This window comes from Enterobacter chengduensis (assembly GCF_001984825.2).
GTDB classification, from domain to species: domain Bacteria; phylum Pseudomonadota; class Gammaproteobacteria; order Enterobacterales; family Enterobacteriaceae; genus Enterobacter; species Enterobacter chengduensis.
Genome location: NZ_CP043318.1, coordinates 4118417 through 4233759 on the forward strand (window position 1 = coordinate 4118417; position 115343 = coordinate 4233759).

The window sequence follows — 115343 nt, forward strand, 5'->3', positions numbered from 1 at the left end:
CCTTCGCCAAAGGCCTGCCAGAGCCAGTCGGTAACCTGCTCCGCATAGTGCGGTGCCTGGTAAAGCGGGAGGATGACAGTTTTATTCACGTTTCACCTGCGTTTTCTCATGGGGTTGCTAGCCTGACGCCCCAGCCGGACTCGGCGATTATTTTACCAGAGTCAGACGAATCGTTACCGAAAAGCGTGATCGTGGCAGAAGTTTTGCGCTTCCCGCATCGCTTATACGCCGTGAGGTCTGTGTTAAACTGCAGGCCATTACGTGGAAGCAGGAATGTAGAATGGCAACAATGCTGGATGTCTCACTGCGTGCGGGCGTGTCGAAGGCCACGGTATCGCGCGTGCTGAACGGCACGGGTCAGGTCAAAGAGAGTACGCGTCAGCAGGTATTTGCGGCGATGGAAGCGCTGGGCTATCGCCCAAACTTTCTCGCGCGCTCGCTGGCTAACCAGACCAGCAACAGCATTGGTCTGGTGGTTTCCACCTTCGACGGCTTTTACTTTGGCCGGCTTCTCCAGCAGGCATCGCGGCAGACCGAAACCCACGGGAAACAGCTGATCGTCACCGACGGTCACGACGCGCCGGAGCAGGAAGAACAGGCGGTGCAGATGCTGGCCGATCGCCAGTGCGATGCCATCGTGCTTTATACCCGCTACATGAGCGAAAAAACGATCGTCAAAATGATGAACACCGTGAAAACGCCGCTGGTGGTCATTAACCGTGAAGTGAGTCAGGCGCCGGATCGCTGCGTGTTCTTCGAACAGCAGGATGCCGCGTTTAAGGCCGTTGATTACCTGATCGGCCAGGGCCATCGGGAGATCGCCTGTATCACCGTTCCGATCCACACCCCAACCGGGAAAGCAAGGCTGATGGGCTATCGCAAGGCGCTGGAAAAGCACGGCATCCGTCTGGACGAGCGTCGGATAAAGTACGGCGATGCGGGAATGACGCGGGGGTACGAGCTGTGCAAGGAGCTGATTGCCGACGGCGTATCGTTTAGCGCCCTGTTTGCCTGTAACGACGATATGGCGCTGGGTGCGTCTAAAGCGCTGCACCAGGCGGGGCTTAAAATCCCGCAGGATATTTCTCTGTTCGGCTTTGACGATGCCCCATGCGCGAAATGGCTGGAGCCTGCGCTCTCATCGGTGTATCTGCCTATCGACAGTATGATTGTCACGGCCATCGATCAGGCGATCCGGCTGGCAAAAAACCAGCCGGTCGATGCGATCCCACCGTTTACCGGCACGCTGGTTTTACGCGATTCGGTCACGGCGGGGCCGTACTTTCATCAGATGAGCTCTAAAGCCAGCAGTTCCTGAATGGTCTGGCGACGACGAATAAGCCGTGCCTTGCCGTTATCAAACAGCACTTCCGGCAGCAGCGGGCGGCTGTTGTAGTTAGAGGACATTGACGCCCCGTAGGCACCGGTGTCATGCAGCACAAGATAATCACCCGGCTTGACCTCCGGCAGCGCGCGGGTCTCCACTTTGCCACCCTCCTGCTGGGTGAATACGTCACCCGATTCGCACAGCGGCCCGGCAACCACCGTCTCAAGGCGCGGCGCCTGCGTTAAGTCGCGGCCGTCGGCGGCCAGGGCGGTTATGTGGTGATAGCTGCCGTACATGGACGGACGCATCAGATCGTTAAAGCCTGCGTCAATCAGGACGAAGTGGCGAGAGCCCATCTCCTTCACGCTGCGCACCTGCGAAACCAGCACGCCCGCTTCCGCCACCAGGAAGCGACCCGGCTCAATTTCCAGCTTCACCGCATGGCCCAGATGCGCGGCGATTTGATCGCGCGCGGCGCTCCACAGGCCGTAATAGTGATCGGTATCGATCGCCTCTTCCCCTTCGCGATACGGGATGGAGAGACCGCCACCGGCAGAGATCGCCTCCAGATCCTGACCGAAGTCGACAACCTGACGCACCATCGCGCCGCACACCTGCTCCAGGTGGCCATAATCCACGCCGGATCCAATGTGCATATGAATCCCCACCAGCTTCAGGCCGTAGCGCTGCAGTACCGCCAGCGCGGCAGGCATATCGGCATACCAGATCCCGTGCTTGCTGTTTTCGCCGCCGGTATTGGTTTTTTGGCTGTGACCATGACCAAAGCCCGGGTTTACGCGCAGCCAGACGCGGTGGCCGGGGGAAACCTGACCCAGCTGCTCCAGCATATCCACAGAGCCGGCATTCACCGGGATCTGCAGTTCGTGGACGCGCGCCAGCGTCGCATCGTCGATCACATCGGCGGTAAAGACGATCGCATCGCTGTCGGCTTTCGGATCGAATCCGGCCGCCAGCGCGCGCTCGATTTCGCCAAGTGAGACGGAGTCGACCTTCACGCCCTGCTCACGCATCAGGCGCAGTATATGGATATTGGAGCAGGCCTTCTGGGCAAAACGCACCACGTCAAACTGATGCAGGGCGGCGATCTTCTCGCGGACGATCTGCGCGTCGTAGACCCACACCGGACAGCCAAACTCGGCGGGCAGGCGCAGCAGGTTGTCGGCGTTCAAATCGGTATCAGTCTGGTTAAGCGGGCGTGGCATGGTCATCTCCGGATAAATTCATTTTTTATGATTACGCCACAGCGCAAAGAGAATAAAAAATATCGTTTTATCGCGAGTCTATGCAAAAATGATATGGACAGTTATCTGATTTCAGGTGCCCTATGCCCGCCGTCAATTTACGCCACATCGAGATTTTTCACGCCGTGATGACCACCGGCAATCTCACCGAAGCCGCACAGATGCTGCATACCTCGCAGCCGACCGTGAGCCGCGAGCTGGCGCGCTTCGAGAAAGTGCTGGAGCTGAAGCTGTTCGAGCGCACCCGGGGCAGGCTTCACCCGACGGTGCAGGGGTTACGCCTGTTCGAGGAGGTCCAGCGCTCCTGGTACGGGCTGGACAGAATCGTGAGTGCTGCGGAAAGCCTGCGCGAGTTTCGTCAGGGCGAGCTGTCAATTGTCTGCCTGCCCGTCTTTTCGCAATCCTTTTTGCCGATGCTGTTGCAGCCCTTTCTGGCCCGCTACCCGGAGGTCAGTCTCACCATCGTGCCGCAGGAGTCTCCCCTGCTTGAAGAGTGGCTTTCGGCCCAGCGTCACGATTTAGGCCTGACTGAAACCCTCTCCACGCCAGCGGGAACGGCGCGTACGGAATTGATCTCATTAGATGAAGTGTGCGTTTTGCCCGCCGGGCATCGGCTTGCCGATAAGGCGGTGCTCGCGCCTGAGGATTTTCACGGGGAAAACTACATCAGCCTGTCGCAGACCGACAGTTACCGACAGCTGCTGGATACGCTGTTTGCCGAGCATCAGGTCAAACGGCGAATGGTAGTGGAAACGCACAGCGCGGCGTCGATTTGCGCGATGGTGCGGGCGGGCGTGGGCGTCGCGGTGGTTAACCCGCTCACGGCGCTGGACTATGCCGGAAGCGGGATCGTCATCCGCCGTTTTAGCGTATCCGTCCCGTTCACCGTGAGCCTGATCCGCCCCCTGCACCGCCCGGCTTCCGCGCTGGTAGAGGCTTTTACAGAACATATGATTGAGCACGCACGTCAGGTGGCGCTTCGCTTGCCTGACCTGCAAAACGCATTATGACAGCATGAACGCCACGGCATCCTCTGCATGGATGGCGGTGGTATCAAATACCGGAATGGGGCTTTGCTCAGCCGGTACGAGCAGGCCAATCTCGGTACAGCCGAAGATAACCCCCTCGGCCCCCTGCTGCGCGAGCTTCTCGATGACGCTGACGTAGAAGGCGCGGGAAGATTCGCTGAAGGTCCCAAGGCAGAGCTCGTCAAAGATAATCTGATTAATGCGCGCCCGGTCTTCTTCATCAGGGATCGGGCTTTCGATCCCGAATTCGCCGTGCAAGCGTCCGCGATAAAAATCCTGTTCCATGGTGTAGCGCGTGCCCAGCAGCGCTACGCGGCGCATCCCGGATGCCGCAATTGCACGCCCGGTCGCGTCCGCAATATGCAGGAACGGCAGCGAGCAGCGGTCCTCGATATGCGACGCCACTTTGTGCATGGTGTTGGTACAAAGCACGATACCCTCGGCACCGGCACGCTCCAGTCCCAGCGCCGCCTGGGCCAGGATTTCTCCGGCTTTATCCCACTCGCCGCTCGACTGGCAGGCTTCGATTTCATGGAAATCAACGCTGTGCAGCAGCAGGCTTGCGGAGTGCAGACCGCCCAGACGCTGCTTTACCCCTTCGTTAATCAGGCGATAATACGGGATTGTCGATTCCCAGCTCATCCCCCCTAACAGGCCGATCGTTTTCATCATCCCTCCTTATCTTCGATCTCTTTTTGTAACACAACCGATGTACATAAAAAAAGGCGCTTTAATCAGCGCCTTTTTTAACTGCGGGGTTTATTCCGTCACCGGTTCGGGGAGCGGGTTACGGCTGAGCATCGCCTCGCGCAGCAAAACGCTGCCGCAGGCAAACAGCCCACCCAGGAGCGCCGCCAGAACAACAATCAGAGCCTTGCCCGGGCCATCCTTTTTCACCGGCATGGAAGGAGAGAGCTGATACATGAATGGCTCAAGCTTAACGTCTGCAAAGGAGAGCTTTTTCAGCTGCGCGAGGTGGTATTCCCGGTTCTGGAAATCCGCATTCAGCTCGGTCACGTCCCTGAGATTTTTTTCAATCTGCAGCTTTTGCGCGATGCCGTCAGCGCCGAGCGAAACGGAATAGTCCGGATCGTCTTTTACCGCCTGCCCGTTGCTGTAGACCGGCTTCTTAATGCCTGCGGCATTCGCTACTTCCAGGGAATAATTCAGACGCTGCAGGTTGGTATTGTGAATATTGGTCAAACGGACGCGATCCAGCTCCAGCTGCTGGGCAACGACGTTGGTTTTCAGGGCGATCTGGTTGCGGATATTCTGCACCGTCTCTTTTTCAACAATAGCTGCGATATAATCGATGTATCCCGACAGGACGGCTTGCGCATCGGCTGCCGTCGGCGCAGTAAAGCTTAACGTCCAGGAAACGTAAGGCGCTTTATCCGCGTCTTTTCCCTGAGCGTCATTTGCCGCTTTCATTCGGTCCGAGATGTTCACTATCGCCCGATGAAGATCAAGCGGATCCACCTCGGCCTCTTTAAGTTGCGCCATCACGTAAGGGGAGGATTTCAGGTACTCCTCGAGCAACGACTGCGACTGAAACTTTTTAATAAAGAGGTCAAAGACTTCCGGGCGGGTAATCTGCGCGTCTACGTCAAGCACCTGAAGTGCCACCAGCATCTGACGCAAGGGGTTCCACTGCGATTGCTCCGCCTGGGTGATCACCGCTTTACTGGTCCACTTCTGCGGCAGTAAAAATGAAATGGCGAGACCAACCAGTGCAAACGCGAAGGTAACCGCGACGATGCGTTTTTTCGCCGCGAGAAGAACCCCTAACAGGCCTAAAAGATCTATCTCTTTAGCGTGAATAGCCGGGGGGGCATAATGGGGGAAATCAAGATCGCTATTTTTTTTGATATCTATCTCAGACATATGAATTATTTTTAGGATGCCCTGCATCTTTGCTCAAACGTTAGCGGTGGTCCGATGATACAGCACCTTAAGAATTATCCTAAGTTCAATTCTTATGATTTAACCCTCCCCTGCCAAAATTAGTAGACAATTTCACTGCGTAATTACTCTGGTTAAGCGCCACCTTTGCCCTTTCTGCATACTTTGTAAGCGCTTAACTTAAAGAGGTACTACGTTTACTCGCCAATGTTCCGCAGTTTCTCCCCGGCCATCAGCCTGCGCTCGATGTGTTCCAGCGTCACGCCTTTAGTTTCCGGGATCAGCCAGAAGGTCACGCCAATAAAGGCTACGTTCAGCACCGTATAGAGCCAAAAGGTTCCCGCCGCGCCAATCGCGTCCAGCAGCGTCAGGAAGGTCGCGCCGATAATCATGTTCGACACCCAGTTGGTGGTCGTGGAACAGGTGATGCCAAAATCCCGGCATTTGAGCGGCTGGATTTCGGAGCACAGGATCCACACCACGGGCGCGGCGCTCATCGCGTAGCCTGCAATACACATCATGGTCATGCCGACGGAAAGCCACGAAAGCCCGCTGGAGGCCGTGCCGTTATCAAACTGCATCAGGCAGTAGCCGAGGATCAGCGTGCCGAGCGCCATCACGCTGAAGCCAATTTTCAGCGCCGGTTTACGCCCGGCTTTGTCCACGGTGAATACGGCAATAAAGGTGGCAAACATGAAGGTGAGGCCCACCAGCAGCGTGGCGATCATCTGCTGTTCGGTGGTGGTGAACCCGGCCATTTTGAAGATGCGCGGCGCGTAGTACATGATGATGTTCATGCCGGTGAACTGCTGCATCGCCTGCAGCAACATGCCGAGGAAGACCGCGCGACGCACGTTGCGGTTGATCTTAAACAGCGCCCAGCCGCCCTGCTTCAGCTTCAGGCTTTCGCGGATCTCGTTCAGCTCGTCGCGCGCTTTTTCAGAGGTATCGCGCAGCATGCGCAGGACCTCTTCCGCCTCCACGTGGCGTCCCTTTTGCGCCAGCCAGCGCGGACTGTTTGGCAGGAAAACCACCAGCACGATCAGCACCAGCGCCGGTAAGGCCAGCACCCCCAGCATCGCGCGCCAGTTGCCGCTGTAGCTGAAATACGTGTCGGACAGGAACGCCAGCACGATGCCCAGCGTGACCATCAGCTGATACATGCTGATCATCCTGCCGCGCACGTTTTCGCTTGCCATTTCGGAGAGATAAAGCGGCGCCGTGTAGGAGGCAATCCCCACCGCTACCCCCAGCAGCACGCGGGAGAGCAGCAGCACTTCAACGTTAGCGGCAAACGCCGAGCCAATGGAGCCTGCGACAAACAGAATCGCTCCGACCATCAGGCTGTATTTGCGCCCCAGACGGAACGAAAGCCAGCCGTTGAACAGCGCGCCGATGGCCGCGCCAAGCATCATGCTGCTCACCACCCACTCCTGCAGGCGACTGCTGAGGGTAAAGTGATCGGTAATAAACGGTAATGCCCCGGCAATGACGCCGATATCCAGTCCAAACAACAGGCCCGCCACGGCGGCGGCAATGGAGACAAACTGGTTCATGCGGCGAGTATCGCGCAGCGCAGCGGGCATCAGGGTAGAGTCATTGATAGATGTCATATTTTTCCTGCCTCAACAGCAAAATTCGTTAACTGAAATTACGAGAAAGCGCGGAAAAGTGTCAGGCGGGAAAAGGTGAAGATATGGATTATTTCGCTGCGGCATAGCGATCTGTGATGGACATTACAATTTCAACTCACGGTGAATAATCACAGATTTTTACTAATCACTTCATTTTTAAGCATTAAAAGTGTGATGACAGTCATTCATGATTTTTTAGTATGGATTTTTCGTGTTTATCAATATGGACTTTGGCAAATTTTATGCAAAAAAAACCTCTGCTCAAAAGCAGAGGTATGAATCTGAAGCGGGTTAACGCGCCAGCCAGCCGCCATCAACCGCAATCGTGTAGCCGTTGATATAGTCTGAAGCCGACGAGGCCAGAAATACCACCGGGCCCATCAGATCGCCCGGAAGGCCCCAGCGTCCCGCAGGAATGCGGTCGAGGATTTCCGCGCTACGCTGTTCGTCCGCGCGCAGCTGCTGCGTGTTGTTGGTCGCCATGTAGCCCGGCGCAATCGCATTCACATTGATATTATGCTTCGCCCATTCGTTTGCCAGCAGGCGGGTCACGCCCATCACGGCGCTTTTGGACGCGGTGTAAGACGGTACGCGGATGCCGCCCTGGAACGAGAGCATAGAGGCAATATTCACGATCTTGCCGCCTTTCCCCTGCGCAATAAAATGCTTCGCCGCCGCCTGGGACATAAAAAATACGCTCTTGATGTTCAAATCCATCACGTCGTCCCAGTCGCGCTCGCTGAAGCTGATCGCATCTTCGCGGCGAATCAGCCCGGCGTTATTGACCAGAATATCGATATGGCCGAATTCAGCCACCGCGCGATCCAGCAGTTCCGGAATGGCGTCGATTTTACGCAGATCGGCGTTCAGGCTGAGAAAGCGACGGCCCAGCGCGGTCACGCGTTCGATGGTTTCCGTGGGTTCAACAAGGTTAATCCCGACGATGTCACAGCCTGCTTCCGCCAGGCCTAACGCCATCCCCTGGCCCAGCCCGGTGTCACACCCGGAAACCACAGCCACTTTCCCCTGCAGAGAGAATGCATCCAGAATCATGTTTATTCCTTACTCTTTCAGAGCCTGTCACTCACAGGCAGGTTTATGCTTCACTGCCCGCGACTAGCGCAGATCGCTGACCGCAACATGGTCCATGTCATCAAAGACCTGGTTTTCGCCCACCATACCCCAGATAAAGGTATAGGCTTTCGTCCCAACGCCGGAGTGAATGGACCAGCTTGGCGAAATGACCGCCTGCTCGTTGTGCATCACGATATGGCGCGTTTCCTGCGGCTGCCCCATCATGTGGAACACGCAGGCGTCCTCATCCATGTTGAAGTAGAAGTAAACTTCCATGCGTCGTTCGTGGGTATGGCACGGCATCGTGTTCCACAGGTTGCCTGGCGCCAGCTCGGTTAACCCCATGCTGAGCTGGCAGGTTTCCAGCACGTCCGGCACGAAGTATTTATTGATGGTGCGGCGGTTGCTGGTGAGGTTGTCGCCCAGCGTTACGGGCGCTGCGTCCTCAGGCGTCACTTTTTTTGTCGGGTATGCGGTATGCGCAGGGGCACAGTTGTAGTAAAACTTCGCGGGTTTAGCGCCGTCAATGCTGGCAAAGACCACCTCTTTCGCCCCTTTACCGACGTACAGCGCATCGCGGTGACCAATCTCGTAGCACTGACCGTCCACGGTGATGGTGCCCGGACCGCCGATATTAATCACACCCAGCTCGCGACGCTCCAGAAAATAGCTCACGCCCAGCTGTTTACCCACTTCTCCGCCCACGGAGACGGTTTTTGCCACCGGCATAATCCCGCCCACAATAATGCTGTCGATATGGCTGTAGACCATAGTGTACCTATCGGCCTCGAACACCTGCTCAACTAAAAACTCACTGCGCAGCCCCTGCGTATCCAGCGTTTTGGCGTGTGCGCTGTGAATGCTTTGTCTGACGTCCACGGTAACCTCCAGATGTGGTCATGCCCAAAAGAAGAAAATAAACGAAACAACGTTCCGTTTTCATGATGAACACATACTATCGGCATAAAATAGGCTTTTCAATTAAATTCAAAACAACGTTTCATTTTTTATTTTGTTTATATCGAAAATGACACCCGGATCACGGTTAAGAGGCATGGGAATGAGGGGAGGATAAAAAAAACCTCCCGCAGGAGGTTTCATTAATCAGGAAAGGTTAGCGTTCGATGGCCAGCGCCACCCCTTGCCCGCCGCCTATACAGAGCGTGGCAATCCCTTTGCGGGCATTGCGCTTTTTCATTTCGTGGACCAGCGAAACCAGGATCCGGCAGCCGGACGCCCCGATCGGGTGCCCCAGCGCGATCGCCCCGCCGTTGACGTTGACCCGCAGCGGATCCCACTCCAGCATTTTTCCGACGGAGATCGCCTGCGCGGCGTAGGCCTCATTCACTTCGATCAGATCCACATCCGAAAGCTGCCACCCCGCGCGTTCCAGACAGCGGCGAGTGGCGTAGACCGGCGCGATCCCCATTAATGCCGGATCAACCCCTACGCTGGCGAATGCCTTAATGCGCGCCAGCACGGGGAGATCGAGCTCAAGGGCTTTGCTTTCGCTCATCATCATCACGGCGGCAGCGCCGTCGTTAATGGAAGAGGCATTTCCCGCCGTCACCGATCCCTGCATTTCAAACGCAGGATTGAGCCTCGCCAGGCCTTCAGCGCTGGCGTCGGTGCGCGGCTGTTCATCGGTATCCACAACGACAGGCTCGCCGCTCTGGCGGTGGGTGCTGACCGGGACAATTTCGTCGCGAAAACGGCCGGAATCAATCGCCGCTCGCGCTTTTTGCTGCGAGCTTAGCGCATAGGCATCCTGCACCTCACGGCTGATGCCGTACTCGCGCGCCAGGTTTTCCGCGGTCACGCCCATATGATAGTCATTGAACGCATCCCACAGCCCGTCATGCACCAGGCTGTCGAGCAGCTGACTGTTGCCCAGCTGTGCGCCGGTACGGCTGTCGGTCAACACGTGCGGCGCGCGGCTCATATTCTCCTGCCCGCCCGCAATGATCACGTCCGCTTCACCACACTGAATGGCCTGCGTCGCGAGATGCAGCGCTTTTAATCCTGAACCACAGACGTCGTTAATGGTGATGGCGGAGACGGTATTGGGCAGCCCGCCCTTGAGCGCCGCCTGGCGCGCAGGGTTTTGCCCGGCACCGGCCGTGAGGACCTGTCCCAGGATCACCTCGTCAACTTCGTGAGCTGCGATCCCGCTACGCTCCACCAGCGCCTGCACCACCACGCTGCCCAGTTCAACCGCCGAGTGACGCGCAAGCGCTCCCTGAAAACAGCCGATAGCCGTACGCAACGCACCCACTATTACGACATCTTTCATCACGACCTCTGTGTTAAATGACATGACGATAGTAGAGGATTGTTACTGGTAATTATCTTAATTGTTTAAAAATAGTGAGTTTAATCACAAGGTTCAGTGTGCATCCTGCAGATACTGCCGCAGCCAGCTTCCGGCCACGCCGGGAGGGGTGCGTTTATTCCACAGCAGATCGATGCCGATCGCCCTGGGCCAGCCGGGAACGTTGAGCTGCACCAGCGATTTTGCGGCTGCGAACTCATCCACCAGCGCACAGGGCAATACGCACCAGCCGAATCCCTGCACCGCCATACTCAAGAGTAACAGGTAATTCGGCGCTGACCAGACGGGCCCGCGCGCAATCTCCGCCTCGCGCTCCAGATAGGTGCTCAACCGCAGCTCCCGCCAGCCGTGCAGTTCGTCACGCTGGACGTCATGCTGCCCGGCCAGCGGATGCGTGGTCGCGACGTAGATCGCCATACGGGTCTGCATCGGCAGCCGGGTGGCGCCGATATCCGTCGGATAACCGTCCCGCGCTTCGGTGAGGCCAATCTGCGCGCGCTCCTTTTGCAGCAGATCGATTACGTCCTCTTCCTCGCCAATCAGGCATTCGAATTCCGTATGGGGAAAGCGGGCGTCAAACTGTTTCATCATCTCTTCCAGCACGTCCGGGTTGAGGGTATCGGAAAGGACAAACGTCAGACGCGCCTCCGTTTTCGCCGTTAACGATACCGCCAGTTCATCCAGCCGCGTGCTGGCGGCCAGGATGGCCTGCACGTAGCCCAGCACCTGCTCCCCCTGGGCCGTTAACACCGGCTGGCGCGCCGAGCGGTCAAACAGCTCGAAGCCCAGATCGGCTTCAAGATGGGCAATCGACGTGCTGATCGTCGACTGGCTTTTACGCAGCCGGCGTGCGGCGGCAGAAAAAGAGCCTGCCGCCACGGTCTCGACAAACGCATTAAGGGCTTCGGGTGAATAGCGCATGACCTATCTACTTTAGCGATGGATACCATCTTTAATATATCAGCTTTAGCGATGAAAATAGGCCACATCAACGCCCATACCGGCGAATTAACGAGGTCTATGACTATGCAACACCAGGATGCACTTCAACGTAAACTGCCGGAGCGGATCTTTCATGCCGTCTGTTTCGAAGGCATTGCCACCGCTATCCTCGCCCCCACGGCGGCGTGGCTTATGCAGCGTTCCGTGATGGAGATGGGCGCCTTAACCATTATTCTGGCCACCACCGCCATGCTGTGGAACATTATCTATAACTTCGGCTTCGACCGTTTCTGGCCCGTTCAGCGCGTCAAACGTACGGCAAAGGTGCGCGCGCTGCATGCGCTGGGGTTCGAATGCGGGTTTATTGTGATTGGCGTGTCCATTGTCGCCGCCGTGTTGGGGGTCACCCTGCTGCAGGCATTCACGCTGGAAATCGGTTTCTTCCTGTTCTTCCTGCCGTACACCATGTTCTACAACTGGGCATACGATAACCTGCGCGAGAAATTTCTTAAGCGTCGCCAGCAACGGCGCGCCCTGGCAGGCTAATCCTCCTCTGGCCGGACGCCCGTTCCGGCCAAACGCCGTCGAAGCAACTGCGCTCTCCGAGCTTATCTATGGTAAATTGCACGCCATTCTGTTGGTTTGATAGTTGATACGTTGCTCTAATGTCGAAAATTTGGTCAAAAGATGAGACTCTCTGGAGTTTCGCTCTCTATGGCACAGCCGTGGGCGCAGGAACGCTGTTCCTACCCATTCAGCTGGGCTCCGCAGGCGCGATTGTCCTGTTTATTACCGCCCTCGTGGCCTACCCCTTAACCTACTGGCCGCACAGAGCGCTGGCGCAATTTATCCTGTCGTCAAAAACAAAAGGCAATGAAGGGATCACCGGCGCCGTCTCGCACTATTACGGCAAGAAGATCGGCAATCTGATCACTACCCTCTATTTCGTCGCCTTCTTCGTGGTGGTGCAGATTTATGCGGTGGCGATCACCAACTCGTTAACCGAACAGCTGGCGAAACACCTGACGGTGGATACCGGCGTTCGCGTGCTGGTTAGCCTCGGGGTGGTGCTGGTCCTGAACCTGATCTTCCTGATGGGACGCCATATCACGATAAAGGTAATGGGCTTCCTGGTGTTTCCGCTGATTGCCTATTTTCTGTTTGTCTCGCTCTATCTTATCGGCAGTTGGCAACCGGCGCTGCTGACCAGCCAGATGGCCGTCGATAGCCATACGCTGCACCAGGTTTGGATTTCGATTCCGGTGATGGTGTTTGCCTTCAGCCATACCCCGATTATCTCAACCTTTGCCGTTGACCGTCGGGAGAAGTTTGCCGACGGCGCCATGGATAAATGCAAGAAGATCATGAAGGTGGCTTACCTGATCATCTGCCTGAGCGTATTGTTCTTTGTCTTCAGCTGCCTGCTCTCTATTCCACCGTCGTACATTGTGACGGCCAAAGAGCAAGGAGTGACGATCCTGTCCGCGCTGTCGATGATGCCCTCTTCTCCGGCGTGGCTCGGCATTTCCGGGATTATCGTGGCGATTGTTGCGATGTCGAAATCGTTCCTCGGCACCTATTTTGGGGTGATTGAAGGGGCGACGGAGATCGTGAAGTCGTCGCTCAATCAGGTGGGCGTGAAAAAGAGCCGCGCCTTTAACCGCGCGATTTCCATCATGGGGGTGTCGTTCATTACCTTTGCGGTCTGCTGCATTAACCCCAACGCCATTTCGATGATTTACGCCATCAGCGGCCCGCTTATCGCCATGATCCTGTTTATCATGCCGACGCTGTCGACGTATCTTATCCCCTCGCTGAAACAGTACCGCTCCATTGGCAACCTGCTGACGCTGATCGTCGGCGTGCTGTGCGTGTCGGTAATGTTTGTCGGCTAAGGTTCCTGCCAGACATTGTGCCGGGTGGCGCTGCGCTTACCCGGCAATGATTGCTCCAGTGAATCACGCCCGAATGTCGTCATACTCCCGCGTTTTATCAAACTCATGCTTCGCGAACGGGCACAGCGGGATAATTTTGCGGTTCTCACCGCGCATCTTCTCCACCACTTTCGCCACCAGCCGTTTACCAACGCCCTGCCCTTTCAGGCTCTCATCTACATCGGTGTGCTCGATAATGCTCAGATGCTCGCCGGTCGGGACGAAGACAATCTCCGCGACCTGATTTCCGCTTGCATCATTCACGTAAAACTTGTTGTGGCCTTCCAGAATATCCATGGTTCCTCGCTTATTTTTGGCGATACTTCAGCGCACCGCTCGGGCAGGTATCAATCACGCGGACAACCGTTTCAACGTCCACTTCATCAGGAATAATCCACGGTTTACGTTTCAGATTAAACAGCTTTGCGCTCCCACGCACGCAGTTACCGGAGTGTTTGCAAATCCCGGTATTGAAGTAAACGTCAATTTTCTCGCCGGTATAGGCCCGGTAACCCGCATCCAGTAGCTCTTTATCCATGACATTGCCTCTGTAATTATTATCGTGCTGAATGAAGCATAGCCTGACGGGATCATGATGGCTATAACGCCGAAAACGAAAAGCCAGGTCACAACTCTTTTCTTGCCAGATTGCGTCCGCTATTGGCCCATGTCAGGCTCGGCGAATGTCACTTTTACATAACATCAGCAGGTTGAATGAAACGCAGGCTCTCTTTTCAGGTAAAGCTATTTTTAGCGCTGGTGTGCTTCTCCTGCCTGCTGTTAGTTCTGCTGGGAACCATCCTGTTTCATTTTATTGACCGACAGCTCCATCACGACCTCGGCCAGCGCGCCCGGGTGCAGGCCAGCCAGATCGCGCTGATGCCGGGCCTGGCGGAAAAGGTTGCGGCCAGAGATATCCCCGGCATCGCCCGGTTAATTCAGCCGCTGCGGGCTGAAAGCGATGCCAGCTACATTGTGATTGGCGATACCGAGGAGCAGCACCTTTATCATTCGGAATCCCCGGAACGCATTAATTTACCGATGATCGGCGGAGATAATGCCGAAGTCTTAAAGGGCAAAACCATTATTTCCGTACGCCAGGGCGGCATTGGCGTTTCACTGCGCAGCAAAGCGCCCATCTTCAACGCCCGGCATCAGGTGATTGGTATTGTCTCGGTCGGCTATCTGACCTCGTACATTGCCAATATTAATGCGCGCATTCTCTGGCAGTCCGGGCTGTACGGCGCGGGTCTTCTGCTGCTGCTGTTTATTTTCTCCTGGCTGTTTACCCGCAATCTCAAAAAACAGATGTTCCGGCTGGAGCCGAAAGATATCGCTCAGCTGGTTTTGCAGCAGCGCGCGCTATTAGAAGCCATGTACGAAGGGGTATTTGCCGTTAATCAGGAGAAGCAGCTGATTTTAATTAACCGCGCCGCACGCGAGATGCTGGATATTCGGCAAAGTGAGAAAGACCTTATTGGTAAACCGCTGGAAGATATCCTTCAGACATCGCCGGGCTTTTTCTCCCAGCGCTATGCCTCGGTGAGCGCGGGCCGCCACGACCAGATTGCGGTGCTCAACCAGCGCGAGGTGATCGTCAACCGCGTGGCGATTGAGGTCGAGCCCGGAGTTGAAAGCGGCTGGGTGTACAGCTTTCGCGACAAAAATGACATTAACACCCTCAGCAGCCAGCTCAGCCAGATCAAACGCTATGCGGACAACCTGCGCATTATGCGCCACGAACAGCTGAACTGGACCGCCACGCTGGTCGGGTTACTGCAGATGAAACACTATGACGAGGCGATCCGTTACATCCAGGTGCAGTCCGAAGGCGCGCAGCGGGTGCTGGACTTTGTCTCCGCGCGTTTTTCATCTCCCGCGCTGTGCGGGCTGCTGTTGGGAAAGTACGTCAGCGCGCGCGAAAAAGGCATTGAGCTGCTGTTCGATCCCGCCTGCCAGCTCACCCGCATGCCTGCCGCGCTCGGCGAAACGGAGCTGATGTCGATTATCGGTAATCTGCTGGATAACGCCGTGGACGCGACCCTCAACGCCCCGGTCCACGCGCCGATCGAGCTCTACATTTCCGATCGTAACCAGGAGCTGCTGATCGAGGTGGCCGACCGGGGCTGCGGGGTGGACGATGCCGTGAAGCCGCACATTTTCCGCCAGGGGTTCAGCAGCAAGCCGGAAAGCGAAAACGACATTGTGGGCACCGAGCACGGTATTGGCCTGTTTCTGGTGGCAGGATATATCGACAAGGCTGGCGGCAGTATAGAGATTGCCGACAACACGCCGCAGGGAACTATTTTTTCTGTGTTTATTCCGAATGGGCTAAAGCATGACCCGAGCACTTGATGTTGTGATCGTTGAGGATGAGCCGCACCTGGCGGAGCTGCATCGCGAGTATATCGAGCAGAATTTTCATTTACGCGTGGTGGGCATCGCCGCGTCGATTGAGCAGGCATGCAGCCTGATTCGTCAGCATCAGCCGCGGCTTATCCTGCTGGACAACTATCTTCCGGACGGTAAAGGCGTGGAGCTCATCGATAACCCGCTGCTGAAAAGCTATGAGTGCTCGGTGATCTTCATCACTGCCGCCAGCGATATGCAGACCTGCAGCCACGCCATGCGCAGCGGGGCGTTTGACTACCTCATCAAGCCCGTCTTTTTTCAGCGCCTGCACGCCTCGCTGGAGCGGTTTATGCGCTTCATCCACACCGTGCAGCAGGTGAAGGTGGTCGACCAGCATGCGCTGGATCGCCTGTTTAACCTGCCTGCCGCAGAAGCCTCCGTGACGCCCTCCACGAAGGGTATTGAGCCCCAGACCCTGGAAAAGATTAAACGCCTGTTCGCCGATCGTCCCGACAGCGCGATGTCGGTTGAAGAGGTGGTGGAAAACGTGGGGATCAGCAAAACCACGGGGCGTCGCTATCTTGAATACTGCGTGGAGAGCGGGTTAATCAGCGTCGAAATGCTGTATGGCAATATTGGTCATCCCCGCAGGCTATACCGTAAATCCGGCGATAAACCGTAATCCGAAACCGTTCACAGGCTAACGTTCGCGGATTTTATGGTGTTAATTGCTGAAACGACGGCGACAATCACACTTCGGAATCATCGCCCGCTTCACCCTATTGTGGGTGGAGCACGATAGGCTATGTTGACAATTAGTTCCTCAAATGTAACTAAAAGGTTAACTATAATGTCGAACACGTTCCGAATTTCTCTGCTTACCGCTACCGTACTGTTCTCTGCTTCTGCACTGTCTGCCCTGCCGCAGGGCTATCCTGCTGAGTATCAAAAAGTGGTTGATGCCGCCACGAAGGAGGGCAAGGTTGTCATCTATTCCACCACCGACATCAAAGCCGCCGGGCCGCTGATCCAGGGCTTCGAAAAAACCTACCCGGGCATCAAAGTTGAATACAACGATATGAACAGCACCGAGCTGTACAACCGTTTCATCAGCGAACAGGCCTCCGGCGGCGTGAGCGGCGACGTGGTCTGGAGCTCCTCGATGGACACCGGGCTGAAGCTCGCCACCGACTACGCCATGGAGTACAAATCTCCGGAGCAAAGCCAGCTGCCGAAATGGGCGGTCTGGAAAGATAAGGCCTACGGCACCACCTATGAGCCGGTGGTCTTTATCTACAACAAGCGCCTGATCCCGGCCGGCGACGTGCCGGATTCTCACGCCGCGCTGGCGAAGCTAATTGCCAGCCAGACGGACAAATTTAAGAATAAAGTCACCACCTACGACATCGAAAAATCGGGTCTGGGCTTTATGCTTTCGGTGCAGGATCACAACGCCGATCCAAACTACTTCAAGACCCTGGCGGACGTCGCCAAAGGGGGCGTATCGGTGCAGTCGTCGACCGGCACCATGATGGAGCGCGTCTCCTCCGGTGAAAACCTGATCGGTTTTAATATCCTCGGATCCTATGCGGAAGCGCGCGCGAAGAACGATCCGTCACTCGGCATTGCCTATCCGAAAGATTACACCCTGGTGCTGTCGCGCGTGTCGTTCATCAGCCAGCAATCGCAAAACGGCAATGCCGCGAAGCTGTGGCTGGACTATGTGCTGTCTGAACAAGGGCAAAGCATTCTGGCCAATCAGGCGGACATCCCCTCCATTCGTAACGATATCGAAGGCAAGAACGATATCGACGGCCTGACCAAAATCCTCGGCAACGCGCTGAAGCCGATCCCGGTTGATGAAACGCTGCTGGAATACCTGCAGCCGAAAAAACGCCTCGAGTACATCAAAGAGTGGCGTACCGCCGCCGGTAAATAAGCTTCTCAGCGCGGCGCTGGCCGCCGCGCTCCCTTATCGACTGAGTTCGTTTTTCTGGGCTGCAACACCAGGGATACCCCATGAATACATTACGCAGAAAGTGGCAAAGCCTGCCGCGTGGCATCGTCGTGCTGATAACCGCCCTGGTTATCTACACGCCGCTGTCGTTTATCGTGATACAGAGCTTCCTGTCCGCCCCGTTCTTTTCGCCGTCAAAAGAGTGGAGCTTTGAATCATTTGATTTTATTTTCACCGACCCTGATTTTTATAAGGCCCTAAAAAGCGGCTTTATTCTTGCTTTCGGGCTGGTCTTTATCTCTATTCCGCTGGGCGGCGTGCTGGCGTTTCTGATGGTGCGTACCGACCTGCCCGGCCGTCGGCTGATTGAGCCGCTGATCCTGGTCCCGATTTTCGTTTCACCGATGGTGCTGGGTTTCGGCTACGTGGTGGCCGCCGGTCCGGTGGGCTTTCTCTCCCAGTGGGCGGAGGCGCTGATTGGCTTTGTGCCGTGGAATATCTACGACATGTCGAGCATTGTGGTCATTGCCGGCCTGACGCACGTCCCGCACGCCTATCTGTATATCTCCTCCGCGCTGCGCAGCGTGGGCTCTGACGTGGAGGAAGCCGCGCGCACCGCGGGCGCGTCGCCCTGGCAGGTGATGACCTCCGTCAGCCTGCCGATGGTACGCCCGTCCATTCTGTATGCCACCGTGCTGCTGTTCTTCCTCGGGCTGGAGGTGTTCGGCCTGATGCTGGTCCTCGGCGACCCGGAAGGCAACATGGTGCTGGCGACCTATCTCTATAAGCTGACGAACAAGATGGGTACCCCTTCCTATAACCTGATGGCGGCGGTTGCCGTGGTGCTGATCTGCATCACCATCCCGCTGGTGATGCTCCAGCGTCGCCTGATGCGCACCGCCAACCGCTTCGTCACCATGAAGGGGAAGGCCTCGCAGGCCCGCGCGCTGCCGCTGGGTAAATGGCGCTGGGTGGCTGGCGGAGTGATTGCCTTCTGGCTCACCGTCACCATCGGCGTTCCGCTGCTTGGCGTGGTATTGCGCGCGTTTATCTCCAACTGGGGCGTGGGCGTTTCGCTGTGGGACGAGCTTTCCCTGAACACCTTCCGCACCATCTGGGCGCAGCCCAACCTGCTGCGCGCCATCGTCAACTCCATGGCGATTGGCGTCATTGGCGGCGCGCTGGCCGTGGTGTGCTACCTGTTTGTCGGGATTGCCATGCACCGCAAGCCGGATAACACCACGCGTTTCCTCGACTACAGCGTGCTGGTACCGCGCGCCGTGCCGGGCCTGCTGGCAGGTCTGGCTTTCCTGTGGGTGTTCCTGTTTCTGCCGATGTGGCTGGATAACTCGCTGAAATCCGGCTGGCTTTCCGGGTTCGCCTGGACCGACTGGATGCGTGAAAACGTCATCGTCTGGCTGCGTTCTCTGCGCAGCACCATTTTCAGCGTCTGGCTGGCCTATACCGTGGTGTGGATGGCCTACGGGCTGCGGCTTATCTCTTCCACGCTGCTGCAGGTAGGACCGGAGCTTGAAGAGGCGGCGCGCAGCACCGGGGCGACGCGCGGGCAGATCACCCGCCACGTCACCATACCGCTCTCCCGCTACGGTCTGATTGGCTCGTGGCTGCTGATGTTCCTGATCTTTGAACGCGAATACTCAACGGGTGTGTACCTGCTTTCACCCGGCACGGAGACCATCGGCTCGATGCTGGTTTCCCTCTGGGCAGCGGGTGCCATCGATATCGTGGCGGCGCTCTCTTTCATTAATATCCTGCTGGTCGTGGTAGGTCTGGGCATTGCCCTTCGTTTCGGAGTGAAAATACATGATTGAATTAGCGGTTGACGATCTGCACTTAACCTACGGCGACAATCCTGTTTTAAAAGGTGTCTCCATGAACCTGAAGCGCGGCGAAGTGGTCTCCCTGTTAGGCCCTTCCGGCAGCGGCAAAACCACCCTGCTGCGCGCCGTCGCGGGTCTGGAAAAACCGACGCAGGGGTCGATAGTCATTGGCAACAATAAAGTTTACGACGGCACGCCGCGCAGCGAGGTCCCGGCGGAAGAGCGTAACCTGGGTCTGGTGTTCCAGTCCTACGCCCTGTGGCCGCACAAAACCGTGTTCGAGAACGTGGCCTATCCGCTCAAGCTGCGCAAAGTGTCGGCGAAAGAGATCCAGCAGCGCGTGCAGGACGTGCTGAACCAGCTTGGCCTGGGCCATCTTGGTAAACGTCACCCGCACCAGCTCTCCGGTGGGCAGCAGCAGCGCGTGGCGATTGGCCGGGCGCTGGTGTACAACCCGCCGGTGATTTTGCTGGACGAGCCGCTTTCCAACCTCGACGCCAAGCTGCGCGAAGAGGCCCGCGTGTTCCTGCGCGAGCTGATTATCAAGCTCGGGCTATCCGCGCTGATGGTGACGCACGACCAGAACGAAGCGATGTCCATTTCCGACCGTATCCTGCTGCTTAACAACGGCAAAATTGAGCAACAGGGTACGCCGCAGGAGATGTACGGCTCGCCGAAAACGCTGTTTACCGCCGAGTTTATGGGCAGCAACAACCGCCTGCACGGCAAGGTCACCGAAGTGCGCGACGGCAGAGCGCGTATCGAAGGAAAAGGCTGGGTGCTGTGGGGCCAGGCCGGTGAAGGGGTGAAGAGCGGTGATGACGCCACGGCGGTGATCCGCGTCGAGCGCGTGGCGGTGGTCGAGGGGCCGGGTGAAAATCAGCTTGAGCTGCCGCTGCTCACCAGCATGTACCTCGGCGACCGCTGGGAGTACCTGTTCCGCACGGTGGGGGATGATTTTGTCATCCGCGCGTATGGGCATGAGGTGCGGGATCCGCAGCACTGCCATCTTTCGCTGCCGGAGAAGCATGTTTGGGTGTTCCCGAAAGGGTGAGTGTGTGAGGAAAAGGCTGCGGGATGCGGCTTTTTTGCTTTGAAAGGGTGAGAGCATGTAATCTCACACTCAAATATTTAATTAATGTTACTTTTCCGATGTCAACAACGTCTGCCCGGCTTACAGACATTGCGGGATGCCCTGGGCTGTCGAAATTGGTGGCAGTGGCACTGACGGCGCCTAAGGCTGCCTCAGTTGCAGGACTCAGGGAAGCGGCCCCGAGCATGCCGGCGACAATGCCAAGGAACGAGGCCCTGGTCAGCCAACTACGGGCAAAGTTGAGGGAAAGCAGGTAGGACCGGGCAGGATTAACCGGGTCTTTACCTTCGGGCAGCATCGGCATGAAATTCTCATTGGGCAGAATGACAGTCGGCGACAGGTTAAGCGCAGGATCATTATCGGGTATCAGGACATTCAGGGCCCGTCCGGGGCGGAAGTCCTCCGGCGCGCTGCGTGAAAAATCGAGGTGAATGATTCCGAAAAGCGTACCGCAGAGAGTCTACTTTTCAAAGGTACATTTTAATAAGTAGAATCAATAAGGATCTGGCTAAAAGCCAGATCCTTATTTCAGATAACTGCTAGAGAATGTCCCGCAATCCCTCTAAAACTAAATCCTATATGGCAAGATATTCTTGCTCCAGGAATTATTTTTGGCCAGTCAGAACTATTAACTAAAGCAGTATAGTGGACATAAATGTTTTCTGAAAATTCAATGCAGTTTATGAAACAGAATGAACCATGTACACTACTTACAGTACCATGATAAATAATTTTGTTTCCCTCAGGCGTCTTCATATCGCCCCTAACCTTATTTAAAGCAGAAGGTGGATATGGAATTTTAGCCAGCTCAGCGAACTCTTTTTTGGATTTTGCAATATCACCGTAAAGATATTCATGCCTTGCGTAAGTATAGCGTGCTTCGTAATGTGTATCACCAGTAGAAAAACTACGTTTGAGATGAGTTAGTATCTCATCTCTATTTGCAAATTCATCCATTAAAATCAATAGCTTAGCTATTTCATAATGTAATGTTTTATTTATCGGATGATTGGATAGTATTGAACGAAGAAGGGATATAGCTTCTGCTCTTCTATTTGTTGAGAAATATGATCGCGCCAGTCGAACAGCTGTATAAATGCTATCCATGCGTTTTCGACAAGCGACTGAATGACACTAATCCGGTTCAGTTCTTTATCTGACATGGTCACTAGCATCCAGATGTCTCCATGACACAAAGGCTTGATCCTTTATGCCAGAAAAAGTGACATCACTAAATGGGTTAAAAGTGACATTAGAATATGGGAGCTACAATTTAGGTGCGCATAACAATGAATATGTTAAATAGCCGTACAATTTGCGAATAGATGCACTCCAAAACATCAAGTTATCTCCCTTGCGTCAGCCCAAAGCAGCATTGTGTAACTGCACTGCTTGTTGCAGTGAGGCGTGTCGCTGAAGGCATCACGTAGCGATATTTGGCGAAGAAAAGCGCTTTTCACCGAGGGCCTGGGCTGACGGTCTAGCAGATCACCAACAGAGCCGGGGATATTTTGAACAGGAGAATGTAAACTGGAAGGATAAAGCAACGGGACACCCACGGGGGCGGGTTGTGAAAGTATTTCCTGTTGTCTTCGACCTTATTGCACGTAAAATGACCAGACACATTTTGGGAGGGAGTCTTTAATGGATATTGCGCTGCTCAACAGGGGCTGGAACAGAACATGGTCAGATACCATGGTAAATCTGGAAGCCCGGAAACTCGTCGAAACTGCAAATCGGCTATCAGCATTCTATTTGCAAGATGGGATAACACGTATCAAGTTTGTCGAAGAGATAAGGCAGGTCGTAGAGAAAGAATTTGAAACTGCACGACGGGCCAAAACCGATGAAGAATGCATTGCATGCATCAAAAATCTGCGTGCCGAAACAGATAATCTGCAAGAACAAGAACGCTTGTTAAGAACCAGAGCCGCCCAACTTTATGCAAAGGTCGAGTTTGTCAGGGAAAACAATAAAATCGTCGGATACGTGATTTCGGCAATCCATATAGTGGTATCTGGAGCAGCATTATTTGGTGGGATGGTTATGATGTCCACTATGACCCCTGTTGGAGTTCTTGCAGGAGCAGTTTTATTTGTTGATGGTATTAACGGTATAACAAAGGAAGCAAGCCATCTTCGCTATGGTGAACAATCCAAATCGGAAGGAATTTTTGCTGATGGCGCAATGGAGACCGCACAGTTTATGGGGTTTAGCCCAAAAAGTGGATTAGCTCTTTATAATACGGTGACTCTGGGGGCGAGTGTCTATAGTATCTTCGGCTTAGCAAGGAAACCCGGAGCTTGGCGATTATTCCGTTGGCTGCCGCGTGATTACTACCGAAAAGTTGACACAATGAGCAAGCCTAAGCTAACGATGAAAATCGCTGGATATGGTGTCAAAGCGAAAGTCATTTTTGATCTTCTGGCTACTGATAACAGTACTAATTAAGATTTGTTCGCTCTACAGAATCGCCAAGATTTATAAGCAAGTACAGGCGGTTGTATAAAAATTGCAACCGCTGCGCCACAAGAAAGGCCAATAGCGCCAGAGAAAACACTCTGCTCAGATGCGAACATCACAAGAAAAATGAATACAGCAAGGCAACCGGATACAACCCACACGGCAAGAATAAATCGCCTGGCCAGGTCCCTGATTGCATTCCCCAACGTTCCACCATAGCTTTCAACGTTGTTCTTTATCTTCTTCAAATCCGATGGTGTAAAGCCAGAACTCAACAAAGCCTCATCAGTAACATCCATATTGTCCTCTCCGCATTTCTTAACTGGCAATAGCACACATAATCATATGTGATGAACTATACAGTAATCCACATGATGTTTGTGCAATGTATCAGATTTCAGACAATAGAAGCCATAAAGCCCCGTTAGTGGTACAAGCAACAAGCGGAACATAGCGACTGCATCAGGCCAACCTGGTTGGTTTCGCTTTGCGAAAGTCACCAGTGACCAAATCAGATTGTCAGAGGGATCACATCTTATCAGGGTGCTCGTGTACCTTTCGGAGCGTGAGCGAAGCGCTGGAAGGGCCTGCATATCGTGTGCAGGTACGTTTACCACTATACACCTGTTTACGCAGCCACAAGGCCGCACATCGGGCTTAAATGCGTATGATCAATCTGTTCAGGAGTTATGCCAGGTATGCAGCTTTTTGTTCGTTGTTTTTGCTGTCGCGGTAAGAACCTGAACCACCGCCAGCGTGATGATATGCTCCCTTGTACCACAGACCAATCACGCGACAGGTGCGGGCGTAGAACAATGGGTAGTTTAAGTTGTACCTGCTAAAGCGGGGCAACGTAACTAGCTGCTAAATCATAACTTATTGATTGATCAGGAGATTGGAGCGGGCGAAGGGAATCGAACAAAGAAGCCCAAGAGCCTTGAAAGATCTCAACATTGGTAGTTGATAGCGGAGATTTTAGAGGATCTTTCTCATGTCTATCAAGGGCCAATCTTATCTTTATCCAACTTCGGAAGGGGTCTGGATGTTTCAGATCTTCATTCCGGTGTACATGCGGCACATTTTCGGCGGGAAACGCCTGTACCGGAAATCGACGGGAACCAAAGACCTTAACGCCGCTAAACACTTCCGCAATCACATGCTGATCGAGTGGAAGACACTCAAGGAACAGTATTCCCCAAACACGGAGGAACGGCGCATACAAAACGCCATAGCCGGATTGCATAAGCAAACCACGCTACGCGCCCCACTCCAGACAGTGCCAACGTTAACCGCTATCCGCGATCAATACGCTGACAAGTACCGTGAAAAGCGCTCATTCTCCACTCTCGCTAAATCAGCTCGTGCCGTAGAGGTGTTTCTTACTTCGCTTGACCGTGCAGACATTCAGATCACAGAGATCAGACGCTCACAAGTGGCAATGTTCATCAACCAGCAGGACAAGAAAGCCCCTCAAACCGTTCAGAATTGGCTAACATGCCTGGGAAGTCTGTACGAGTATGCGCGGAGGAGTTACGACGACATAACACCAGATAACCCATTTCACGGTCACAACCTCGAAGCACGAGCCAGCATTGTTAGCTATGAACCATTTGAGCCTGACCAGATGCAAAAGCTACTTAATGCAGCAGAGCCGGAGATCAGGAACATCATCATTATGGGCCTGTATTCAGGATGCCGCCTTGATGAACTGGCAAGCCTAAAGAAATCAGAGATCCAGACGGTGGAAGGTGTACGGTGTTTCTACATCTCGAAGTCAAAGACGAAAGCGGGGATCAGGCATGTGCCTATTCACTCCCGACTTTCTGCGATTGTCGATGAATACCTGAGACACGGTTACGGCGAATACCTATTCCCACACGCTAACAAGATAAACAGGAAGGATGGTAAGAAAGGGCCGTACTACTCCCAAAACTTCACAAGGCTGCGTGACAAGGTTTTGCCTACCGCTACAGACCGTCAATGTTTCCACAGCTTGCGCGGGATGTTCATCACCTGCTTAGACCGTGCTGGAGTGCAGGAAACCAGAATCGGCAGTATCACCGGACACACTGAACAGAAAGCGAAAACCGAAGCATTCAGGACTTACAGCAAAGGCGCAGGGATGAAAGAACTAGCGGAGTATGTGGGATTAGTCGCTTACAGCTTTCAGTAATTAAAGGGGGAGTCTCTCCCCCAATGAATCATTTATTCCATTCGTTTTGTATTTGATTCTCAACTGCTGGCAAAAGATTATACCAACTGGCAGAGTTATTTGTGGCATCAACGACAATCAACTTATCATCACTATCCATAGCCGCTCTGACTTTTTTTGCAGCATCTTCAACAGAATAATTCGAATTAACATACCAATTGGACTCTGTGACTTTAGCCCAGTTACCCAAGGACTTAATAGCTTCGTGAACAGCAGGATAATCCTTAGTTTTGATGAGGTCATAGGTGACAAACAAATTATTAGCCATTACTTAAACTCCAGAGGTCAATAACTCAGCGCCTCTAAAGACGCTTTGAAATGTTTTTACTTTTTCCCTTTTTTAGAGGGAATTTTGACAGTTTCAGTTACCGTGGTGTGGGGACGGCGCTGTGCCTCTATTGGCTTTACGAACTGACCAGTGATCGCATCACGAACTACTTTTTGTTTAGCCATAAAAACACCTCATCTTAGAAAAAGATTGAATTGCTTACCCTTGTAAGATTAAGGGGTAAACGAAGCGGCGTCAAACCAAAAATACAACATGTATGCACGATCAATAAAAAACAATACAAGATGTGGTTATCCATCACATTCTCCTTGCATCATCCCCCTGTAGAAGATTGACCGCTTAACGCTGACAACGTGAGCGATTGCATGAAGCTGGCTTGTGAGGCTCTCGCCTGGAAATCGACATAATCAGCAAGGCGCGAAGCGTCACTCTGAATTGTTAGCGGTACTTGTGGCGCTACTGTCAGATTAAACACTGGTGCAAGGTTGTACGCTGGCGCGTTACCGTTGGTTAGTGACATTGCAGAACCACGAAGAGAATCACCATTTAGGCTGTATTGATTTGCCGCTGTTCCAGCATTACCACCACCAACGCCTAACCAATCCATGATAGCTGGCCCCACTGAACGGGTATCAAATCCGGTAGAGTTTTGAATCTGATCGGCAACCCAATTTGCTGAATCTCCCACAGCACCATCGTAGAGAGCCTGGGCCGCTGACTTATCTTTATCAGCAAACCAATCAGGGAAACGAGAGCGAAGCCCAGCATTCAGATCAGACACTACGCCGGAAATCTCACCAACAAAGCCCGTCACCTGTTTAGCCAGATCTCCTAATCCCTCTCCAAGCATTCCAGCCGATTCGGTGATCACTTTGGTGTTCTTCACGAGGTCATCACCGCCATCAGCAAAACCTTTCATGAAGCCAGTGAACAGGCTGTTATCAACGCCATTCATCAGATTACCCATTGCAACGGTTAGATCGCCGTAAGCATAGGTTTGTTTGATCTGTTCATCGTTAAGGGTTTGACCACTCTCTACAAGGGTTTTCAACGTCTTGCTAAACTGCGCACCATTATTCATAAAAGCATCGGTGTAATGTGCAAGGTCATCTCCAAAATCCTCGATCAGATGCCCGATAGATGCCTGAGACATTCCACGGCGCTGACCTTCGTTAACAGTGGCTTGAATGAAATCTAACGGGTTATCCTGGTACTGGGCGATCTGCTTCTTGTTCCAGCCGAACAGGTTCATAACGTTGTCTATAGCTCCGTTACCACCTTTCCATTTACCTGATTTCTGATCAAATGCGGAGTTTGTAACCGATTCTCCCAAACGCTCGCGCACGTCTTTGAAATTGTCCGTCACCTTGTCTACAGATGCGCTGTCTATACCATGTTGCTGTCCGTAAGCTACAAGGGCTTTAACAGCATTTGGATTAGTTTTAACCAGTGCTGACTTTCTAACTAGATCAAGGTTTTCATTACCTTTGTCACGAATACGAGACAGGACACCTGCCCCGCCAGCAAATGCAGCAGTTGCCCCGATTAAGCCCACTCCACCGCCGATGATGCCGTTTATACCTCTTTCTTTAATGCCCTTTGCAGCCCCTGCATAGTCTGTTTTCTTAGCATGGCGTATTGCCGCCGCCTGAGCCTGAGTGGAAGCTGTCACCTTAGCTTGTAACGCTGCTTCACGACGCATAAGAGCTATGCGTTCGCGTAGCTCATAGTTCATCTTCTGGCTACTAATCTGACCGTTACGGAAAAGCTCTGTCTGCTCACGCGCAAACTTTGCGAATTGGTATTGCTTAGCAGGATCAATGCCGTATTTCCCGGCTATGCCTTTCATCTGTAGATTAGCACTGCGGAATTTAAGATCGGCTGTTTCATTACGTTTGGCAATCTTCGCCGCTTCCCTGGCTTGCGCTTTCCCTGCCTTTTCTGCCTGGCGTTGCTGTTTTAAATCACTGGGCGTTTTAGGAAGGGTGGATTTTGAATCCGCTATTTGTTCCCGCGCTTTAGCTCTACGTTGCTTTTGAGCCTGAAAACGAATTTTGGGATCTTTAATCTTAGAAAAATGGCGTTGAAGATCATCGGCGGCTTTTTTAGCCTGTGCTATGTCTTCCTTCGAAACTTTGAACTCAACGGTGTTTACTATACGTGAGGCATTTATTTCAAGCATCAGCACCGCCTTTCTGATCTAAAAAATGATGAATCGCTTGCTCTACAGTTTCACCACGAAAAATACGTTGTCTCACGCCGTTATAGTCAACACCTAATAGTCTGCAAATAGCAGCAACATTTAATAAGCCTTCGGCATCAGAGGCCGATAATTGAACATGCAGCCCTCTTGCAGATTTCAAAATTAATTGCATCTATCTTTCCTCATTCTGGAATAGAAAATAAAAAAGGGGCAAGGGCTGGCGCATTTGCTTTGCGTGTTCCAGTTCCCTTCGCCCCTGATTGAAAAGCTCTTCTGTTATTTCCAGACGGGAAGAACTACCGTCTACGCTCATTATTCTGAGACAGTACCGAAAATGATCGCTTGAGGCACATTAACAATCGGCAGATAGCTACACTCTGTAGCCACTTCTGGGAAGCCCCAACGCTGATCAACAATCACATACTGGTGATACAGATCCGCGCCTTTGCCTTGTGTCGCATGGCGAACACCAACACCAGAGTGAAGAACGTAAGCGTTAGATTCAGGAGCCATTACCGGAATACTCACGAACGAATCAACACCAATACGATCAGTAACCAGAGAGTAGCCTGTCACATCGATCACGGTGACACCGTTCAGTGTCCAGGTTTCGAAAGCAGGGTTTGTGCCTTTCGTGCGGGTGTAGAAATTGTCGCCCTGCTCCAGAGGGAGCGTATACACCATGAAATCCTTCACTGATGGGTGGTAGCGTAGCGCTACGGCTGCTTTGCCGGAGGCCAGGATCACCGCGCCTTGTTTGGCCTGTGCCAGTCCTGAGCCAAGTTTCACATTCTGAACACGTCCGATCTCGCTTAGTTGCTGGAACACATTAGCGTCTGCGCTAATGTCCATCGTGTATGTGGTTTTGCTACCGCCAGCAAGGAAATCAAGATCGCCCTGTCCGGCGAATTGAGAATTAACACGAAGCCCTAATAGTGCTTCTACAAGGTCAACCTCTACCGTGTTACTCACCTGTGCATACTGCGCATCGCTGAAATCGTTAATCGCGAGGGTAATTTGATCAGCAGTGTCTACGGTTCCACGCGCTTTATACTGCTCAAGGTCACGAGAGGTGACAGAGTTTAAAGAGTTAGTGTATTTAAGCTGATAGAGGGCATTGGTAAATTCTGGGCGTTCTGCACTGTTCCAATCTGACTGTGCATAGGGCATCTTTTCAGGTGCAACGAGATTTTTCACATCTGTGATTTTCTCAAGAGCGATTGAGTTAACGTCGTGATGTTCAACACGGAACAAATTTAAATTTGTGACGATCTGGTTTAGTTGAGTAGAGAATGTAAACGGGCTGGCAAAGTCGTACATGTTGCCAGAAAATAAATCTGAATAAGCCATTCTTATTATTATCCTTAATTAGGTGGTGCGTAGAGCTACGGTGTCGTAGTCTGTGAAAGTAAAGCCAAGAGTCGCTAATTGCGCTTGAGCCAGAGATTTATTCAGGCTTCCAAATTCAACGCCAACCAGGGCTAAAATAGTATGCTCTGGAGAAGCTACAATAAACGCCTTATCACCAGCGCTTGCAGGTTCTACGACAACATACGCAATGTCACCGGGGGCGGTAGCTTTCGCACCTGTAGCGTCTACAAGGTCGCCAACAATGAGATCGGCAGGAATACCGGATTCCACGCGGATCAGCTTATCCTGCATAATTGCATCACTTGCGTGAGCGATGATTTTATAACGGGCGTGGCTGTTATTCCCGTTAAGAGTTTCAAATGTTCCAAATTGCATTGGTTATTTTCCTTTTGCTAATAGTTTTAATCGTTCCTCAAGCCCTGATGATGGGTGAGGGGTATTTGATTTTGTGATCGTGGCGGTAGGCCAGAATTTTTCTGTAGCCGCTCGAATCTCTTCGACACTTACGCCTAATACATGCGCCGCCTGTTTCATCATCTTTTCAGTGAGGACAAGTGAAGAGGATTTGTGAGTGATCACGCGGTCATAGTTCATCAGAAACATGAAGAAGTTTCCTTATCGTAACTTTTTTGTTTATAGGAGATAAAAATAAACCCCAGTGAAGGGGCTTATGGGGAGGCTGGCAATCTTAGGAGGAAATCCAGCCCTAACTATTAAACGTGTTTCCACGCTGGCAATAATAGTCAGTGGAATCTCATTAACTACTCAACCTTTCGGGAAGCTCAATAATTAATAAGAGGGGTGCTTACATTACTGTAAGCTACAGGCAAACCATTATTCAAACACCTGATCATGTAGACATGAAACAGTTTCCCATTCATTTAAATAATGTCGTCTGACAACTACACGTTGTTATAAACAAAGTTATAGCTGTAAAGAGCGGAATTGCTCTTCTATAAAATCACTCGTTGTGAATTATTGCTTTCAAAGGGAAGGTGTTCTCCACCGGATACCCCCTATTTATTGAGAAGAGGCAATAAATAAGGCAGTGGAGAATCCTTGCCAGAAACAAACGAAACGTAGCAATAAAGAACACAACCAAAAATCAAGAGGAATGATTTTAGAGAAGAGGGCTATACCTACAAGGGGAGGAATAGCTATCTATGGGAGAAGTGATTCAAATACTTACCCTATAACTCCATTATGACATAAAAAGCACAATAAGTCAATACATTTCGTAACTTTTATGTTATGACGTATTCCTCTGTAATACCTGAGGCTTTTAATTCTTCAATAATTTCATCAACTTGCTCTTTAACATCCTGAATGCTTGCTACAAGTTCGTTAAGCTCTTCCAGCAATGCCGGATCATCCTGTAGCCCTTCAACCTGCATACAAGCTGTAGAGATGCTCCCTAACTCGCTACAAGCCGTCATCATAAGCGCCACCACCTGCATCAGGCTTTGCGGTGTTCTGTCTCTCTGCATGGTGTTTACAGCTTCCAGGAGTGGGGCGTGATGTTCATAGTGGAATTGGTGCAGGACGTCTGTTAGCCATTCAGGGTGATTATTCTGCATCTTGCATACGCTCCTTAATACCTTTGATAGCCTGAATCCCTGCCAGGAATGGCGCGGCCTCTGTAGCCAGTACATCAATGATAAGTGAGATCTCTTCTATTTTATTTTCTTTTTCGAGAGAGAGGGCTTGTTCGAATAGGTATTCTACGTATTCAACTCGTTCTTTAAAATGTGGGTGTTGTGTGATTTCTTCAATCATAGTTGTCATTCTCCGTTAAAAATAAGCCGTCAAGTTCTCTCACTCCGGCTACGGTGTTATTTATCTGGTTATAAGTGATGTAATGCTCAAGGGATGAGAAGCCCAGGCATTGCCATTTCTTCAAATTTGAATCATCCCAACTATAAACTTTGCGTTTACGTGGTTTGTAATACACTCCGATAGAACTTTCGAGAAGATCATTTAACGCGGCCCACTCTTTCACAGAGGGCGGTGGGCTTTGTTGAATAAATCAGATTTCGGGTAAGTCTCCCCCGTAGCGGGTTGTGTTTTCAGGCAATACGCACGCTTTCAGGCATACCTGCTTTCGTCATTTTGTTCAGCGCTCGTACCAGGGCCATAGCCTCTGCAACCTGACCATCGTAGTCACGCAGTGTCAGTGAACCTCCGAACAGCTGTTTTACCCGGTACATCGCCGTTTCCGCTATCGAGCGACGGTTATAATCTGTTGTCCATTTCCACCGCGCATTACTCCCGGTCAGCCGCTGATTCGCAACAGCACGGTTACGGTCTGCATATTCACCGGGCCAGTAACCCGCGCCTTTTCGGGGCGGGATAAGCGCGCTGATTTTCTTACGCCGCAGTTCATCGTGACAGAGCCGGGTGTCGTAAGCGCCGTCTGCCGATGCTGCCCTGATTTTTCTGTGAGTCTGCCGGATAAGACCCGGGAAGGCTTCTGAGTCCGTCACATTGTTCAGCGACAGGTCTGCACAGATGATTTCATGTGTGTTGCTGTCAACTGCCAGATGCAACTTTCGCCAGATACGGCGGCGTTCCTGGCCATGTTTTTTGACTTTCCATTCGCCTTCACCAAAGACCTTCAGCCCGGTGGAATCAATCACCAGATGCGCGATTTCACCCCGGGTGGGCGTTTTGAAACTGACATTAACCGACTTTGCGCGCTTGCTGACACTGGTGTAATCCGGGCAGCGCAACGGAACATTCATCAGTGTAAAAATGGAATCAATAAAACCCTGTGCAGCCCGCAGGGTCAACCTGAACACGCGTTTAATGACCAGAACGGTGGTGATGGCGAGATCAGAATAGCGCTGAGGTCTTCCCCGTGATGAAGGCGTTGCCGACTCATACCAGGCCTGAATAGCTTCATCATCCAGCCAGAAAGTTATGGAGCCACGGTTGATGAGGGCTTTATTGTAGGTGGGCCAGTTGGTGATTTTGAACTTTTGCTTTGCCACGGAACGGTCTGCGTTGTCGGGAAGATGCGTGATCTGATCCTTCAACTCAGCAAAAGTTCGATTTATTCAACAAAGCCAGGGCGGTGTTGAATGTACTTCTTCAACGTGTTCTATTAATTCCCCAGGAATTTCCTCAAGAGATTTAATGTAGAGGCGGGATGATTTGATTCTGTTTACGTTCTCTCGCTCAAGGCGGGTGATAGTATTACGTTCTTTTTTACTCATTGCACCTCGTGTTAATTGTTAGAGGTGATGAAAGAGACATTGTGAGACACATCAAAATCATAATAGTTGCTCTTACGAGTGAGCGTAATAACATTGGCTTGTTGCATCAGAGATAGCCAATACCTAACACCGGATTCACTGTATCCCAGGGCGCTTGATAATTGTTTAATGCTGGAACGGAATGTTCCGTTTTCTCTATGCAATGAGGCGATGTGTAAATAAATTCGTCTGCATACTTCGTTACAGCCAAGTTGAAACTTTGTATCTTCGTTCAGTAGGTAAAGATTATTGCTCATTGTTCCTCTTAGTTAAAATGGTATTCCAAATCTTGAGTAAAAGTGAGGGAATCTACTTTCAAAACACTCCTCTAACTTTTCCTCTAACCTGGAAGGTAATCTCTTATTGTTAAATTTCAACACGCGGCGAGCGTAGTTTATAAAGGTGTCTCCCCTGCTTTGTTGTCGTAAACTATCAGGCTTTGACAGCAGTTCGCATACTGTTTCAATAATTGCAACATCATCCACCGCTTGAACCCTTTCTGTTGACGCTGTAACGCTTTCAGGGATGATCACAGCTTCCTCTATAACTCTGGTCATAGTTGGCGCTGGCGCTTCTTCTGGGGCTTCCTGCTGCGTTTCTGGCGGGGTAATGTGAGCATCAGTGAGGGGGAGCGCTCGTAATTCCTTATTTCTCCTACCAGGTATTTTAGTTCTGGTAATGAGTCCGATTAACTCAAGTGTATTAATCAGATTTATCGTCTGACGGGGTTTTAATCCGCACACTTTTGCAAGTTCGCTTTGTTCCTCGTAACAAACACCGCCGGATTTCTCCCAGTCTGCAACGTAGCAATAAAGTTTTTGCATCTCAGCACTAAATTTAACTTTACCTCCCTCAAGATGTGGAGAGTAAATAGAAGTGATTTCTTTAAAATAGTGGGGAATGTTGAGAGTGCGATCTCTCGTTACGCCGTCTTCATCGGTGTACTGATACTTTTCCCTGATTTGGTTTAGATTCATTGTTATTTTCCTCTTGATGTAGGACTGATGTTAGGATTTCCACTGCAAGCGCGGCAGCGGATTTGTTTTCTTTATTGGCACGATTGATCAACGCCTCATAAGTTTCTGGTGTGAAATGTAGTTTCATCGTGTTTTCTCCTTCGTGAGAATTTATGTATAGCCACGAATGGCTAATAGGGATCGCCTTATCGGTGATCAGGGTGTTTCTTCTTCCGCCTGTTTCAACTTCGCTTGCAGTTCCAGAATGCGGAATTGGATAAGCGCAGCCTTGAACATCTGACGGCGTTCAGGTCGTAGGTTTTTGTTGTGGGTGTATAGCTGGCATTGGCGCGGGGAGAGGTCCCCGGATAGAAGTGAATCAATCACATCTTGTCTGTTTAAGTACATTTATCTCCTGTTATCAAATTGTAGCGTTATTAAGTTTTCTTACCTTTCACTTCTTAGAATACACTATTTTACTACGTCTTGTCAAGAGTTTTCTTGCTATTTTTTAATTACTTAAAAAATGTCAATAGCACAAGGTGCTTTATAGTAAGATTTATCGTTAGGTGTCAACGAGAATTTGTGCTAGCCTAAAAACCCACAAGGGGTTTCATAGCGATAGTGCTAAAGCATCCTGTAACGCTCTGTACGGCGTTCTAATGCGTTCAGGCTACCTCTGCATTCCCTACCCTCTTAAAATCGCTTACAGCGCGTCTGAGGCGCTCTATTTGCATCATTGCCGCCCTCTGGCACTTATCCCCAACCCCAAGAGCCTTAGCACGACTACAGGAGGTAGGAGGGTTAATAGGTGATTGGTTAGGTTGGCTTAGTGAACTTGCAACGGATACGGGGTAAGTGAGCTTTAGCCCTGCTGCTCTACCTTCGAGAATTTGCACCACTACGGACGGTGGGACGTAGGAGGGGTAATAGGAGGTAGGTAGAGTTTGCATGTAGTGATTATCGTTAGATAGTCGATACATGGTTACATCACGCGCACAGCGCAAAGGTATTCGCCCACGGCGAAATGATAATGTGCAAACCGTTTCACGGTGGCAAAGCCATTGCACAATCACAGAGGGGTGTTGCTTGCGCAGCGTCGAGAGCGGAACGAGGCCAACCAACGCAGCCCGAAAGGTAGCGGAGTAAGGTTGCTTGCCAGGAGTGACGGCGATAGACGCCAGGCAAAAGATCTTTGCGACAAGCGCAAAAACATAAAAGATAGTCTTATAGTTAATAGTCTTATTTAATCTTATAGTGTGCAATTATTGCAGTTTAAAAGTGCAAAAAATGCAGTTTCAGTAAAATCTCAAGTGCAAAAAATGCAGTTTCGTTATTTCCGGTAACTCTTCAAAGAGATTTAAAAGTGCAATTTCTGCACTTTCGCCCATAGGTCACACTGACCTACCACCTTCAAAGTTGATAGGGGTGTGCCGTTGCGTCACATACATCAATTTGATGTGCATCCGGCTGATCGGAATAATCCTATGTATAACGATGTTATAGCCACACTAAACAAGTGATAAAGAAACGATTAATACTGGCTATTTATACAGTTGCATTCGCTCCGCTCACATCCTCCCCGCTTTACCCTCAATTATCAACAATCCAGCAATAGCAAGGCTTCCCGCCGTGATCGGCATAGCAAAGCACATGTTTCATGCGCGTTATCAGGTGCACAATGCTTAACGACTTTTTTCACGAAATGAAACGCCGCTGATTTTTTCATGCCAAAACACCCGCAAATGATAATTATTCTCATCAACTCAGATCACATCGTCTCAAATGAGAACAGCTATCATCTATCGTGCAAATCCCTCCCGATTCGATACACTTTCATAAAGTGTATTCTGTAACTTATTGATTTAGCTAACTCAGTACGATTTTACATCACTTCACCGTGCAAACAGGGGTAACTCCCCGTCATCGAAAATAAATTTCTTGACAGAATCACAGTTTCATGAATCATGAGGATAAATGTATTTTCATTTATTTTTCAATCACTTACTGATATTTGACGATTCTGGCGATTTCAGATCGGGGCCTGGCTTTTTGCCGTTAAGCGACTCAGGCAACCGCGCACCCATTTTGATCATTTCGTGCTCTTCTTAAATAAACGTATCGTGCAACATGTTGAAATTGATCAATTTCTGATCAATAATGATTTCAACGAAACGAACATGAGGAGAAGCAACAAGATGAAAGGAATTAGCCAGGCGCTCAAGAGTGCAGACGAAGTAAAGGCAGTGGCGGCAGAGCTACAACGCAATGCCAGAAGCAACCTGTTCTATTGCTTGTGGGTGTTTATGTATGAATCGGGCTTGCGTATCTCTGACGTGCTCAAGCTCAAGTATGAGGATGTAGAGGGACAGTCTCACCTCAAGGTGAAGCAGGAGAAAACCGGAAACGTGGTGAGGCCAAAGGTGACAGCCGCGATGCTCTCTGTCGTGGCACAACGCAAGGCAGAGCAAGCGAAGATGCCTGTAGCTACAGATTACATTTTCAGTGCTGCCACATTACGTAGTAGAGGAAACCCCGTTACACGTAACACGGTGTTTGCGGAGTTTGGAAAGATGGGACGTAGAGCAGGATTCTCAAACGTGGGATGCCATACACCACGTAAAAGCCGTGGGCGCGTGATGTTCGATGCAGGGGTGGCTATAGAGACAATCGCCCATTTCCTGGGACAGACAGATCCACGGTCAACGATGTATTACATCGGGTATGGTCAGGATGTGCAGGACGATTTAACAGAGGAGTTTTCTTTAGAATGGTGATCAACATGAAACGCTTACTGGTGCTGACGCTGGCGCTATTGCCAGCCCTCGCCCACGCAGGGCGCATCACCCTGATTCTTAGTGATGAACAGGAGACAGACAACGCGAAGATCTGCGTTTACAGCAACGCCAATTATACGGAGACAGTGACGATCAGGCCGTCCGAACAGTGCAAATACACCAGGACATTCGAGGAGGAATGACGATTGAAGCAGGAAGAAGAAGAGCCGATCACCAGCTTTCTATGGTGTGGGGCGTTTGTGAAGGTGTACAGGCAAACGGTGAAATTTGCAGGAACGACGATACAACGGCATTTACTGCCATCAGCGCTAAGACAGGCTGTAAATCAGGAAGTGGCAAGGGCTGAAATCCGCCAAGACAGCAGCCCCCGCCTAATTCAACAACCCCAACGGAGAGTTAGAGATGCCGAATCAGCACATTATGGCGTTAGCGCTCGCGCTGTGCAACGTAAGCAACGGTAGAACCGTCCGAATCCCTGCCATGACAGGAAGCCAGCTTCATTTGCTTATGATGTGGCTACGGGCTTTACAGGAATGATACGAGGGGGCGTGATGCCCCCTTTGTATTTATGGTATTAGGTGCGTTCGTTGCGTAAGGCCTTAAAGATTAGAAGTATCGCTTGCCACCCTACTGTTTGGAATGTAACGAACAACTGTTTGGGCCATGATCCCAGAAATGACCATCTTACTTAACTCAACCGTAGTGTCAGGAAGTTTCCAGGTTACTTTATCTGAACCTGAAAACTCAGGTTTCCCATACTTCTGAGTTAACAATTGACTCAATGTGCCAAATTGACTTGCAGCGATACCTTCATTTTTTTTCTCATTACTGGCTACATTCGTTTGTACAAGACGATCTGCGCTATTAAAAAGGAATGTGACAGTATAAAGACCGCTACCGATCGATACATTATCAATCCGCACTTTCCCAAAATTATCCTTATACTTCTCTGGTGAGATCAAATGTGCGCCATTGCCCTGAGCCGCAACAACTTCTGACGGATTCATGTCCCATTTAGTATTTCCATAACCAATACCCTTAGCGAATGAGAGCAGAGGTAAAGTTAGAATCACGAAAGCCATTAGTAATTTTTTCATTCCATCCCCACGAATTGAGTTTATTAATTGTGAACCAGTTTACAATTATCCCATTGCTCAGTGCTTCTTGCGATGCGGTCACTAATTGCAAAGTTCATCAGCGACGAATCATAGGCATACACTTTGCTTTTATCATCTGCCATCATCAACTTACCGTTAGTTTTCAGCTTTGGTGAGAGCAGGTATGTACCGTTTAAACGGTTAGCTTTGAAGCTATCGACATACAACGTTACCTCTGCACTACCCAGCACACGTAAAGCACCTATTCTACCATTCTGTACTGCTGCAATAGCGTACTGACAGAGATAGGTTTTCGCAGTTGAAGCTGTGTTTTTTCCCTCAACCTTCGCTGATGGGGAATGTGAAGAGGAGTTAGGGATTGAACTATGAAGAGAAGATGATGGGTAAGAGTAAGAATAATTTTTATACGCAGAAGAGGTGCTTGATCCAATCCTGCACGTTTTTCCAACCGCAATGCACGAATTACCGCATGGTATACCTTTCTTGCAGTTCTTCGCGTATGTAGAGAACGACAACCCAGCTAATAGAAATGTACCAATGGTTATCCTAACCAACGAAGACCAGCCCATAAACCACCCTTCTTTTAAGATTTTCCCTACATAGTACCATACTTAAATTAAGGGAATAGCAGCCAATAAGCCCGTTGGTGGTAAGACAACGCGCGGAGCCGTTAGGCGACTTCATCAGGGTATGTCAGACAGTGAAGTTTATCAGGATGACCATGTACCCGAAGGAGCGAGGCCGAACCGCTGGCAGAGCCTGCATTTCGTGTGCAGGTACGAACACCACCATAAACCTGTTTATCCCCTGCAACGTCATCACGACGTGTGGCATGTGGGAGCATCGGCAAAAATGCGCTTCACTGTAAGGTTATGAGAATCAATGCCCGGATCAGGCTTTGCCTTCACGTTGTGCTATCGCGGTGTGAGGTTGGAACTGCCGCCGCCGAATAGTTATACTCTCATTTCCATAGTAACTATCCGTGACAACTAACAGTGTACCTTGTGTTGGTAAATCGTCGTTCAAAGGTAGAACGAACACGACAACTTATGTTAAGTAAGTTGTTGAAAGCAAAACGAGTTTTATCGAAGTTTTGCCACAAGGGGAGAGATCTGGAGCGGGCGAAGGGAATCGAACAAAAATCCATTCCACTTCTGTAACCTACTAACAGATAACGATATTGCGATCAGCATAGGTAACTGATTACGTGATAATAGAGGATCATTATCGTGTCAATCAAGGGCCAGGCTTACCTATACAAACGAAAAGACGGAATCTGGATGTTTCAGATCTTCGTCCCGAAGTACCTCAGATTTTTATATCCGTGCCGGATGTGGCGCAAAACCACCTCAACCCGCGATCTCAATGAGGCTCGACGGTTCAGAAACTACCTCTTATTAGAATGGGAAGAGCTTAAGCGGAAGTACAATCCGAGCAACCCCGATCAGTGGTTGCAGCAGTCAATAGCCGCCTTGCATACCGAAGAGAAGAAGAACAAGAGCCGCCCTCAACCTGTAACGCGATCCTGTTCGATTCCCACTCTGTGCCTATTACGGGACGAATACGCCGAAAGCTATAAAAACCGCCGCTCTTATTCAACGTTAAGCAAATCAGCGCGAGCCGTTGAACTATTCCTTGAAAGTGCCAAACAACCGGACATTGCCTTAGAAAGGATAGGCCGCCGCCTGGTGACTGAGTTCCTCGATACACAAAAGGAGAAAGGAGCCGCCGATCAATCTCGTCAAAACTGGCTAACGTGTTTAGGGAGCCTCTACGAGTTTGCAAAGCGCCGCTACGATGGCATACCAGACCGCAACCCTTTTCACGGTCATAACCTCGAAGCACGCCGCACGATAGAGAGTTATCAGCCGTTTGAACCTGACCAGATGCAAAAGTTACTTGATGCAGCAGAGCCGGAGATCAGGAACATCATAATCATGGGGCTGTTTTCAGGATGCCGCCTTGATGAACTGGCAAGCCTAAAGAAGTCAGAGATCAAAACGGTGGAATGTGTACGCTGTTTCTACATTTCGAAATCAAAGACTAAGGCGGGGGTACGGTACGTCCCTATTCATTCCCGGCTATCTGCGATTGTCGATGAATACCTGAACCACAGTTACGGCGAATACCTGTTCCCACAAGCTAACAAGATTAACAGGAAGGATGGTAAGAAAGGGCCGTACTACTCTCAAAACTTCACCAGGTTGCGTGACAAGGTTTTGCCTACCGCTACAGATCGTCAATGCTTCCACAGCTTGCGCGGGATGTTCATCACATGCTTAGACCGTGCCGGGGTGCAGGAAACAAGAATAGGCAGTATCACCGGACACACTGAACAGAAAGCGAAAACCGAAGCATTCCGTACCTATTCACAGGGGGCGAGCATGGAAGAGTTAGCAGGGTATGTCGAATTGGTGGACTACCCTGAAATCTAATTATAGTAACGTTTCAACAAGACCATTATCCTTCCCAGAGTTAGTTAATGAATGTGTATTATTCATTACAACTTTTCATAAAAAAGTTATCATTATTGTATGTTAAAGAAGTTTTGCAAAATGGATTAAAATCAACATGATAATTAAACCCAAGATTCGTGGTTTCATCTGCACAACTACACATCCGGTTGGTTGCCAGGTCAACGTAAACAAACAAATCGAGTACGTCCGCAAAAACGGAAAACTCACTGATGGTCCTGCACGTGTGCTGGTGATCGGTGCCTCAACTGGTTATGGGCTTGCATCCAGAATTTCTGCAGCATTTGGCGGTGGTGCTTCCACTATCGGTATCTTCTTTGAAAAACCGGGTACGGATACCAAGCCTGGCTCTGCGGGCTGGTATAATTCTGCGGCTTTTGATGAAGCAGCGAAACGTGAAGGTCTTTACTCGAAAAGCATCAACGGCGACGCGTTCTCCGATGAGTGCCGCGACGAAGTTATCAGCCTCATCAAAGAAGATCTGGGTCAGATTGATTTAGTGGTTTATTCGCTTGCATCTCCGGTAAGAAAGATGCCAAAAACAGGCGAAATTGTTCGCTCTGCGCTGAAGCCAATCGGTGAGGTTTATACCTCTAAAGCCATTGATACCAACAAAGATCAGATCATTACTGCCAGTATCGAACCGGCAACCGAAGAAGAAGTGCGTAACACTGTTACCGTGATGGGTGGCGAGGACTGGGAACTGTGGATTGATGCGCTTAATAACGCTGGCGTTCTGGCTGATGGTGTGAAGACCGTTGCTTACTCCTACATCGGCACGGATTTGACCTGGCCTATTTACTGGCACGGTGCGCTCGGTAAGGCGAAGGAAGACCTGGATCGGGCGGCAAACGCGTTACGCAACAAGCTGGCTCCTCTCAACGGTGCTGCAAACGTCGCGGTGTTAAAGTCTGTTGTCACCCAAGCGTCTTCAGCTATTCCAGTCATGCCGCTTTATATTTCTATCGTGTTCAAGCTCATGAAAGATCGTGGGATCCACGAAGGCTGCATCGAGCAAATTAATCGTCTGATGACTACCAGCCTATATGGGGGTAGTGCCAAACTTGATGACGAGCAGCGAATCCGCATGGACGATCTGGAACTTCGGGAAGACGTTCAGCAAGCATGTCGAGATCTGTGGCCGACGATCACCAATGAAAATCTGGAGCAGCTAACAGACTACATTGCTTATAAAGAAGAGTTCCTGAAGTTGTTTGGTTTCGGATTTGAAGAGGTTAACTACGAAGCCGATACCGATACAAACATAGATTTTGATGTGAAAACATTAATCTAAGAAAAGGGGGCGCAAGCCCCTTATTTCTTAAACTCTGTATATAATGTGTTGGTTTTCAGCGTTATCAAATCGGAGTTACTAAAAAATAATACTCATCTTGCTGTACGATTCTTAACAACGACTTCTTTAAGGATACGATTATTTATTTTCTCTTTCCACAACCTTTGTTTTTCACTAAGATTTCTTTTCTTCATCGTATCAACAAGGAAATCATACTCTTTATCGTATAAATACCCTTTATCATTTGCATACTCAATCAATGCCAAGTTTGGATTGGCATGAATATTTTTCTTAATCCTTTTCAACCCTTCAAACAAAGTTCCAGTTGAAATATTCAAAAACCTATTTATACAAACGTTACCGACATACGTGGTATTGCCATTTTTTTTATTTTCAATATAGCAATGCTCTTTGATATCTTGACCACAGGGACAGAAATCCATTTCTTCAGAAACTTCTATCGAATGTAGACTCCACTCTGTTTTGGCAACTTCGAAGTTTTTTGAAACAGATAACGACAAAATATGTTCTTTTAGCCTTTCAAAGTTATGGTTTTCCATCAAAAGATCTCCAGAAATAGAAAAAGCGCTACTAATGAGCGCTTTGAGATGTTTTTACTTTTTCCCTTTTTTAGGGGGGATTTTTACAGTTTCCGTAACAGTTGTCCCTGGACGTTTCTTAGCCTCTTCCGGCTTTACAAACTGACCAGTACCCGCATCACGAACTACCTTTTGTTTAGGCATGAAAACACCTCATCTTAAATGAAGGATAGAACTACTTAACCTTTTTAATAGTAGGTAATAAGCGAAGCGGCGTCAAAGAAAAAACAAAACATCTACACAACATTAAAAAACATCATACAACATATAGCAAAAAAAGTAATATCTACCGTCATCCCCCAGTTGATGACCGTCCCCCCACTCAGTCACAGCCCTCAAATATTTTCGGCAGTGACGAGGCGGTCTTTATAATAGACCGTGAAGATTGCATAGATGCGATTGTTAATGCTAAACAAAAGATCATTCATGGCACTGAGGCTGAATATGGAATCACGATACACTCTGGTTGATGCAGTGCCACCCGCAGAGGACTTTTGCCGCTTGCGCATCATATCCGGTTTAACCCCCCGCCCTCTTGAGGCCGCAAAACAAGCCCTCCCAAGAAGCTGTCATGGCGTATATATTGAATATTCTGATCTTATTGTCGACATGGGGCGGATTGTCGGAGATGGAGCGCTCAACTTCGAAATCGTAGATGTTGCAGTCGATCCAGAACATCAAGGTAAAGGGCTGGGCCGGAAAGTCATGGAGGCATTAATGTCCTGGCTCGGGCAACAAGCACCAGTTGGAGCATACATTACCTTGATCGCAGATGTTCCAGAGCTATATGAAAAATTCGGTTTTAAAACCGTCCGTCCTGAAAGCGAAGGGATGGCGCTCATTTGGGGATCGCATTAATGGAACGAATCATCGAAATATTGCAATACACATTACGCAAAGGCACCGGAGTCACTTTTCACAATATCATGCGGGAAATCAGCATTCCCCTACACCAGCGCCACGGGATCGAGGTTATTTCGTTCGGACACTCCATGCATAACCCGGATTGCTACTATTTGATACGCGCTTTTGATAGCCATGAGAACATGGTTGTTGTCCTTGATGCTTTTTATGCAAGCACTGACTGGCGCAGCGGCCCACGCGAAGACATCATCAGCTGTATAGAAAGCAGCCAAAAAACAGTGGTAAGCATGCCGTCTGGAAGTATGGAAGAGTTAGATAGGTATGTGGCGATGGTAAATGCCCAGTAAATTCGCTTCTGCTGCCGGACAAACTTTAAAACTCATCAAAACTACACCTTCACCGCTTACACAACATGATACTTTCCGCCATACCAGCGAAAAAGAATGGAGACAGTTGCAGCTAAGGCACGCGATAATCCGCGCTCAAGCGAAAAAACTAAACAGCGTGCAGCAACGGTGTTAGCTCAATCTACAAACTAAAAAAACGAGAAAAGGGGCATTAGCCCCTTTGCTGTATCAATCACCACATCAAACATCCCGAGATTCAGTTTTGCGTTCTGTTTTTCTACGTTTTTCAAAGGTGCGGATTGCATCCCAGATAAACAGGAACAGCAGATACCAGTAAAGCGCGATAATCATACGTAAGCGCCCTGGTTCCAGTAGGTTGCGACTGTCCTCACAGACACCGCCATCACTTCAGCAGCCTTTTTCTGAGTTAGCCCTTGCGCCTTGTATTCCAGCACCTTCAAGCGTGTTTCTTCCTGCTTGCCAGCTTTCTTGATCCCAAGGCATTCGATGGTTGAGCCAGGGAAGTAATGGGTTTTGAGGTATTCCGCTGCCGCCATGTCGGGAACGACAAAGACGAGAGGGTGATCGGTATCAGTGTTGCGAATGGATGTTCGGCTAAGAAACTGGTAGCACCGTTCAAGATACATTGCCTGGCGCTTCTTCTTCATCACCGTTTCAAAATCCCAACCGATACGTTTGCAATAGTCAGCCCATCTCTTACGATCTTTATCGCCCAGATTTGCACATCCGAGGAACACAGCACTGTGAACATCCTGGTAGCTGTTCATTCCGTAGCTGGACATCGAAACAGCTTCACCTCCCATGCGATCACCGAGCTCAGCGAGTCCAATAGTTTGGAAGTCACAGATGGGTTTATCGTTGTTAGTTGCGAAGATAAAATCCTTCCCAACAATCTGATTTATCTCTTTCAGATGACTGTTAAAAACATTAGCCAGCTCTGACTGCCCCGCTCTTTTGACATCTTCTGAGAGGACAACCACAATCTTGATAGGCACGTTCTTATGCTTGCGTCTCTCGGGTTCTGGCTGAAGGTGTTCCCCGGCTTCCTGTACTGCGATTTGAGCAACGTTCTCAGCCATCCATACAAACCCACTGCGATCTACACCAGCGCCAAGCACAGTGAAGCTCTTCGCCCACGTTGCGGCCTTCAGTATCGGGTTATAAGTGTATGCAAAGAAGCTGTATGAAGAATCACACTCGGTATGCATCACACCACCACCGTCGAGCGCCACGTAAAGCACTTTCTTCAGGCTGTCGCTGTTAGCGTGCTTCTCATGGTAATACTGGTACAGCTTGTCGTAGTGCTCATCACGCAAATAGAGCAACCCGTTTCGCTCTTCCAGCCATGCCAGGAATGGGAAGTTTTCTGCCGTTCTGTCCGCATGTCGGATCTTCGCTTCAGCCCCAAACCAACCATCAGGGATCTCGTCAATCATCACGTTGTGTTCTGCCAGTAGAGAGCGCATCTCAGGATTGAACGTAGCGAGGTGGCAGTAGTTGGTGAAACATTCGTGGGTGGTTATCACCACATTCGTTTGGAAGCTGTTCGCCAGAGTACTTTTCAGGTTGAGAGTCGCACCTTCAACGCAAATGTGATGATTTGGGATTCTCAAACGATTTAGTTCTTGCTTGAACTGCTCGGCTAAAGCGTGGGTTGGTACTACGATTAAGAACTTTTCTGGGACAGCTTCTCGATTGAAGTCGTAAATGTGTTCTTTCAAACGGTGGCTCTTTCCTGAGCCGCAAATCGCATTAACGAAGTTTACTACTGGTTTCTTTTCGGTCATTCGGTTCCTCTCGGTTTAGGACTGCTGTTATTAACTCACTCACCAGCGCGGCGGCTGATTTGTCTTCACGGTTGGCACGTTCAATCAGCGCCTTGTGGATGTCATCAGTGAATCGGATATTCATTTTGTTTTTTCCTTTCGGTATTCATCAAATCGAGCGAGTGCATCAGCAAACAGTTTTTCACGTTCCGCGTATTTGCGTTTTCTGGCTACGTTCATAGATGCATATATCACTTCACGAGTGACTTCGCCATTGACCAGTTCATTAAAAACCTGGTCACTACTAAAATATTTCAAAGCAATGTTCCTCCTGCTTAGCAACTCATCGGGAATGAGTATTGTGTATATTCCAGACATGACAAAACCCCCACACCGTTTACCCGGAGGAGGCATGAAGATAAAGTCATTAGAGTGGGCATTTGTTAGAGAAGTGAAGATATCCCTCACTTAATACCACCTTACCATGAAACGAACGTTTTGTCAAGTTATTTATTAACTTTCAACAAGATACTATCAAGGATCGTATGGTCACGTTGCTCTCCCACATACATCATGGATGTCCGGTAGCTTCACTGACTCGGATACCATCTTATCTATATTATTAACAATGAAATTTCCGGCTTAATATGCAAGTAAGCCGCTCTTATGGCTACGCCATTTGCACAAGTAACCTGATACAGAGGATGCAGAAAAGTCTAAAGGTACTTTAGAGTTATTTGCATCTTCGGTAAAAATGGAGGCTTACAATGAAACACTGAAAGTGTGTAATGGTGCATAAACTCATTTTCACAAGAGTAACTTGCACAATGGATTCATGGACGAGGTGTACGAGTACATAACACAGGAAATAATCAATATTTACTATTTAAATAGTAGTTAATGGTTTTTTAGGTATTAATGTTCGTTATGTGAGTACTGCGAGCATAGCAGATTTTCTTTACAGGAAAATAGCTTCTGAGTAATAACATCAGGTACAAAGGTTACTTTCCTGTAATCGATATCTTCCATGCTCCGCATTACATGCTACTCATGCAGCATACCTTTCATGGTCGCAGTGCTCCGCATGAAACAACACTCCAGAAAGCCGGAAAACTCCTCATGACTAACAGGATGTAAATAACCGATAAACAACCACATTTGATAGATGTAACCTATCATAATTCCTCCCTTATTATTCATTTTCTAACGCCTTTACGAAACTTTTATCCTTCCATCAACTTTCAACAAAGCCTTATTCTATGCGGCTTACAGCTAAATCAATGACGAATCATTAAGTGCTAATACTAAGCAACCGTTCTTTCTTGCGATGTTAAAATAACCAGCGATTTTTATACCCACTTTTACTCTGAACTACTGGTATTGAAAGTCTTTGCATACGGGCACTGCCCTTTAGTGACGTAGGTGAAAACATACTGGCTGTTCTCATAGGTGCAAAGCGTCTTACCATTCTCCGTTTTTTCCTGCTGCGGATCTGTCATTGTGATTTGTCCTGCCATCACCAACTGTGAAATCAGTAGTCCCGATATCACCAATATTGATTTCTTCATAAGCCTCACTCCAGTTGACTGTTATCGCCGAATGTCACAGTGCTCAGTATTTGTACAATAGCATTGTATCACCCACATCGATCGATTTTACTGATCTATAAGATCGATTTAATTAATGAAAGTGGTAAGATAAGGTAATGCGCTAACAGCGCCTTGTCACCAAATCAAACAAGAAAAGGAAGACCATGAAAAGATTGATTCTCACGTCACTGATCGTTCTCCCCTTCGCCTCAAGTGCAACCACATTCACCTGTAAGGCGATCCAGGAAGGGCAGATCGATTCTGGTAGCCAAAAATCTTCAGTCGAAACTCGCCTTGATGTGCAGGACAAAAGTATGAAGGTGAACATGGGTGGTAAAACCTGGCGACTCGGTTTCTTGGGTGAGAAAAGTATTGCGAAGATGTACGCCACGCCAGACGGAGGGATTGCCGTCACATACATCGACAATGGGAGTGAGCCTATTTTCGTTATGCGCCCCACAAACAATGATGGACAGACTGCTGTCTACACGCTCAGCCTGTGCTCTGAGATGTAAACAAAGGCGTGAGTAATCACGCCCTATATATTTGCTCGACCCCAACAATCAAACCGCAACGAGCATTTGAGCCTATCACCAGCTTCGCGATTATCATTTCCACTTACATTTGCTCTCAGTCCCGAGTCCTAAACCTCTATTATCCAGTCTCAAAACAATCTCCTTATAAGACTACACCGACACAACGGCAAAATGCGGCTTCGCCTTGTCTCAAAAGGTTGATCTTTTATTTTGGGACAGCTATTATTTTGATACTATCTTTTGAGACTTAGAGAACATCATGACAACTGTGATCGGATATGTGCGAGTTTCCACCAGCGACCAGAACGTTGAAAACCAGAAGCAGCAGATAACCGAAGCTGGATATAGTGTTAATCGCTGGTTCAGTGATAAAGCCGTGAGTGGTGCAGTAAAGGCATCAGATCGTCCAGGGTTTGGTGAACTACTCAGCTATGTGCGAGAAGGCGATACGCTGATTGTGATTGCCATAGACCGCTTGGGACGTAATACCATTGATGTACTGTCGACAGTTGAAATGTTGCAAGCGAAGGGCGTGAAGGTTGTCAGCTTGCGAGAAGGGTTCGACCTGTCAACACCAGTGGGTAAAGCAATGCTTACCATGATGGCAGGACTTGCCAGCCTGGAGAAAGACCTGATAGCAGAGCGCAGAACGGCAGGTATCAAGCGTGCTCAATCGGAAGGCAAACATTGTGGCAGACCGATTAAAGCAACCGCTGAACAGGTGAGAGAGCTATTAGATCAAGGTTGCTCTCCAGCAATGGTTCAAGATAGGCTGGCTATCAGCAAAGCCACCTTCTACCGACTAAAGACCTACTGACCCATCTTACTGATATTTGAGGAATCTCCCAGTTACAAGCGGGAGCCTTCGATCAGGTTGTTAAGCGGCTTCAGCAAGCGTGATAGACTATATGCATTAAGAGATATATACGCGCATTAAACGCTTACTTGATCACGTACGTGCGTTGAAATGAATATAAAGGGGCAGTTTGCCCCCTATTCTTTAGGGTATGAAAGTTCAGCGGTGACTAAATGTGATTCTGACTTATCAGATTGGACGTCATACGCGAAGCTATACCGCTCCCCAGACGTAAACTTAAATCCAAATACAGGAAGACACTCCCCCTTCGGCACATAAACAGGCTTGTCATCGAAAATCTTGTGAAGAGAGTCGCTATTATCGCTTTTGATTTGAATAGCAGTGATCCGTTCCTGCGGCTCCAGTGGTGACAACACACAAACTTGATTATCTTTGATCAATGCCGTTGTAGATTCACGATCTACCATTCGATCACCTGGCCCAGGGCATCCCGTTAAGAGGAATACAACACCCAGCAACATTTTGTTTTTCATGTTTAACGCCCCTTCCCTGTTACGATTTTCTGGTAAAGCGAAGGGACATCCTGCAACAAATCTACGCCCCTGTACATCCCCATGCGCCCTGGTCTCTGATAGTAAGACCACTTACTGATCCCATAAACCAGCAGTAACCAGTAATCAGCTAAAATAGAGGCTTGCTGTTCAAGAGAATAATCAGTGAGCTTTTCTTTATCCAGCCTGTAGGTATATTCAGCAGCCCAGCTAAAAGCTCCCCGCATTCTCACCCATTGCCCGTGTTGGTGTTGCCAGACATGCCCCAGCTCATGGATGAAAACATATTTATCTTCGATGAAAACCGAGTTTGCGGAAAAATCTTCCCTGTACATCGACTTTCTGTACCATAACTCCCCGTTTGGAGTCATCGCGTAGTTCTGTTTTTGTAGTCCGAATGGTAAATAGCTGTCGCAATGAATCCAGACACGGCTATACACTATCGAATCACCGAACACCCTACGAGCCATTGCTATCTCGCCTAAAGTCATCCGGCGTAATGTTCCTTCTTCTGCCTGTGCGCTCATAAACCGTCCTCCTTGTATGATTTATCTAAATCGTAAAATCATAAGTCGAAATAGTCTATACACGAACATTAGCCATTCATCAAATACAGTGATGGTGCAAGCGTTACTCCCCATTGGTACTATCCCCGTCCTCTTGTAGCATGGACTCAATAAACTCTCGTTGCTCATGCGTCAGTGCAAGTTCTTCCAGCAAGCGCTCTAACTCTTCCTCAGGTGATTCATCTTGAATCTGTCTGTTCCCGATAGCCATGCTCACCCTTGAGTTATTAGGATTAATCGCAGAGTATTCAGGGTGCAGAAAATGCGCAACTAACAGATTTTGGACAATAAAGCCTTATTGCCCATTGATGGTATGACAATGGGTGGTGCAACAGCATCAGCGTTTTGCCTACTGGCAATGTGTGTCAAACCACTCACGTACCTCATCAGTAGTAGCGCTCTCTTTGTGTTTGGCTACTGCCCACACAGAAAAGTTATTCAGGTACTTTTCGTAAAAGCCACCAACTGGATATTCAATCCCCTTTTTAATGAAAGTTTTAACAAATATTTTTTCTGCAATTTCCTTTTGGGAGTTCGTGAAATCTACCGAGTAGCGGGGCGCGTTAGCAATGAAATGGCAATAAATCCCGCTTAGTACATCTGTATCATTTAACAATGGGGGAGTCTGACAAGCCCAAATATCTTGAATGGAGGATGAAGTACCAGCATTCGTCTTATATAGAGTTGCTTCCTTCCCCTTGCTTTTGCAAAAGTCCCCAATCAGTGACATTACAATATCCGCGTTACTTACGTCTCTGTAACGAGCGGTTACAAGCCATCCTAAGCTCTGATCATAACTCTCCGAATAAGTAGGCACATCTAAGTGCTCTTGCCGCTGAGAACCCCCGCTACAACCGACGCAAATGGCACAGAAAAAAAGTGATAATCCTTTAATACACATGATCCACCGTCAACAGTTTGTTATTAAACATATTTAACCTCAGAGCAACTTGAGTGTTTTGTTTTTTCTCTTAACATTCCAAATCAGGCTAATGAGGGGTAAGCCATTATGGATTAAGGTTCAGATACAACTGAAATAATAGAGAATCCAGCAATCTCCGTCCCCCCTCTGCCAGAGTGAAATCTGGCGGAATCCCTTCTGACTGCGTCCTGGACTTCATCTTGTGTTGGCTCGTGGTCAGAGCGAAGTAACACCGTCTCCGCTCTGGTTTCTTTCCCGTCTCTGTGTTCGTATGTGATTTTATACGTGATGCTCATCATCTTCCTCCGCCTTATTGGATGTACTTTAGTTTAGACAATACCATCCACAAAGCCCCGTTAATGATACAAGTAACAAGCTGAGCATAAGCGAGGTACTTGTAGTACCTGCATATTACAAGTACATGGGTACGGATGATCGCAGTGATTGCCACTCTGCACCTGTTTATGTTATGTAGCTCATAACGCTACACACCGGACTTATAGACATATGATCAATAAAATGGATTTATAAGAAGTCACACATAAAAACAGGGTATTACTGATAACACTGGCGCTCATGACCCAACAAACTCACGTAGAACTTATCACGCTAATCTTGATAGACTAACAGGAGACTGACAATACTAAGGCGTGTATTTACAGCAATACAATCTATGACGATCAGTCCGTTTGAACAATGCAAATGTATTAAGACGTCTGTAGAGTATTCAGAACACTTTGATTATTAAATCATCATTTCTGTTCATTCGCGGCAGTAAGTAAATCAATAAAAATCTCGGAGAAGAGAGCGTCTTTAAAAATATCAATCTTAAAGATCTTCTGATGACTACCAGAAGTTAACTGTGATTTTAATCTCATTCTAATGACATCATGATAATCTTTAGAAGCAGAGAAAACATAGAATATAGCAAATCCCTCCACAACGAAATACCATAGTACACTGTCAGCCTCATCACTTTTTATAAAAGCAAAGTTACTAAGAATAGATTTAATAACGTGATCAGGAATATTATTCGTTGTATCGATCAATCTAAATACACAAATACGGATGAAGTTATCCACCTTCAAATGACTAAGTTTATTTATTCTCACCTGTTTATTTTTAATGCAATGCCTCATCAAGTCATCCAACTCAGGAACTCCATTAACAGTTGAATAATGCACACTTTTAGAGATAGAGGCTCTCCATAGTATACTTAGTAAGAAAAGATAAAATCGCTTATAATCGAAAGAGTTGATGATAATATGGTCAGAGTTTTTACGTATATTATGATGATTTCTCAACAATCTTGTTCCATACGATTCGTACTCATGGCTGATAAACTGCTCACATTCGAAGCATAGAAGTGGCTCTTTAGGATCAACATTTTCTCGTTTTGGTTTACTACCTTTTTGAAATATAATCAACTGCGAATCATTCTTCTTCAATCGTTTGAAATAGCTTCTTGGTATGCTATGAGATTCCAGTAGTTCTTTCTCTTCGAGACATAACTTACAGATACTTTTCATAAGTTTCCCATAATATAAAAATGTCGATATTTACATTCCCTGCTTAGCAAGATATTAAATAAGGTCTCATAGAATCCCCAAGATACTTACCCTATTCATACTATCACAAGCATGTTCAGTTTATTTGTTAACTGGTACTAACTCCAAAACGCCATAATGCGCCTGTCTGTGACAGTTCGGGCACAATGCAATCGCATTTTCAACGGAATCCTCCCCACCATTCGAAAGCCACTCAATGTGATGAACCTCAAGAAATGGTGTGCCGTCTACTTTGAGAAAAGGAGCGTCACTCTTACAGCTTTGACACTTGCCATTAGCCCTTGAAAGAACTTCGGCTACCACATAGGGGCTTCGCTTATAAACTCGTGTTGTAACCTCGATTAGCTCAGGAGTTTTATTCTCAGCGTCTAAAATCTCTTTGCGTTCTGACGGGGGCAGTTCTGACGCATCATCAACAGCCTTTTCAAACTCAGATTTCACCTTACGGTAACACCATTTACCTTGCTGATCCTGATACAACTCCCAAATACCATGAATAGAGGGTTGATAGATTTCAAAGATCTTCCCTCGCTTGAACAATCGGTCATACTCATGATGCCGATGGGTTACATCATCAGTTCGCCTGGCTGTTTTGTTGAAACTCCAGTAGCTACGATTGCAGTTGACTGAGTTGACAATGAGATTCAAGTGGGTGTCGTCTTTATAATGTGGAAATCGCTCTTTCAGATAAGCATCCACTTGCTTCGCCGTTGCCGCCCCTCCGAACTGTTCCTCAATCACTTGGACAGTAGTGATTCTTATCGGTTGGTCGCCATACTTGTATGTTCGATTTGCTTTTGAAGACATCAAAAAACCTCTTGCAATCTAAGATTTATCTTAGATTAACTATCGAGCATAACTTGTGCAACTCTCTGATTTTGGACAATAGAAGCCATAAAGCCCCGTTGGTGATACAGCAACAAGCGTAGCGACTTCATCAGACTGTCAGAGGGATCACACCTTATCAGGATAACCGTGTACCTTTGCGGGAGCGTGGCTGAAGCGCTGATAGAGCCTACATGTCGTTTGTAGGTACGTTATCACCATAAACCTGCTTACGTGGCTCATAGGGCGCGTGTGTTCAATCTGTCGATGACATAACGATGCCTGGATGGGCTTTTTCTTCACGTTTTCTATCGCGGTGTGAGGATGCAACTGCCGCCAACGCTGAGTTATACTGTCATCTCACCATGTAACTTAGCGTGACAGTTACCAAGGGCGGATCACAATGGTAGAACCAATAGGCGACTAAAATAGGTAACTATTTAAGTTGCTGATAGAGAAGGCTTTTAAGGCTTCTCCACAAGGGGAGAGATCTGGAGCGGGCGAAGGGAAATCACCCCCGCTCCAAAGATCTCGTAATCCCATGGATTTATTAACAAAAACTCGACGCATTGTAGGAGGGTTTTGTAGGAGGAACTACAACATTCCTACGCAACTGCACGAGAGTTAAGTAAACGCCACTGCGTTCGGATTTTGAATCCAGTTAAACCCCGACAGACCTTGTTCAGAATAACCATTTAACTCAATGTTATTTATATGAATTAAGCCATTCAGCGTCAAAGTGAAACGCCACCGTAACGCCTACGTAATGCACCCGCATTTTGCTGTTTTATTCACTCTTATAGAAACAAAGGGCTGATGAAACGTAAGACTATCAGCATCTAATGAATACTGTTCATCCATACAGCATGAAAATTCATAAACTTACACTTGAGCTACTTTCTCAGTTTGTCCCACCGAACCGCAGATACGATACCCCAGTTGCCGCTAGGATTAGGCCTACGCCATTTTGCTGTCTCCATGCTACGAAGATACTCAAGAGCTTCAGAAAACGTGCCAAAACGCTTCTGAGCCGCTTTATCACCTACACCAAACGAACCATCGCGGGTGCTTGCCAGTCCGGGATGAAAACACGAGCCATCAGCTGCATAGGGGACCAGTAATTCCGGGTCACTATCTTCAGATGAATCAGACACCAACAGTTGCCACGGCTCAACACTCAGAGCGTTAGCCAGCACCTCAATTGCATCCAAAGACGCATTAGAACCGCCGCGTTCAATGCGGCTCATATAGCTACGAGCAAACCCACACCGATCGGCAAAGGCTTCCTGGCTCATTCCGGTGGCAATGCGCAACTCTTTTACTCGTTGTCCAAACAGTTTTCTCAGGGTCATTTTCATGCCCTGAATTTGCGCAGATGTCCACTAAAGAGCCACGCTCCAATAGTGACATTTCGAATCAATAGTCTATGATGCGATAACTGACACCGCTGGGGTGGATTCTGAGGGATAACAACATGTCAAAAACACGGCTTAGTAAGCCCGGATTTTCAGCCAAGTCTGTGCTGACCATTATGTTAATCGCTGCGTCATCTGCATCTTATGCAGCAGAAAGCATCGATCAACTGGCGACGCGCATCGGTATGGATCACTTCCGGGAAGCGATCAAAAAGGGTGATCGCAGCCCCTTCAAAACGCTGCCGGCAAAAGGCTATAAAAACGGACTTACCGGGTTGCTCATCAAAACTAACACCTACATTAACCCCGAATACAGCTTTGCTGATTGCGATACGGACACCGTTATTATCTCGGTGCAAGAACACAAAACACTCCCTGGTTGCCGCATATCTCTAAAGCTAGCGACTAAAGATGCTGACGGTAGCTATCACGATAATGGCATTCGCATCGAATATGGTATTGCCACCGGCTCCAAAAAGTTTATCGCCAACAATTCAGCGTGGGCGCAACATGCCATCAGCGGTGATAAAGTGCTGGAAGGCGCTCTCCACCCGGATAAAACGAATAACCATAAAGATCAAATGTGCATGGGTATGGCACAATTCACCTCAAACGTAACCGAAGGCCGAAACAGTGGAATGACGAAAGAAGAATATTATCAACGACTTGATAATATGAACGGTAAGTCAGATGTCACACCTCAAATGATCACGCTATACAAGAGCTTTGTTGACTACGTGTATGATCATCCAAGACAAGATGCTAAAGTTTCGGCGGCATTTATTTACGCTAACTGCCTGAATACCTTCTAGTTATGCTCTGAATTTAGAAATTAGCCTAAGAGCATACTTTGGAACTAATCTCTCTTGTTAATTCACTCTTGCACGGCAATAAAGAGGGCGAGACACATTTAGAACTAGCAAAGAAATACTACTACTTTGCACAACTTCGTTACGATCTTGCCCTATGTGTGTCTCCATAATTTTTTCTTCATCTTTCAATATTTTCGTGAAATACTTCGAAAAACCACATTTGAGAGATGACTGTATGAGCGTTGGCATTGTCACATTTCACAAGCATACCCAGCTTGGTTTTTACCGTTATGGTCATGATGATTATTGTGAACCACTTGAAATGGATGCCCTTCTCTCATCTCTCCATGTGTGGTTTCAAGATAGAGTGTCACTTGAAGACACGCTTCTTTGGGATGACGAAACTCCAGGCTACTCTCATCGTAAAAAGGTTTATCTGAAATCAATCGAAAAAGATGAGGAGACTGGCGAGTATATTCTTGTCCTTTGGAGAGCGGTGGGAAGTGGGGATGGTGTTTACGGCATTAAAGCTGATGCGCGGCTTGATGACAACACTTTATATGATGCTAATAATGCAGCAGATGGAGCGCGAGTCATTTGGGGTGAAGCCTCCTATTACTGGTTTATCCCATCTAAAAACTTGTTTGCGTCTATCCGATTCTCTAACTCAATCGCAGATACTAACCTGATGAATTTATTTTTCAGGGATTTTGTCTGGTTACACGCAGACATAAGAGAAAAACGACGAGAAGTTAGAGAGGGAAAAACAGGAGCTTACACAACCGTATCGTTTCCTGCACAGCAAGCCGGTGAAACTGGAAATCTGTGGTTTCGTATCAGTTCAAAACAATATACAAAACTCACAACACGAGCTGATCTTGGAGCTATCGCCCGTGACATAACGCATTTTGTAAAGCGTGAGGTGATTGCCGCAAGAGAAGTCGATCAAGCCGACTGGACAAGATTTTTCGGAAGGCTTCCATTCGTCTCTGCTGAAATTACAAAAGATACCCGTAAAGTAGAGATAAATATTGAAGCGAAACCTACGGCAGAAGAATTGCAGCAAATTTTCGAGCAATATGCCGAGGATTATAATGGCGGTTTAGACGGCTGGCGTAACCTTGGGTTTAGAAAAGAAGGTGTTGGTGGTATTTGTTGGTTAAATAGCTTCGTTGTAAAAAATGTTCTGCCAATAGATGATACAACTGGTGGCGGCGTGGACGATACAGGCCATTATACGGCTCAGCGGCTGTTTACTGCTCTACAATTCAAACGCGATGGTTTGCTTGCTCCATTCGGCGTTGGCGTGGCTGAAGCTGCTGCCCCCCAAGCAGTTCGGGAATTACCATGAAGAATTACACAATTATAGCCTGGCATCTACCTTTAGCTGTGGCAGTAACTTATATTAGTTACTGCTTTAGGCTAGATATTACCTTTAAAGATGTTGAACCTATAATCTCAATTTTGCAAAACACATCAGCAATGATTTTTACAATCATGGGTATCTGGATTGCCTATGTTTATCCAAATGCTGTTTTAAAAATTGTTCAACCCTCAAAAGTGACCACAATTTTCTCAGAAGATGACCTAAAAAGAGTAAAACTTCTAGTCGGGGTGGTAATTTCCTCAGCATTCATTCTGTTATTATTATTAACTGGGGTTACGTTAAAAACATTCCTGACAAAAACTGATATTTTTTCACGATACTGGCAAGTATTTACAGGTATTGGCTTATGGTGTTTACTGTCTTTGATTTATGCGCAATTGTTTTGTATTTATGCGGTAATTGCATCAAGTGTAAATTTCATTATCGACTTAAAAAACTTAAATACAAAGAAACGGTTATCGGAAAAGCTTGATGGAAAACAGAAATAGCATACACCTCAATAATAAAAGCGCATTTATAATGCGCTTTTGTTTACTTTAATAATTTCAATTATTAGTGAGTCATATCCTGCTCTGTCACTGATATTAACGTAATGTTTTCGACATCAACTTGGCAGACAGCAGATTTTAGATAAGATATATTCTTAAGCTGACCATGCCGTATCAATTCAAATATAGAATAGACCTTCCGAAATTAATCTAAGATCGCTGCTATCGTCGCTCTGGAAACGCCATATTCACGCGCTAACGCGCTGACACTGGTTCCGCTATTCTTTTTCACTACAATCACTCTACGGGCTTCTGGTGCGATTTTAGAAGGTCTACCCAATTTCTTGCCTTCGGCTTTTGCTCGCGACAAACCCGCCTGAGTGCGTTCAATCAGTAGATCACGCTCCATCTCCGCAACCGCTGCCAACATCGACAACAGAAGCTTACCGGCAGCAGAAGTGAGGTCAGTTGTTCCAAGCTGGTGGACGATCACTTTGATGCCGCGATCAGATAACAATCGGACTGTCTGGAGCACGTCGATAGCATCACGCCCCAAACGGTCGAGTTTTGCCACTACCAGCGTTTCACCGGTTCGAATTTTGCCAAGCATTTCAGCAAACGCCTTACGCTGAATTGCCTGAACTTTCCCGCTAACAATATCAGCAAACCAAAAGTCAAACGTCCAACCAGCTTGCTCAAGCTCCAACCTCTGGTTCTCCGTATCTTGCTGAGCGGTAGAAACACGCCCGTAGCCGAAAATCGCCATTCTCAACACCTCTCAATACCTGTCAAAAAACGGTGTCAACAATAGGACGCCTGCCAACAATTGCCAAGGCTAATTTTTCAGCATCCCGGAAGATGCTTGCGAAGAGGTGCCGGAAAACGGTCGTTTGTTGGCGCTTAAAACGGATAAAGAAATGTTAAGCTGAAACCATCACTTCATAAGGACAACTGGAATGATTAAAGACGCGATTTTTTCACCGTGCGGCCAGTATCGCTACTCGTTATCACGAGTCTGGGACGAATCAAAACCATATGCCCTTTTCATCGGGCTAAACCCTTCATATGCCGATGCTGAGAACGATGATCGCACCTTGAGCCGCTGCATATCGTTTGCCAAAAACTGGGGCTACGGCGGGGTATACATGGCCAACCTGTTCGCGTTCGTTCATACCCAGCGACATGAAATGATGAAAGCACCTGATCCCATTGGTATAGATAACGATAGCCATCTGATAAGGCTTATTGCCGGTGCCGGTCTGGTAGTGGCGGCATGGGGCAACGAAGGCAGACATCTCAAGCGCTCAACAGTAGTCCGACAGTTGCTACCAGAAACCACAATGTGCTTTGTCTTAAACGCCACAGGTGAACCCAAACACCCTCTGTATATGAAAAATGACAGTGTTCTCATACCCTTAAGTTAGCAACGACTACTGCGTTCAGAATATGAACGCAGTATATTGATAAGTAAGGTTTTTATCGTAAAACCGTTGTGCTACCGTGCTAGAGATGTTCTCAAATCTGCTCAGTTCGAACGACCCTGATGCCGGTTTGAAGTTCCCTTCAATAAGGTTGCACTATGAAGAGTCGAAAATACGTAGCTGCTGAAGCAGACCGCAAATCCTTTAAGGTTTCAGCCGGGATCGATTGGCTGGACTTAAAGATCAGCTTCTCCAGACTGACCCAGCATCGCTACGTTCAGGATGAATTACTTAAAATCACCGGATTAAAACTCTGGGTTAAACCCTGCGGTCTACGTATCTCAAAGTTGTCATCATGCGCCCCCCGTCCCGACAACAACGTTAAAGCGTGGGTAAAACCTACGATAAGCAGCACTAACGATACTTTTCGGATTTGTTTCCGTGATCTACTGGCAAACCATGGCGGGAAGCTGGAAGCTGCACTCAAGCAATTGCAAGACCGTTTCCCATTTGCGTGTGAGCCACAAATCGTGGGAGTCGAAGTTTTCTGCGATTTCTGGCATAAACAACGGTCAGTATCAGCGACACGAGCAATGACCTATCGGCTTCAGACAAGCCTGTTTAGTAACGGAACCCGACCAAGGCAATTCAATCCCGCTTCGTGGAAAAATGTCTACCTTTTCCCCGGAACACGTATCACTCCATATCGAAACTTCAGGACAGGTAACAAGTGGGACAACATCTCGTGGCAGGTCTACCACAAACGCACTGACAACGATCAGAAACTACCTGTAGAAGAGCAACGCGCTCGTGTTGAAGTCACGTTAAAAGGTGCTGCACTCACTCACTACTCTCTTCACCATCTTAGCGACATGCAGCGTTTTCGATTTGAAACCCTCGCTCACCTGTTCAAATTTCGCAAACCAATTGAGCCTGAAATGATGGCTGACGGTGATTTGTTCCGGTTAACCGCTATCAACGCAGTTCGTAAGGTGAACGACGCAACAGCCGAGCGCGGGTTGCATTCTTTCAATAACATCGGACGTAGGGATAAACGTAGCTGGATGATGGTTAACGTTGACAAGCGCCTGCGGAAAGAAAGCTCGCATCTGGCGGTTGTTAGCGATCTGCAAAACGCCGTTAAGGGTGCTTTACGGCGCCTCCACGTTTAAGCCGCCCCCCTTTCGTTATTCCAAAAAAAAGTGACAATCAGCAGGAAAGAAGACGCATTCCTGCTGGTCTGGATACAGCTCTCTTAATAACTGTATATATAACAAGACAACTATCAGCTTACATACCTCCGCTAACGGTGTTTGTCGGTGGCTGTTCCTTTCAATAAAACATGAACTAAACGTTGTTAATCTTCAACGTGTTCGCGGTGAAAAGCAGCCGGATAAGTTGGGCGCGAAAAAGTGGAGGTCTTAGGTTTGCCAGCCCTCCTCTCAGGCATTGCGTCCAAAAACTTCGGTGGTGGCAAAATCATCCTTATACTTGCAGATAAACATTGTTGAAAAATTCTCTCCCGCATAGTTCAATTAACCAATTAGGATTTTTCTGATCTCCTTTCTCAAGGAAGCTTATGCCCGTATCCAATCATTACCAAGCCCAACCGGATTGTTATGTGCGCTTTGATTGGGGTGGGATTTCCCTAGAAGGCGAGTTTTTCAGCTATGAGGAGTATGGTCGAGATATCGATCCAAAATGGGGATACAACCTCAATGCAGAGTTTCTTAAATGGGTAACACCTTTCTACACGCCGTTGCGTTACGAGCGGAAATGGTTAACCAAGCATCGTAAAGGGTTATTACGCTTTGGCGCGCTCGTTGCTGTCGCTGTTTTTGCCTATATCCACTACGGCTGATAATAGAAAAGCGAGACCTGTCCTGCGGTTTTGAGAAACCAACTTCATTCCGCACCATATTTACATACTGCACTTAATAAAAATGCGACAAGGACAAATCGAATGAAAAAAGTAATGATGAAAACTGTTTTAGCCAGTTTGGTTGTATCCAGTATTACTGTGTTGACAGGTTGTGTAACCTCACCAGATATGGAAGCAGCTAAACAACCGCTGGGTAGTATAGTCAGTGTTGTTAACGTTCCCGGGGTTAAAAAGGATGCACTTTACAGCAGCTCCAAAATTTGGGTTGCAAAGGCCTTCACTGATTCTAACAGCGTAATCCAATATGCCGATAAAGAAGAAGGTTCGATTGTTGGCAAGGGGAATGTTAAATACCCATGTGACGGTTTTAATGATTGTTTGGCTAATGAAGATGTTCGATATAAATTCACTATGAAAATCGACACAAAAGATGAAAAAGCTCGCATCACCTTTGATGATATCCACATTTATCGTCCGGCCCACGTAACAAGCGGGATTGCGTTCCCTGCCATAGATTCGCCAAATATGACCGTTGGTGGACAAGCAAAAGCTAAAAAAGCGTTGAATGATATTGTGGAACAATACAAACGTGAGATCGTGACTGAAAGTAGCTCTGCTGCAAAAGACTGGTAACGGCCATCAGCTCAAAAACTTGCCGGAGAAGTTTTTGAGCTTTCTATAGCCGGGATTATGTGTGGTTGCATAATATAGTCATGACAGGTTATCACGCGGCATTTTGATTCCATTCGAATGCAACCTATTTTACTTGGCTACGCTAGCAACTCTATGAGAGCGCCGCGAATTCTGCACCATGATTTCCACACCTCTTAATAAAAAACGCGCCACAGAGCTTCCTGTGGCGTGAGCGAGAGATTACGGCTTGTGCTTGCGAACCCCGTCTTTCATCGCCTTCAGTCCCACCTCAACATTAAACGGAGCTATCTCAGGCAAATTGTGTTTAAGCCCGGAAATTGCGTGGAATTGCTCCTCAACAGCTCTGTCTTTACGATAGGTTGTCATGGCAGTAGTGCTTCCTCGAACATGTCCGACAAGTTGGGCGATCATCCGTTCACTTAACTCCAGTCGGTCGAGGCTATTCACATAGTTATGGCGGAATGAGTGAAAAACCTTCTTCCCATTACGGTCTAATCCAAGCTTCTTGCCAAAATAAAGTTCATTGAACCATTTTGACGCATAACCACGATAACCTTTAATTTTATTGAAGGTTAACTCTGGAAAAACACGTTCCTGTCCATCAGCTTTCAAAGCTTTAACGTATTCAAGAAAGCCAAGCTCAATCAGCCTTGGATGAATGGGAACCTGTCTCAACGCATTGAGCGTTTTCAGCGATTTATCCGCTTCAGCTTCAGTGTCCATAACTTTATCCGGTGAATCTAAATTGAAGTCCAGATACGCAACACCATTTTCACTCATACGGATATCAGAAAGATAAAGTTGGCATAACTCATTCATTCGCCCACCGCTATATAACGCTAATAGGGGTAACCAATAGCGATAAGGTCGAAAGTCAATATGGCGCCCGAATTTGTTCGGCACACCCTCGCCAGTTTTAAACCAGTATGCAGAGAATATGAGTTCCAGTTCATCATCTTCGAACTGATAACGGTCATCCTGAGATCTTGCAGTTTTCTTACGCTTTGCCAGAACATTTTCCACTGGATTGGCAATTAAATAATTTTCTTTACAGGCCCACTTTAACATTGAACCTAATGAGGCCATATGACGCCCAATCGCATCTTTCGTCATGAGCGACTCACCGGCATCAAGTGCTTTTTCGATGAGTTGATCCAAATCTTCGGCAGCGTATCGGCGTTGCATTAAATACAAGTTACTGGGCATTCTTTGCATTCTGGAAACGTATTTTTTTACGACATTACGATCTAACTCAACAAGTGTTAAGTCTCCCATAACGTCGATAAAATGAGATATTCGCGACCGGATTTTTTCCTCACTGGCAAGTTTGAGATCCCCTGAGTTCTTATACGCAATGAACTCCTCCAACACTTCTGAAACCGTTTTTGACGCGTGTAGTGGATTGCAAAACGGGTTAGAGATGATCAAAGGAGGGGGCGGTGGTGGTGGCACAACAGCCGGAACAGGAGGTAATTCAGGCTCAGATTTCGCAAACGCTTTATCCCACATGCTACGCAGCTTTTCAGCCTGCACATTGTTGATAAATAAAGAACTTGAATCTATCGTAACTCCGGGCAAGTCCAGTAGCCAAAGAGCAAGGGGATTACCGTTGGTAGCCCTGAATGCAGTTATTTCCGTTGATAGCCCTTTAACCAATTTATTGAGGGCATGTAGCGGCATGTAAATCTGCATATAGCCGTTAACCATAGCCTCAGTGCCGTAATGAGCAACGTCGTTTAAAACAAAGCCATGCGTATCAGGGTCACGATCAATGGCAGTAAAATCATCAATCAGAAAACCCCGCTGGCTATCTACAAAAGCATACAGCGGAATATTGTCTGCCAAAAGATGCGGAACAACCGTTTCAAGCACCACATCAAATGATTCGCAAAACAGAGCCAAGCTGATTTTGCCAGCCCCCGCCAACAACGGGGCGTTTCCCCGAATTTTCTCTTTATCCACTTGCTTAAACTCTTCCAGAGACGCATACCACTTCTCCAACAAACGCGTGGCGATTGCCTTAGCATTTGCGAGGTGGGTTGTGCGGGTAGATGCATGTATTTCACGCTGCCCTATCAGGGCACGATACCGAACCGGAACGGTTATCCTCAGAACATAGATCCCGCTAGGACGTCGATAGAGATTACCACGTTGCGCCATCGGCTGTATGAACTCCTTGTAGGAGGATCACGAGCGCCGTCACGTATGAATCAGAAAAAAGCTGAGGAATGAATACGTTAGGGAGTTTTTGGAGCGGGCGAAGGGAATCGAACCCTCGTATAGAGCTTGGGAAGCTCTCGTTCTACCATTGAACTACGCCCGCTTTGAGGTGCGTAAGGCATTATAGACCTTACACACCTTCATACAAGCCTCTTCACAACTAACCGGCGATTAAATAATCACTTAGCACTTCGGTTTGCTGCCGGGCGCAGGAAGATAGCGCTGCGGATCGATGGCCGTCGCCTTATAGCGGATCTGGAAATGCAGCTTCACTGAATCCGTACCGGTGCTGCCCATGGTGGCAATCTTCTGCCCGGCTTTGACGTTCTGCCCGTTGTTGACCAGCATCGTGTCGTTGTGCGCATAGGCCGTGATGTAGTCTTCGCCATGCTTAATCATGATCAGGTTACCGTAGCCGCGCAGCTGGTTACCGACGTAAACCACCTTCCCTGCCCCGGAGGCATAAACCGGCGTCCCGCGCGCAGCAGCGATATCAATCCCCTTGTTGCCACCTTCAGAGAGTGAATAAGGGGCGACCACTTTACCGCTGGCAGGCCAAATCCAGCAGCGCTGTCCAACCGGCGGCCATGACGATTGCGGTACCTGGTACGACGGCGTCACTTTGGCGGTTTTGCCTTTCGAAGAGGATTTTTTACCCGAGGACGCTCCGCCGCTCACCTTCAGCTGCTGGTCCACCTCGATGGTGTAGGGTGGAGAGAGATTATTCAGCCGCGCCAGATCCTTCACGCTGGTCCCCGTTGCGCGCGAAATCCGGTACAGGGTGTCCCCGCGTTTGACGGTGTAGACCGAACCGGAATAGCTTCCCGTATCCGTCGATTTGCTCCCTGAACAGCCCGCCAGGAATAGCGTCAACGTCAGGAAAAAAACAGCGGTAAGGGGTTTTCTCGTCAGGCTTCCTGCAAACAAAACAGATCCTCGGTCAGCGTGAATGGCGCACTATGATAACAGCCAAAACGAACAGGGGTCATGCCCTTTTCCGCTCTACGAGCCAAACCGTTCGTATAAGAATGCAGTATAATACTTCGGCTGATGGTGCTGAACCACTCGGCGTTTTGGCACTGGAGCATCAATGAGTATTCAAGAACACGTTATTTTGGTAAACGACCAGGGAATGGTGATTGGCACTCAGGAAAAATACGCCGCGCACACGTTACATACCCCGCTGCACCTGGCTTTCTCTTCCTGGCTTTTTAACGCCAAAGGCGAGTGTCTGGTCACCCGACGCGCATTAAGCAAAAAAGCCTGGCCGGGCGTCTGGACGAACTCCGTCTGCGGGCACCCGCAGTCCGGTGAAAAGACGGAAGAGGCCATTATCCGCCGCTGCCGCTTTGAAGTGGGCGCGGAACTGACGGATATCACCGCCGTCGCCCCTGAGTTTCGCTATCGGGAAACCGACCCGTCCGGGATCGTGGAAAACGAAATTTGCCCGGTATTCGCCGCTCGGATAACCAATAACGTGACGATAAATGAAGATGAAGTGATGGACTATCAGTGGGTTGAGCTGGACGCGCTATTCCGCGCGCTGGACGCGACGCCGTGGGCCTTTAGCCCGTGGATGGTCATGGAAGCGATGACCGCTCGCGAAACGCTCAGAGCCTTCGCCGCGCAATAAAAAAGCCCCTTTCGGGGCTTTTTTGCATCTTAACGCCTTATTTCACCGGGCGCATTGCCGGGAACAGGATCACGTCGCGGATGGTGTGGCTGTTGGTGAACAGCATCACCATACGGTCGATACCAATCCCCAGACCCGCCGTTGGCGGCAGGCCGTGCTCCAGCGCGGTCACGTAGTCTTCGTCGAAGAACATCGCTTCGTCGTCGCCTGCCGCCTTCGCGTCAACCTGATCCTGGAAGCGCTGGGCCTGGTCTTCCGCATCGTTCAGCTCGCTAAATCCGTTGCCGATTTCGCGGCCGCCGATGAAGAATTCGAAGCGGTCGGTGATCTCCGGGTTCTGGTCATTACGACGCGCCAGCGGAGAGACTTCAGCCGGGTATTCGGTGATGAAGGTCGGCTGAATCAGGTGCGCTTCGGCCACTTCTTCGAAGATCTCGGTCACGATACGGCCCAGACCCCAGCTCTTCTCAACCTTGATACCGATGCTTTCCGCGATCGCTTTCGCAGAGTCGAAGTTATCCAGCTCCGCCATATTGGTTTCCGGACGGTACTTCTTGATCGCTTCGCGCATGGTCAGTTTTTCGAACGGCTTGCCGAAGTCGAAGACTTCTTCACCGTAAGGGACCTGCGTGGTGCCCAGAATATCCTGCGCCAGGGTACGGAACAGGGATTCGGTCAGCTCGATCAGATCTTTGTAATCCGCATACGCCATATAGAGTTCCATCATGGTGAACTCTGGGTTATGGCGAACGGAGATACCTTCGTTACGGAAGTTACGGTTGATCTCGAACACGCGATCGAAGCCACCGACCACCAGACGCTTCAGGTACAGTTCCGGCGCGATACGCAGGTACATGTCCAGGTCCAGGGCGTTGTGATGGGTGATGAACGGACGCGCAGACGCGCCGCCAGGGATCACCTGCATCATTGGGGTTTCCACTTCCATAAAGTCGCGGTTCACCATGAACTGGCGGATACCGGCCATGATCTGGGAGCGAATTTTGAAGGTCTTGCGGGATTCATCGTTAGAGATGAGATCCAGGTAGCGCTGACGATAGCGCGCTTCCTGATCCTGCAGGCCGTGGAATTTGTCCGGCAGCGGGCGCAGGGCTTTGGTCAGCAGACGCAGCTCGGTGCAGTGGATGGACAATTCACCGGTTTTGGTTTTGAACAGCTTACCTTTTGCGCCCAGGATATCGCCCAGATCCCACTTCTTGAACTGCTCGTTGTAGATACCTTCCGGCAGATCGTCACGGGAAACGTACAGCTGAATACGGCCGCCAACGTCCTGCAGGGTCACGAAGGAGGCTTTACCCATGATACGACGGGTCATCATGCGGCCCGCAACGGCCACTTCAACGTTCAGCGCTTCCAGCTCTTCGTTCTCTTTCGCGTCGAAGTCAGCGTGCAGTTGGTCTGAGGTGTGGTCACGACGAAAATCGTTCGGGAACGGTACGCCCTGCTCGCGCAGCGCTGCCAGCTTCTCGCGGCGGGTTTTCAGTTCGTTGTTAAGATCGACTACCGCGTCAGCGCCCTGTGCTTGTTGTTCAGACATGTTGGTTCCTCATAACCCTGCTTTCAAACTTGCTTCGATAAATTGGTCCAGGCTGCCGTCCAGCACCGCCTGCGTGTTGCGGGTTTCAACCCCGGTACGCAGGTCTTTGATGCGGGAGTCATCAAGGACGTAAGAACGGATCTGGCTGCCCCAACCGATGTCGGACTTGTTGTCTTCCATCGCCTGTTTCTCAGCATTTTTCTTCTGCATCTCCAGCTCATAAAGCTTCGCTTTCATCTGCTTCATGGCCTGGTCTTTGTTCTTATGCTGGGAACGGTCGTTCTGGCACTGTGTTACCAGCCCGGTTGGAATGTGGGTAATACGCACCGCAGATTCCGTACGGTTAACGTGCTGACCACCCGCGCCGGATGCGCGATAAACGTCAATACGCAGGTCCGCCGGGTTAATTTCGATATCGATATCTTCATCAACTTCCGGATAGACAAACGCGGAGCTGAAGGAGGTATGACGACGACCGCCGGAGTCGAACGGGCTCTTACGCACCAGGCGGTGAACGCCGGTCTCGGTACGCAGCCAGCCGTAGGCGTAGTCACCGATGATCTTGATGGTGACGGATTTCAGACCCGCGACTTCACCTTCAGACTCTTCGATAATTTCGGTTTTGAAGCCGCGCGCTTCGGCCCAACGCAGGTACATACGCGTCAGCATGCTGGCCCAGTCCTGCGCTTCGGTACCGCCAGAACCCGCCTGAATATCAAGATAGCAGTCAGCGCTGTCGTATTCGCCGGAGAACATACGACGGAATTCCAGCTGCGCCAGCTTCTCTTCCAGCACGTCGAGTTCTGCCACGGCTTCGTTAAAGGTCTCTTCGTCGTCGGCTTCGACGGCCAGCTCCAGCAAACCGGAAACATCTTCCAGCCCCTGGGCCATTTGATCCAGCGTATCTACGATAGCTTCGAGAGAGGAACGCTCTTTACCCAGCGCCTGTGCGCGTTCAGGTTCGTTCCAGACGTCCGGCTGTTCCAGCTCGGCGTTTACTTCTTCAAGACGCTCTTTCTTGGCATCGTAGTCAAAGATACCCCCTAAGAACGTCGGAGCGCTCCGTGAGGTCCTGAATACGGTTTTTTACCGGATTAATTTCAAACATGGTCTGTTTTCTTTTATGGACTTGTCAAAATGCGGTGATAAGAGCGGGATTGTACCGAATCCACGCCCTTTTTTATAGAGATTACTGCCGCTAAATTGGCCAGATATTGTCGATGATGATCTGAAGGGTGCGGTTACCGCGAAACTCGTTGATGTCCAGTTTGTACGCCAGCTCGACCTCGCGCACGCCGTTGTCCGGCCATACCGTCGTGTCCACGTTGAAGGCAATGCCGTCCAGCAGCGGGCCGCCGCCCACGGGCTCTACCATCACCTTAAGATGACGTTCGCCGACGATACGCTGCTGCAGCAGGCGGAAACGCCCGTCGAACAGCGGTTCCGGGAACATCTGCCCCCAGGGGCCCGCATCACGCAGCATTTGCGCGACGTCCATGGTCATTTCCGCCGCCGACAATGGCCCGTCGGACACCACTTCCCCCTGCAGCAGGGCCGGGTCAATCCAGTCGGTGACCAGCTCGCCAAACAGACGCTGGAACTCGTCGAATTTCGCCTCTTCCAGAGACAGGCCCGCCGCCATCGCATGGCCGCCGAACTTGATCATCAGCCCGGGATACAGCGTATCGAGACGCTCAAGCGCATCGCGCATGTGCAGACCCTGAATCGAACGGCCAGAGCCTTTCAGCGTGCCGTCGCCCGCGGGGGCGAACGCGATCACCGGACGGTGGAAGCGCTCTTTAATGCGCGACGCCAGAATGCCGACCACGCCCTGATGCCACTCGGGGTGGTACATCGCCAGCCCGCCCGGCAGCGTGTCGCCGCTGCGCTCAAGTTTTTCGCACAGGGTTAGCGCTTCGGCCTGCATCCCCTGCTCAATCTCTTTACGGGTCTGGTTCAGCGCGTCCAGCTCGTTGGCCAGCACGCGCGCTTCACCGATGTTGTCGCACAGCAGCAGCGCCACGCCGACCGACATATCGTCCAGCCTTCCCGCCGCGTTCAGGCGCGGCCCGAGGGCGAAGCCCAAATCGCTTGCCGCCAGCTTGAGCGGGTCGCGGTTGGCAATTTCAAGCAGCGCCTTGATCCCCGGACGGCACTTGCCTGCCCGAATGCGGCTTAAGCCCTGCCAGGTCAAAATGCGGTTATTGGTGTCGAGCGCCACCACGTCTGCGACGGTGCCCAGCGCCACCAGGTCGAGATATTCGGCCAGGTTCGGTACGGCAATACCGCGGGATTCGAACCAGCCCTTATCGCGAAGCAGGGTACGCAGCGCCAGCATCAGATAAAACGCCACGCCTACGCCCGCGAGGGATTTCGAGGGAAAATCGCAGTCGCGCAGGTTGGGGTTAATAATCGCTTCGGCGTCAGGCAGCGTTTCACCGGGCAGGTGGTGATCGGTAACCAGCACCGGGATCCCCAGCGCGTGGGCGCGATCGACGCCCGAATGGGAAGAGATCCCGTTGTCGACGGTCATGATCATCTGTGCCCCGCGGGCGTGGGCCTGATCGACCACTTCCGGGCTGAGGCCGTAGCCGTCTTCGAAACGGTTCGGCACCAGATACGTGACGTTATTGCAGCCCAGCGCGCGCAGGCTGAGCACGCTCAGCGCGGTGCTGGTTGCGCCGTCGGCGTCGAAATCCCCTACCACCACGATCCGCGTTCCCTCACGAAGCGCGTTGTAGAGCATCTCAGTGGCTTTTTCGATGCCGCTCAGCTGCTGCCAGGGCAGCATCCCTTTCACGCTGCGCTCAAGGTCTTCAGCGCGACGCACGCCGCGGCTGGCGTAGAGTCGCTTCAGCAGTGCCGGGAGATCGTCTGGCAAATCAACCGGTTCAACCGCCTCGCGGCGGCGTAATTTTATCGGGGCTTTCACGCGGATTATTTACCACCAAACTGTTTCTGGTGCGCGTCGAGGAACTCTTTCATCTCTTTCGGTCCCTGATAGCCCGGAACGACATAGCCGTTGCTCAGGACAATCGCAGGCGTACCGCTCACGCCAAACTGCACGCCCAGCGCGTAGTGGTTAGCGATATCAATGTCGCAGGAGGCTGGCTTAACGCCTTTGCCGTTCATCGCGTCGTCAAACGCTTTGTTGCGGTCTTTCGCACACCAGATCGCCTTCATGTCCTGCTCTGGCTGGCTCTGCACGCCCGCGCGCGGGAAGGCCAGGTAACGCACGGTAATGCCCAGCGCGTTGTAGTCTTTCATCTCTTCATGCAGCTTGTGGCAGTAGCCGCAGGTGATGTCGGTGAAGACGGTAATCACGTGTTTTTCCTGCGCCGCTTTATAGACGATCATCTCTTTTTCGAGCGCGTTCAGGTTTTTCATCAGCAGCTGGTTGGTCACGTTGACCGGCTGCGCGCCGCTCACGTCGTACATCGGCCCCTGAATAATGTGCTTGCCGTCTTCGGTGACGTACAGCACGCCGCTGTTGGTTAGCACCGTTTTCATGCCGGCAACCGGTGCAGGCTGAATATCGCTGCCGGTAACGCCAAGCTTAGCCAGCGACTGTTTGATGGCGGCGTCGTCCGCATGGGCGAAACCGGTAAAGGAGGCTGCCAGCAGGGTGAACAGCGCAAAAGTCTTTTTCATAGTTGATCCTGTTACAATTCGTCGGCACTCACGCGCGAGGGTGGTGCTGTTGGTGTAGCTGCCGCAGGCGTTCCGTCGCGACATGGGTGTAAATTTGCGTCGTGGAAAGATCGCTGTGCCCCAGCAGCATCTGTACCACGCGTAAATCAGCGCCGTGGTTTAACAGATGCGTCGCGAAGGCGTGACGCAATACGTGCGGCGAAAGCTTTTCACTGTCGATACCCGCCAGTGTGGCGTAATGCTTGATGCGATGCCAGAACGTTTGCCGCGTCATCTGCTGAGCGCGCTGGCTCGGAAACAGGACGTCAATAGACACCCCGTTGAGCAACCACGGGCGACCGTGTTCCAGATACGTTTCCAGCCAGTAAACCGCCTCTTCACCCAGCGGCACCAGCCTTTCTTTATTCCCTTTACCGATGACGCGCACCACGCCCTGACGCAGGCTGATGTCGCTCATCGTCAGGCCAACCAGTTCCGAAACGCGCAAGCCGGTAGCATACAATAGCTCAAGCATGGCTTTATCGCGTAACTCCAGCGGCAGGTCAACTGCCGGTGACTGTAATAATCTCTCAACTTGTGCTTCGCTGAGATCTTTCGGCAGCCGCTGCGGGAGCTTAGGGGATGCCAGCAGCGCGCTGGGATCGTCTTCGCGGATCTTCTCACGGTAAAGGTGCTGGAACAGCCGGCGCATGGCGCTGAGCAAGCGTGCAGAACTGGTGGCTTTGTAGCCCCCCGCGATACGTTCCCCAAGCAGCGCCTGCAGGTCGTCATGCTGTGCACTCGCAAGGGATAACCCCCGGTGTGCCAGCCACTCCACCAGCATGGTGAGATCGCGACGATAGGCGCTGAGGGTATTCTCGGCCAGATTTTTCTCCAGCCACAGCGCGTCGAGAAACTGTTCGATCAGTGCGAGATCCTTTTCCACATCAGCCCCTTTGATTCTGCAGTCAGGCCATTATGCCTGATTGCGACCGGTTTCTGGTACACTACGCGCAAAGTCAACGCAAGAATTGAGATAGTTACGCGATGAATATTGGTCTGTTCTATGGTTCCAGCACCTGCTACACCGAAATGGCGGCAGAGAAAATTCGCGACATCATTGGTCCGGAACTGGTGACGTTGCATAACCTGAAAGATGACGCGCTTACGCTGATGGAGCAGTATGACGTGCTGATCCTCGGCATCCCGACCTGGGATTTCGGTGAGATACAAGAGGACTGGGAGGCTATCTGGGACCAGCTTGATGCGCTCAACCTCGACGGCAAAATCATTGCCATGTACGGCATGGGGGATCAGCTGGGTTACGGGGAATGGTTCCTGGACGCGCTCGGCATGCTGCACGACAAGCTGGCGCCAAAAGGAGTGTCGTTTATCGGCTACTGGCCAACCGAAGGTTACGAGTTCACCAGTAAAAAACCGATTATTGCCGACGGCGAGCTGTTTGTTGGGCTCGCACTGGATGAAACCAACCAGTACGATCTCAGCGATGAACGCCTGCAAAGCTGGTGCGAGCAGATTCTGGGCGAAATGGCTGAAAAGTTTAGCTAACGCACATTACCCCTGCGTCGTCTGTTGCAACAGCATCCGGCGCAGGTCTCGCCATTCGGCAGCGTCCATACTGTCAGCCGCCAGCCACAGGTGCTGGCAACGCCCGCCCTCTACGTTGCGTAACCGTAGCATCATGCCGTAGTTGAGCATCCAGGGCATACCGAGAATATCCCACTCTTTTCCCTGCCAGCGCAGGCGGGAATCCATCAGTAACTTAATTTCTCCCTGACGAGCATTAATGCGACGCTGGCTGCGCACGCTGTCAAAAACGACAAACGACAGTAACAGCAGCCACAGCGGCGTATAGCTCAGCGGCCACGGCATCAGTAACACAAAGGCCGCAACCAGGCCGTGGAGCAATAAAGACATCCACTGCGAGCGCCACGAGACGCGAAGATCAGATTGCCACAGGACCACGTTCCCGATTCCGTGTTTGAATTAATTGCACCATCCGTTGCAACTCGGTGTCGGCGGGTTTGCCGTGGTTCATCAGCCAGTTGAACAAATCCGGATCGTCAGACTCAAGCAGGCGAACAAACAGACGCTTATCGTCATCGCTTAAGGTGTCGTACTCATATTCGAAGAAAGGCATGATGGAGATATCAAGTTCACGCATGCCGCGGCGGCACGCCCAGTGAATACGGGCCTTGTTGTTAATATCCATGTTCAGTTTCCTGCATTACGTTTGGCACAGTCGGTACCCCGTTCAATGTTCTATTTCTCTACGGGAACTCCAGCTAGTGTAACGTGTTTTTGACCGTTTCATTACCGGAATATTGCGTTCGCCGAGCTGGCTTCCAGAATAATCCCTATAAAGACAGCGGATTACATTATTTTGCGTAGGGCTACGCATAACCGGTTTATGGCACAAATGGTCTGCTGAAAGCGCTTGCATTGCCTGCAGGCTCTTTTACCATTAGGCATTATCAAAGCGTTAAGCAATTCAGGATATCATTATGGCCTTTACACCATTTTCTCCTCGCCAGCCCGCCGCCTCTGCGCGTCTGCCGCTGACGCTTATTTCTCTTGATGACTGGGCGCTGGCAACGCTCACCGGTGCCGACGCCGAAAAATATCTGCAGGGCCAGGTAACTGCCGACGTCAGCCAGATGACCGAACATCAGCACCTGCTGGCCGCCCACTGCGACCCCAAAGGCAAAATGTGGAGCAACCTGCGTCTGTTCCGCCGTCAGGACGGTTTTGCCTTTATCGAGCGCCGCAGCCTGCAGGAGGCCCAGCTCAAAGAGCTGAAAAAGTACGCGGTCTTTTCCAAAGTGACCATCGTCCCTGACGACCAACATGTCCTGCTGGGTGTGGCCGGTTTCCAGGCGCGTGCCGCGCTGAAAAATCTCTTCAGCGAGCTGCCGGATGCCGAAAAGCAGGTGGTCAGCGAAGGCGCAACCTCCATCCTGTGGTTTGAGCACCCGGCGGAGCGTTTTCTGCTAGTCACGGATGCCGACACCGCCGAACGCGTGACCGAGGCGCTGCGCGGCGAAGCGCAGTTCAACAACAGCCAGCAGTGGCTGGCGCTGAATATCGAAGCGGGTCTGCCGATCATTGACGCCGCCAACAGCGCGCAGTTTATTCCTCAGGCAACCAACCTGCAGGCGCTGGGGGGCATCAGCTTTAAAAAAGGCTGCTACACCGGCCAGGAGATGGTCGCACGTGCGAAATTCCGCGGGGCAAACAAACGCGCGCTATGGACACTCGCGGGCCATGCCAGCCGCGTACCTGAAGCAGGGGAAGATTTAGAGCTGAAGATGGGTGAAAACTGGCGCCGTACCGGCACCGTATTAGCCGCCGTACAGCTGGATGATGGCCGTCTGCTGGTGCAGGCGGTGATGAACAACGACATGGAAGCCGACAGCGTGTTCCGCGTGCGTGACGATGCGAACACGTTGAGTATTGAGCCGCTGCCGTATTCGTTAGAAGAGTAATCGTCTACAGGTGTCCTCCCTCTCCCTGTGGGAGAGGGACGGGGTGAGCAGCTGTGTTTAAAGTCAACAGCTGACGACTAAGCTGCCGCCCATTTTTTATTGTCCCGCACCATCGCATTCAGGATTGTTACCAGCTTTCTGACGCAGGCTGTCATCGCCACTTTAAAGGCTTTTCCCTTGCTTCTCAGTTTCTCAAAAAAAGCCTGTATGGTTGGGTTATAACGCACCGCTGACATTGCCGCCATGTACAGCGCTGCACGCACCGCACTTCGTCCTCCCCAGATACATCGTTTTCCTTTCATCTTTCCGCTGTCATGGGCATAAGGACACACGCCTACCAGTGCGCTGATTTTACGTCTGTTAAGTTGTCCCAGCTCCGGCAGCATCGACAGCAGAACCGCCAGCGTTGTCCGTCCTATACCCTTGACTTCTTCCAGCAGCTTCACTTTCTCCTGCCATAGCGGCATCACTTTTATCTGCTGGTCGATGTCGTCATCCGTGTCCTTTATCTCTGCGTTAAGCCAGTCAATATGCCGTTTGATACCCATCCGGATAAGCTCATCAGTGCAGGAGCCGTAGCGGTTCTGCTCCATGGTTCTGTTGTCCACCAACTGGCGGCGGCGGGATACCATCATGGCGAGACGCTGCGTCTGTTCGTCCGGAGCGGGTCTGATATCCGGTGTCATCCTGCGGCCAAACTCGCAGATGATGCGGGCATCGTTCGGGTCTGTCTTGAACAGCGTCCCGAGAGCGCGGGCGAAGTGTTTGACCTGAGCAGGGTTAACGACGGCGACAGGCAGCCCGGCAAGTTCAAGCGTGGCAGCAAGAAGGTTGTGGTAGCGCCCCGTGGCTTCCATCACGATGCGTGTAACGGTACGGGATGAAAGGGCGTCGAGGAGTAGCTGATGGCCCTGAGGGGTATTATCCAGATGAAGAAAAATCCCGTCAGGACTGATAAATACATCAAAGGTCTCTTTGGCGATATCGATGCCAACGTTGGTATGTTCAGTCATGTTCGAGTCTCCCGGCCTTGTAATATACGGGCTGGCACAGGCCGCCCAGGCAGCTGTTCGGGTTAACAGGAAAACTGATGCCACGCCATGAGCTCACCCGCGGGCTTGGAAACCCAGAGGGCTAACGGGCTGTGGCATCAGGTCAAACTCAGTGACAGTTTACCCGTCTGTTGACGGGTAACTGAAGTGACTTTAAACATACAAGGGCAACCGCCCGCACGGTGTAAAAGCTACACCTGCCCCACATACAAATAAATCGCCAGAAAGTGGCACACGCTGCCGCCCAGCACAAAGCCGTGCCAGATGGCATGGTTATAGGGGATACGCTTGCAAACGTAGAAAATCACGCCGAGCGAATACACCACGCCGCCTAAGGCCAGAAGCGTCACGCCCCCTACCGACAGTTTGATGGCCAGTTGATACACTACAATCAGCGACAGCCAGCCCATGGTCAGATAGGTGACCAACGACAGCACCTTAAACCGGTGCGCGATGGTGAGCTTAAACAGGATCCCCAGCAGCGCCAGGCTCCATATCACAATCATCAGGCCGCGCGACAGCGGTGAGTTGAGCCCCACCAGCAGAAACGGCGTGTAGGTGCCTGCAATAAGAAGATAGATAGCACAGTGGTCAAATTTCTTGAGCCACATCTTGGCCCGCTGATTCGGAATGGCGTGATACAGCGTCGAGGCCAGGAACAGCAGGATCATACTCCCGCCATACAGGCTGTAGCTGGTAATCGCCATCGCGCTGGCATTGGCGTCCACCGCCTGAACCAGCAATAACACTAAACCGACAATCCCAAACACCAGGCCAATGCCGTGGCTGATGCTGTTGGCTACTTCCTCAGCCAGCGAATATCCCTGTGCGATTAATGGTCTGCTCACCATACAAAACTCCGGGAAAACAAAAGATGATTATTCATCGCAAAGCTATGCTAACTGAGAATGATTCCAGTGAACACCTGTTAGCTAAAATAATTTCACTTGAGGATTTATACCTAAAAATCATAGATATAAATAAATTTTTCACCTAACAATTGTTCACATAAAAATTTAATCATTATGAATCAAGGGCATAAAAATGGATCCTGCCCTCTGGCTGCATGTTATGATGTGACGATGAGGTCAGAATGAGAGTTATGCCATTGTGAGTATGTTCAGCCACGCGGCCATTGCCAGTCTCAATAATCTGGAAATGATGGTCTACAACTACGTCATCAAAAACCGCGACAAAGTGATGTACATGACCATCCGCGAACTGGCGGATGCGGCGGGCGTCTCGACCACCACTATCCTGCGCTTTTGCCGCAAACTCAACTGTGAAGGCTACTCGGAGTTTCGCGTGCGCTTTAAGCTCTATTTAGAGCAGAATGAGCCCCAGCAGGTTAATTTCGGTGCCAGTGAAATTATCAGCTTCTTTAAAAGCGTTAACAATGAAGAGTTCGATACATTATTAGATCAGGCGGTGGATATTATATTATCTTCCGAGCGAATAATATTTGTCGGTGCAGGAACCTCAGGATCGCTGGCAAAATACGGCGCGCGTTTCTTCTCGAATATCGGGAAATTCAGTAACCATATTGATGATCCTTATTTCCCGGTTACCAATGATATGGCAAAAAATGCGCTGGCGATCGTGCTTTCCGTCTCGGGCGAGACCGAGGAGATCCTGCGCTTTGCCAGCCAGTTCAGCCTGCATCACTGCAAGGTGCTCTCCATTACCAGCCACGAGCACTCGCGCCTGGCAAAACTGGCGGACTTTAACCTTTCCTGGCATGTGCCCCAGACGCGTATTGCAGGCGTCTACGACATTACCACGCAAATTCCCGTCATTTATATTCTGGAGTCTCTCGGACGTAAACTGGCGAAGAAACTCACAGAATAAAACACCCTGTTTTTTTGATGTAACAAATCACAATTGCCGTGAATTGTTATATCGTGACATTTAATTTCGCTTTGCTAGACTCGATGTCAATAAGCCATTTATTGAGAATAGCAGCGATGAAAAAATTGACCTTACCAAAAGATTTTTTATGGGGTGGCGCGGTTGCCGCTCATCAGGTTGAAGGCGGCTGGAACAAAGGCGGCAAAGGGCCAAGCATTTGCGACGTATTAACCGGCGGCGCGCACGGCGTGCCGCGCGAAATCACGCAGAACGTGGTGCCGGGGAAATACTACCCAAACCACGAAGCCATCGACTTCCACGGCCACTACAAAGAAGACATCAAGCTATTTGCCGAGATGGGCTTCAAGTGCTTCCGCACCTCTATCGCCTGGACGCGCATCTTCCCGAACGGTGACGAAACCCAGCCAAATGAAGAAGGGCTGAAGTTTTACGACGACATGTTCGATGAGCTGCTGAAATACAACATCGAACCGGTGATCACCCTCTCCCACTTCGAAATGCCGCTGCACCTGGTGCAGGAATACGGCAGCTGGACCAACCGTAAAGTGGTCGATTTCTTTGTGCGCTTCGCGGAAGTGGTCTTTGAGCGCTACAAAAACAAGGTCAAATACTGGATGACCTTCAACGAAATCAACAACCAGCGCAACTGGCGCGCGCCGCTGTTCGGCTACTGCTGCTCTGGCGTGGTTTATACCGAACATGACAATCCGGAAGAGACCATGTATCAGGTCCTTCACCACCAGTTTGTGGCCAGCGCCCTGGCGGTGAAAGCCGCGCGCCGCATTAACCCGGAGATGAAGGTCGGCTGCATGCTGGCGATGGTGGCGCTCTATCCGTTCTCCTGCAAACCGGAAGACGTAATGTTCGCCCAGGAATCCATGCGCGAACGCTACGTCTTTACCGACGTCCAGCTGCGCGGTTACTACCCGTCCTACGTGCTGAACGAGTGGGAGCGCCGCGGGTTCTCCATCAAAATGGAGGCAGACGACGAGCAGATCCTGCGTGAAGGTACCTGCGACTACTTAGGCTTTAGCTACTACATGACCAACGCGGTGAAAGCGGAAGGCGGTACCGGCGATGCGATTTCCGGCTTCGAAGGCAGCGTGCCGAACCCACACGTGAAGGCCTCCGACTGGGGCTGGCAGATTGATCCGGTGGGCCTGCGCTATTCCCTGTGCGAACTATACGAGCGTTATCAGAAACCGCTGTTTATCGTGGAGAACGGCTTCGGCGCTTACGACAAGGTGGAAGAAGACGGCAGCATCAACGACGACTATCGCATCGACTACCTGCGCGCCCACGTGGAAGAGATGATCAAAGCCGTGACGCACGACGGCGTGGATCTGATGGGCTATACGCCGTGGGGCTGCATCGACTGCGTGTCGTTCACCACCGGCCAGTACAGCAAGCGCTACGGCTTTATCTACGTGAACAAGCACGACGACGGCACGGGCGACATGTCGCGTTCCCGTAAGAAGAGCTTTAACTGGTATAAAGAAGTGATTGCCAGCAACGGCGAGACGCTGTAATTTTTGCCCGGTGGCGCTGCGCTTACCGGGCCTACACGAACAGTAGGCCGGGTAAGGCGAAGCCGCCACCCGGCTTTTTATTTCCCGCCCGCCAGCTCTATAAAACTGCCCGTGACGTACGACGCCTTCTCGCTCAGCAGCCAGACAATCGCCTGCGCCACCTCTTCCGGCTGGCCGCCGCGCTGCATCGGCAGCAATGACTTAACGCGATCCACTCGCCCCGGCTCTCCGCCAGACGCATGAATATCGGTATAGATCAGCCCCGGACGTACGCAGTTGACGCGAATGCCCTGCGCCGCCACCTCCAGCGATAGCCCGGTTGTCAGCGAATCCACCGCGCCTTTAGAGGCCGCGTAGTCGACATATTCACCCGGCGCCCCCAGACGAGATGCGGCGGACGAGACATTCACTATCGCCCCACCCTTCCCGCCATGTTTGAAGGACATGCGCTTTACCGCTTCCCGGCAGCAGAGGAAGTAGCCCGTGACGTTGGTGGCGAGCACGCGGTTGATGCGCTCGGCGGAGAGATTCTCGATAGTGGATTGCTCAAACAGAATCCCCGCATTATTGACCAGCGCGGCAAGCGGCTCGCCTTCGCGATCGATGCTGTCGAACATCGCCACCACCTGTGCTTCATCGCTGATGTCGGCGCGTACGGCAAAGGCGTTGCCGCCCGCCTCGACAATCTGCTTGATAACGTCCGTCGCGGCCTTGATATTATGGTGAAAGTTCACCGCCACGGTGTAGCCTTCGCGTCCCAGCTGCAGCGCGGTGGCTTTGCCAATGCCGCGGCTGGCGCCGGTGACCAGTGCTATTGCCATCTTCGTCTCCCAATAAAAAAGCCGGGTGGCGGCTTCGCCTTACCCGGCCTACGTTACTATATCAGCAATATTACTGGTATTCGCTCATCGGTACGCAGGAGCAGAACAGGTTACGGTCGCCGTAGACGTCGTCAAGACGCTTCACGGTCGGCCAGTATTTGTTTGCCACGCCTGCCGGGAAGACCGCCAGCTCGCGGGAATAGCCGTGGTTCCACTCGGCCACCATCTCGTGCTGGGTGTGCGGGGCGTTAACCAGCGGGTTATCTTCCAGCGTCCACTCGCCGTCCTGCACGCGGTCGATCTCCATACGGATGGCCAGCATCGCGTCGATAAAGCGGTCAAGCTCGGCTTTGCTTTCCGACTCGGTTGGCTCAACCATCAGCGTGCCCGCCACCGGGAAGGACATGGTTGGCGCGTGGAAGCCGTAGTCGATCAGGCGCTTGGCAATATCCAGCTCGCTGATGCCCGTCGCTTCTTTAAGAGGACGAATATCGAGGATGCACTCGTGCGCCACGCGACCGTCACGGCCGGTGTAGAGGATCGGGAAGGCGGACTTCAGGCGCGTCGCAATGTAGTTGGCGTTCAGGATCGCCACCTGGCTCGCCTGCTTCAGCCCTTCCGCGCCCATCATGCGGATGTACATCCAGCTGATTGGCAGGATTGAGGCGCTGCCGAACGGTGCCGCTGAGACCGCGCCCTGACGGGTCAGCATGCCTTCAATTTGCACCACGCTGTGGCCCGGCACGAACGGCGCCAGGTGCGCTTTCACGCCGATAGGCCCCATGCCCGGGCCGCCACCGCCGTGCGGAATGCAGAAGGTTTTGTGCAGGTTGAGGTGCGACACGTCCGCGCCGATGAAGCCCGGAGAGGTAATGCCCACCTGAGCGTTCATGTTCGCGCCGTCGAGATACACCTGACCGCCGAACTGATGCACCACTTCGCACACTTCGCGGATGGTCTCTTCGTATACGCCGTGGGTGGACGGGTAGGTCACCATGATGCAGGAGAGCTTGTCGCCCGCCTGCTCGGCTTTCGCGCGCAGATCGGCCAGGTCGATGTTGCCGTTCTTATCGCACGCCACCACCACCACTTCCATGCCCGCCATCTGGGCAGACGCCGGGTTGGTGCCGTGGGCGGAGCTTGGGATCAGGCAGATATCGCGATGGCCTTCGTTGCGGCTTTCGTGATAGTGGCGGATCGCCAGCAGGCCCGCGTATTCGCCCTGCGCGCCGGAGTTCGGCTGCATGCAGAGCGCGTCATAGCCGGTCAGCTTCACCAGCCAGTCGGAAAGCTGGTTGATCATCACGTGATACCCTTCCGCCTGCTCCGGCGGGCAGAACGGGTGCAGCTCGGAGAACTCAGGCCAGGTGATGGGGATCATCTCTGCCGCGGCGTTGAGCTTCATGGTGCAGGAGCCCAGCGGGATCATCGCCTGGTTCAGCGCCAGATCCTTGCGCTCCAGAGAGTGCATGTAGCGCATCATCTCGGTTTCGCTGTGATAGCGGTTAAACACCGGATGGGTCAGGATCGCGTCATTGCGCAGCATGCTTTCCTGAATGGAGCGGCTGTCGAGCGCGACCTCTTTGTCGAGCGTATCAATGTCCAGACCGTGCGCGTCACCCAGCAGGACGTTGAACAGGTTCAGGATATCGTCGCGGGTGGTGCTTTCATCCAGCGTGATGCCGACGGCGTTGTGGATGTCGCTGCGCAGGTTGATCGCTGCCGCGTCCGCGCGGGCCAGCACGGCCGCTTTGTCCGCCACGTCGACGCACAGGGTGTCGAAGTAGTGGGCATGGCGCAGCTTAAGACCTTTCTGCTGCAGGCCGCAGGCCAGAATATCGGCCAGGCGGTGAATGCGGCTGGCAATACGCTTCAGGCCAGCCGGGCCGTGGAACACGGCGTACAGGCTGGCGATGTTTGCCAGCAGCACCTGAGAGGTACAGATGTTGGAGTTCGCTTTCTCGCGGCGAATATGCTGCTCGCGGGTCTGCATCGCCATGCGCAGCGCGGTGTTGCCGGCGGCATCTTTTGAGACGCCGATAATACGGCCAGGCATGGAGCGTTTGAATTCATCTTTCGCGCCGAAGAACGCCGCGTGCGGGCCGCCGTAGCCCATCGGCACGCCGAAGCGTTGGGCCGAGCCGAAGACGATATCCGCGCCCTGTTTGCCCGATGCGGTGAGCAGCACCAGCGCCATAAAATCGGCGGCAACGCTGACCACTACCTTGCGGGACTTCAGCTCGGCAATCAGCGCGCCGTAGTCGTGCACTTCACCCGTGGTGCCAACCTGCTGCAGCAGCACGCCGAAGACGTCCTGGTGATCGAGCACTTTGTCAGCGTCGTCGACGATCACGTCAAAGCCGAAGGTTTCCGCACGGGTGCGCACCACGTCCAGCGTCTGGGGATGCACGTCCGCCGCCACGAAGAAGCGGTTGGCGTTTTTCAGCTTGCTCACGCGCTTGGCCATTGCCATCGCTTCGGCGGCGGCGGTGGCTTCATCCAGCAGCGAGGCGGAAGCGATATCCATGCCGGTCAGGTCCAGCGTCACCTGCTGGAAGTTCAGCAGCGCTTCCAGACGGCCCTGGGAGACTTCTGGCTGATAAGGGGTGTAAGCGGTGTACCAGCCCGGGTTTTCCAGCATGTTGCGCAGGATCACCGGCGGCAGCTGCACGTTGGTGTAGCCCATGCCAATGTAAGACTTATAGCGCTTGTTCAGGCTGGCGATGGCCTTCAGCTCCGCCAGCGCGGCGAATTCCGTGGTGGCTTCCCCCACCTGAGGCGGCGTGGCAAGCTGGATGTCTTTTGGCACAATCTGGCCGATCAGAGCGTTTAATGAATCCGCGCCAACCGTCTTCAGCATCTCCTGCTGTTGCTGAGCATCCGGCCCGATGTGACGTTCAATGAAGGCGCCACGGTTTTCAAGCTGGCTTAAAGTCTGTGTCATGAGCGATGGTTCCTGAAACGTGCTGTGAATTGAGATTCCCTCTCCCTTTGGGAGAGGGTTAGGGTGAGGGGAAAATGGGCACCCTCACCCCGGCCCTCTCCCAAAGGGAGAGGGAGAAAAACGGTTATTCGTCTTCCAGTAATGCTTCGTACGCGGTCGCATCCAGCAGCGCGGCAACCTGAGATTCGTCGCTGGCTTTGATCTTGAAGATCCAGCCGCCTTCATAAGGCTCGCTGTTCACCAGCTCCGGCGAATCGCTCAGCGCGTCGTTAACGGCAACAATTTCACCGCTTACCGGGGCGTAGATATCGGATGCTGCTTTAACGGACTCCGCCACGGCGCAGTCGTCGCCCGCGCTCACGGTTGCGCCCACTTCCGGCAGGTCAACAAACACCATGTCGCCCAGCAGCTCTTGCGCGTGCTCGGTGATCCCTACGGTGTAAGTGCCGTCCGCCTCTTTGCGCAGCCACTCGTGTTCTTTGCTGTATTTCAGTTCTGCTGGCACATTGCTCATTGAAGTTCTCCTGATAAAAATGATTAGGCGACCGGCTTACCGGCGCGAACAAAAATCGGTTTGGTTACGTTGACCGGCATTTCACGGTTGCGGATTTGCACCACCGCCGTCTCGCCAATGCCCGCCGGCACGCGTGCCAGTGCAATACTGTAGCCCAGCGTCGGGGAGAAGGTTCCGCTGGTGATCACGCCTTCGCGCGGATTGCCGTCGGTATCGGTAAAGCGCACCGGCAGCTCGCCGCGCAGAACGCCTTTTTCCTTCATCACCAGGCCAACCAGCTGTTCAGTGCCCTTCTCGCGCTGCATCTCCAGCGCTTCACGGCCAATAAAGTCACGATCGGCCGGTTCCCACGCGATGGTCCAGCCCATATTGGCGGCCAGCGGAGAGACGCCTTCGTCCATCTCCTGACCGTAAAGGTTCATCCCCGCTTCCAGGCGCAGCGTATCGCGCGCGCCCAGACCCGCAGGCTTCACGCCCGCTTCCACCAGCGCGCGCCAGAAATCAGCGGCCTTCTCGTTTGGCATCGCAATTTCGTAGCCCGCTTCACCGGTATAGCCGGTGGTGGCGATAAACAGATCGCCCGCCTGCACGCCAAAGAAGGGCTTCATCCCTTCGGTGGCTTTACGCTGCTCGTCGCTGAACAGAGACGCGGCTTTCGCCTGCGCGTTCGGCCCCTGCACGGCAATCAGCGACAGATCGTCACGGACGGTGATGTCGATGGCATAAGATTCGGCGTGTTGGGTGATCCAGGAGAGGTCTTTTTCGCGGGTGGCGGAGTTAACGACGAGGCGGAAGAAATCTTCAGTGAAGTAGTAGACGATAAGGTCATCAATCACGCCGCCCGAGGCATTGAGCATGCCGGTATAGAGCGCTTTACCCGGCGTCTTCAGTTTGGCGACGTCGTTTGCCAGCAGATAACGCAAAAACTCCCGGGTGCGGCTGCCGCGCAGATCGACAATCGTCATGTGGGACACGTCGAACATACCGGCGTCGGTGCGCACCGCGTGGTGCTCATCAATCTGCGAGCCGTAGTGCAGCGGCATCATCCAGCCGTGGAAGTCCACCATGCGGGCACCGCATAACACGTGCTGTTCGTACAAAGGAGTCTGTTGAGCCATCTTGTCCTCGTTGAAAAATTCACCGTGAAACCCGGTATCGGCCTCGTTCCCGAATGCCGACGCAAACGTTCTCTTTTACCTGAACTTACCACCGAAACCGGCGGTTAACCATAAGGTAAAACGGGTCATCACATTAGCTTATGACCAAAAAACGCTAAAAAGCCTACAGAGTTATTCACTGGAAAAATGCGATTAACCCCGCACAAAATTAACAATGATCTAACAGGATTTAGCACATGGTGATATTTCGTGCGGAAAATCGGGCCGAATTTCCGTAACGAGAAATACACGACATTAGATTATCTAATGCGAAAAATGACGTGAAATTAGATTATTTCAAACGAGGAAATTTCCCCGGCGCAGAGGCCGGGAAAAGAAAGTGTGACAGGGGTCTAAATTAGCGTAGCCAGTCCGGCAGGTCGTTAAGACCCATCGCCTGACGGAGGAGTTGAGGTTTGACGCCAGGAAGCGTATCGGCAAGCTTAAGGCCGATATCGCGCAGCAATTTTTTCGCCGGATTTGCCCCGGCAAACAGCTCGCGGAAGCCCTGCATGCCTGCGAGCATCATCGCCGCGCTGTGCTTGCGGCTGCGCTCGTAGCGACGCAGATACAAATGCTGCCCAATATCTTTACCTTCGCGATGCAGACGACGCAGCTCTTCTACCAGCTCCGCCGCGTCCATAAAGCCGAGGTTCACGCCCTGTCCGGCCAGCGGATGAATGGTATGGGCCGCGTCGCCCACCAGCGCCAGACGGTGCGCCGCAAACTGACGCGCGTAGCGGCCGGTTAACGGGAACACCTGACGCTCGCTCTCAAGCGTGCACAGGCCAAGGCGGTTATCAAACGCCACGCACAGCGCCTGGTTAAAGGCCTCCGGCGTCGCCTCCTGCATCTGCTGCGCTTTTTCCGGCACCAGGGACCAGACAATCGAGCACAGGTGCGGATCGGCAAGCGGCAGGAACGCCAGAATGCCGTCGTTGTGGAAAATCTGCCGCGCCACGCCACCGTGTGGCTCTTCGGTGCGGATCGTCGCGACCAGCGCGTGATGGCGATAGTCCCAGAAGGTCAGCGGGATATCGGCTTTATTTCGCAGCCAGGAGTTAGCGCCGTCAGCACCGACCACCAGACGCGCGGTAAGCATGTCGCCGCTCTGCAGGGTGATAAACGCCTCGTTTTCGCCCCACGCTACCTGCTGGATCTGCGCGGGCGCAACCAGCGTCACGTCGCTGCACTGCCGTGCTTTCTGCCACAGCGCGTGGTGGATCACCGCGTTTTCAACGATGTGACCCAGATGGCTATAGCCCATGCTTTCATCATCAAAAGCAATATGACCAAAGCTGTCTTTGTCCCACACTTCCATGCCGTGATAGCAGCTGGCGCGCTGGGCCACAATGTCCACCCAGACGCCAAGGTGCGTCAGCAATTTCTCGCTGGCGGCATTGATCGCCGAGACGCGAAGTTCCGGCGGGACATCGGGCGCAACGGGCTGCGGCTGCTTTTGCTCAAGCACCGCCACGCGCAGGCCGCTGCCCTGTAAACCACAGGCTAGCGCCAGTCCGACCATACCGCCGCCAACGATAGCGACATCAACATTTTGCACGGTGATAACTCCTTAACGCGCGACCCAACCAAGAGTCCGCTGCGCCAGCACGTCACGTGCCGGAATGAATAATTCCATCGCCATCAGCCCGAGGTTGCGGCCCGCAACCAGCGGCGCCCAGCGGTTGGCAAAAAGATGGACTAAGCCGTCGGTGACGCCAATCGTCGCCTCTTTATCCGCCTGACGGCGCTTCTGATAATGGCTGAGTACCGTATATGCGCCACAGTCTTTCTGTTCGATCCACGCTTGCGAAAGGGTTTCGGCCAGGCTCATCACATCTCGCATACCCAGATTAAAACCCTGACCCGCGATGGGGTGAAGCGTTTGCGCGGCGTTGCCGACAAGCGCCACGCGGTGCGAAACAGACTGTGATGCGGTAGTTAACGAAAGCGGGTATACCGCACGTTTTCCCGCATGGGTAATGCGACCCAGCCGCCAGCCAAACGCTTTCTGCAGCTCGCTGCAAAAACGTTCGTCGGACCAGACCTTAACCTCTTCCGCCTTTTCCTGCGGATGGCACCAGACCAGCGAGCAGCGCCCGTCCGACATCGGCAGCATCGCCAGCGGGCCGTGCTGCGTGAAGCGCTCAAACGCCCGGCCGTTGTGTTCTGCGGCGGTAGAGACGTTGGCAATGACCGCAGCCTGTCCGTAAGGCTGCTGCTGCCACTCCACGCCGCACTGGGTTGCGAGCGCCGAACGCGACCCGTCCGCCGCCACAAGAAGCTGGCCGTCGAGAACGGTGCCATTATCCAGCGTCACGCTGACCGCTTCTTCACTGCGGGTAAAGCTCGCAACGCGTGCCGGACAATGCAGCGTCACGCCTGGCGCGTCCTGCAACAGGCGGAACAGGCGCAGGCCAACATCATGGAGTTCAACAACCTGACCCAGGGCGTCTATTCGGTAATCTTGCGCGTCCAGCGTGACGAACCCGGCATGACCGCGATCGCTGACGTGAACGGTTTTAATGGCCGTGGCGCAATCGGCTATCGCCTGCCAGATCCCAATGCGCGACAGCTGCTGACAGGTTCCCTGCGCCAGGGCAATGGCGCGAGAATCAAACCCGGGGTGATTCTTCGTTTGCGGTGCAACCGCCTCAACGAGATGCACCGGAAGCTGACCCTTCGTCAAATGCGAGATCGCCAGCGCCAGCGTGGCGCCGGTCATGCCGCCGCCAACGATAATCACGCTCATACGCGCGCCGCTGCCATCAGCGCCTCAATATCGTCAGCGTTTTTCACCACGCTCGCGGTCAGGTTTTCGTTACCGGTTTCGGTGATGACGATATCGTCTTCAATACGAATGCCAATCCCGCGGTACGCTTCGGGCACGTCGGCATCCGGGGCGATATACAGACCCGGCTCCACGGTTAACACCATGCCCGGCTCCAGCACGCGCGAACGGTCGGTGCCGTACGCGCCCACGTCATGCACATCCAGCCCCAGCCAGTGGCTCAGGCCGTGCATAAAGTACGGACGATGCGCATTTTCGGCGATCAGGGTGTCCACGTCGCCTTTCAGGATTCCGATCCTGACCAGGCCGGTAATCATGATGCGCACCACTTCGCCGGTCACCTCCTGAATGGACGTGCCCGGGCGATACAGCCCGAGCGCCGTCTCCAGGGATTCGAGAACAATGTCGTAAATCGCGCGCTGCGCGGGGGAAAACGTGCCGTTCACCGGGAAGGTACGGGTGATGTCCCCCGCGTAGCCCTGATATTCGCAGCCGGCGTCAATGAGCACCAGATCGCCGTCGCGCAGCGCGCTTTCGTTTTCGGTGTAGTGCAGAATGCAGCCGTTTTCACCGCCGCCCACAATGGTGTTATAGGAGGGATACCGCGCGCCGTGGCGGTTAAATTCGTGGTGAATTTCGCCTTCCAGCTGGTATTCGAACATCCCGGGGCGGCACTTTTCCATGGCGCGCGTGTGCGCCAGGGCGCTGATTTCACCCGCGCGGCGCATCACGTTCAGCTCTTCTTCAGACTTGAACAGGCGCATCTCATGCACCACCGGACGCCAGTCCGTCAGCGTGGCCGGCGCGGACAGGTTTTGCCGCGAGCCTTTGCGCAGCTTGTCCAGCGCGGTGAAGACAATCTCATCCGCGTAGGCATATTCGCCCTGCGCGTGATAGAGCACGTCGAGGCCGTTAAGCAGCTGATAGAGCTGCTGGTTGATTTCGCTAAACGCCAGCGCGCGGTCGACGCCCAGCTTTTCCGGTGCGGCCTCTTGCCCTAAGCGGCGGCCAAACCAGATTTCGGCGGTTAAATCGCGTACGCGGTTGAACATCACGCTGTGGTTGTGGGTGTCATTGCTTTTAATCAGCACCAGGACCGCTTCCGGCTCGTTAAAGCCGGTGAAGTACCAGAAATCGCTGCTCTGGCGATAGGGATATTCGCTGTCGGCGCTGCGCGTCACTTCGGGCGCTGCAAAAATCAGCGCGGCGCTCCCCGGCTGCATTTTCGCCAGCAGCGCCTGACGGCGGCGCGAATACTCTTGTTGCGAGATAACCATGACACCCTCCTGTGCGTTATTTTTCTTAATGTAAGGTTGGCTTGCGGACTTCCGGCGCGGTCGGCTGCGAGCGCGTAAAGTTGTCGTGGCACAGCAGCGCCGCTACGCGCACGTACTCGATAATCTCTTCAAGCGACATTTCCAGCTCTTCCTGGTCTTCGTCTTCATCGTAGCCAAGCTGGGCGATATTACGCAGATCGTCGATCGCCTCACCCGCTTCACCGGTCACTTTATCCAGTTTAGGCTGCGTCACGCCCAGACCCAGCAGATAGTGGTTTACCCAGCCCGCCAGCGCATCGGCGCGATCGAACACGCTGACGTCGTCGCCTTCAGGCAGATAAAGCTGAAAAAGAAAGCCATCGTCTTCCAGCGAATCGCTGGTTGCGGCGTGCATTTTACGCAGCGCTTCCGCCAGCTCGTGACCAAACGCCAGCCCTTCATTCGTGAGGTCGTGGATCAGCGGCTGCCATGAGCTGTCGCTGTTTCCGCCGCACAGGATGCCACTGATCAGACCGTGCATTTCGGCAGGGGTAAGTCCTACTCCCTGCTGGTTAAGTAACTGGTTTAAATCCTTGTAACCAGGCATTTCGTTCTGTATAGACATGAGCATTCGTCGTCAAAGGGGGGAAGTTTCATGATATGCTACCACTTTGGACCCTGGTGATACCAGAAAAGGGCTTGTATCTTCATATCAGGGTAGCTATAGTGTCGCCCCTTCGCAGCCCCCTGGGCAGTGAGCGAAGGTAGCGCAGTCAATCAGCAGGAAGGTGGCATGTCTGCACAACCCGTCGATCTCCAGATTTTTGGCCGTTCACTGCGAGTGAATTGTCCGCCTGAACAAAGGGATGCTTTGAATCAGGCTGCGGACGATTTGAATCAGCGGTTGCAAGATCTAAAAGAACGCACTAGAGTCACAAATACTGAGCAGCTGGTTTTCATCGCCGCGTTGAACATCAGCTATGAACTGACTCAGGAAAAAGCGAAGACCCGCGACTACGCGGCAAGCATGGAGCAGCGCATTAAAATGCTCCAGCAGACCATAGAACAGGCGTTGCTTGATCAAGGTCGCAATCCCGAAAGACCGGGACCCAAGTTTGAATAACACTTCTCAGTTGACTATGGTAGAGTAACTGTGAAGACAAAATTTCTCTGAGATGTTCGCAAGCGGGCCAGTCCCCTGAGCCGATATTTCATACCACAAGAATGTGGCGCTCCATGGTTGGTGAGCATGCTCGGTCCGTCCGAGAAGCCTTAAAACTATGACGACACATTCACCTTGAACCAAGGGTTCAAGGGTTACAGCCTGCGGCGGCATCTCGGAGATTCCCTCTCTTTTCTTCTACCAGCTACCATGACTCAATTCCCTGAAGTTTCAGCTTCACGCCAGGACATCCGTCAGCTTATTCGTCAACGCCGCCGTGCGTTAACCCCCGCTCAGCAAGCGCATTTTGCCCAGCAGGCCGCCGCCCGCATGATGGCGTACCCGCCAGTCGTGATGGCGCATACGGTTGCCCTGTTTCTGTCGTTTGATGGCGAACTGGATACCCAGCCGCTGATAGAGCAGCTCTGGCGCGCCGGGAAGAAGGTTTATCTGCCGGTGCTGCACCCGTTTAGCGCAGGGAATCTGCTGTTTTTACACTACCACCCGCACAGCGAGCTGGTGGTGAATCGTCTGAAAATCACCGAGCCGAAGCTCGACGTGCGCGACGTGCTGCCGCTGTCAAAGCTGGACGTGCTGATTACGCCGCTGGTGGCGTTTGATGAACAGGGCCAGCGCCTCGGTATGGGCGGCGGTTTCTATGACAGGACGCTGCAAAACTGGCAGCGGTACGGATTGCAGCCGGTGGGTTACGCGCATGATTGCCAGGGCGTGGAGGCGTTGCCGGTGGAGAAATGGGATGTGCCGTTACCGGCGGTAGTGACGCCATCGACGTTGTGGGAGTGGTGAAACAGGCGTGCAGCCTGATGCCCTTGTATGTTTAAAGTCACTTCAGTTACCCGTCAACAGACGGGTAAACTGTCACTGAGTTTGACCTGATGCCACAGCCCGTTAGCCCTCTGGGTTTCCAAGCCCGCGGGTGAGCTCATGGCGTGGCATCAGTTTTCCTGTTAACCCGAACAGCTGCCAGGGCGGCCTGTGCCAGCCCGTATATTACAAGGCCGGGAGACTCGAACATGACTGAACATACCACCGTCGGCATCGATATCGCCAAAGAGACCTTTGATGTATTTATCAGTCCTGACGGGATTTTTCTTCATCTGGATAATACCCCTCAGGGCCATCAGCTACTCCTTGACGCCCTTTCATCCCGTACCGTTACACGCATCGTGATGGAAGCCACCGGGCGCTACCACAACCTGCTTGCTGCCACGCTTGAACTTGCCGGGCTGCCTGTCGCCGTCGTTAATCCTGCTCAGGTCAAACACTTCGCCCGCGCTCTCGGGACGCTGTTCAAGACAGACCCGAACGATGCCCGCATCATCTGCGAGTTTGGCCGCAGGATGACACCGGATATCAGACCCGCTCCGGACGAACAGACGCAGCGTCTCGCCATGATGGTATCCCGCCGCCGCCAGTTGGTGGACAACAGAACCATGGAGCAGAACCGCTACGGCTCCTGCACTGATGAGCTTATCCGGATGGGTATCAAACGGCATATTGACTGGCTTAACGCAGAGATAAAGGACACGGATGACGACATCGACCAGCAGATAAAAGTGATGCCGCTATGGCAGGAGAAAGTGAAGCTGCTGGAAGAAGTCAAGGGTATAGGACGGACAACGCTGGCGGTTCTGCTGTCGATGCTGCCGGAGCTGGGACAACTTAACAGACGTAAAATCAGCGCACTGGTAGGCGTGTGTCCTTATGCCCATGACAGCGGAAAGATGAAAGGAAAACGATGTATCTGGGGAGGACGAAGTGCGGTGCGTGCAGCGCTGTACATGGCGGCAATGTCAGCGGTGCGTTATAACCCAACCATACAGGCTTTTTTTGAGAAACTGAGAAGCAAGGGAAAAGCCTTTAAAGTGGCGATGACAGCCTGCGTCAGAAAGCTGGTAACAATCCTGAATGCGATGGTGCGGGACAATAAAAAATGGGCGGCAGCTTAGTCGTCAGCTGTTGACTTTAAACACAGCTGCTCACCCCAGCCCTCTCCCACAGGGAGAGGGTGAAAACATAAAAAACGGTAACGATAGTTACCGTTTTGCATTTACCTCGCACCATCAGTACAGCAGACGCGCGCGAATCGTCCCCGGAATGGCCTTCATGCTCAGCAGCGCTTTCTCGGCAACATCGTCATCCGCTTCGATATCAATAACCACATAGCCCATCTGCGAGTTGGTCTGCAGATACTGCGCGGCAATGTTGACGCCCTGCTCGGCAAAGATCTGGTTGATCGCGGTCAGCACGCCCGGACGGTTTTCGTGAATGTGCAGCAGACGACGGCCACCGTGCAGCGGCAGAGACACTTCCGGGAAGTTCACGGCAGAGAGCGTAGAGCCGTTGTCGGAATATTTGCTCAGCTTACCCGCCACTTCCAGACCGATATTTTCCTGCGCTTCCTGGGTAGAACCGCCGATGTGCGGCGTCAGGATCACGTTGTCGAATTCGCACAGCGGAGAGGTAAACGGATCGCTGTTGGTGGCAGGCTCCGTCGGGAAGACGTCGATGGCCGCGCCCGCCAGATGCTTACGCTTTAGCGCATCCGCCAGGGCAGGAATATCGACAACCGTACCGCGCGCGGCGTTAATCAGCAGTGAACCCGGCTTCATCAGCGCCAGCTCTTCCGCGCCCATCATGTTTTTGGTGGAGGCATTTTCCGGCACGTGCAGGCTCACCACGTCGCTCATGTTCAGCAGGTCAGACAGGTGTTGAACCTGGGTGGCGTTGCCCAGCGGCAGCTTGCTTTCGATATCGTAAAAATAGACATGCATACCGAGAGATTCCGCCAGAATCCCCAGCTGGGTACCGATGTGGCCATAGCCGATGATACCCAGTTTTTTTCCACGGGCTTCGTAGGAGCCCGCCGCCAGCTTGTTCCACACGCCGCGGTGCGCCTTGGCGTTCGCCTCCGGAATGCCTCGCAGGAGCAGCAGCAGTTCGCCAATCACCAACTCCGCCACGGAACGGGTGTTGGAGAACGGGGCGTTGAAGACAGGAATACCGCGTTTCGCGGCCGCATTCAGGTCAACCTGGTTGGTACCGATGCAGAAGCAGCCGATAGCCACCAGCTTTTCCGCCGCGGCAATAACGTCTTCAGTCAGGTGTGTGCGGGATCGCAGGCCAATGAAGTGGGCATCACGGATGGACGCTTTCAGCTCTTCGGTATCGAGCGCGCCTTTGTGAAATTCGATGTTGGTGTAGCCTGCCGCACGAAGGCTATCGATTGCTTTTTGATGCACGCCCTCGACCAGCAGGAATTTAATCTTGTCTTTCTCCAGTGATACCTTTGCCATTTACCCGACCCTGTTTTTGTCTGAACTGATGTTGTGCTGGATATGAATCCGCTGTAGCCAACATATCAAAAAAAACTATTGCAGCAATATGAACGTTTGCGTCGGCTCTCTGAAGAAAAGTCATACAGAGCAAAATGTCAGAGGAAAATGCTATGGAAATTTACAAACGTGGCAGGATCGTCAAAATAGGTGTAAAAACGTGACACAAGTCACCGAATTTAGCTTTTCAAAAATTTTTTAGCGGGGGGAGGCGTCCCCCCGTCAGATCATTTTAGGATGGTTTTCACGCCGTCAGCGGTGCCAATGAGCGCCACATCCGCGCCTCGGTTGGCGAATAGCCCTACGGTCACTACGCCTGGGATAGCGTTGATGGCATTTTCCAGCGCAACTGCGTCGAGAATTTCCAGACCGTGTACGTCGAGGATCACGTTACCGTTGTCGGTGACGACGCCCTGACGATATTCCGGGCGCCCCCCCAGCTTCACCAGCTGACGGGCAACCGCGCTGCGGGCCATCGGGATCACTTCGACCGGCAGCGGGAAATTCCCCAGAATGTCGACCTGCTTGGAAGCGTCCGCGATGCAGATGAACTTGTCCGCAACCGAGGCGATAATTTTTTCGCGCGTCAGCGCCGCGCCGCCGCCTTTGATCATCTGCATGTGGCCGTTGATTTCATCCGCGCCATCAACGTAAATCCCCAGACGATCCACTTCGTTGAGATCGAAAACGGTAATGCCGAGGCTTTTCAGCTTTTCCGTGGACGCATCAGAGCTCGAAACCGCGCCCTCGATCTGCCCCTTCATCGTGCCCAGCGCATCGATAAAGTGTGCCGCGGTTGATCCCGTACCGACACCGACAATGGTACCCGGCTGTACGTACTGGAGAGCGGCCCATCCTACTGCTTTTTTCAGTTCATCCTGCGTCATGATCGTTTTGCCTGTGGTGTGAAAACTCAGGGCGCATTATAGAACACGTCGAATGGAATTCGTCTGCCACGAAGGGAAAATTGTGTCATAGTGCAGAATAAGCAAAATTTAGGAGCCATCCAGAGCAATGAAACGTCCGGACTACAGAACACTACAGGCACTTGATGCAGTTATTCGTGAACGCGGTTTTGAGCGCGCGGCGCAAAAGCTTTGCATCACCCAGTCCGCCGTATCACAGCGTATCAAACAGCTTGAAAATATGTTCGGCCAGCCGCTGCTGGTACGTACCGTGCCGCCACGCCCAACTGAGCAAGGACAAAAGCTCCTCGCCCTGCTGCGCCAGGTTGAACTGCTGGAAGACGAGTGGCTGGGTGACGAGCAAACGGGCTCTACGCCGCTGCTGCTCTCTCTGGCGGTCAACGCCGACAGTCTGGCAACCTGGCTGCTGCCGGCCCTGGCGCCGGTTTTGGCCGATTCCCCTATCCGCCTGAATTTACAGGTTGAAGATGAAACCCGCACCCAGGAGCGCCTGCGTCGCGGCGAAGTGGTTGGGGCGGTCAGTATCCAGCCCCAGGCGCTGCCGAGCTGCCTTGTCGATCAGCTGGGTGCTCTGGACTACCTGTTTGTGGGTTCAAAAGCCTTTGCCGAGCGCTACTTCCCGAACGGCGTCACCCGCGCGGCGCTGCTGAAGGCCCCTGCCGTGGCGTTCGACCATCTGGACGATATGCACCAGGCGTTCCTGCAGCAAAACTTCGATCTGCCGCCGGGCAGCGTGCCGTGCCATATCGTCAACTCGTCTGAAGCCTTCGTGCAGCTTGCGCGCCAGGGCACCACCTGCTGCATGATCCCGCATCTGCAGATTGAAAAAGAGTTGAAAAGCGGTGAGCTGATTGACCTGACGCCGGGGCTGTATCAGCGCCGGATGCTCTACTGGCACCGTTTTGCGCCGGAAAGCCGCATGATGCGCAACGTCACCGACGCGCTGCTGGCGTACGGGCACAAGGTGTTGAGACAGGATTAAAAAGAAAAAGCCGGGTGGCGGCTACGCCTTACCCGGCTTATAGGTTACTGAGCCGGTTTCGGCTGTGCAGCAACGGGCTCGAGCTGGAAGACCACATCCACCTGATCGTCGAACTGAATGGTTGGCTGCTCGTAAGTTTCCTGCGCGGACACCGGGGCGGCATCAGCCTTCATCATCCGCACCATCGGGCTTGGCTGGTAGTTAGAGACGTGGTAACGCACGCTGTAAACCGGGCCGAGCTTGCTCTTGAAGCCGGACGCCAGCTGTTCAGCCTGATGAATAGCGTCGTCAATCGCCGCTTTACGCGCTTCGTCTTTGTATTTCTCCGGTTGCGCAACGCCCAGCGACACGGAGCGGATCTCGTTCAGGCCCGCCTTCAGCGCGCCGTCCAGCAGCGAGTTAAGCTTATCCAGCTGACGCACGGTCACTTCAACCGTACGCACGGCGCGGTAGCCTTTCAGGATGCTTTTGCCGTTCTGGTAGTCGTAATCCGGTTGAGTACGCAGATTCGCAGAGCTGATATCTTTTTTACCGACACCGTTCTGCTCGAGGAATGAGAGGTATTGCGCAACGCGATCGTCAGCCTGCTTTTTGGCCGTCGCCGCATCTTTCGCAGCCACATTCACTTCAATTGCCAGGGTTGCAACATCGGGTACCGCGTCCACGCTTGCGGTGCCTGACGTGACGATGTGCGGGCCGTCCGGCAGTTCATTTGCCTGCGCCGACACCGCACCTAAACTCACTAATGCCGCCAGGGCCATCACCTTAAACTTCACTGTTATTCCTCCATGTTGCGAAGAGAGCCCATTAACAGGGCGCATGCCAGCAAGCTTAGCGGGTCTTGTTCAGATGTCCATAAGACAAGGATTAGTTGAACAATTCCTGAACGTGGTGAATCCCCTCTTTTGCCAGCTGGAAAGCGATAAACCACATCACCAGACCGACCAGCGTATTAATGATGCGCTGGGCTTTGGCGGTACGCAGGCGAGGTGCCAGCCACGCCGCCAGAATGGCGAGACCGAAGAACCACAGGAAAGAGGCGCTGACCGTGCCAAGCGCAAACCAGCGTTTTGGCTCAACGTCCAGCTGTCCGCCGAGGCTGCCCAGCACCACGAAGGTGTCGAGATAGACATGGGGGTTTAGCCAAGTCACCGCCAGCATGGTGACGATAATCTTCCAGCGGCCCTGCTTCATCACCTCCGCACTTGCCAGCTCGAGGTTGCTGCTCATCGCCGTTTTCAGGGCGCCGAATCCGTACCAGAGCAGAAACGCCACGCCGCCCCAGGTCACCAGCGCCAGCAGCCACGGAGACTGCATCAGCAGCGCGCTGCCGCCAAAAATCCCGGCGCAGATCAGCAGTAAATCGCTTACCGCGCACAAGAGGGCAATCATCAGATGATACTGGCGGCGGATGCCCTGATTCATCACGAACGCATTTTGCGGGCCGAGCGGAAGGATCATGGCCGCACCTAAGGCAAGCCCTTGAAAATAATAAGTTAGCATGACGATTTTCTCGCAGAGTTGTTCTGGATGCAGACTATACTGCGCGAATCACATTAGAGGAAATGGATAATATTAATTGGGTATTAGCGGGGCTTATAGGCGTAAAGCCCGGTAGCGCTGGCGCTTACCGGGCCTAAGGGTGACCTTATTCTGCTTCTTTGACTTTTTTAACGTTTACGTCCATCTGCGGATACGGGAAGCTGATGCCGTTGGCGTCGAAGTCGCGCTTAATGCGCTCCAGCACGTCCCAGTATACGGTCTGCAGATCGCTGCTTTTGCTCCAGATACGCACCACAAAGTTAATCGAGGACGCGCCCAGTTCGTTCAGGCGAACCGTCTGCTCTTTGTCTTTCAGAATGCGATCGTCTGACGCAATAATGTTGGTAATCAGCGACTTCACCTGATCGATGTCCGAGTCGTACGCCACGCTGATAATCAGCTCGTTACGACGCACCGGCTCACGGGAGAAGTTGATGATGTTGCCTGCGATAATTTTCCCGTTCGGCACGACCACGATGCGGCCATCGACGGTGCGCATGGTCGTTGAGAAAATTTGCACCTGCAGCACGGTTCCGGCAATGCCGCCAAGGTCAACGTACTCGCCGGAGCGGAACGGACGGAAGGTCACCAACAGAACGCCTGCCGCCAGGTTTGAAAGCGAGCCCTGCAGCGCCAGACCAATAGCCAGACCGGCGGCACCGAGAACGGCGATGACGGAGGCGGTTTGCACCCCAACACGGCCCAGCGCGGCAATCAGCGTAAAGGCGATAATGCCGTAACGCACCAGTGCGGAGAGGAAGTCAGCCACCGTGGCGTCGATGTGACGGGCCAGCATTACGCGATTAACCGCGTTCGATACGATACGCGCCACGATCATCCCGACGATGATGATGGCAATTGCCGCGACGATGTTCACGGCATAGCTCAGCAGCAGGGCCTGGTTGCGCACCAGCCAGTTACCGGCATTATTGATGCTGTCTACAACATCGAGTTGTTCCATTTATTCGTCCTTTTGTTAAACCAAAACACAAAATCCATCCCCCATGGAGACAGGCAGGTCTGTAAAGGGTAAACAAAAAGCACCGGTTTTGCCAAACAGATCACAAAAGCAGGTCTGGCAGGGTATTGAAAAAGCATAAAAAAAGGCCCGCATTTGCGGGCCTTCTGATGCTGTTAGCAGCTCAAATTACAGAACGTCGATCGCGTTCAGTTCTTTGAAAGCCTGCTCCAGACGGGTCACCATGGACGTCTGCGCTGCGCGCAGCCATACGCGTGGATCGTAGTATTTCTTGTTCGGCTGGTCTTCGCCTTTCGGGTTACCCAGCTGGCCCTGCAGGTAAGCTTCGTTCGCTTTGTAGTACTGCAGGATACCGTCCCAGGTTGCCCACTGGGTGTCGGTATCGATGTTCATTTTCACAACGCCGTAGCTTACGGAGTCTTTGATTTCCTGAGCAGAAGAACCGGAACCGCCGTGGAAGACGAAGTTCAGGCTGTTGTGCGGCAGGTTGTGTTTCTTGGAAACGTATTCCTGAGAATCACGCAGAATGGTTGGGGTCAGAACCACGTTACCTGGTTTGTAAACGCCGTGTACGTTACCGAAGGACGCTGCGATGGTGAAGCGTGGGCTGATTTTGCTCAGCTCGGTGTAAGCGTAATCAACGTCTTCTGGCTGGGTGTACAGTGCAGAAGCGTCCATGTGGCTGTTGTCCACGCCGTCTTCTTCACCGCCGGTGCAACCCAGTTCGATTTCCAGGGTCATGTCCATTTTGGCCATGCGCGCCAGGTACTTAGAGCAGATTTCGATGTTTTCGTGCAGTGACTCTTCAGACAGGTCGATCATGTGAGAAGAGAACAGTGGCTTACCGGTTGCCGCGAAGTGTTTTTCACCCGCGTCCAGCAGACCGTCGATCCACGGCAGCAGCTTCTTCGCGCAGTGGTCAGTGTGCAGGATAACTGGAACACCGTAGTGTTCAGCCATCTGGTGAACGTGGTGCGCACCAGAGATAGCGCCCAGGATTGCAGCACCCTGAGGAATGTCAGTTTTCACGCCTTTACCTGCGATGAACGCAGCACCGCCGTTAGAGAACTGAACGATAACCGGTGCTTTAACTTTTGCAGCGGTTTCCAGTACGGCGTTGATGGAGTCGGTACCCACGCAGTTAACTGCTGGCAGAGCGAAGTTGTTTTCTTTAGCTACCTGGAACACTTTCTGTACGTCATCACCAGTGATAACGCCAGGTTTTACGAAATCAAAAATTTTAGACATGTTGCTTAGTCCTGTATCTTCGGCCGTTAGAAAAGGTGCGAGCTCTTATAAGCGCGCTGAAAATTGGGCAGGTTTCCCTGCCCTTGAATGGCTTACTTCTTAGCGCGCTCTTCGAGCATTGCTACTGCTGGCAGTACTTTGCCTTCCACGAATTCGAGGAATGCGCCGCCACCAGTGGAGATGTAGGAGATCTTGTCAGCGATACCGAACAGGTCGATTGCTGCCAGGGTGTCACCACCGCCTGCGATAGAGAACGCTTCGCTGTCTGCGATTGCGTTAGCCACGATTTCAGTCCCTTTGCGGAAGTTCGGGAATTCGAACACGCCAACAGGACCGTTCCACAGGATAGTTTTTGCGTTTTTGAGGATCTCAGCCAGTTTCTGTGCAGAAACGTCGCCCAGGTCCAGAATCTGCTCTTCGTCTTTGATGTCGTTTACAGATTTCAGGGTCGCGGTTGCGGTTTCGGAGAACTCGGTCGCGACGCGCACGTCAGTTGGAACCGGGATATCACAGGTACCCAGCAGGCGTTTGGCTTCGTCAACCAGGTCTGCTTCGTACAGGGATTTACCGACGTTGTGGCCCTGAGCGGCAACGAAGGTGTTCGCGATACCACCGCCAACGATCAGCTGGTCAGCGATTTTAGACAGAGAATCCAGAACGGTCAGTTTGGTAGAAACTTTAGAACCACCAACGATAGCGACCATTGGACGAGCAGGTTCTTTCAGTGCTTTACCCAGCGCTTCCAGTTCGTCAGCCAGCAGAGGACCGGCACACGCAACGTCTGCGAATTTACCGATACCGTGGGTAGACGCCTGTGCACGGTGAGCCGTACCGAATGCATCCATCACGAATACGTCACACAGTGCAGCGTATTTTTTGGACAGGGTTTCGTCGTCTTTCTTTTCGCCTTTGTTGAAGCGAACGTTTTCCAGAACAACCAGCTCACCCGCTGCAACGTCAACGCCGTCCAGGTAATCTTTCACCAGGCGAACCGGGTTGGACAGTTTGTCTTTCAGGTAATTAACCACTGGCAGCAGAGAGAACTCTTCGTTGTACTCGCCTTCAGTTGGACGACCCAGGTGGGAGGTGACCATCACTTTAGCGCCCTGCTTCAGAGCCAGTTCGATGGTTGGCAGAGATGCACGGATACGCGCGTCGCTGGTCACTTTGCCATCTTTAACCGGTACGTTCAGATCGGCACGGATGAAAACGCGTTTACCAGCCAGATCCAGATCGGTCATCTTAATTACAGACATGGTGAATCCTCTCGTTGATTCTTAAAGTTTTGCAGACGCACGATGCGTCTTACCTGAAACCTTGAGCGGCCATTGCTAACGTGGTGTCGAGCATTCGGTTAGCAAAGCCCCATTCGTTATCACACCAGACCAGCGTCTTGATAAGGTGTGCGCCACTGACCCTGGTTTGCGTGCCATCGACGATGGCGCTGTGCGGGTCGTGGTTAAAATCTACTGAGACCAACGGTAATTCCGTATAGTCAACTATACCATGAAATGCTCCCTGTGCCGCTTTTTGCAGCAACAGGTTGACTTCACAGGCTTTTACCGGTTTTTTCACCGTCACGCTAAGGTCGATGGCGGTAACGTTAATCGTCGGGACACGCACGGCAATCGCTTCAAAACGGTCATTAAACTGCGGGAAAATTCGTGTAATGCCTGCCGCCAGTTTTGTATCCACCGGAATGATTGACTGGCTCGCTGCGCGCGTGCGTCGTAAATCCGGATGATAGGCGTCGATAACCTGCTGATCGTGCATGGCGGAATGAATCGTGGTCACGGTGCCGGACTCAATGCCATACGCATCGTCTAACAGTTTGATGACCGGAATAATGCAGTTGGTGGTACAGGAGGCGTTGGAGACAATGCGGTGTTCGGCCTGCAGCTCATGCTGGTTGACGCCAAACACGACGGTCGCGTCGAGATCGTTACTGCCGGGATGAGAAAACAGGACTTTTTTCGCGCCTGCAGCCAGATGCGCTTCGCCGTGTTCGCGGCTGCCGTACACGCCGGTACAGTCAAGCACCACATCCACCCCCAGTTCACGCCAGGGTAGCGCGGCAATACTGCGCTCATGCAGTACGCGGATGGCATCGTCACCGACAAACAGCTGATCCCTTTCCTGCCGCACGTCCCAGGCAAAGCGCCCGTGGCTGGTGTCATATTTCAACAAATGCGCCATGCCCGCAGCATCCGCCAGTTCATTGATTGCCACCACGGTTATTTCCGCCCGACGTCCGGATTCATACAAAGCACGAACCACGTTACGCCCGATGCGACCGAAGCCATTAATCGCTACGCGTACGGTCATAGATCTCCTGCAAAGCAATCCCTGAGTTTGAGGTGGCTGAAAGAGTAATCCAGCTACGCCTGAAGGGGAATCCTTGCTGTCACAAACTGCGATTGATTGGTCAATTGTCGAACATTTAATCGACTGAAACGCTTCAGCAAGAATAAGCGAATCGGGGAATAAAAGGAATGTCTGTCCAGATGAATAAGCGAGCTATATGACTTGCGTCACATTTTCGGTGGAATAGTGTCTACAAAAAAGCCGGGTGGCGCGCTAGCGCTTACCCGGCCTACTTTCGTGCCATTTGTAGGCCCGATAAGCGTAAGCGCCACCGGGCAAAACGGCAATTACAGCAGTTCTTTCGCTTTCGCGACAACGTTCTCAACGGTGAAGCCGAACTCTTCGAACAGCTGCTCTGCCGGAGCAGACTCACCGAAGGTGGTCATGCCGACGATAGCGCCGTTCAGGCCCACGTACTTGAACCAGTAGTCAGCGATACCCGCCTCCACTGCCACGCGAGCGGAAACCGCTTTAGGCAGCACGGATTCACGGTAAGCGGCATCCTGCTTGTCGAACGCGTCGGTAGACGGCATGGAGACCACGCGCGCCTTCACGCCTTCAGCAGTCAGTTTTTCCCATGCGGCAACCGCCAGCTCAACTTCAGAACCGGTAGCGATGAAGATCAGCTCAGGCTGGCCCGCGCAATCTTTCAGCACGTAACCACCGCGAGCGATGTTCGCCAGCTGCTCAGACGTACGCTCCTGCTGCGCCAGGTTCTGACGGGAGAGGATCAGCGCGGTTGGACCGTCCTGACGCTCAACGCCGTATTTCCACGCCACCGCGGATTCAACCTGGTCACATGGACGCCATGTGCTCATGTTCGGGGTCACGCGCAGGGAAGCCACCTGCTCTACCGGCTGGTGAGTTGGGCCGTCTTCGCCCAGACCGATGGAGTCGTGGGTGTAGACCATCACCTGACGCTGCTTCATCAGCGCCGCCATACGCACGGCGTTACGGGCATATTCGACGAACATCAGGAAGGTAGAGGTGTACGGCAGGAAACCGCCGTGCAGGGAGATACCGTTGGCAATCGCGGTCATACCGAATTCACGCACACCGTAATGGATGTAGTTACCGGCAGTGTCTTCGTTGATTGGCTTAGAACCAGACCACAGGGTCAGGTTAGATGGCGCCAGGTCAGCGGAGCCGCCCAGGAATTCCGGAAGCCATGGGCCGAACGCTTCAATCGCATTCTGAGACGCTTTACGGCTCGCGATTTTAGACGGGTTAGCCTGCAGCTTGGCGATGAACTCGTTCGCTTTCGCGTCGAAGTCAGACGGCATGTCACCTTTCATACGACGGGTGAATTCAGCCGCTTCCTGCGGGAAGGCTTTCGCATAGGCAGCGAACTTCTCGTTCCATGCCGCTTCTTTCGCCTGGCCTACTTCTTTTGCATCCCACTGAGCGTAGATCTCAGACGGGATTTCGAATGCAGGGTGTTTCCAGCCCAGCGCTTCGCGGGTCAGTGCGATTTCCGCATCGCCCAATGGCGCACCGTGGGAGTCGTGCGTACCCGCTTTGTTCGGCGAACCGAAGCCGATGATGGTTTTGCACATCAGCAGGGACGGTTTGTCCGTCACCGCGCGCGCTTCTTCCACTGCACGTTTAATCGAGTCAGCATCGTGGCCATCAACGCCGCGCACAACGTGCCAGCCGTAGGCTTCGAAACGTGCTGCGGTGTCGTCGGTGAACCAGCCTTCAACGTGACCGTCGATGGAGATGCCGTTGTCGTCATAGAACGCCACCAGTTTACCCAGCTTCAGGGTACCTGCCAGGGAGCACACTTCGTGAGAAATGCCTTCCATCATGCAGCCATCGCCCATGAACGCGTAGGTGAAGTGGTCAACGATGTCGTGACCAGGACGGTTGAACTGCGCCGCCAGGGTCTTCTCAGCGATCGCCATACCCACGGCGTTCGCAATACCCTGACCCAGCGGGCCAGTGGTGGTTTCTACACCAGCGGTGTAGCCCACTTCCGGGTGACCTGGAGTTTTGGAGTGCAGCTGACGGAAGTTTTTCAGCTCTTCGATAGGCAGATCGTAGCCGGTGAGGTGCAGCAGGCTATAGATCAGCATAGAGCCGTGGCCGTTGGACAGCACGAAGCGGTCGCGGTCAGCCCATGCCGGGTTCTGCGGGTTATGGTTCAGGAAATCACGCCACAGGACTTCGGCGATATCAGCCATACCCATAGGGGCCCCTGGGTGGCCGGATTTGGCTTTCTGTACTGCGTCCATGCTCAGCGCACGAATAGCATTAGCAAGCTCTTTACGTGAGGACATTTTAACTCCAGATCGGACTGTTAAAGGCCATGCCCTTGACGACAGCGCGTTTTGGGCTACGCCGGAAAAAAGTGCCAACAATGTAACCCAAGCCGCAAGTCATGTACATGGAGCATTCTTTTGCTTGTTAAGAAATCTCTGGATCATGCTCGCATGTTGCGCAATCTGCTCGCCCGGCCCTGTGGATATTCCTTATACTTAGCCCGACACCGGCTTCGCTGACGGTGCACTTTTCAGATTTTATTCAGATTAACGAGTACGGAAGCAACCTCATGAAAATGCGTGCAATAGTGCTGGCCCTGGGTACAACGCTCCTGCTGAGCGGCTGTCAGAATATGGATTCTAACGGTCTGATGACGTCTGGCGCAGAAGCCTTTCAGGCCTACTCCCTGAGCGACGCGCAGGTGAAAGCGCTGAGCGACCAGGCCTGTAAAGATATGGATGGAAAAGCCACGCTTGCGCCGGCTGACAGTACCTACACGCAGCGTCTGAATAAGATTGCTTCCGCGCTGGGCGATAACATCAACGGCCAGCCGGTGAACTACAAGGTGTACATGGCGAAAGACGTGAACGCCTTCGCGATGGCGAACGGCTGTATTCGCGTTTACAGCGGGCTGATGGACATGATGACCGACAACGAAGTGGAAGCGGTCATCGGCCATGAAATGGGCCACGTTGCACTGGGCCACGTGAAGAAAGGGATGCAGGTTGCTTTGGGGACCAATGCCATCCGCGCTGCGGCAGCCTCGGCGGGCGGTATCGTTGGCAGCCTGTCGCAGTCACAGCTTGGCGACGTGGGCGAAAAGCTGGTTAACTCCCAGTTCTCCCAGCGTCAGGAGTCCGAGGCGGATGACTACTCCTACGATCTGTTGCGCAAACGCGGCATCAATCCATCCGGTTTAGCCACCAGCTTCGAAAAACTGGCCAAGCTGGAAGCGGGACGCCAAAGCTCCATGTTTGACGATCACCCAGCTTCAGAAGCGCGCGCACAGCATATTCGCGACCGTATGGCCGCAGACGGAATTAAATAATTTTAGAGGGAGGCAGTTTTGCCTCCTTTTTATTTCGCATGAATTGTTAACTTAACAGCACGTATCGATAACACCGCTGAAAGCCGCGCCAAATCTGCCCTTTCACATTGAAACGTCTGGTCACATAATTATTGCAAAGGTCACTTTTTCCGGTAATTATCACCCCCGCAGTTATTCAATTAATATATCCAGACAGAGACGTTCCCTCCGTGAAAAAAGAATTATCATTAATTGCCTTAAGCTTATTTGCCGCCTTACCTGCCGCTGCAAGCCAGCAATCCGACAGCCAGGGTTTTATTGACGACAGCCATCTGGATCTGTTTTTACGCAATGCCTATATCAGCCGCGACTACCATCAGGGCCAGCAGGACAAAGCCGAGTGGGGCCAGGGGATTATCGCCACGTTTGCATCCGGCTACACCGAAGGGCCTGTGGGCTTTGGCCTGGACGGTATTGCTCAATACGGCGTGCGCCTGGACGGCGGCCGTGGCAAAAGCGGCGCAGGCGGCATCGACTTCTTCAAACAGGAAGGCGATGGCCGGGCCAAATCCGATTTAGCGAAATTTGGCGCAACCGCCAAAATGCGTATCTCGAATACCGTGCTGAGCTACGGCAACCAGCGTCCTGAGCTGCCTATCGTGAATGCCGACAGCTCCCGCCTGCTGTTTGAAAGCTACACCGGCACTATGTTGACCTCAAAAGAGATCGACGGTCTGGAAATCAACGCCGGTTACTTCACCGACGAGCAGCGTAAAAGCGATGACCGCCACGACAGCGGGCTGAAGAGCCTCTCCTTCGGCGGCGCGAGCTACCAGTTCAACGATCAGTTCAGCGGCGCGCTGTACGCCTCGCATAACGAAGAGGTGATGAACAAGCAGTACCTGGGCATGAACTTCAGGCAGCCGTTCAGCACCGGGCAGCAGCTCGTACTCGACTTCAACGGCTATAACTCCCGCCTGGACCAGGGTTACGCTGACAGCCTCGACACGGGCCGCAGCAACACCATCTGGAGCCTGGCGGCGAGCTACATCTGGGATATTCATACGTTCAAAGTGGCCTACCAGCAGAGCAGCGGCAGCACCGGCTATAACTACGGCGGCTATCGCGACAAGGGCGGCGTGGGTGACGGCGGTAACACCATCTGGCTGGCGAACTCCTACTGGTCTGATTTTAACGGCGAGGATGAACGCTCCTGGCAGGCATCCTACGGTCTGGACTTTGGCGGCCTTGGCCTGCCGGGCCTGAGCTGGACCACCGCCTACGTGCGCGGCGACAACATCAAAACCTCTGAAACCAGCAACGGTAAAGAGCACGAGTGGTTCAACCAGATCCAATACCAGGTGCAGGATGGCCCGGCAAAAGATCTGAAGCTGAAACTGCGCTACTCCGTGCTGCGCGTTTCCAGCAACGCCAGCGAGTACAACGTGGGTGGAGACGAGATCCGCGCCTACGTGGAATACCCGTTTAACGTGTTCTAAAGGCAATAAAAAACCTCTCCTGAGAGAGGTTTTTTTCACGCCTGGCGAGGCTTATTCGCCTTTTTTGGCTGCCTGAATGTAGAGCATTTCCAGTGCCAGGGTCGCTGCGGCCAGCGCGGTGATCTCGGACTGATCGTAGGCAGGCGCCACTTCCACCACGTCCATCCCGACAATGTTCAGATCCTTCAGGCCGCGCACCAGCTTAATGGCGCGATCGGAGGTCAGGCCGCCGATCACCGGCGTACCGGTTCCCGGTGCAAAGGCAGGATCCAGGCAGTCGATGTCGAACGTCAGGTACACCGGCATATCGCCGACGATCTGCTTCACCTGCGCGATAATGTCATCAACGCCGCGATCGTTAACCTGGCCCGCATCCAGCACGGTGAAACCGTTGTCTTTGTCGAACTCGGTACGAATGCCAATCTGCACGGAGTGGTTCGGGTCGATCAGACCTTCGTTCGGCGCGGTGAAGAACATGGTGCCGTGGTCGAATTCGCAGCCGTTCGCGTAGGTGTCGGTATGCGCATCGAAGTGTACCAGCGCCATTTTGCCGAAGTGCTTCGCGTGGGCGCGCAGCAGCGGCAGGGTCACGAAGTGGTCACCGCCGAAGGAGAGCATGCGCTTACCGGCAGCCAGCAGCTTCTCGGCGTGCGCCTGCAGCTTCTCGCTCATCTCACGCGCGTCGCCAAAGGCATACACCAGGTCGCCGCAGTCAACCACGTTCAGGCGCTCGCGCATGTCGAAGTTCCACGGGAAGCGGTTGTGCTCCCATGCCAGGTTGGTAGAAACCTGACGGATCGCCGCCGGGCCATGACGACCACCCGCGCGGCCTGACGTTGCCATGTCGAACGGCACGCCGGTGATCACCCAGTCAGCGTCGCTGTCGTAGGGCTGGAAGTTCATCGGAAGGCGTAAAAAACCAAACGCGTTAGATACCAGAGAGTTGTCGTACTGATGACCTAAAGTGCTCATGTCCTGTCCTCGTATCATAGATAGACGATCGTTGCTAAAGGTGAAAAAAAATCCCTTCCGCGTCGTTAAGCCCGACGAGGAAGGGATCGTTTCATATCGTAATGGTGTATGGCGCTAAGAATAGCGCCTGAATCCATTAAATTCAAGCGACTCATAAATACAAATTATATAGCCAACCCTTACCATTCATCGAATAAAACAATAGCCATAAAAATATTATAATCTTTACATTATTAATATTTTTCAGATGAATATTTAAATACTCCCGTTACGGGCTCACCCCTCGGAATTCAAGAGTAAAACTTTTCCATAACACATTCATACATACATAAACAGCATGTGATTATCCGAATTCGGATTTTATTTAGTTTTAGCGTGTGGTTTTCTCTTTTTTTGCTCCCTACAATCCTGACGCTTTATTAAAATTTATTTCTAAATGGAATTATCTATGAACAAATATTTAAAAATTGGCCTTTTTACCATTCTGGCGGGAGCGGGTTCTGCAGCAGCGGCAGAAGATGGCACGATTACCTTTGACGGTACTATCAGTGACGCAACCTGTACTATTACAGGCGGTGACGCACAGGGTGAATCCACCTCTCCTGATTTCACCGTGCATCTGCCAAGCGTCAGCACCACCGCGCTGGCAGCAGCTGGTCAACGCGCGGGTGACACGCCATTCTTCATTAAACTGAGCGGTGCAAATTGCACCAACAACAAAGTCGCCAGCGTCTTCTTCGAACTGGCACAGAGCACCAATATCAACGCCACCACCGGTAACCTGAGAAACACCGCCACGACGGGCGGTGCCGATAAAGTTGAAATCGGCCTGTTAGATTCCAGCAAAGCGGCTATGAACCTGAACACCGTAAACAACAGCCCGAAAACAGCGACCATTACAGGTAATACCGCTCGCTTCGACTACTGGGCGCAATACGTTGCCACCGGCGGTGCGGCTACGGCCGGTAAAGTCACCACTGACGTCGTTTATTCCATTAGGTACCAGTAATACCTCTAAGCAGTGGGATTTATCCCACTGCTTTCCCTGCCACATTTAGGAACGTTGAGTCTGATGGTTAGTAATATTTTCAAAGTGATGTTAATGGTGACATTGACGTGGTTCCCCTGCGCCAACGCCACTATACAAATTTTATCAACTCGCGTGGCATTCAATGCAAACGAGAGTGAACAAACCGTTCGCGTGAATAACCTCAGCAAAAACCCGGAGCTGGTACAGGTATGGCTTTCCAGCACCGATAAAACCGATGGAACGGAGAAGGAGAACCTTCCGTTCTTTATCAACCCTCCCGCTGCGCGCGTTAACGGTCAAAAAGGGAAAGTTTTCCGTATCTTCCAGACAGCGGAAGCCGCAGGAAAATACCCGAAAGATCGCGAAACGCTGCTCTGGCTAAACGTGCTGGATATTCCGCCAGAACTGCCTGAAGAGGCGGATCAGAACCAGATAAAAATGGCGTTCCGCACAATGATCAAATTTTTCTATCGCCCAGCGGGCCTGAAGGGCAATCCCATGCAGGCGGGCGACGATCTGAAGTGGGAATTGCGTAAAGCGGCAAAAGGCTACGACGTGGTGGGAACCAATAACTCACCTTTCCACGTGAGTATGACCAGCGTATGGCTGACGAATGCCGAGAATAAAGACATCGAGATCCCTGGCGACATGATTGTCCCTTATGGAACGCTGGTTTATCACTTTCCGCAGGTCAGCGCAGTGAGCGGACGCGGCATATTTAAATACAACTATATCACTGATTTAGGCGCATATATTAAGCGCACTTATAACTTTTAACATTTTACACGTTCTACCTTTGGGAAGGTTAAATGTCCGCACGCCATAATAAATACAGGCTTCTCAAAAAAGCGAAAAGTACCCTTGGCCAGATCATTATTCTGGCATTGTGCGTTTCAGGCCAGGCTAACGCCGAAGCAGAGAAAAAAGCGGTAAACTTTTCTCGCGGCTTTATGAATTTCTATAATAGTGGGTTAGACCTTAGCCAGTTTGACGGGGTAGATAAAATCCAGCCCGGAGATTACAAACTGGAAGTATTTAGCAACCTGCGGAAATTAGGCATCTGGCCCATTTCATTTATTCCGGCAAAAAATAAGCAGGGCGTAAACGCCTGCATGACGCCGGAAATGATTATCCGCTTTGACGTCGACACCCGCAAACTGCCGGAAAACTGGAAGACGGGCCGCTGCCTGATCCTTGAAACGCTTGTGCCCGGCGCAACCGTGACCTACAACCAGGATGATGAGCGTCTGGACGTCACCGTCCCGCAGGCGATGCTGCTTAATACGCCGGAAGGATACATCAGCCCTGAGTTATGGGACGACGGTGAACCTACCCTCATGGCCTCCTATGCGCTGAGTGGTTCAAGCACGCGCAACCGTGAGTTGGGCGAAACCAGCAACTATCTCTTTGGTAACCTGCAAACGGCGATGACCCTCGGGGCGTGGCGTTTCGTGACCTATGACACCCTGAACCTCGGCAACGATATTGACAATGAGGGGGTCGATCATCTGCAGGCATTTGCCAGTCGGGGGATTGCAGCATTGCAGTCTGAAGTGGTGTTGGGCGATCTCAACACCAGCGGGGAGATGTTTGATACAACGGCCATTCGCGGCGCAAAGCTTGCCACCGACGATCGCATGCTGCCGGACTCCGTGCGCTACTACGCGCCTGTTGTACGGGGTTTTGCCAACAGCAACGCCACGGTCACCATCAAGCAGTCCGGCAGCACCCTCTTCGAAAAAGTGGTGCCGCCGGGTGAGTTTGCCATCAGCGATCTCTATGCAACAGGCTACAACGGCGATCTGGAGGTCACCGTCAAAGAGACGGATGGCACCATCAACACCTTTACGGTCCCCTACTCCAGCGTTCCGCAGCTACTGCGCGAAGGCTACTTCCGCTATTCGCTCTCGTCGGGGGAAATGCGTAATACGTATCTTGCCGATGCGCCATGGATGACCGAGGGCACACTTCAGTACGGTCTGCTTAATAATCTGACGGGTTACGTGGGTGCGCAAACCGCGTTTGATGGCGACTACAACGCCCTGCTGGGTGGTGTGGCCATCAATACCCCGCTCGGGGCATTAGGTCTGGACGTTACCCGCTCTTATACGAACTTTAATAAAGACATGGGGAGCGATGACTGCAGTTCACTGTGTGACATGTCCCTGCGTATCAGTCTTGCTAAAACCTTTCAGAAACCGGTACAAACTTCAGCCTGGTAGGTTACCGCTACTCCAGTAAAGATTACTACTCGCTGGCGGATGCCGTCAGCGTGAAGCAGGCGCTGGAGCACGGTAACGACCGATATTTACCCGAGCGCTACCGTGAACGCCTGGAAGCAAACATCAACCAGATACTGCCTGCGGGCTGGGGAAGTTTTTACGTCAGTGGTTTCATCGGCAACATCTGGAACGATGAACTGGGCCGCACGGAAAAATCCAACTACGCGCTGGGATACAATAACCGGTTTGGCACGTCGACCTGGGGTATTTCACTTGGCCGAACCAATAATGAAGACGGTGGTCATGACGATACGATCTACCTGAGCGTATCCATGCCGCTTGGCCATCGTTATGAAAAACAGGCCCGCCTGGGAGCGAACCTTAGCTACAACAGCGATGAGACCACCATTCGCACCTCGCTCAGCGGCTCGGCCGGCGAGCGTTCACAGTATGGTTTCAGCGGCTACTTCAGTGAGTCCAGCAGGCCGGAAACCAACTTCGGTACCAACCTTTCTTACGTGGGCGATAGCGCTTCCGGCGGCGTCGCGTTCAGCCAGTCCCTCCACAGCTTCATGGGTGGTCTGAATATGAACGGTGGCGTGGTTGTGCATCGTGGCGGCATCAATTTGACCCCAACGTTAGGCGACACCATTGGCGTAATCGAGGCCAAAGGCGCTGAAGGGGCAAGAGTTTACCCTGATTCAAATGCTGTCATTAAAGATAACGGCTACGGCATTGTCGGCTATCTGACGCCTTACCGATACAACGATGTCTTCATTGACCCAAAAGGTACATCAATGAGCGTCGACGTCGAGGATACGCGTAAGAGCATTGTGCCCACCGCGGGTGCCGCCGTGCATATCAAAATGGAAACGCTGCAGAAGCAACAGACCTTTGTGCGCTTTACACATGCCTCCGGGCAGAAGATCCCCTTCGGCGCATCCATTACCGACGGTAGCGACGCCACGCTCGGTATGGTCGGCCAGGGTGGCCTGGCAATGTTGACCTTGCCTGAATCTGGCAAGCCGATCGTTATTAAATGGAATAGCAATAAGGTGATGAATACGTGCTCAGCAGAGGTCAATCACCTTTCTGATAACAGAAAAAACCGCAATATGAATAAAGCCACCTCCTTTGATGCAATAGATATTATCTGCAAAGGCCTTTAAGAGAAAATGAATAAATACATTACGACTCCGCTTTATCTCCTTATATTATCATTATTATGGATATTTAGCCTTGAAGTAAAAGCCTCAGCGTGCACAATCGACGGCGTGGAAAAGGTGTTAAATATCACAGACAACATTACGCTGAACCCTGCGGATAAAGGCTCCGCAGGAACGGTATTATGGTCTAAAACCTATACCGCACCTAACATCAAATATAGCTGTGATGAATCAACGCAAACGCAGTGGCACACTGCATACAGCCGAAATTATCTCTCTACCTCGATAGATAAAGTCTATGCAACCGAAATCCCGGGGATTGGTATTCGGATGAAATGGCCAGCCAATACCGGAAACACCTGGGTACCGGGTAACTCCGGTTCTCCTGTGACCTGTAGTCCGAGCTGTTCGATCGATAACAGCACGGTGCTACTGGAGTTTGTTCAGACTGGCACCATTAATCAGGGTGAACCCGAGATCCCTGCCGGTGAAATGGTTAACGTAAAAGTCAAACCTTTGCTCTCGCAAGAGGATGAGCTTCGTATTCTTACTATCAATTTATCAGTACCGATTAAAGTGAATACGCGTTCATGTTCCATTTATCCCTCGTCGACAAACGTTAATTTAGGGACCTACAGTATTGCCTCATTCCAGAACACGCAAAATTACCAGGGCGATAAAAAAGACTTTTCTATTACCATCACTTGCCCGGAACAGGAACAGGTTGGCTTAACTCTCTCTTCTCTGATCGGGACAAAATTTGCTTCATCGAGTGGTCTTTTGGGTGTTGAGACCGGCGAAGGCTACGCCCAAAACTTCGCGATTATGGTTTACGAAAAATCGAGCCCTTATATCTCAACGCCCCTTTTTCTTGGGAAAGAAATTGTTTTTCCGGTTTCATCCCGAGTAACGAAAAACTATCAGGCTCAGATATTCGTTCCTGCAGAAGTTAATCGTGAGAATTCATTAAGCGCTGGCAGGGTGGTCGGCGCAATTCAATACACCATGGCTATAAAATAATTATCAAGGAGAGATTCGTGCTTCAGCGTTTTTCAAAATATGCGATTTTATCAGTGCCGTTCATTCCTGTGGCTCACGCTACGGTGGCACTTCCGGGTCAGCAAAATAAACAGGAAATGGATCGTCTCGAAAGACAAACCAGCCAGGTATTAATAGAAGAAGCCAAGCGGACAGAACGGTTAATCCAGCAACAAAAAAAATTGCGTGAAGCCGGAGAAGAAACCCTGACCAGCAGCGACTCGAGCTGGCGCTTTCAGATCAATCATATCATTATTCTTGATGATGTCCTGTTTGACGGTTCGCCACTGCGTCAGGCGATTATCGATCGCTATGAAGGCAAAATGCTCGGCAGAACAGAAATATTTGAACTGGTTAAAGAGCTGACGGATTTTTATATTTCTCGCGGTTATGCCACAACGCTGATTGGTATTGAGCCAGGAAATATCAAAACGGGTACGCTCTCTCTACGGGTGCTGTGGGGAAAAATAAACGATCTTAAGGTTAACGGGCATGAACCGTCTCTCCGTGAACGCACGCGCCTGTTCACTGCCTACCCCTTTGCGAAAGACAAGATTCTGAACATGCAGGATATCGATCAGATGGTCGAAAACCTGCTGCGCGTTTATCCCAAAGACAATATTGATATTCAGCCGTCGATTGTAAACAGCTATTCCGATCTTAATCTGCTGCACGAGCCTGAGCTCCCCCTTTCCGTCGCCGCAGGCCTTAACAACTCTGGCATTAAGGCTGACGGCTGGCAGCAGTATTATGGCAGCGTAACCGCTAAAAACATTGCCGGTATCAATGATATTTTCAACGTATATTATTCATGGAATAACCTGAAAAATAACCAGGATAATCAGGATTCGTGGTCAACGAGTTACAGCATCCCACTGGGTTACTGGTCATTCGACGCGCTTTATTACAAATCCAGCTACGATAAAACCCTTGCCGGCAATAACGCCAGCTACGCGTCTGACGGAGATTCAGACCGCGCTTCACTGCGTATCAGCCGCATGCTGGGCCGTAACGCCACGGGTAAAACCAGCTGGTGGGCAAAAGTTGAAAGACGTAACAGCAATAACAGCATTGAAAACCACCGTATAGACGTCAGCTCTAAAACCTATACCGCGATTTCGTCAGGCGCAACGTGGGTCGGCGCCCTGATGAACGGCTGGTTCTATGGCGATGTGGGCGTGACGGCAGCGGTTCCCTGGTTCGGTTCTGCCTGGAAAAACGATGCCGATCTCAAAGGTTTTGACCTTGATTACGTCAAGTACAACGGCATTGCCAGCTGGACGCGTCCGCTTTTTCAGGCTGGCCGTCTGGGTGGCGTCTATGAACTCAACGCCGGGTTCCAGTACACCCCGCACGTCCTGGTCAGCGATGCCAAATTAACGCTGGGCGATGAATTCACCGTGCGCGGATTTAAAGATGATAGCCTGCTGGTTGATAGCGGCGGCTGGATCGCCAATACGCTGCAGTTTCCTTTTGATATAGGCATCGGCGGTATTTATCAGCTTATTCCCTATTTAGGTTATGACCTGGGCTTTGCCAAAGATAATTGCCCTAAAGGCGTCAACGTATGTGACAGCCAATTCATGATGGGTGGCTCGGTCGGAGTTAAAGCTACCGGTAGCCATTTCTCAACATATGTCCTCGCGGGCTGGCCTATAAAAAAACCAGATTCACTGGAAGAGAATACCGTCGATAACACGGTCGTTTATTACAAGATGGAAGTAACTTTCTAATTTAAGGAATTTTTATGAGCAATAATAAAACTTCAAAAACGAAGCTAACCGCTGGGAATTTACATAAACACCTTTGTCCCCTTTTTATTTCGATAGCGGGCATCCTCGCCGCTAATGCCGAAGCCGCGACGGTGCCGGATGCCAGCCAGAGCAAAGGGCCAACCATGGGCCAGGCGGCTAACGGCACGCCAGTCGTGAATATCACCGATCCGAATGCGAAAGGTGTTTCACTGAATAAATTTGACCAGTTTAACGTTGATAAAAATGGTCTGATCTTTAACAACAGCATGCAGGATGGCGTGTCTAAGATCGGGGGTTATACGGTTAAAAACGCCCAGCTTGAGCATGAAGCAAAAGCCATTATCAGTGAAGTGACGGGTGCCCAGGCCTCCTATATTAACGGAACGATGGAAGTCTTTGGCAGAAAAGCGGACGTGATCGTTGCCAACGAAAACGGCATTAGCGTTAACGGCGCCACCACCATTAATGCCAACAGCCTGACGCTGAGTACCGGTAAGGTACAGATGAAAGAGGACGGCAACTATAAGCTTGCGGTTGAGAAAGGTAACGTTTCTGTCACGGGACAAGGTATTTCTACCGAAGGGCTGACTTACTTCGACATCGTCAGCCGCAGCGCTCAACTGGAAGGTGAAATTGCGGGTCAGGCCGACATCAAGGTTGTTGCGGGCCAGAACGATTACGACCTCTCAAGCCGCGTGCATAGCGTTCGCAATGCGGGTGACGGACACGCACCAGATGTCGCGATTGATGGTCGGGCAATGGGGTCGATGTACGGCGGTAAAATTCAGCTTATCAGTACCGAGTCCGGCGCGGGCGTCCGTCACCAGGGCAGTATCATAGCCACGGATGATATTGAGATCAGCGCTAACGGCGACGTGACGCTGACGGGCATACGCAGCAACAAAAACGTCACCGTCAGCGGCAACAATATTGCCCTCAATAAAAACAGCAGCGGCGCCGGGAGCACCGATGCGCAGAATAATATTATCCTGCATGCTCTCTCAGGCCTGACGGTGAATAACGACCTGATCTCCCGTACCGGTACCATCCGCATTGATGCGTCTACCCTGCTGCAAAACACGGCGGCGATCCTCGCGCAAAACAGTGCGACGACAGCGGTTCCCGCGATTCAGATTAATGTTGCCGGGCAGTACACCCTTTCCGGAAAACTCAAAGCACTGGATGCTAACGGAGCCGTCATTTCCGATGGCGTGGTTACGTTAAAAAATGGCGATTTTGTCGTCATTCAGAATGGCCAGCAGGTGCCATTCAGCACCCTCGTCTCCGACGCGGAGGTCGTTAGCAACAGTGGTGATATCAACATCACTGCGGGCAGCATGACCAACAATGAAGGCGTTATTCTCGCGAAGAAAGGAACACTTCAGTTCAACCTGACCGGCGCGTTTGAAAACAAGGGTTCCGTCAGCGCCACAGGGGATATCCGGATTGCATCAGGTTCGATGAAGAACAATGGCATTCTCTATGCCAGCAACGCCCAGACGCTGTCTGTCGGTCATCTTGACAATGCAGGGCGCCTCTACGCGGATAACAATCTGGTCATGACCGCCAGCGCCCTTAATAACAGTGGTCATATCGGTGCGGATAGCGGTGAGGTACGCATTAACGTCAACGGTGATGTGTCAAACAGCGGTACCCTGAGCGGTAACGATGCGCTGATCTTTATTGATGCCGACGGTAATATCGTCAACGACGGCACCATTGCCAGCAACAAGCATGACGTGACGCTGACATCCGGCGGTGACACCCTCAGCAATACCGGACGTATTGCAGGGCGTAATGTCTCCGCCAGTACCCGTAAGGCCGATGCAACCGTCAGTAACAGCGGCAGCGTCAGCGCGAGCGAGAAGTTGACCATCGCCACCGAGAATCTGAAAAACCAGGGCGGCACGCTGAGTGCGGGCACAGACATGCAGCTTGAGGTCAAAAAAGCGCTGCTGAATAGTCAAAAAGGCAGCATTGTTGCCGGAAAGAATCTCGCCCTAAATGGCGACGGCGCACTGGCTGTAAACAATAACGATGGGCTGCTCCAGGGCGAAAATGTCCATGCCAGCGGAATTTCCACCCTCGCCAACACGCATGACGCGCTGATCGCGGCTAGGGAAAACCTCTCCGTTTCAGCAACATCATTGCTTAACGACGCCTCAACGATTCAGGCCGGTAGCCTGACGCTCGATCGCGTTAGCGTCGTCGATAACCTGAACGCCGCCACGCTGTATGCCAGCAAGACGCTGCAACTGACCCATCTCAACACGCTCAATAACACCGGCAGCTTTGTGATTTCTGACGGCACGCTGTCACTGTCCGATGTGAACACCCTCAACAACACTGAAGGTGCAACCCTGTTCGGCGCAGAAAACACCACGCTGAAAAACGTAGGCACCCTGAATAACAGCGGCACCTCGATGATTAAATCGGATGCCGCCCTCTCCATCGCGGGAGCAACCACGCTTAACAACAGCAGCAATGCGGTGATTGCCTCTTCTGGCGATCTGAATATCAGCGGTGTGAAGACGTTAAACAACCACGCCGTTATGATCGGCAATGGGACCATTGCGATCGACGACGTTGACGACCTGAAAAACGAAGGTGTGGTTCAGGCGGGGCTGGATCTGATCATCCGCAACGTTAAAAACCTGACCAACAAAGGCGAAGACCATGTGTTGGTTGCGCTGCGTAATCTGACGATTGAAGACGTTGAGTCCCTCGTCAACAGCGAGAGCGCGGTGATCTCCGCCAATATGAAAACGGTCCTGAACGCCATTGGCATTTTGACAAACCGCACTGCGGGCATCATCCAGGCCGTCAATGGACCGCTGGAGATTGTTGCCGACACGCTGAGCAATCTCGGCAGTATCACCGCTGATGATGGACAGCAGTCAGTGTCCACTATCGTGGCGGGCGGCGACATCACTATCAATGCGCAAAACCTGGCCAACCTCGAACAGGCGGTGATTGTGTCGACGCAAAGCGACCTGTCACTTAACGTCGCTCACAATGTGATCAACTCTGACGCGTCAGTGATCTCTGGGGCAAATAACACCACCCTTAATGTGGCCGGAGGGACGATCACCAACGAAAGAAATGGTCTGATCGCCGGTAATAACGTCACGATCAACGCGTCGAAACTGAATAATCATGAATCTGGCGTAACGGTCGCCAGAAACGACATGAATCTC

The 115343-nt window shown here is 51.7% G+C and carries 115 protein-coding genes, 1 tRNA gene, 1 other RNA gene and 1 pseudogene (2 of these 118 running past the window's edge); 46 read left to right on the forward strand and 72 right to left on the reverse strand.

Features of this window, described 5'->3' with window-relative positions; all coding sequences use genetic code 11:
• Positions 1 to 89: the 5' portion of a GNAT family N-acetyltransferase gene (locus tag FY206_RS19870; protein ID WP_032643204.1), read on the reverse strand. The gene continues 397 nt to the left of window position 1, outside the view; only the first 89 of its 486 coding nucleotides appear in the window; it begins with the start codon at positions 87 to 89; its stop codon lies off the left edge, out of view.
• 191 nt (positions 90 to 280) lie between these two features.
• Here FY206_RS19870 and FY206_RS19875 point away from each other — a divergent pair, with 191 nt between their 5' ends.
• Positions 281 to 1318 (forward strand): LacI family DNA-binding transcriptional regulator, encoded by a 1038-nt coding sequence (locus FY206_RS19875; protein WP_032643206.1) that lies wholly within the window; start codon positions 281 to 283, stop codon positions 1316 to 1318.
• Here FY206_RS19875 and lysA read toward each other — a convergent pair.
• On the reverse strand, positions 1288 to 2550 hold the full coding sequence (gene lysA / locus FY206_RS19880; RefSeq protein ID WP_077064448.1) for a diaminopimelate decarboxylase: 1263 nt from the start codon (positions 2548 to 2550) through the stop codon (positions 1288 to 1290). The two genes, FY206_RS19875 and lysA, sit on opposite strands and share 31 nt — an antisense overlap.
• Positions 2551 to 2672: 122 nt before the next feature.
• Between lysA and FY206_RS19885 the strand changes: the two genes are divergently transcribed.
• Positions 2673 to 3599, forward strand: coding sequence for a LysR family transcriptional regulator (locus tag FY206_RS19885; protein ID WP_032643210.1), 927 nt, complete (start codon positions 2673 to 2675; stop codon positions 3597 to 3599).
• Here the strand turns inward: FY206_RS19885 and FY206_RS19890 are convergent.
• The 7 genes from FY206_RS19890 to FY206_RS19920 all read right to left on the reverse strand — a co-directional run bounded on the left by FY206_RS19890 (position 3594) and on the right by FY206_RS19920 (position 11480).
• Complete coding sequence (locus FY206_RS19890) at positions 3594 to 4286, reverse strand: aspartate/glutamate racemase (protein WP_032643212.1); 693 nt, start codon at positions 4284 to 4286, stop codon at positions 3594 to 3596. The genes FY206_RS19885 and FY206_RS19890 overlap by 6 nt on opposite strands.
• A gap of 90 nt (positions 4287 to 4376) precedes the next feature.
• Complete coding sequence (gene wzz(fepE) / locus FY206_RS19895; RefSeq protein WP_032643214.1) at positions 4377 to 5501, reverse strand: LPS O-antigen length regulator Wzz(fepE); 1125 nt, start codon at positions 5499 to 5501, stop codon at positions 4377 to 4379.
• A gap of 215 nt (positions 5502 to 5716) precedes the next feature.
• On the reverse strand, positions 5717 to 7132 hold the full coding sequence (gene araE / locus FY206_RS19900; RefSeq protein ID WP_032643217.1) for an arabinose-proton symporter AraE: 1416 nt from the start codon (positions 7130 to 7132) through the stop codon (positions 5717 to 5719).
• A 312-nt stretch (positions 7133 to 7444) separates the two neighbouring features.
• Positions 7445 to 8206, reverse strand: coding sequence for a 2-dehydro-3-deoxy-D-gluconate 5-dehydrogenase KduD (gene kduD, locus FY206_RS19905; RefSeq protein WP_032643219.1), 762 nt, complete (start codon positions 8204 to 8206; stop codon positions 7445 to 7447).
• A 63-nt stretch (positions 8207 to 8269) separates the two neighbouring features.
• Complete coding sequence (gene kduI, locus FY206_RS19910) at positions 8270 to 9106, reverse strand: 5-dehydro-4-deoxy-D-glucuronate isomerase (protein ID WP_077064447.1); 837 nt, start codon at positions 9104 to 9106, stop codon at positions 8270 to 8272.
• Positions 9107 to 9341: 235 nt separating this feature from the next.
• Positions 9342 to 10520 carry an acetyl-CoA C-acetyltransferase gene (locus FY206_RS19915; protein WP_032643222.1) on the reverse strand — a complete coding sequence of 393 codons (1179 nt, stop codon included), beginning with the start codon at positions 10518 to 10520 and terminating at the stop codon, positions 9342 to 9344.
• Between the two features lie 93 nt (positions 10521 to 10613).
• On the reverse strand, positions 10614 to 11480 hold the full coding sequence (locus FY206_RS19920) for a LysR family transcriptional regulator (RefSeq protein WP_032643223.1): 867 nt from the start codon (positions 11478 to 11480) through the stop codon (positions 10614 to 10616).
• Positions 11481 to 11585: 105 nt separating this feature from the next.
• On the opposite strand from FY206_RS19920, the gene FY206_RS19925 reads away from it, so the two are divergent.
• Both FY206_RS19925 and FY206_RS19930 read left to right on the forward strand, forming a co-directional pair.
• Positions 11586 to 12047, forward strand: a complete 462-nt coding sequence (locus FY206_RS19925; protein ID WP_032643224.1) for a multidrug/biocide efflux PACE transporter — start codon at positions 11586 to 11588, stop codon at positions 12045 to 12047.
• A gap of 119 nt (positions 12048 to 12166) precedes the next feature.
• Complete coding sequence (locus FY206_RS19930; RefSeq protein WP_032643226.1) at positions 12167 to 13396, forward strand: amino acid permease; 1230 nt, start codon at positions 12167 to 12169, stop codon at positions 13394 to 13396.
• 63 nt (positions 13397 to 13459) lie between these two features.
• Here the strand turns inward: FY206_RS19930 and FY206_RS19935 are convergent, their stop codons facing one another.
• Entirely contained in the window at positions 13460 to 13732 is a 273-nt protein-coding gene (locus tag FY206_RS19935) for a GNAT family N-acetyltransferase (protein ID WP_032643228.1), read from the reverse strand.
• Between the two features lie 10 nt (positions 13733 to 13742).
• Positions 13743 to 13973, reverse strand: coding sequence for a 4Fe-4S mono-cluster protein YjdI (yjdI, locus tag FY206_RS19940; protein ID WP_008499689.1), 231 nt, complete (start codon positions 13971 to 13973; stop codon positions 13743 to 13745).
• Between the two features lie 176 nt (positions 13974 to 14149).
• Between yjdI and FY206_RS19945 the strand changes: the two genes are divergently transcribed.
• The 5 genes from FY206_RS19945 (at position 14150) to FY206_RS19965 (ending at position 20639) form a co-directional block, all read left to right on the forward strand.
• Complete coding sequence (locus FY206_RS19945) at positions 14150 to 15790, forward strand: ATP-binding protein (protein ID WP_032643230.1); 1641 nt, start codon at positions 14150 to 14152, stop codon at positions 15788 to 15790.
• Positions 15774 to 16469: a response regulator gene (locus tag FY206_RS19950; protein WP_032643232.1), complete on the forward strand. Its 696-nt coding sequence runs from the start codon at positions 15774 to 15776 to the stop codon at positions 16467 to 16469. The genes FY206_RS19945 and FY206_RS19950 overlap by 17 nt, the downstream gene beginning before the upstream one ends.
• A gap of 168 nt (positions 16470 to 16637) precedes the next feature.
• The gene (locus FY206_RS19955) at positions 16638 to 17726 is read left to right on the forward strand and encodes an ABC transporter substrate-binding protein (RefSeq protein WP_032643234.1); all 1089 of its coding nucleotides are present in this window, start codon (positions 16638 to 16640) and stop codon (positions 17724 to 17726) included.
• Between the two features lie 80 nt (positions 17727 to 17806).
• A complete protein-coding gene (locus FY206_RS19960; RefSeq protein ID WP_008499693.1) occupies positions 17807 to 19576 on the forward strand; it encodes an ABC transporter permease in 1770 nt (589 codons plus the stop codon).
• The gene (locus FY206_RS19965) at positions 19569 to 20639 is read left to right on the forward strand and encodes an ABC transporter ATP-binding protein (RefSeq protein ID WP_032643237.1); all 1071 of its coding nucleotides are present in this window, start codon (positions 19569 to 19571) and stop codon (positions 20637 to 20639) included. The genes FY206_RS19960 and FY206_RS19965 overlap by 8 nt, the downstream gene beginning before the upstream one ends.
• A 567-nt stretch (positions 20640 to 21206) precedes the next feature.
• Here the strand turns inward: FY206_RS19965 and FY206_RS19975 are convergent.
• On the reverse strand, positions 21207 to 21785 hold the full coding sequence (locus FY206_RS19975; RefSeq protein ID WP_125372051.1) for a tetratricopeptide repeat protein: 579 nt from the start codon (positions 21783 to 21785) through the stop codon (positions 21207 to 21209).
• A 537-nt stretch (positions 21786 to 22322) separates the two neighbouring features.
• On the opposite strand from FY206_RS19975, the gene FY206_RS19980 reads away from it, so the two are divergent.
• On the forward strand, positions 22323 to 23129 hold the full coding sequence (locus FY206_RS19980) for a DUF4225 domain-containing protein (RefSeq protein ID WP_023306876.1): 807 nt from the start codon (positions 22323 to 22325) through the stop codon (positions 23127 to 23129).
• On the opposite strand, the gene FY206_RS19985 is transcribed toward FY206_RS19980, so the two are convergent.
• Positions 23126 to 23440, reverse strand: coding sequence for a hypothetical protein (locus FY206_RS19985; protein WP_015673660.1), 315 nt, complete (start codon positions 23438 to 23440; stop codon positions 23126 to 23128). The two genes, FY206_RS19980 and FY206_RS19985, sit on opposite strands and share 4 nt — an antisense overlap.
• Before the next feature lie 692 nt (positions 23441 to 24132).
• On the opposite strand from FY206_RS19985, the gene FY206_RS19990 reads away from it, so the two are divergent.
• Entirely contained in the window at positions 24133 to 25314 is a 1182-nt protein-coding gene (locus FY206_RS19990; RefSeq protein WP_077064444.1) for a site-specific integrase, read from the forward strand.
• Positions 25315 to 25342: 28 nt separating this feature from the next.
• Here the strand turns inward: FY206_RS19990 and FY206_RS19995 are convergent, their stop codons facing one another.
• The 13 genes from FY206_RS19995 to FY206_RS20055 form a co-directional block, all read right to left on the reverse strand.
• A complete protein-coding gene (locus FY206_RS19995; protein WP_065883812.1) occupies positions 25343 to 25621 on the reverse strand; it encodes a hypothetical protein in 279 nt (92 codons plus the stop codon).
• Between the two features lie 56 nt (positions 25622 to 25677).
• Positions 25678 to 25806, reverse strand: coding sequence for a hypothetical protein (locus FY206_RS25735; protein WP_256574848.1), 129 nt, complete (start codon positions 25804 to 25806; stop codon positions 25678 to 25680).
• A gap of 149 nt (positions 25807 to 25955) precedes the next feature.
• On the reverse strand, positions 25956 to 27824 hold the full coding sequence (locus FY206_RS20000; RefSeq protein WP_077064443.1) for a hypothetical protein: 1869 nt from the start codon (positions 27822 to 27824) through the stop codon (positions 25956 to 25958).
• Entirely contained in the window at positions 27817 to 28017 is a 201-nt protein-coding gene (locus FY206_RS20005; protein WP_077064442.1) for a hypothetical protein, read from the reverse strand. Before FY206_RS20005 ends, FY206_RS20000 begins: the two co-directional genes overlap by 8 nt.
• Before the next feature lie 140 nt (positions 28018 to 28157).
• Entirely contained in the window at positions 28158 to 29195 is a 1038-nt protein-coding gene (locus FY206_RS20010; protein ID WP_077064441.1) for a major capsid protein, read from the reverse strand.
• Positions 29196 to 29213: 18 nt separating this feature from the next.
• Positions 29214 to 29591 carry a hypothetical protein gene (locus FY206_RS20015; RefSeq protein WP_077064440.1) on the reverse strand — a complete coding sequence of 126 codons (378 nt, stop codon included), beginning with the start codon at positions 29589 to 29591 and terminating at the stop codon, positions 29214 to 29216.
• Positions 29592 to 29594: 3 nt separating this feature from the next.
• Positions 29595 to 29819 (reverse strand): hypothetical protein, encoded by a 225-nt coding sequence (locus FY206_RS20020; protein ID WP_077064439.1) that lies wholly within the window; start codon positions 29817 to 29819, stop codon positions 29595 to 29597.
• 641 nt (positions 29820 to 30460) lie between these two features.
• The gene (locus tag FY206_RS20025; RefSeq protein ID WP_077064438.1) at positions 30461 to 30793 is read right to left on the reverse strand and encodes a hypothetical protein; all 333 of its coding nucleotides are present in this window, start codon (positions 30791 to 30793) and stop codon (positions 30461 to 30463) included.
• Positions 30783 to 30992 carry a hypothetical protein gene (locus tag FY206_RS20030; RefSeq protein ID WP_046883285.1) on the reverse strand — a complete coding sequence of 70 codons (210 nt, stop codon included), beginning with the start codon at positions 30990 to 30992 and terminating at the stop codon, positions 30783 to 30785. Before FY206_RS20030 ends, FY206_RS20025 begins: the two co-directional genes overlap by 11 nt.
• Before the next feature lie 290 nt (positions 30993 to 31282).
• A complete protein-coding gene (locus FY206_RS20040; protein WP_022649395.1) occupies positions 31283 to 32251 on the reverse strand; it encodes an IS5-like element IS903B family transposase in 969 nt (322 codons plus the stop codon).
• A gap of 488 nt (positions 32252 to 32739) precedes the next feature.
• Positions 32740 to 33447: a helix-turn-helix domain-containing protein gene (locus tag FY206_RS20050; RefSeq protein WP_080500350.1), complete on the reverse strand. Its 708-nt coding sequence runs from the start codon at positions 33445 to 33447 to the stop codon at positions 32740 to 32742.
• A complete protein-coding gene (locus FY206_RS25355; protein WP_077064507.1) occupies positions 33404 to 33574 on the reverse strand; it encodes a hypothetical protein in 171 nt (56 codons plus the stop codon). Before FY206_RS25355 ends, FY206_RS20050 begins: the two co-directional genes overlap by 44 nt.
• Before the next feature lie 68 nt (positions 33575 to 33642).
• The gene (locus tag FY206_RS20055; RefSeq protein ID WP_077064506.1) at positions 33643 to 33834 is read right to left on the reverse strand and encodes a hypothetical protein; all 192 of its coding nucleotides are present in this window, start codon (positions 33832 to 33834) and stop codon (positions 33643 to 33645) included.
• Between the two features lie 1790 nt (positions 33835 to 35624).
• Between FY206_RS20055 and FY206_RS20060 the strand changes: the two genes are divergently transcribed.
• Genes FY206_RS20060 through FY206_RS25360 form a run of 3 tightly spaced genes read left to right on the forward strand, consistent with a single transcriptional unit; the run spans position 35625 to position 36570 of the window.
• Positions 35625 to 36203 (forward strand): tyrosine-type recombinase/integrase, encoded by a 579-nt coding sequence (locus FY206_RS20060; RefSeq protein ID WP_077064511.1) that lies wholly within the window; start codon positions 35625 to 35627, stop codon positions 36201 to 36203.
• The gene (locus FY206_RS20065) at positions 36197 to 36406 is read left to right on the forward strand and encodes a hypothetical protein (protein ID WP_077064505.1); all 210 of its coding nucleotides are present in this window, start codon (positions 36197 to 36199) and stop codon (positions 36404 to 36406) included. The genes FY206_RS20060 and FY206_RS20065 overlap by 7 nt, the downstream gene beginning before the upstream one ends.
• Complete coding sequence (locus FY206_RS25360) at positions 36403 to 36570, forward strand: hypothetical protein (protein ID WP_167513855.1); 168 nt, start codon at positions 36403 to 36405, stop codon at positions 36568 to 36570. The genes FY206_RS20065 and FY206_RS25360 overlap by 4 nt, the downstream gene beginning before the upstream one ends.
• Positions 36571 to 36823: 253 nt before the next feature.
• Here the strand turns inward: FY206_RS25360 and FY206_RS20075 are convergent, their stop codons facing one another.
• Complete coding sequence (locus tag FY206_RS20075) at positions 36824 to 37321, reverse strand: hypothetical protein (RefSeq protein WP_077064504.1); 498 nt, start codon at positions 37319 to 37321, stop codon at positions 36824 to 36826.
• Positions 37322 to 37344: 23 nt separating this feature from the next.
• Positions 37345 to 37911 carry a hypothetical protein gene (locus FY206_RS20080; RefSeq protein ID WP_080283029.1) on the reverse strand — a complete coding sequence of 189 codons (567 nt, stop codon included), beginning with the start codon at positions 37909 to 37911 and terminating at the stop codon, positions 37345 to 37347.
• Positions 37912 to 38571: 660 nt separating this feature from the next.
• Between FY206_RS20080 and FY206_RS20085 the strand changes: the two genes are divergently transcribed.
• On the forward strand, positions 38572 to 39777 hold the full coding sequence (locus tag FY206_RS20085; protein WP_023294888.1) for a tyrosine-type recombinase/integrase: 1206 nt from the start codon (positions 38572 to 38574) through the stop codon (positions 39775 to 39777).
• A 136-nt stretch (positions 39778 to 39913) separates the two neighbouring features.
• On the forward strand, positions 39914 to 41110 hold the full coding sequence (gene fabV, locus FY206_RS20090) for an enoyl-ACP reductase FabV (RefSeq protein WP_023294887.1): 1197 nt from the start codon (positions 39914 to 39916) through the stop codon (positions 41108 to 41110).
• A 92-nt stretch (positions 41111 to 41202) separates the two neighbouring features.
• Here the strand turns inward: fabV and FY206_RS20095 are convergent, their stop codons facing one another.
• On the reverse strand, positions 41203 to 41670 hold the full coding sequence (locus FY206_RS20095) for a hypothetical protein (protein WP_023294886.1): 468 nt from the start codon (positions 41668 to 41670) through the stop codon (positions 41203 to 41205).
• 54 nt (positions 41671 to 41724) lie between these two features.
• Complete coding sequence (locus FY206_RS25740) at positions 41725 to 41853, reverse strand: hypothetical protein (protein WP_023294885.1); 129 nt, start codon at positions 41851 to 41853, stop codon at positions 41725 to 41727.
• 300 nt (positions 41854 to 42153) lie between these two features.
• On the opposite strand from FY206_RS25740, the gene FY206_RS20100 reads away from it, so the two are divergent.
• On the forward strand, positions 42154 to 42567 hold the full coding sequence (locus FY206_RS20100) for a GNAT family N-acetyltransferase (RefSeq protein WP_023294884.1): 414 nt from the start codon (positions 42154 to 42156) through the stop codon (positions 42565 to 42567).
• Positions 42567 to 42920, forward strand: a complete 354-nt coding sequence (locus tag FY206_RS20105; RefSeq protein WP_023294883.1) for an NIPSNAP family protein — start codon at positions 42567 to 42569, stop codon at positions 42918 to 42920. Before FY206_RS20100 ends, FY206_RS20105 begins: the two co-directional genes overlap by 1 nt.
• A 347-nt stretch (positions 42921 to 43267) precedes the next feature.
• Here FY206_RS20105 and FY206_RS25660 read toward each other — a convergent pair whose 3' ends face one another.
• The 4 genes from FY206_RS25660 to FY206_RS20125 all read right to left on the reverse strand — a co-directional run bounded on the left by FY206_RS25660 (position 43268) and on the right by FY206_RS20125 (position 46275).
• On the reverse strand, positions 43268 to 44728 hold the full coding sequence (locus FY206_RS25660) for a DEAD/DEAH box helicase family protein (RefSeq protein WP_023294881.1): 1461 nt from the start codon (positions 44726 to 44728) through the stop codon (positions 43268 to 43270).
• Positions 44694 to 44852, reverse strand: a complete 159-nt coding sequence (locus FY206_RS25365) for a hypothetical protein (protein WP_023294880.1) — start codon at positions 44850 to 44852, stop codon at positions 44694 to 44696. The genes FY206_RS25660 and FY206_RS25365 overlap by 35 nt, the downstream gene beginning before the upstream one ends.
• On the reverse strand, positions 44849 to 45085 hold the full coding sequence (locus tag FY206_RS20115; protein WP_084832169.1) for a hypothetical protein: 237 nt from the start codon (positions 45083 to 45085) through the stop codon (positions 44849 to 44851). The genes FY206_RS25365 and FY206_RS20115 overlap by 4 nt, the downstream gene beginning before the upstream one ends.
• A 983-nt stretch (positions 45086 to 46068) precedes the next feature.
• Positions 46069 to 46275 (reverse strand): hypothetical protein, encoded by a 207-nt coding sequence (locus FY206_RS20125; RefSeq protein ID WP_023294878.1) that lies wholly within the window; start codon positions 46273 to 46275, stop codon positions 46069 to 46071.
• A gap of 185 nt (positions 46276 to 46460) precedes the next feature.
• Between FY206_RS20125 and FY206_RS20130 the strand changes: the two genes are divergently transcribed.
• Positions 46461 to 46811: a hypothetical protein gene (locus FY206_RS20130; protein WP_023294877.1), complete on the forward strand. Its 351-nt coding sequence runs from the start codon at positions 46461 to 46463 to the stop codon at positions 46809 to 46811.
• Between the two features lie 280 nt (positions 46812 to 47091).
• A complete protein-coding gene (locus tag FY206_RS20135) occupies positions 47092 to 47649 on the forward strand; it encodes a recombinase family protein (protein ID WP_023294876.1) in 558 nt (185 codons plus the stop codon).
• Positions 47650 to 47825: 176 nt separating this feature from the next.
• Here FY206_RS20135 and FY206_RS20140 read toward each other — a convergent pair whose 3' ends face one another.
• From FY206_RS20140 to FY206_RS20170, 7 genes are all read right to left on the reverse strand, one after another.
• On the reverse strand, positions 47826 to 48182 hold the full coding sequence (locus FY206_RS20140) for a putative T6SS immunity periplasmic lipoprotein (protein WP_032635620.1): 357 nt from the start codon (positions 48180 to 48182) through the stop codon (positions 47826 to 47828).
• Between the two features lie 2 nt (positions 48183 to 48184).
• Entirely contained in the window at positions 48185 to 48727 is a 543-nt protein-coding gene (locus FY206_RS20145) for a hypothetical protein (protein WP_023294875.1), read from the reverse strand.
• A gap of 103 nt (positions 48728 to 48830) precedes the next feature.
• Positions 48831 to 48977: a hypothetical protein gene (locus FY206_RS25370; RefSeq protein ID WP_023294874.1), complete on the reverse strand. Its 147-nt coding sequence runs from the start codon at positions 48975 to 48977 to the stop codon at positions 48831 to 48833.
• Positions 48978 to 49115: 138 nt separating this feature from the next.
• Complete coding sequence (locus FY206_RS20150) at positions 49116 to 49496, reverse strand: hypothetical protein (protein ID WP_032635618.1); 381 nt, start codon at positions 49494 to 49496, stop codon at positions 49116 to 49118.
• Positions 49497 to 50440: 944 nt separating this feature from the next.
• Positions 50441 to 51217, reverse strand: coding sequence for a hypothetical protein (locus FY206_RS20160; RefSeq protein ID WP_023294871.1), 777 nt, complete (start codon positions 51215 to 51217; stop codon positions 50441 to 50443).
• A gap of 120 nt (positions 51218 to 51337) precedes the next feature.
• The gene (locus FY206_RS20165) at positions 51338 to 52063 is read right to left on the reverse strand and encodes an HNH endonuclease (protein WP_023337724.1); all 726 of its coding nucleotides are present in this window, start codon (positions 52061 to 52063) and stop codon (positions 51338 to 51340) included.
• 911 nt (positions 52064 to 52974) lie between these two features.
• Entirely contained in the window at positions 52975 to 53433 is a 459-nt protein-coding gene (locus tag FY206_RS20170) for a helix-turn-helix domain-containing protein (protein WP_131824837.1), read from the reverse strand.
• A 122-nt stretch (positions 53434 to 53555) separates the two neighbouring features.
• Here FY206_RS20170 and FY206_RS20175 point away from each other — a divergent pair, with 122 nt between their 5' ends.
• The 3 genes from FY206_RS20175 (at position 53556) to FY206_RS20185 (ending at position 56183) form a co-directional block, all read left to right on the forward strand.
• Positions 53556 to 54308 carry a hypothetical protein gene (locus FY206_RS20175; protein ID WP_063137463.1) on the forward strand — a complete coding sequence of 251 codons (753 nt, stop codon included), beginning with the start codon at positions 53556 to 53558 and terminating at the stop codon, positions 54306 to 54308.
• Positions 54309 to 54543: 235 nt separating this feature from the next.
• Positions 54544 to 55659 carry a hypothetical protein gene (locus FY206_RS20180; RefSeq protein ID WP_063137464.1) on the forward strand — a complete coding sequence of 372 codons (1116 nt, stop codon included), beginning with the start codon at positions 54544 to 54546 and terminating at the stop codon, positions 55657 to 55659.
• Positions 55656 to 56183: a hypothetical protein gene (locus FY206_RS20185; protein WP_223663737.1), complete on the forward strand. Its 528-nt coding sequence runs from the start codon at positions 55656 to 55658 to the stop codon at positions 56181 to 56183. Before FY206_RS20180 ends, FY206_RS20185 begins: the two co-directional genes overlap by 4 nt.
• A gap of 205 nt (positions 56184 to 56388) precedes the next feature.
• Here the strand turns inward: FY206_RS20185 and FY206_RS20190 are convergent, their stop codons facing one another.
• Positions 56389 to 56949, reverse strand: a complete 561-nt coding sequence (locus FY206_RS20190) for a recombinase family protein (RefSeq protein WP_063137465.1) — start codon at positions 56947 to 56949, stop codon at positions 56389 to 56391.
• Between the two features lie 190 nt (positions 56950 to 57139).
• Here FY206_RS20190 and FY206_RS20195 point away from each other — a divergent pair, with 190 nt between their 5' ends.
• The 4 genes from FY206_RS20195 to FY206_RS20210 all read left to right on the forward strand — a co-directional run bounded on the left by FY206_RS20195 (position 57140) and on the right by FY206_RS20210 (position 60119).
• On the forward strand, positions 57140 to 57607 hold the full coding sequence (locus FY206_RS20195) for a DUF1643 domain-containing protein (RefSeq protein WP_045405059.1): 468 nt from the start codon (positions 57140 to 57142) through the stop codon (positions 57605 to 57607).
• A 155-nt stretch (positions 57608 to 57762) separates the two neighbouring features.
• A complete protein-coding gene (locus FY206_RS20200) occupies positions 57763 to 58776 on the forward strand; it encodes a hypothetical protein (RefSeq protein WP_077064503.1) in 1014 nt (337 codons plus the stop codon).
• 407 nt (positions 58777 to 59183) lie between these two features.
• Positions 59184 to 59465, forward strand: a complete 282-nt coding sequence (locus tag FY206_RS20205; protein WP_080500349.1) for a hypothetical protein — start codon at positions 59184 to 59186, stop codon at positions 59463 to 59465.
• A gap of 102 nt (positions 59466 to 59567) precedes the next feature.
• Positions 59568 to 60119 carry a DUF4468 domain-containing protein gene (locus FY206_RS20210; protein WP_063137468.1) on the forward strand — a complete coding sequence of 184 codons (552 nt, stop codon included), beginning with the start codon at positions 59568 to 59570 and terminating at the stop codon, positions 60117 to 60119.
• A gap of 240 nt (positions 60120 to 60359) precedes the next feature.
• Here the strand turns inward: FY206_RS20210 and FY206_RS20215 are convergent, their stop codons facing one another.
• The 3 genes from FY206_RS20215 to actS form a co-directional block, all read right to left on the reverse strand.
• Positions 60360 to 62300 (reverse strand): site-specific integrase, encoded by a 1941-nt coding sequence (locus tag FY206_RS20215; protein ID WP_001549654.1) that lies wholly within the window; start codon positions 62298 to 62300, stop codon positions 60360 to 60362.
• Between the two features lie 89 nt (positions 62301 to 62389).
• Positions 62390 to 62463, reverse strand: a tRNA-Gly gene (locus FY206_RS20220).
• Between the two features lie 80 nt (positions 62464 to 62543).
• Positions 62544 to 63287 carry an amidase activator ActS gene (gene actS, locus FY206_RS20225; RefSeq protein WP_032643250.1) on the reverse strand — a complete coding sequence of 248 codons (744 nt, stop codon included), beginning with the start codon at positions 63285 to 63287 and terminating at the stop codon, positions 62544 to 62546.
• A 163-nt stretch (positions 63288 to 63450) separates the two neighbouring features.
• Between actS and idi the strand changes: the two genes are divergently transcribed.
• Positions 63451 to 63993 (forward strand): isopentenyl-diphosphate Delta-isomerase, encoded by a 543-nt coding sequence (gene idi, locus FY206_RS20230; protein WP_032643252.1) that lies wholly within the window; start codon positions 63451 to 63453, stop codon positions 63991 to 63993.
• 37 nt (positions 63994 to 64030) lie between these two features.
• Here idi and lysS read toward each other — a convergent pair whose 3' ends face one another.
• The 5 genes from lysS to xerD form a co-directional block, all read right to left on the reverse strand.
• Entirely contained in the window at positions 64031 to 65548 is a 1518-nt protein-coding gene (lysS, locus tag FY206_RS20235; RefSeq protein ID WP_032643254.1) for a lysine--tRNA ligase, read from the reverse strand.
• Between the two features lie 9 nt (positions 65549 to 65557).
• Positions 65558 to 66656, reverse strand: a protein-coding gene (prfB, locus tag FY206_RS20240) for a peptide chain release factor 2 (protein WP_096151315.1) whose coding sequence is annotated in 2 segments (ribosomal slippage) — positions 65558 to 66580 and positions 66582 to 66656 — 1098 coding nt in all. Because the reading frame shifts where the segments join, the coding sequence is not laid out codon by codon here.
• Between the two features lie 90 nt (positions 66657 to 66746).
• Positions 66747 to 68480 (reverse strand): single-stranded-DNA-specific exonuclease RecJ, encoded by a 1734-nt coding sequence (gene recJ / locus FY206_RS20245; RefSeq protein ID WP_032643256.1) that lies wholly within the window; start codon positions 68478 to 68480, stop codon positions 66747 to 66749.
• A 5-nt stretch (positions 68481 to 68485) separates the two neighbouring features.
• Positions 68486 to 69199, reverse strand: a complete 714-nt coding sequence (gene dsbC, locus FY206_RS20250) for a bifunctional protein-disulfide isomerase/oxidoreductase DsbC (protein WP_023309097.1) — start codon at positions 69197 to 69199, stop codon at positions 68486 to 68488.
• A gap of 28 nt (positions 69200 to 69227) precedes the next feature.
• On the reverse strand, positions 69228 to 70124 hold the full coding sequence (xerD, locus tag FY206_RS20255) for a site-specific tyrosine recombinase XerD (protein ID WP_032643259.1): 897 nt from the start codon (positions 70122 to 70124) through the stop codon (positions 69228 to 69230).
• A 101-nt stretch (positions 70125 to 70225) separates the two neighbouring features.
• Between xerD and fldB the strand changes: the two genes are divergently transcribed.
• Positions 70226 to 70747 carry a flavodoxin FldB gene (gene fldB, locus FY206_RS20260; protein ID WP_032643260.1) on the forward strand — a complete coding sequence of 174 codons (522 nt, stop codon included), beginning with the start codon at positions 70226 to 70228 and terminating at the stop codon, positions 70745 to 70747.
• Between the two features lie 6 nt (positions 70748 to 70753).
• On the opposite strand, the gene FY206_RS20265 is transcribed toward fldB, so the two are convergent.
• Positions 70754 to 71164: a protein YgfX gene (locus FY206_RS20265; protein ID WP_032643262.1), complete on the reverse strand. Its 411-nt coding sequence runs from the start codon at positions 71162 to 71164 to the stop codon at positions 70754 to 70756.
• Positions 71145 to 71411 (reverse strand): FAD assembly factor SdhE, encoded by a 267-nt coding sequence (sdhE, locus tag FY206_RS20270; RefSeq protein ID WP_006178375.1) that lies wholly within the window; start codon positions 71409 to 71411, stop codon positions 71145 to 71147. The genes FY206_RS20265 and sdhE overlap by 20 nt, the downstream gene beginning before the upstream one ends.
• Positions 71412 to 71703: 292 nt before the next feature.
• Between sdhE and ygfZ the strand changes: the two genes are divergently transcribed.
• Entirely contained in the window at positions 71704 to 72684 is a 981-nt protein-coding gene (gene ygfZ / locus FY206_RS20275) for a tRNA-modifying protein YgfZ (protein WP_032643264.1), read from the forward strand.
• Positions 72685 to 72761: 77 nt separating this feature from the next.
• Here the strand turns inward: ygfZ and FY206_RS20280 are convergent, their stop codons facing one another.
• Both FY206_RS20280 and trhA read right to left on the reverse strand, forming a co-directional pair.
• Positions 72762 to 73697 (reverse strand): IS110 family RNA-guided transposase, encoded by a 936-nt coding sequence (locus FY206_RS20280; RefSeq protein ID WP_032638800.1) that lies wholly within the window; start codon positions 73695 to 73697, stop codon positions 72762 to 72764.
• A 230-nt stretch (positions 73698 to 73927) separates the two neighbouring features.
• Entirely contained in the window at positions 73928 to 74587 is a 660-nt protein-coding gene (gene trhA / locus FY206_RS20285) for a PAQR family membrane homeostasis protein TrhA (protein ID WP_032643266.1), read from the reverse strand.
• A 265-nt stretch (positions 74588 to 74852) separates the two neighbouring features.
• Between trhA and FY206_RS20290 the strand changes: the two genes are divergently transcribed.
• Positions 74853 to 75584 (forward strand): MurR/RpiR family transcriptional regulator, encoded by a 732-nt coding sequence (locus FY206_RS20290; RefSeq protein WP_032643270.1) that lies wholly within the window; start codon positions 74853 to 74855, stop codon positions 75582 to 75584.
• Positions 75585 to 75700: 116 nt separating this feature from the next.
• On the forward strand, positions 75701 to 77134 hold the full coding sequence (gene bglA / locus FY206_RS20295; RefSeq protein WP_032643272.1) for a 6-phospho-beta-glucosidase BglA: 1434 nt from the start codon (positions 75701 to 75703) through the stop codon (positions 77132 to 77134).
• A 77-nt stretch (positions 77135 to 77211) separates the two neighbouring features.
• On the opposite strand, the gene FY206_RS20305 is transcribed toward bglA, so the two are convergent.
• The 8 genes from FY206_RS20305 to FY206_RS20340 form a co-directional block, all read right to left on the reverse strand.
• Positions 77212 to 77955, reverse strand: coding sequence for an SDR family oxidoreductase (locus FY206_RS20305; RefSeq protein WP_032643274.1), 744 nt, complete (start codon positions 77953 to 77955; stop codon positions 77212 to 77214).
• 70 nt (positions 77956 to 78025) lie between these two features.
• Positions 78026 to 80899, reverse strand: coding sequence for an aminomethyl-transferring glycine dehydrogenase (gene gcvP / locus FY206_RS20310; protein ID WP_032643276.1), 2874 nt, complete (start codon positions 80897 to 80899; stop codon positions 78026 to 78028).
• Positions 80900 to 81023: 124 nt separating this feature from the next.
• Entirely contained in the window at positions 81024 to 81413 is a 390-nt protein-coding gene (gene gcvH, locus FY206_RS20315; RefSeq protein WP_014885143.1) for a glycine cleavage system protein GcvH, read from the reverse strand.
• Between the two features lie 23 nt (positions 81414 to 81436).
• A complete protein-coding gene (gcvT, locus tag FY206_RS20320) occupies positions 81437 to 82531 on the reverse strand; it encodes a glycine cleavage system aminomethyltransferase GcvT (RefSeq protein ID WP_032643278.1) in 1095 nt (364 codons plus the stop codon).
• A gap of 397 nt (positions 82532 to 82928) precedes the next feature.
• Positions 82929 to 84131: an FAD-dependent 2-octaprenylphenol hydroxylase gene (ubiI, locus tag FY206_RS20325; RefSeq protein WP_077064591.1), complete on the reverse strand. Its 1203-nt coding sequence runs from the start codon at positions 84129 to 84131 to the stop codon at positions 82929 to 82931.
• Between the two features lie 12 nt (positions 84132 to 84143).
• Positions 84144 to 85322: a 2-octaprenyl-6-methoxyphenyl hydroxylase gene (gene ubiH / locus FY206_RS20330; RefSeq protein WP_032643282.1), complete on the reverse strand. Its 1179-nt coding sequence runs from the start codon at positions 85320 to 85322 to the stop codon at positions 84144 to 84146.
• Positions 85319 to 86632, reverse strand: a complete 1314-nt coding sequence (gene pepP / locus FY206_RS20335; RefSeq protein WP_086379922.1) for a Xaa-Pro aminopeptidase — start codon at positions 86630 to 86632, stop codon at positions 85319 to 85321. Before pepP ends, ubiH begins: the two co-directional genes overlap by 4 nt.
• Before the next feature lie 31 nt (positions 86633 to 86663).
• Positions 86664 to 87242: a YecA/YgfB family protein gene (locus FY206_RS20340; protein ID WP_072265689.1), complete on the reverse strand. Its 579-nt coding sequence runs from the start codon at positions 87240 to 87242 to the stop codon at positions 86664 to 86666.
• Between the two features lie 168 nt (positions 87243 to 87410).
• On the opposite strand from FY206_RS20340, the gene zapA reads away from it, so the two are divergent.
• The 4 genes from zapA to FY206_RS20360 all read left to right on the forward strand — a co-directional run bounded on the left by zapA (position 87411) and on the right by FY206_RS20360 (position 89749).
• Positions 87411 to 87740 carry a cell division protein ZapA gene (zapA, locus tag FY206_RS20345; RefSeq protein ID WP_006811891.1) on the forward strand — a complete coding sequence of 110 codons (330 nt, stop codon included), beginning with the start codon at positions 87411 to 87413 and terminating at the stop codon, positions 87738 to 87740.
• Positions 87741 to 87781: 41 nt separating this feature from the next.
• A non-coding RNA gene (gene ssrS, locus FY206_RS20350) (6S RNA) lies at positions 87782 to 87965 on the forward strand.
• A 24-nt stretch (positions 87966 to 87989) separates the two neighbouring features.
• Positions 87990 to 88586, forward strand: coding sequence for a 5-formyltetrahydrofolate cyclo-ligase (locus FY206_RS20355; RefSeq protein ID WP_032643288.1), 597 nt, complete (start codon positions 87990 to 87992; stop codon positions 88584 to 88586).
• A 227-nt stretch (positions 88587 to 88813) separates the two neighbouring features.
• Entirely contained in the window at positions 88814 to 89749 is a 936-nt protein-coding gene (locus FY206_RS20360; RefSeq protein ID WP_032644683.1) for an IS110 family RNA-guided transposase, read from the forward strand.
• A gap of 114 nt (positions 89750 to 89863) precedes the next feature.
• Here the strand turns inward: FY206_RS20360 and serA are convergent, their stop codons facing one another.
• Together serA and rpiA are read right to left on the reverse strand one after the other, a co-directional pair.
• Positions 89864 to 91096 (reverse strand): phosphoglycerate dehydrogenase, encoded by a 1233-nt coding sequence (gene serA, locus FY206_RS20365; protein ID WP_032643292.1) that lies wholly within the window; start codon positions 91094 to 91096, stop codon positions 89864 to 89866.
• A gap of 266 nt (positions 91097 to 91362) precedes the next feature.
• Entirely contained in the window at positions 91363 to 92022 is a 660-nt protein-coding gene (gene rpiA / locus FY206_RS20370) for a ribose-5-phosphate isomerase RpiA (RefSeq protein WP_032643294.1), read from the reverse strand.
• 127 nt (positions 92023 to 92149) lie between these two features.
• On the opposite strand from rpiA, the gene argP reads away from it, so the two are divergent.
• On the forward strand, positions 92150 to 93043 hold the full coding sequence (gene argP / locus FY206_RS20375) for a DNA-binding transcriptional regulator ArgP (RefSeq protein ID WP_008499727.1): 894 nt from the start codon (positions 92150 to 92152) through the stop codon (positions 93041 to 93043).
• Positions 93044 to 93087: 44 nt separating this feature from the next.
• Here the strand turns inward: argP and FY206_RS20380 are convergent, their stop codons facing one another.
• The 7 genes from FY206_RS20380 to tkt form a co-directional block, all read right to left on the reverse strand.
• On the reverse strand, positions 93088 to 93819 hold the full coding sequence (locus FY206_RS20380; protein ID WP_032643296.1) for an oxidative stress defense protein: 732 nt from the start codon (positions 93817 to 93819) through the stop codon (positions 93088 to 93090).
• Between the two features lie 91 nt (positions 93820 to 93910).
• Positions 93911 to 94546, reverse strand: a complete 636-nt coding sequence (gene argO / locus FY206_RS20385; protein ID WP_032643298.1) for an arginine exporter ArgO — start codon at positions 94544 to 94546, stop codon at positions 93911 to 93913.
• Between the two features lie 145 nt (positions 94547 to 94691).
• Complete coding sequence (gene mscS, locus FY206_RS20390; protein ID WP_032643301.1) at positions 94692 to 95546, reverse strand: small-conductance mechanosensitive channel MscS; 855 nt, start codon at positions 95544 to 95546, stop codon at positions 94692 to 94694.
• 186 nt (positions 95547 to 95732) lie between these two features.
• Positions 95733 to 96812: a class II fructose-bisphosphate aldolase gene (fbaA, locus tag FY206_RS20395; protein WP_008499731.1), complete on the reverse strand. Its 1080-nt coding sequence runs from the start codon at positions 96810 to 96812 to the stop codon at positions 95733 to 95735.
• Positions 96813 to 96904: 92 nt separating this feature from the next.
• The gene (gene pgk / locus FY206_RS20400) at positions 96905 to 98068 is read right to left on the reverse strand and encodes a phosphoglycerate kinase (RefSeq protein ID WP_008499732.1); all 1164 of its coding nucleotides are present in this window, start codon (positions 98066 to 98068) and stop codon (positions 96905 to 96907) included.
• A gap of 49 nt (positions 98069 to 98117) precedes the next feature.
• A complete protein-coding gene (gene epd, locus FY206_RS20405) occupies positions 98118 to 99137 on the reverse strand; it encodes an erythrose-4-phosphate dehydrogenase (protein ID WP_032643303.1) in 1020 nt (339 codons plus the stop codon).
• Positions 99138 to 99463: 326 nt separating this feature from the next.
• Complete coding sequence (tkt, locus tag FY206_RS20410) at positions 99464 to 101455, reverse strand: transketolase (RefSeq protein ID WP_032643305.1); 1992 nt, start codon at positions 101453 to 101455, stop codon at positions 99464 to 99466.
• 272 nt (positions 101456 to 101727) lie between these two features.
• On the opposite strand from tkt, the gene loiP reads away from it, so the two are divergent.
• Together loiP and FY206_RS20425 are read left to right on the forward strand one after the other, a co-directional pair.
• On the forward strand, positions 101728 to 102486 hold the full coding sequence (gene loiP / locus FY206_RS20420; protein ID WP_032643307.1) for a metalloprotease LoiP: 759 nt from the start codon (positions 101728 to 101730) through the stop codon (positions 102484 to 102486).
• A 209-nt stretch (positions 102487 to 102695) separates the two neighbouring features.
• A complete protein-coding gene (locus FY206_RS20425) occupies positions 102696 to 103964 on the forward strand; it encodes an OprD family outer membrane porin (RefSeq protein WP_032643309.1) in 1269 nt (422 codons plus the stop codon).
• A gap of 51 nt (positions 103965 to 104015) precedes the next feature.
• On the opposite strand, the gene speB is transcribed toward FY206_RS20425, so the two are convergent.
• Positions 104016 to 104936, reverse strand: coding sequence for an agmatinase (gene speB / locus FY206_RS20430; protein WP_014071686.1), 921 nt, complete (start codon positions 104934 to 104936; stop codon positions 104016 to 104018).
• 448 nt (positions 104937 to 105384) lie between these two features.
• Here speB and FY206_RS20435 point away from each other — a divergent pair, with 448 nt between their 5' ends.
• The 7 genes and pseudogenes from FY206_RS20435 to FY206_RS20460 form a co-directional block, all read left to right on the forward strand.
• Positions 105385 to 105945 (forward strand): fimbrial protein, encoded by a 561-nt coding sequence (locus tag FY206_RS20435; RefSeq protein WP_045890319.1) that lies wholly within the window; start codon positions 105385 to 105387, stop codon positions 105943 to 105945.
• A gap of 93 nt (positions 105946 to 106038) precedes the next feature.
• Complete coding sequence (locus tag FY206_RS20440; RefSeq protein WP_229267809.1) at positions 106039 to 106743, forward strand: fimbrial biogenesis chaperone; 705 nt, start codon at positions 106039 to 106041, stop codon at positions 106741 to 106743.
• A gap of 173 nt (positions 106744 to 106916) precedes the next feature.
• A pseudogene (locus FY206_RS20445) lies at positions 106917 to 108991 on the forward strand (fimbria/pilus outer membrane usher protein); the annotation flags it as partial.
• Between the two features lie 63 nt (positions 108992 to 109054).
• Positions 109055 to 109357: a FimD/PapC C-terminal domain-containing protein gene (locus tag FY206_RS25665; protein WP_229267817.1), complete on the forward strand. Its 303-nt coding sequence runs from the start codon at positions 109055 to 109057 to the stop codon at positions 109355 to 109357.
• A gap of 6 nt (positions 109358 to 109363) precedes the next feature.
• A complete protein-coding gene (locus tag FY206_RS20450) occupies positions 109364 to 110374 on the forward strand; it encodes a fimbrial protein (protein WP_032643316.1) in 1011 nt (336 codons plus the stop codon).
• Positions 110375 to 110490: 116 nt separating this feature from the next.
• Positions 110491 to 112125 carry a ShlB/FhaC/HecB family hemolysin secretion/activation protein gene (locus tag FY206_RS20455; protein WP_229267811.1) on the forward strand — a complete coding sequence of 545 codons (1635 nt, stop codon included), beginning with the start codon at positions 110491 to 110493 and terminating at the stop codon, positions 112123 to 112125.
• A 14-nt stretch (positions 112126 to 112139) separates the two neighbouring features.
• Positions 112140 to 115343: the beginning of a two-partner secretion domain-containing protein gene (locus FY206_RS20460; protein ID WP_032643318.1), read on the forward strand. The gene runs 5055 nt beyond the window's last position; the window shows 3204 of its 8259 coding nt (coding positions 1-3204); its start codon is at positions 112140 to 112142; its stop codon lies beyond the right edge, outside the window.

Coding starts and splice junctions, on each gene's coding strand:
- FY206_RS19935 (WP_032643228.1), bottom strand. CDS start 13,732: ATGGATATTCTGGAAGGCCACAACAAGTTTTACGTGAATGATGCAAGC.
- FY206_RS19995 (WP_065883812.1), bottom strand. CDS start 25,621: ATGGCTAATAATTTGTTTGTCACCTATGACCTCATCAAAACTAAGGAT.
- FY206_RS20435 (WP_045890319.1), top strand. CDS start 105,385: ATGAACAAATATTTAAAAATTGGCCTTTTTACCATTCTGGCGGGAGCG.
- FY206_RS20010 (WP_077064441.1), bottom strand. CDS start 29,195: ATGGCTTATTCAGATTTATTTTCTGGCAACATGTACGACTTTGCCAGC.
- gcvT (WP_032643278.1), bottom strand. CDS start 82,531: ATGGCTCAACAGACTCCTTTGTACGAACAGCACGTGTTATGCGGTGCC.
- FY206_RS20100 (WP_023294884.1), top strand. CDS start 42,154: ATGGAATCACGATACACTCTGGTTGATGCAGTGCCACCCGCAGAGGAC.
- FY206_RS20005 (WP_077064442.1), bottom strand. CDS start 28,017: ATGCAATTAATTTTGAAATCTGCAAGAGGGCTGCATGTTCAATTATCG.
- yjdI (WP_008499689.1), bottom strand. CDS start 13,973: ATGGATAAAGAGCTACTGGATGCGGGTTACCGGGCCTATACCGGCGAG.
- serA (WP_032643292.1), bottom strand. CDS start 91,096: ATGGCAAAGGTATCACTGGAGAAAGACAAGATTAAATTCCTGCTGGTC.
- FY206_RS20190 (WP_063137465.1), bottom strand. CDS start 56,949: ATGGCGATTTTCGGCTACGGGCGTGTTTCTACCGCTCAGCAAGATACG.
- FY206_RS25665 (WP_229267817.1), top strand. CDS start 109,055: ATGGAAACGCTGCAGAAGCAACAGACCTTTGTGCGCTTTACACATGCC.
- FY206_RS20290 (WP_032643270.1), top strand. CDS start 74,853: ATGTTCAGCCACGCGGCCATTGCCAGTCTCAATAATCTGGAAATGATG.
- gcvP (WP_032643276.1), bottom strand. CDS start 80,899: ATGACACAGACTTTAAGCCAGCTTGAAAACCGTGGCGCCTTCATTGAA.
- sdhE (WP_006178375.1), bottom strand. CDS start 71,411: ATGGATATTAACAACAAGGCCCGTATTCACTGGGCGTGCCGCCGCGGC.
- FY206_RS19985 (WP_015673660.1), bottom strand. CDS start 23,440: ATGGATGTTACTGATGAGGCTTTGTTGAGTTCTGGCTTTACACCATCG.
- gcvH (WP_014885143.1), bottom strand. CDS start 81,413: ATGAGCAATGTGCCAGCAGAACTGAAATACAGCAAAGAACACGAGTGG.
- lysS (WP_032643254.1), bottom strand. CDS start 65,548: ATGTCTGAACAACAAGCACAGGGCGCTGACGCGGTAGTCGATCTTAAC.
- FY206_RS20000 (WP_077064443.1), bottom strand. CDS start 27,824: ATGCTTGAAATAAATGCCTCACGTATAGTAAACACCGTTGAGTTCAAA.
- speB (WP_014071686.1), bottom strand. CDS start 104,936: ATGAGCACTTTAGGTCATCAGTACGACAACTCTCTGGTATCTAACGCG.
- FY206_RS20075 (WP_077064504.1), bottom strand. CDS start 37,321: ATGAAAAAATTACTAATGGCTTTCGTGATTCTAACTTTACCTCTGCTC.
- FY206_RS19885 (WP_032643210.1), top strand. CDS start 2,673: ATGCCCGCCGTCAATTTACGCCACATCGAGATTTTTCACGCCGTGATG.
- FY206_RS19875 (WP_032643206.1), top strand. CDS start 281: ATGGCAACAATGCTGGATGTCTCACTGCGTGCGGGCGTGTCGAAGGCC.
- FY206_RS20355 (WP_032643288.1), top strand. CDS start 87,990: ATGACTCAATTCCCTGAAGTTTCAGCTTCACGCCAGGACATCCGTCAG.
- bglA (WP_032643272.1), top strand. CDS start 75,701: ATGAAAAAATTGACCTTACCAAAAGATTTTTTATGGGGTGGCGCGGTT.
- FY206_RS20360 (WP_032644683.1), top strand. CDS start 88,814: ATGACTGAACATACCACCGTCGGCATCGATATCGCCAAAGAGACCTTT.
- zapA (WP_006811891.1), top strand. CDS start 87,411: ATGTCTGCACAACCCGTCGATCTCCAGATTTTTGGCCGTTCACTGCGA.
- FY206_RS25740 (WP_023294885.1), bottom strand. CDS start 41,853: ATGCCTAAACAAAAGGTAGTTCGTGATGCGGGTACTGGTCAGTTTGTA.
- FY206_RS20210 (WP_063137468.1), top strand. CDS start 59,568: ATGAAAAAAGTAATGATGAAAACTGTTTTAGCCAGTTTGGTTGTATCC.
- FY206_RS20185 (WP_223663737.1), top strand. CDS start 55,656: ATGAAGAATTACACAATTATAGCCTGGCATCTACCTTTAGCTGTGGCA.
- mscS (WP_032643301.1), bottom strand. CDS start 95,546: ATGGAACAACTCGATGTTGTAGACAGCATCAATAATGCCGGTAACTGG.
- FY206_RS20160 (WP_023294871.1), bottom strand. CDS start 51,217: ATGAAAAGTATCTGTAAGTTATGTCTCGAAGAGAAAGAACTACTGGAA.
- FY206_RS20180 (WP_063137464.1), top strand. CDS start 54,544: ATGAGCGTTGGCATTGTCACATTTCACAAGCATACCCAGCTTGGTTTT.
- FY206_RS20065 (WP_077064505.1), top strand. CDS start 36,197: ATGGTGATCAACATGAAACGCTTACTGGTGCTGACGCTGGCGCTATTG.
- FY206_RS20095 (WP_023294886.1), bottom strand. CDS start 41,670: ATGGAAAACCATAACTTTGAAAGGCTAAAAGAACATATTTTGTCGTTA.
- tkt (WP_032643305.1), bottom strand. CDS start 101,455: ATGTCCTCACGTAAAGAGCTTGCTAATGCTATTCGTGCGCTGAGCATG.
- FY206_RS20115 (WP_084832169.1), bottom strand. CDS start 45,085: ATGTCTGGAATATACACAATACTCATTCCCGATGAGTTGCTAAGCAGG.
- FY206_RS19950 (WP_032643232.1), top strand. CDS start 15,774: ATGACCCGAGCACTTGATGTTGTGATCGTTGAGGATGAGCCGCACCTG.
- FY206_RS20215 (WP_001549654.1), bottom strand. CDS start 62,300: ATGGCGCAACGTGGTAATCTCTATCGACGTCCTAGCGGGATCTATGTT.
- ygfZ (WP_032643264.1), top strand. CDS start 71,704: ATGGCCTTTACACCATTTTCTCCTCGCCAGCCCGCCGCCTCTGCGCGT.
- FY206_RS20170 (WP_131824837.1), bottom strand. CDS start 53,433: ATGACCCTGAGAAAACTGTTTGGACAACGAGTAAAAGAGTTGCGCATT.
- FY206_RS20015 (WP_077064440.1), bottom strand. CDS start 29,591: ATGCAATTTGGAACATTTGAAACTCTTAACGGGAATAACAGCCACGCC.
- FY206_RS19960 (WP_008499693.1), top strand. CDS start 17,807: ATGAATACATTACGCAGAAAGTGGCAAAGCCTGCCGCGTGGCATCGTC.
- FY206_RS25355 (WP_077064507.1), bottom strand. CDS start 33,574: ATGAAACTACATTTCACACCAGAAACTTATGAGGCGTTGATCAATCGT.
- FY206_RS20200 (WP_077064503.1), top strand. CDS start 57,763: ATGAAGAGTCGAAAATACGTAGCTGCTGAAGCAGACCGCAAATCCTTT.
- epd (WP_032643303.1), bottom strand. CDS start 99,137: ATGACCGTACGCGTAGCGATTAATGGCTTCGGTCGCATCGGGCGTAAC.
- lysA (WP_077064448.1), bottom strand. CDS start 2,550: ATGCCACGCCCGCTTAACCAGACTGATACCGATTTGAACGCCGACAAC.
- FY206_RS20130 (WP_023294877.1), top strand. CDS start 46,461: ATGAAAAGATTGATTCTCACGTCACTGATCGTTCTCCCCTTCGCCTCA.
- FY206_RS20055 (WP_077064506.1), bottom strand. CDS start 33,834: ATGTACTTAAACAGACAAGATGTGATTGATTCACTTCTATCCGGGGAC.
- FY206_RS19925 (WP_032643224.1), top strand. CDS start 11,586: ATGCAACACCAGGATGCACTTCAACGTAAACTGCCGGAGCGGATCTTT.
- FY206_RS20280 (WP_032638800.1), bottom strand. CDS start 73,697: ATGACTGAACATACCAACGTTGGCATCGATATCGCCAAAGAGACCTTT.
- fabV (WP_023294887.1), top strand. CDS start 39,914: ATGATAATTAAACCCAAGATTCGTGGTTTCATCTGCACAACTACACAT.
- fldB (WP_032643260.1), top strand. CDS start 70,226: ATGAATATTGGTCTGTTCTATGGTTCCAGCACCTGCTACACCGAAATG.
- FY206_RS25365 (WP_023294880.1), bottom strand. CDS start 44,852: ATGAATATCCGATTCACTGATGACATCCACAAGGCGCTGATTGAACGT.
- FY206_RS19955 (WP_032643234.1), top strand. CDS start 16,638: ATGTCGAACACGTTCCGAATTTCTCTGCTTACCGCTACCGTACTGTTC.
- FY206_RS20105 (WP_023294883.1), top strand. CDS start 42,567: ATGGAACGAATCATCGAAATATTGCAATACACATTACGCAAAGGCACC.
- FY206_RS20450 (WP_032643316.1), top strand. CDS start 109,364: ATGAATAAATACATTACGACTCCGCTTTATCTCCTTATATTATCATTA.
- FY206_RS20025 (WP_077064438.1), bottom strand. CDS start 30,793: ATGCAGAATAATCACCCTGAATGGCTAACAGACGTCCTGCACCAATTC.
- FY206_RS20125 (WP_023294878.1), bottom strand. CDS start 46,275: ATGAAGAAATCAATATTGGTGATATCGGGACTACTGATTTCACAGTTG.
- pgk (WP_008499732.1), bottom strand. CDS start 98,068: ATGTCTGTAATTAAGATGACCGATCTGGATCTGGCTGGTAAACGCGTT.
- FY206_RS19945 (WP_032643230.1), top strand. CDS start 14,150: ATGAAACGCAGGCTCTCTTTTCAGGTAAAGCTATTTTTAGCGCTGGTG.
- FY206_RS19915 (WP_032643222.1), bottom strand. CDS start 10,520: ATGAAAGATGTCGTAATAGTGGGTGCGTTGCGTACGGCTATCGGCTGT.
- FY206_RS20195 (WP_045405059.1), top strand. CDS start 57,140: ATGATTAAAGACGCGATTTTTTCACCGTGCGGCCAGTATCGCTACTCG.
- FY206_RS20145 (WP_023294875.1), bottom strand. CDS start 48,727: ATGAGCGCACAGGCAGAAGAAGGAACATTACGCCGGATGACTTTAGGC.
- FY206_RS19965 (WP_032643237.1), top strand. CDS start 19,569: ATGATTGAATTAGCGGTTGACGATCTGCACTTAACCTACGGCGACAAT.
- fbaA (WP_008499731.1), bottom strand. CDS start 96,812: ATGTCTAAAATTTTTGATTTCGTAAAACCTGGCGTTATCACTGGTGAT.
- FY206_RS25735 (WP_256574848.1), bottom strand. CDS start 25,806: ATGGCTAAACAAAAAGTAGTTCGTGATGCGATCACTGGTCAGTTCGTA.
- trhA (WP_032643266.1), bottom strand. CDS start 74,587: ATGGTGAGCAGACCATTAATCGCACAGGGATATTCGCTGGCTGAGGAA.
- FY206_RS25370 (WP_023294874.1), bottom strand. CDS start 48,977: ATGGCTATCGGGAACAGACAGATTCAAGATGAATCACCTGAGGAAGAG.
- FY206_RS20340 (WP_072265689.1), bottom strand. CDS start 87,242: ATGTCTATACAGAACGAAATGCCTGGTTACAAGGATTTAAACCAGTTA.
- FY206_RS20020 (WP_077064439.1), bottom strand. CDS start 29,819: ATGTTTCTGATGAACTATGACCGCGTGATCACTCACAAATCCTCTTCA.
- FY206_RS20060 (WP_077064511.1), top strand. CDS start 35,625: ATGAAAGGAATTAGCCAGGCGCTCAAGAGTGCAGACGAAGTAAAGGCA.
- FY206_RS20165 (WP_023337724.1), bottom strand. CDS start 52,063: ATGTCTTCAAAAGCAAATCGAACATACAAGTATGGCGACCAACCGATA.
- FY206_RS19975 (WP_125372051.1), bottom strand. CDS start 21,785: ATGGATAGCATTTATACAGCTGTTCGACTGGCGCGATCATATTTCTCA.
- FY206_RS19890 (WP_032643212.1), bottom strand. CDS start 4,286: ATGAAAACGATCGGCCTGTTAGGGGGGATGAGCTGGGAATCGACAATC.
- FY206_RS20140 (WP_032635620.1), bottom strand. CDS start 48,182: ATGAAAAACAAAATGTTGCTGGGTGTTGTATTCCTCTTAACGGGATGC.
- FY206_RS20455 (WP_229267811.1), top strand. CDS start 110,491: ATGGATCGTCTCGAAAGACAAACCAGCCAGGTATTAATAGAAGAAGCC.
- argO (WP_032643298.1), bottom strand. CDS start 94,546: ATGCTAACTTATTATTTTCAAGGGCTTGCCTTAGGTGCGGCCATGATC.
- FY206_RS20175 (WP_063137463.1), top strand. CDS start 53,556: ATGTCAAAAACACGGCTTAGTAAGCCCGGATTTTCAGCCAAGTCTGTG.
- araE (WP_032643217.1), bottom strand. CDS start 7,132: ATGACATCTATCAATGACTCTACCCTGATGCCCGCTGCGCTGCGCGAT.
- ubiH (WP_032643282.1), bottom strand. CDS start 85,322: ATGAGCGTGATTATCGTTGGCGGCGGCATGACCGGCGCCACGCTGGCG.
- rpiA (WP_032643294.1), bottom strand. CDS start 92,022: ATGACGCAGGATGAACTGAAAAAAGCAGTAGGATGGGCCGCTCTCCAG.
- FY206_RS20305 (WP_032643274.1), bottom strand. CDS start 77,955: ATGGCAATAGCACTGGTCACCGGCGCCAGCCGCGGCATTGGCAAAGCC.
- FY206_RS19980 (WP_023306876.1), top strand. CDS start 22,323: ATGGATATTGCGCTGCTCAACAGGGGCTGGAACAGAACATGGTCAGAT.
- loiP (WP_032643307.1), top strand. CDS start 101,728: ATGAAAATGCGTGCAATAGTGCTGGCCCTGGGTACAACGCTCCTGCTG.
- FY206_RS20205 (WP_080500349.1), top strand. CDS start 59,184: ATGCCCGTATCCAATCATTACCAAGCCCAACCGGATTGTTATGTGCGC.
- FY206_RS20135 (WP_023294876.1), top strand. CDS start 47,092: ATGACAACTGTGATCGGATATGTGCGAGTTTCCACCAGCGACCAGAAC.
- kduD (WP_032643219.1), bottom strand. CDS start 8,206: ATGATTCTGGATGCATTCTCTCTGCAGGGGAAAGTGGCTGTGGTTTCC.
- argP (WP_008499727.1), top strand. CDS start 92,150: ATGAAACGTCCGGACTACAGAACACTACAGGCACTTGATGCAGTTATT.
- FY206_RS25360 (WP_167513855.1), top strand. CDS start 36,403: ATGACGATTGAAGCAGGAAGAAGAAGAGCCGATCACCAGCTTTCTATG.
- FY206_RS20080 (WP_080283029.1), bottom strand. CDS start 37,911: ATGGGCTGGTCTTCGTTGGTTAGGATAACCATTGGTACATTTCTATTA.
- FY206_RS19920 (WP_032643223.1), bottom strand. CDS start 11,480: ATGCGCTATTCACCCGAAGCCCTTAATGCGTTTGTCGAGACCGTGGCG.
- dsbC (WP_023309097.1), bottom strand. CDS start 69,199: ATGAAAAAGACTTTTGCGCTGTTCACCCTGCTGGCAGCCTCCTTTACC.
- FY206_RS20440 (WP_229267809.1), top strand. CDS start 106,039: ATGGTGACATTGACGTGGTTCCCCTGCGCCAACGCCACTATACAAATT.
- FY206_RS20150 (WP_032635618.1), bottom strand. CDS start 49,496: ATGTCACTGATTGGGGACTTTTGCAAAAGCAAGGGGAAGGAAGCAACT.
- FY206_RS20050 (WP_080500350.1), bottom strand. CDS start 33,447: ATGAATCTAAACCAAATCAGGGAAAAGTATCAGTACACCGATGAAGAC.
- FY206_RS25660 (WP_023294881.1), bottom strand. CDS start 44,728: ATGACCGAAAAGAAACCAGTAGTAAACTTCGTTAATGCGATTTGCGGC.
- FY206_RS19930 (WP_032643226.1), top strand. CDS start 12,167: ATGTCGAAAATTTGGTCAAAAGATGAGACTCTCTGGAGTTTCGCTCTC.
- idi (WP_032643252.1), top strand. CDS start 63,451: ATGAGTATTCAAGAACACGTTATTTTGGTAAACGACCAGGGAATGGTG.
- FY206_RS20030 (WP_046883285.1), bottom strand. CDS start 30,992: ATGATTGAAGAAATCACACAACACCCACATTTTAAAGAACGAGTTGAA.
- FY206_RS19990 (WP_077064444.1), top strand. CDS start 24,133: ATGTCTATCAAGGGCCAATCTTATCTTTATCCAACTTCGGAAGGGGTC.